Annotated in this window: 105 protein-coding genes, 4 pseudogenes and 1 riboswitch (2 of these 110 only partly in view); of the genes and pseudogenes, 46 read left to right on the top strand and 63 right to left on the bottom strand. The window is 58.8% G+C overall.

Annotated elements, in window-relative coordinates; all coding sequences use genetic code 11:
- Both metW and metX read right to left on the bottom strand, forming a co-directional pair.
- Positions 1 to 522, bottom strand: partial view of a methionine biosynthesis protein MetW gene (gene metW, locus RPMA_RS04085; RefSeq protein ID WP_211911656.1) — the 5' portion only. 147 nt of this gene lie to the left of the window's left edge; 522 of the gene's 669 nt are visible here — the first part of the coding sequence; the start codon lies at positions 520 to 522; its stop codon lies beyond the left edge, outside the window.
- Complete coding sequence (metX, locus tag RPMA_RS04080; protein WP_211911655.1) at positions 519 to 1,727, bottom strand: homoserine O-acetyltransferase MetX; 1,209 nt, start codon at positions 1,725 to 1,727, stop codon at positions 519 to 521. The genes metW and metX overlap by 4 nt, the downstream gene beginning before the upstream one ends.
- Before the next feature lie 83 nt (positions 1,728 to 1,810).
- Positions 1,811 to 1,890: riboswitch (SAM riboswitch) on the bottom strand.
- 180 nt (positions 1,891 to 2,070) lie between these two features.
- Here metX and RPMA_RS04075 point away from each other — a divergent pair.
- The 3 genes from RPMA_RS04075 to RPMA_RS04065 are packed head-to-tail and all read left to right on the top strand — an operon-like array spanning position 2,071 to position 4,986.
- Entirely contained in the window at positions 2,071 to 2,922 is an 852-nt protein-coding gene (locus tag RPMA_RS04075) for a chorismate mutase (RefSeq protein WP_211911654.1), read from the top strand.
- 29 nt (positions 2,923 to 2,951) lie between these two features.
- The gene (gene hisC / locus RPMA_RS04070; RefSeq protein WP_211911653.1) at positions 2,952 to 4,052 is read left to right on the top strand and encodes a histidinol-phosphate transaminase; all 1,101 of its coding nucleotides are present in this window, start codon (positions 2,952 to 2,954) and stop codon (positions 4,050 to 4,052) included.
- Positions 4,045 to 4,986 carry a prephenate/arogenate dehydrogenase family protein gene (locus RPMA_RS04065; RefSeq protein ID WP_211911652.1) on the top strand — a complete coding sequence of 314 codons (942 nt, stop codon included), beginning with the start codon at positions 4,045 to 4,047 and terminating at the stop codon, positions 4,984 to 4,986. The genes hisC and RPMA_RS04065 overlap by 8 nt, the downstream gene beginning before the upstream one ends.
- Positions 4,987 to 5,173: 187 nt before the next feature.
- On the opposite strand, the pseudogene RPMA_RS04060 reads toward RPMA_RS04065, so the two are convergent.
- A pseudogene (locus RPMA_RS04060) lies at positions 5,174 to 6,363 on the bottom strand (DUF2125 domain-containing protein).
- A gap of 93 nt (positions 6,364 to 6,456) precedes the next feature.
- On the opposite strand from RPMA_RS04060, the gene RPMA_RS04055 reads away from it, so the two are divergent.
- Positions 6,457 to 7,014 carry a gamma-glutamylcyclotransferase gene (locus RPMA_RS04055; RefSeq protein ID WP_211911651.1) on the top strand — a complete coding sequence of 186 codons (558 nt, stop codon included), beginning with the start codon at positions 6,457 to 6,459 and terminating at the stop codon, positions 7,012 to 7,014.
- A gap of 203 nt (positions 7,015 to 7,217) precedes the next feature.
- Here the strand turns inward: RPMA_RS04055 and RPMA_RS04050 are convergent, their stop codons facing one another.
- From RPMA_RS04050 to ftsE, 4 genes are all read right to left on the bottom strand, one after another.
- Positions 7,218 to 7,985: a lysophospholipid acyltransferase family protein gene (locus RPMA_RS04050; protein ID WP_211911650.1), complete on the bottom strand. Its 768-nt coding sequence runs from the start codon at positions 7,983 to 7,985 to the stop codon at positions 7,218 to 7,220.
- 37 nt (positions 7,986 to 8,022) lie between these two features.
- Entirely contained in the window at positions 8,023 to 8,736 is a 714-nt protein-coding gene (locus RPMA_RS04045; RefSeq protein ID WP_211911649.1) for a YdcF family protein, read from the bottom strand.
- Positions 8,737 to 8,815: 79 nt separating this feature from the next.
- The gene (locus tag RPMA_RS04040) at positions 8,816 to 9,787 is read right to left on the bottom strand and encodes a cell division protein FtsX (protein ID WP_211911648.1); all 972 of its coding nucleotides are present in this window, start codon (positions 9,785 to 9,787) and stop codon (positions 8,816 to 8,818) included.
- 9 nt (positions 9,788 to 9,796) lie between these two features.
- Positions 9,797 to 10,456, bottom strand: coding sequence for a cell division ATP-binding protein FtsE (gene ftsE / locus RPMA_RS04035; RefSeq protein ID WP_211911647.1), 660 nt, complete (start codon positions 10,454 to 10,456; stop codon positions 9,797 to 9,799).
- Positions 10,457 to 10,584: 128 nt separating this feature from the next.
- On the opposite strand from ftsE, the gene RPMA_RS04030 reads away from it, so the two are divergent.
- The 5 genes from RPMA_RS04030 to RPMA_RS04010 all read left to right on the top strand — a co-directional run bounded on the left by RPMA_RS04030 (position 10,585) and on the right by RPMA_RS04010 (position 14,721).
- Complete coding sequence (locus RPMA_RS04030) at positions 10,585 to 11,430, top strand: MJ0042-type zinc finger domain-containing protein (RefSeq protein WP_211913424.1); 846 nt, start codon at positions 10,585 to 10,587, stop codon at positions 11,428 to 11,430.
- Positions 11,431 to 11,507: 77 nt separating this feature from the next.
- Complete coding sequence (locus RPMA_RS04025; RefSeq protein WP_211911646.1) at positions 11,508 to 11,885, top strand: response regulator; 378 nt, start codon at positions 11,508 to 11,510, stop codon at positions 11,883 to 11,885.
- 130 nt (positions 11,886 to 12,015) lie between these two features.
- Positions 12,016 to 12,456, top strand: coding sequence for a PaaI family thioesterase (locus RPMA_RS04020; RefSeq protein WP_211911645.1), 441 nt, complete (start codon positions 12,016 to 12,018; stop codon positions 12,454 to 12,456).
- The gene (locus RPMA_RS28360) at positions 12,428 to 13,036 is read left to right on the top strand and encodes a response regulator (RefSeq protein WP_328516555.1); all 609 of its coding nucleotides are present in this window, start codon (positions 12,428 to 12,430) and stop codon (positions 13,034 to 13,036) included. Before RPMA_RS04020 ends, RPMA_RS28360 begins: the two co-directional genes overlap by 29 nt.
- Positions 13,037 to 13,158: 122 nt before the next feature.
- Positions 13,159 to 14,721: an ATP-binding protein gene (locus RPMA_RS04010; RefSeq protein WP_249225547.1), complete on the top strand. Its 1,563-nt coding sequence runs from the start codon at positions 13,159 to 13,161 to the stop codon at positions 14,719 to 14,721.
- A 57-nt stretch (positions 14,722 to 14,778) separates the two neighbouring features.
- Here the strand turns inward: RPMA_RS04010 and RPMA_RS04005 are convergent, their stop codons facing one another.
- The 8 genes from RPMA_RS04005 to RPMA_RS03970 form a co-directional block, all read right to left on the bottom strand.
- On the bottom strand, positions 14,779 to 15,564 hold the full coding sequence (locus tag RPMA_RS04005; RefSeq protein WP_249225686.1) for a putative bifunctional diguanylate cyclase/phosphodiesterase: 786 nt from the start codon (positions 15,562 to 15,564) through the stop codon (positions 14,779 to 14,781).
- Entirely contained in the window at positions 15,447 to 17,438 is a 1,992-nt protein-coding gene (locus RPMA_RS04000; RefSeq protein ID WP_211911643.1) for a diguanylate cyclase domain-containing protein, read from the bottom strand. The genes RPMA_RS04005 and RPMA_RS04000 overlap by 118 nt, the downstream gene beginning before the upstream one ends.
- Before the next feature lie 192 nt (positions 17,439 to 17,630).
- Positions 17,631 to 20,270, bottom strand: a complete 2,640-nt coding sequence (locus RPMA_RS03995) for an EAL domain-containing protein (RefSeq protein WP_211911642.1) — start codon at positions 20,268 to 20,270, stop codon at positions 17,631 to 17,633.
- 253 nt (positions 20,271 to 20,523) lie between these two features.
- A complete protein-coding gene (locus RPMA_RS03990; RefSeq protein WP_211911641.1) occupies positions 20,524 to 21,309 on the bottom strand; it encodes an ABC transporter ATP-binding protein in 786 nt (261 codons plus the stop codon).
- A complete protein-coding gene (locus RPMA_RS03985) occupies positions 21,306 to 22,079 on the bottom strand; it encodes an ABC transporter permease (protein ID WP_211911640.1) in 774 nt (257 codons plus the stop codon). The genes RPMA_RS03990 and RPMA_RS03985 overlap by 4 nt, the downstream gene beginning before the upstream one ends.
- Before the next feature lie 135 nt (positions 22,080 to 22,214).
- On the bottom strand, positions 22,215 to 23,174 hold the full coding sequence (locus RPMA_RS03980) for an ABC transporter substrate-binding protein (RefSeq protein WP_211911639.1): 960 nt from the start codon (positions 23,172 to 23,174) through the stop codon (positions 22,215 to 22,217).
- A gap of 107 nt (positions 23,175 to 23,281) precedes the next feature.
- Positions 23,282 to 24,034, bottom strand: a complete 753-nt coding sequence (hutC, locus tag RPMA_RS03975; protein ID WP_211911638.1) for a histidine utilization repressor — start codon at positions 24,032 to 24,034, stop codon at positions 23,282 to 23,284.
- The gene (locus RPMA_RS03970) at positions 24,034 to 25,431 is read right to left on the bottom strand and encodes a formimidoylglutamate deiminase (RefSeq protein WP_211911637.1); all 1,398 of its coding nucleotides are present in this window, start codon (positions 25,429 to 25,431) and stop codon (positions 24,034 to 24,036) included. Before RPMA_RS03970 ends, hutC begins: the two co-directional genes overlap by 1 nt.
- An 89-nt stretch (positions 25,432 to 25,520) precedes the next feature.
- Here RPMA_RS03970 and hutI point away from each other — a divergent pair, with 89 nt between their 5' ends.
- The 5 genes from hutI to RPMA_RS03945 all read left to right on the top strand — a co-directional run bounded on the left by hutI (position 25,521) and on the right by RPMA_RS03945 (position 30,221).
- Positions 25,521 to 26,747, top strand: coding sequence for an imidazolonepropionase (gene hutI, locus RPMA_RS03965; protein ID WP_211913422.1), 1,227 nt, complete (start codon positions 25,521 to 25,523; stop codon positions 26,745 to 26,747).
- Positions 26,748 to 26,758: 11 nt separating this feature from the next.
- Positions 26,759 to 28,432 (top strand): urocanate hydratase, encoded by a 1,674-nt coding sequence (hutU, locus tag RPMA_RS03960; RefSeq protein ID WP_211911636.1) that lies wholly within the window; start codon positions 26,759 to 26,761, stop codon positions 28,430 to 28,432.
- Positions 28,433 to 28,434: 2 nt separating this feature from the next.
- Complete coding sequence (locus RPMA_RS03955; protein WP_211911635.1) at positions 28,435 to 29,001, top strand: HutD/Ves family protein; 567 nt, start codon at positions 28,435 to 28,437, stop codon at positions 28,999 to 29,001.
- A 157-nt stretch (positions 29,002 to 29,158) separates the two neighbouring features.
- Positions 29,159 to 30,040, top strand: a complete 882-nt coding sequence (locus RPMA_RS03950) for a LysR family transcriptional regulator (RefSeq protein WP_211911634.1) — start codon at positions 29,159 to 29,161, stop codon at positions 30,038 to 30,040.
- A complete protein-coding gene (locus tag RPMA_RS03945) occupies positions 30,024 to 30,221 on the top strand; it encodes a hypothetical protein (RefSeq protein ID WP_211911633.1) in 198 nt (65 codons plus the stop codon). Before RPMA_RS03950 ends, RPMA_RS03945 begins: the two co-directional genes overlap by 17 nt.
- Before the next feature lie 22 nt (positions 30,222 to 30,243).
- On the opposite strand, the gene RPMA_RS03940 is transcribed toward RPMA_RS03945, so the two are convergent.
- The gene (locus tag RPMA_RS03940; protein WP_211911632.1) at positions 30,244 to 31,203 is read right to left on the bottom strand and encodes a phospholipase D-like domain-containing protein; all 960 of its coding nucleotides are present in this window, start codon (positions 31,201 to 31,203) and stop codon (positions 30,244 to 30,246) included.
- A gap of 70 nt (positions 31,204 to 31,273) precedes the next feature.
- On the bottom strand, positions 31,274 to 32,599 hold the full coding sequence (locus tag RPMA_RS03935) for a TAXI family TRAP transporter solute-binding subunit (protein WP_211911631.1): 1,326 nt from the start codon (positions 32,597 to 32,599) through the stop codon (positions 31,274 to 31,276).
- 151 nt (positions 32,600 to 32,750) lie between these two features.
- Here RPMA_RS03935 and RPMA_RS03930 point away from each other — a divergent pair, with 151 nt between their 5' ends.
- The 3 genes from RPMA_RS03930 to feoB all read left to right on the top strand — a co-directional run bounded on the left by RPMA_RS03930 (position 32,751) and on the right by feoB (position 36,837).
- Positions 32,751 to 34,544 carry an ABC transporter ATP-binding protein gene (locus RPMA_RS03930; protein WP_211911630.1) on the top strand — a complete coding sequence of 598 codons (1,794 nt, stop codon included), beginning with the start codon at positions 32,751 to 32,753 and terminating at the stop codon, positions 34,542 to 34,544.
- A gap of 107 nt (positions 34,545 to 34,651) precedes the next feature.
- Positions 34,652 to 34,954 (top strand): FeoA family protein, encoded by a 303-nt coding sequence (locus RPMA_RS03925; protein ID WP_211911629.1) that lies wholly within the window; start codon positions 34,652 to 34,654, stop codon positions 34,952 to 34,954.
- A complete protein-coding gene (gene feoB, locus RPMA_RS03920; RefSeq protein WP_211911628.1) occupies positions 34,951 to 36,837 on the top strand; it encodes a ferrous iron transport protein B in 1,887 nt (628 codons plus the stop codon). Before RPMA_RS03925 ends, feoB begins: the two co-directional genes overlap by 4 nt.
- Before the next feature lie 104 nt (positions 36,838 to 36,941).
- Here the strand turns inward: feoB and RPMA_RS03915 are convergent, their stop codons facing one another.
- The 3 genes from RPMA_RS03915 to RPMA_RS03905 all read right to left on the bottom strand — a co-directional run bounded on the left by RPMA_RS03915 (position 36,942) and on the right by RPMA_RS03905 (position 40,847).
- The gene (locus tag RPMA_RS03915) at positions 36,942 to 38,534 is read right to left on the bottom strand and encodes a gamma-glutamyltransferase family protein (protein ID WP_211911627.1); all 1,593 of its coding nucleotides are present in this window, start codon (positions 38,532 to 38,534) and stop codon (positions 36,942 to 36,944) included.
- A 131-nt stretch (positions 38,535 to 38,665) separates the two neighbouring features.
- Positions 38,666 to 39,919 carry an acetyl-CoA C-acetyltransferase gene (locus tag RPMA_RS03910; RefSeq protein ID WP_211911626.1) on the bottom strand — a complete coding sequence of 418 codons (1,254 nt, stop codon included), beginning with the start codon at positions 39,917 to 39,919 and terminating at the stop codon, positions 38,666 to 38,668.
- 118 nt (positions 39,920 to 40,037) lie between these two features.
- A complete protein-coding gene (locus RPMA_RS03905; RefSeq protein ID WP_249225545.1) occupies positions 40,038 to 40,847 on the bottom strand; it encodes an NAD-dependent protein deacetylase in 810 nt (269 codons plus the stop codon).
- Positions 40,848 to 41,001: 154 nt separating this feature from the next.
- On the opposite strand from RPMA_RS03905, the gene RPMA_RS03900 reads away from it, so the two are divergent.
- Positions 41,002 to 41,163 carry a hypothetical protein gene (locus tag RPMA_RS03900; RefSeq protein WP_211911624.1) on the top strand — a complete coding sequence of 54 codons (162 nt, stop codon included), beginning with the start codon at positions 41,002 to 41,004 and terminating at the stop codon, positions 41,161 to 41,163.
- 109 nt (positions 41,164 to 41,272) lie between these two features.
- On the opposite strand, the gene RPMA_RS03895 is transcribed toward RPMA_RS03900, so the two are convergent.
- Both RPMA_RS03895 and galE read right to left on the bottom strand, forming a co-directional pair.
- Entirely contained in the window at positions 41,273 to 42,076 is an 804-nt protein-coding gene (locus tag RPMA_RS03895; protein WP_408056535.1) for a WecB/TagA/CpsF family glycosyltransferase, read from the bottom strand.
- A gap of 279 nt (positions 42,077 to 42,355) precedes the next feature.
- A complete protein-coding gene (gene galE / locus RPMA_RS03890; protein WP_211911623.1) occupies positions 42,356 to 43,369 on the bottom strand; it encodes a UDP-glucose 4-epimerase GalE in 1,014 nt (337 codons plus the stop codon).
- A 1,553-nt stretch (positions 43,370 to 44,922) separates the two neighbouring features.
- Between galE and RPMA_RS03885 the strand changes: the two genes are divergently transcribed.
- Both RPMA_RS03885 and RPMA_RS28510 read left to right on the top strand, forming a co-directional pair.
- Positions 44,923 to 45,969 carry a hypothetical protein gene (locus RPMA_RS03885; RefSeq protein WP_211911622.1) on the top strand — a complete coding sequence of 349 codons (1,047 nt, stop codon included), beginning with the start codon at positions 44,923 to 44,925 and terminating at the stop codon, positions 45,967 to 45,969.
- Positions 45,970 to 46,065: 96 nt separating this feature from the next.
- Positions 46,066 to 46,584: a GNAT family N-acetyltransferase gene (locus RPMA_RS28510; RefSeq protein WP_408056504.1), complete on the top strand. Its 519-nt coding sequence runs from the start codon at positions 46,066 to 46,068 to the stop codon at positions 46,582 to 46,584.
- 2 nt (positions 46,585 to 46,586) lie between these two features.
- Here the strand turns inward: RPMA_RS28510 and RPMA_RS03875 are convergent, their stop codons facing one another.
- Both RPMA_RS03875 and RPMA_RS03865 read right to left on the bottom strand, forming a co-directional pair.
- Positions 46,587 to 47,102 (bottom strand): hypothetical protein, encoded by a 516-nt coding sequence (locus tag RPMA_RS03875; RefSeq protein WP_211911619.1) that lies wholly within the window; start codon positions 47,100 to 47,102, stop codon positions 46,587 to 46,589.
- A gap of 559 nt (positions 47,103 to 47,661) precedes the next feature.
- Positions 47,662 to 48,339 (bottom strand): hypothetical protein, encoded by a 678-nt coding sequence (locus RPMA_RS03865; RefSeq protein ID WP_211911617.1) that lies wholly within the window; start codon positions 48,337 to 48,339, stop codon positions 47,662 to 47,664.
- Positions 48,340 to 48,770: 431 nt separating this feature from the next.
- On the opposite strand from RPMA_RS03865, the gene RPMA_RS03860 reads away from it, so the two are divergent.
- The 6 genes from RPMA_RS03860 (at position 48,771) to RPMA_RS03835 (ending at position 54,493) form a co-directional block, all read left to right on the top strand.
- On the top strand, positions 48,771 to 49,484 hold the full coding sequence (locus RPMA_RS03860; RefSeq protein WP_211911616.1) for a thermonuclease family protein: 714 nt from the start codon (positions 48,771 to 48,773) through the stop codon (positions 49,482 to 49,484).
- A complete protein-coding gene (locus RPMA_RS03855) occupies positions 49,463 to 50,953 on the top strand; it encodes a hypothetical protein (protein WP_211911615.1) in 1,491 nt (496 codons plus the stop codon). The genes RPMA_RS03860 and RPMA_RS03855 overlap by 22 nt, the downstream gene beginning before the upstream one ends.
- Positions 50,954 to 51,017: 64 nt before the next feature.
- A complete protein-coding gene (locus RPMA_RS03850; protein WP_211911614.1) occupies positions 51,018 to 51,764 on the top strand; it encodes a hypothetical protein in 747 nt (248 codons plus the stop codon).
- A 1-nt stretch (position 51,765) separates the two neighbouring features.
- Positions 51,766 to 52,803, top strand: coding sequence for a hypothetical protein (locus RPMA_RS03845; protein WP_211911613.1), 1,038 nt, complete (start codon positions 51,766 to 51,768; stop codon positions 52,801 to 52,803).
- Entirely contained in the window at positions 52,803 to 54,074 is a 1,272-nt protein-coding gene (locus RPMA_RS03840; RefSeq protein ID WP_211911612.1) for an OmpA family protein, read from the top strand. The genes RPMA_RS03845 and RPMA_RS03840 overlap by 1 nt, the downstream gene beginning before the upstream one ends.
- Before the next feature lie 227 nt (positions 54,075 to 54,301).
- The gene (locus RPMA_RS03835) at positions 54,302 to 54,493 is read left to right on the top strand and encodes a hypothetical protein (RefSeq protein ID WP_211911611.1); all 192 of its coding nucleotides are present in this window, start codon (positions 54,302 to 54,304) and stop codon (positions 54,491 to 54,493) included.
- 471 nt (positions 54,494 to 54,964) lie between these two features.
- Here the strand turns inward: RPMA_RS03835 and RPMA_RS03830 are convergent, their stop codons facing one another.
- The 5 genes from RPMA_RS03830 to RPMA_RS28350 are packed head-to-tail and all read right to left on the bottom strand — an operon-like array spanning position 54,965 to position 58,616.
- A complete protein-coding gene (locus RPMA_RS03830; RefSeq protein ID WP_211911610.1) occupies positions 54,965 to 55,366 on the bottom strand; it encodes a cupin domain-containing protein in 402 nt (133 codons plus the stop codon).
- A 27-nt stretch (positions 55,367 to 55,393) separates the two neighbouring features.
- Complete coding sequence (actP, locus tag RPMA_RS03825) at positions 55,394 to 57,046, bottom strand: cation/acetate symporter ActP (RefSeq protein WP_211911609.1); 1,653 nt, start codon at positions 57,044 to 57,046, stop codon at positions 55,394 to 55,396.
- Positions 57,043 to 57,342: a DUF485 domain-containing protein gene (locus RPMA_RS03820; RefSeq protein ID WP_211911608.1), complete on the bottom strand. Its 300-nt coding sequence runs from the start codon at positions 57,340 to 57,342 to the stop codon at positions 57,043 to 57,045. Before RPMA_RS03820 ends, actP begins: the two co-directional genes overlap by 4 nt.
- A 24-nt stretch (positions 57,343 to 57,366) precedes the next feature.
- Positions 57,367 to 58,086, bottom strand: a complete 720-nt coding sequence (locus RPMA_RS28355) for an FAD binding domain-containing protein (RefSeq protein WP_408056534.1) — start codon at positions 58,084 to 58,086, stop codon at positions 57,367 to 57,369.
- Positions 58,068 to 58,616, bottom strand: a complete 549-nt coding sequence (locus RPMA_RS28350; protein ID WP_328516553.1) for an FAD-dependent monooxygenase — start codon at positions 58,614 to 58,616, stop codon at positions 58,068 to 58,070. Before RPMA_RS28350 ends, RPMA_RS28355 begins: the two co-directional genes overlap by 19 nt.
- A gap of 126 nt (positions 58,617 to 58,742) precedes the next feature.
- Here RPMA_RS28350 and RPMA_RS03810 point away from each other — a divergent pair, with 126 nt between their 5' ends.
- Positions 58,743 to 59,477, top strand: coding sequence for a TetR/AcrR family transcriptional regulator (locus RPMA_RS03810; RefSeq protein WP_211911606.1), 735 nt, complete (start codon positions 58,743 to 58,745; stop codon positions 59,475 to 59,477).
- 515 nt (positions 59,478 to 59,992) lie between these two features.
- Here RPMA_RS03810 and RPMA_RS03805 read toward each other — a convergent pair.
- The 3 genes from RPMA_RS03805 to RPMA_RS03795 all read right to left on the bottom strand — a co-directional run bounded on the left by RPMA_RS03805 (position 59,993) and on the right by RPMA_RS03795 (position 63,004).
- Complete coding sequence (locus RPMA_RS03805; protein WP_211911604.1) at positions 59,993 to 61,585, bottom strand: MFS transporter; 1,593 nt, start codon at positions 61,583 to 61,585, stop codon at positions 59,993 to 59,995.
- The gene (locus tag RPMA_RS03800) at positions 61,582 to 62,694 is read right to left on the bottom strand and encodes an HlyD family secretion protein (RefSeq protein ID WP_211911603.1); all 1,113 of its coding nucleotides are present in this window, start codon (positions 62,692 to 62,694) and stop codon (positions 61,582 to 61,584) included. The genes RPMA_RS03805 and RPMA_RS03800 overlap by 4 nt, the downstream gene beginning before the upstream one ends.
- A 106-nt stretch (positions 62,695 to 62,800) precedes the next feature.
- Positions 62,801 to 63,004, bottom strand: coding sequence for a hypothetical protein (locus RPMA_RS03795; RefSeq protein ID WP_211913872.1), 204 nt, complete (start codon positions 63,002 to 63,004; stop codon positions 62,801 to 62,803).
- A 258-nt stretch (positions 63,005 to 63,262) separates the two neighbouring features.
- Between RPMA_RS03795 and RPMA_RS03790 the strand changes: the two genes are divergently transcribed.
- Positions 63,263 to 64,183 (top strand): helix-turn-helix domain-containing protein, encoded by a 921-nt coding sequence (locus tag RPMA_RS03790; protein ID WP_211911602.1) that lies wholly within the window; start codon positions 63,263 to 63,265, stop codon positions 64,181 to 64,183.
- A 129-nt stretch (positions 64,184 to 64,312) separates the two neighbouring features.
- A complete protein-coding gene (locus RPMA_RS03785) occupies positions 64,313 to 65,014 on the top strand; it encodes an alpha/beta hydrolase (RefSeq protein ID WP_211911601.1) in 702 nt (233 codons plus the stop codon).
- A 52-nt stretch (positions 65,015 to 65,066) separates the two neighbouring features.
- Here the strand turns inward: RPMA_RS03785 and RPMA_RS03780 are convergent, their stop codons facing one another.
- Positions 65,067 to 65,942: a LysR family transcriptional regulator gene (locus RPMA_RS03780; RefSeq protein WP_211911600.1), complete on the bottom strand. Its 876-nt coding sequence runs from the start codon at positions 65,940 to 65,942 to the stop codon at positions 65,067 to 65,069.
- A gap of 100 nt (positions 65,943 to 66,042) precedes the next feature.
- On the opposite strand from RPMA_RS03780, the gene RPMA_RS03775 reads away from it, so the two are divergent.
- Entirely contained in the window at positions 66,043 to 67,251 is a 1,209-nt protein-coding gene (locus RPMA_RS03775) for an MFS transporter (protein ID WP_211911599.1), read from the top strand.
- Between the two features lie 24 nt (positions 67,252 to 67,275).
- Here RPMA_RS03775 and RPMA_RS03770 read toward each other — a convergent pair whose 3' ends face one another.
- Positions 67,276 to 68,283, bottom strand: a complete 1,008-nt coding sequence (locus tag RPMA_RS03770) for an MBL fold metallo-hydrolase (RefSeq protein ID WP_211911598.1) — start codon at positions 68,281 to 68,283, stop codon at positions 67,276 to 67,278.
- 17 nt (positions 68,284 to 68,300) lie between these two features.
- Positions 68,301 to 68,984 carry an alpha/beta hydrolase gene (locus tag RPMA_RS03765; protein WP_249225683.1) on the bottom strand — a complete coding sequence of 228 codons (684 nt, stop codon included), beginning with the start codon at positions 68,982 to 68,984 and terminating at the stop codon, positions 68,301 to 68,303.
- A gap of 4 nt (positions 68,985 to 68,988) precedes the next feature.
- Between RPMA_RS03765 and RPMA_RS03760 the strand changes: the two genes are divergently transcribed.
- Both RPMA_RS03760 and RPMA_RS03755 read left to right on the top strand, forming a co-directional pair.
- The gene (locus RPMA_RS03760) at positions 68,989 to 69,291 is read left to right on the top strand and encodes a hypothetical protein (protein ID WP_211913871.1); all 303 of its coding nucleotides are present in this window, start codon (positions 68,989 to 68,991) and stop codon (positions 69,289 to 69,291) included.
- Between the two features lie 60 nt (positions 69,292 to 69,351).
- Positions 69,352 to 70,176, top strand: a complete 825-nt coding sequence (locus RPMA_RS03755) for an alpha/beta fold hydrolase (RefSeq protein ID WP_211911597.1) — start codon at positions 69,352 to 69,354, stop codon at positions 70,174 to 70,176.
- A gap of 57 nt (positions 70,177 to 70,233) precedes the next feature.
- Here RPMA_RS03755 and RPMA_RS03750 read toward each other — a convergent pair whose 3' ends face one another.
- The 17 genes from RPMA_RS03750 to RPMA_RS28505 form a co-directional block, all read right to left on the bottom strand.
- Entirely contained in the window at positions 70,234 to 70,956 is a 723-nt protein-coding gene (locus tag RPMA_RS03750) for a YoaK family protein (RefSeq protein ID WP_211911596.1), read from the bottom strand.
- A gap of 115 nt (positions 70,957 to 71,071) precedes the next feature.
- A complete protein-coding gene (locus RPMA_RS03745; RefSeq protein ID WP_211911595.1) occupies positions 71,072 to 72,496 on the bottom strand; it encodes an alginate export family protein in 1,425 nt (474 codons plus the stop codon).
- Positions 72,465 to 73,304, bottom strand: coding sequence for a glyoxalase (locus tag RPMA_RS03740; protein ID WP_249225682.1), 840 nt, complete (start codon positions 73,302 to 73,304; stop codon positions 72,465 to 72,467). Before RPMA_RS03740 ends, RPMA_RS03745 begins: the two co-directional genes overlap by 32 nt.
- 71 nt (positions 73,305 to 73,375) lie before the next feature.
- Positions 73,376 to 75,016 (bottom strand): MFS transporter, encoded by a 1,641-nt coding sequence (locus RPMA_RS03735; RefSeq protein WP_211911593.1) that lies wholly within the window; start codon positions 75,014 to 75,016, stop codon positions 73,376 to 73,378.
- On the bottom strand, positions 75,009 to 75,407 hold the full coding sequence (locus tag RPMA_RS03730) for a DoxX family protein (protein ID WP_211913419.1): 399 nt from the start codon (positions 75,405 to 75,407) through the stop codon (positions 75,009 to 75,011). Before RPMA_RS03730 ends, RPMA_RS03735 begins: the two co-directional genes overlap by 8 nt.
- Before the next feature lie 34 nt (positions 75,408 to 75,441).
- The gene (locus RPMA_RS03725; RefSeq protein WP_211911592.1) at positions 75,442 to 77,328 is read right to left on the bottom strand and encodes an amidohydrolase; all 1,887 of its coding nucleotides are present in this window, start codon (positions 77,326 to 77,328) and stop codon (positions 75,442 to 75,444) included.
- Positions 77,329 to 77,376: 48 nt separating this feature from the next.
- Positions 77,377 to 77,661, bottom strand: a complete 285-nt coding sequence (locus tag RPMA_RS03720; protein WP_211911591.1) for a XapX domain-containing protein — start codon at positions 77,659 to 77,661, stop codon at positions 77,377 to 77,379.
- Between the two features lie 17 nt (positions 77,662 to 77,678).
- Positions 77,679 to 78,323 (bottom strand): hydrolase, encoded by a 645-nt coding sequence (locus tag RPMA_RS03715; protein WP_211911590.1) that lies wholly within the window; start codon positions 78,321 to 78,323, stop codon positions 77,679 to 77,681.
- A gap of 264 nt (positions 78,324 to 78,587) precedes the next feature.
- Positions 78,588 to 79,853 (bottom strand): adenylate/guanylate cyclase domain-containing protein, encoded by a 1,266-nt coding sequence (locus RPMA_RS03710; protein WP_211911589.1) that lies wholly within the window; start codon positions 79,851 to 79,853, stop codon positions 78,588 to 78,590.
- 209 nt (positions 79,854 to 80,062) lie between these two features.
- A complete protein-coding gene (locus RPMA_RS03705; protein WP_211911588.1) occupies positions 80,063 to 80,722 on the bottom strand; it encodes a response regulator transcription factor in 660 nt (219 codons plus the stop codon).
- Positions 80,709 to 82,229, bottom strand: coding sequence for an ATP-binding response regulator (locus RPMA_RS03700; protein WP_211911587.1), 1,521 nt, complete (start codon positions 82,227 to 82,229; stop codon positions 80,709 to 80,711). The genes RPMA_RS03705 and RPMA_RS03700 overlap by 14 nt, the downstream gene beginning before the upstream one ends.
- A gap of 54 nt (positions 82,230 to 82,283) precedes the next feature.
- Positions 82,284 to 87,344, bottom strand: coding sequence for an AAA family ATPase (locus tag RPMA_RS03695; protein WP_211911586.1), 5,061 nt, complete (start codon positions 87,342 to 87,344; stop codon positions 82,284 to 82,286).
- Between the two features lie 166 nt (positions 87,345 to 87,510).
- The gene (locus tag RPMA_RS03690) at positions 87,511 to 88,233 is read right to left on the bottom strand and encodes an LrgB family protein (RefSeq protein WP_211913418.1); all 723 of its coding nucleotides are present in this window, start codon (positions 88,231 to 88,233) and stop codon (positions 87,511 to 87,513) included.
- Positions 88,226 to 88,609 carry a CidA/LrgA family protein gene (locus RPMA_RS03685; protein WP_211913417.1) on the bottom strand — a complete coding sequence of 128 codons (384 nt, stop codon included), beginning with the start codon at positions 88,607 to 88,609 and terminating at the stop codon, positions 88,226 to 88,228. Before RPMA_RS03685 ends, RPMA_RS03690 begins: the two co-directional genes overlap by 8 nt.
- Positions 88,610 to 88,709: 100 nt before the next feature.
- Entirely contained in the window at positions 88,710 to 89,339 is a 630-nt protein-coding gene (locus RPMA_RS03680) for a hydrolase (protein ID WP_211911585.1), read from the bottom strand.
- 170 nt (positions 89,340 to 89,509) lie between these two features.
- The gene (locus RPMA_RS03675) at positions 89,510 to 90,331 is read right to left on the bottom strand and encodes an alpha/beta fold hydrolase (protein WP_249225542.1); all 822 of its coding nucleotides are present in this window, start codon (positions 90,329 to 90,331) and stop codon (positions 89,510 to 89,512) included.
- 558 nt (positions 90,332 to 90,889) lie between these two features.
- Positions 90,890 to 91,270 (bottom strand): hypothetical protein, encoded by a 381-nt coding sequence (locus tag RPMA_RS28505; protein WP_408056503.1) that lies wholly within the window; start codon positions 91,268 to 91,270, stop codon positions 90,890 to 90,892.
- 146 nt (positions 91,271 to 91,416) lie between these two features.
- Here RPMA_RS28505 and RPMA_RS28500 point away from each other — a divergent pair.
- The 10 genes and pseudogenes from RPMA_RS28500 to RPMA_RS28340 form a co-directional block, all read left to right on the top strand.
- A pseudogene (locus RPMA_RS28500) lies at positions 91,417 to 91,467 on the top strand (hypothetical protein); the annotation flags it as partial.
- Positions 91,462 to 91,686, top strand: a complete 225-nt coding sequence (locus RPMA_RS28495; protein WP_408056533.1) for a helix-turn-helix domain-containing protein — start codon at positions 91,462 to 91,464, stop codon at positions 91,684 to 91,686. The pseudogene RPMA_RS28500 and the gene RPMA_RS28495, both read left to right, overlap by 6 nt.
- A 125-nt stretch (positions 91,687 to 91,811) precedes the next feature.
- A complete protein-coding gene (locus RPMA_RS27945) occupies positions 91,812 to 92,450 on the top strand; it encodes a cytochrome c (protein ID WP_249225541.1) in 639 nt (212 codons plus the stop codon).
- A gap of 420 nt (positions 92,451 to 92,870) precedes the next feature.
- Positions 92,871 to 92,993: pseudogene (locus RPMA_RS27940) on the top strand (hypothetical protein); the annotation flags it as partial.
- 177 nt (positions 92,994 to 93,170) lie between these two features.
- Complete coding sequence (locus tag RPMA_RS03655) at positions 93,171 to 93,656, top strand: (2Fe-2S)-binding protein (RefSeq protein WP_211913416.1); 486 nt, start codon at positions 93,171 to 93,173, stop codon at positions 93,654 to 93,656.
- Positions 93,653 to 95,884: a xanthine dehydrogenase family protein molybdopterin-binding subunit gene (locus tag RPMA_RS03650; protein ID WP_211911583.1), complete on the top strand. Its 2,232-nt coding sequence runs from the start codon at positions 93,653 to 93,655 to the stop codon at positions 95,882 to 95,884. Before RPMA_RS03655 ends, RPMA_RS03650 begins: the two co-directional genes overlap by 4 nt.
- A 12-nt stretch (positions 95,885 to 95,896) precedes the next feature.
- Entirely contained in the window at positions 95,897 to 97,027 is a 1,131-nt protein-coding gene (locus RPMA_RS03645) for an alkene reductase (RefSeq protein ID WP_211911582.1), read from the top strand.
- A 144-nt stretch (positions 97,028 to 97,171) separates the two neighbouring features.
- Positions 97,172 to 98,307, top strand: a pseudogene (locus RPMA_RS03640) (MFS transporter).
- Positions 98,304 to 99,014 carry an FAD binding domain-containing protein gene (locus RPMA_RS28345; protein WP_328516552.1) on the top strand — a complete coding sequence of 237 codons (711 nt, stop codon included), beginning with the start codon at positions 98,304 to 98,306 and terminating at the stop codon, positions 99,012 to 99,014. Before RPMA_RS03640 ends, RPMA_RS28345 begins: the two are co-directional and overlap by 4 nt.
- On the top strand, positions 98,915 to 99,412 hold the full coding sequence (locus tag RPMA_RS28340) for an FAD binding domain-containing protein (protein WP_408056532.1): 498 nt from the start codon (positions 98,915 to 98,917) through the stop codon (positions 99,410 to 99,412). The genes RPMA_RS28345 and RPMA_RS28340 overlap by 100 nt, the downstream gene beginning before the upstream one ends.
- A gap of 252 nt (positions 99,413 to 99,664) precedes the next feature.
- Here RPMA_RS28340 and RPMA_RS28215 read toward each other — a convergent pair whose 3' ends face one another.
- The 5 genes from RPMA_RS28215 to RPMA_RS28490 form a co-directional block, all read right to left on the bottom strand.
- Positions 99,665 to 99,985, bottom strand: coding sequence for a tripartite tricarboxylate transporter substrate-binding protein (locus RPMA_RS28215; protein WP_211911581.1), 321 nt, complete (start codon positions 99,983 to 99,985; stop codon positions 99,665 to 99,667).
- A 46-nt stretch (positions 99,986 to 100,031) separates the two neighbouring features.
- On the bottom strand, positions 100,032 to 100,640 hold the full coding sequence (locus tag RPMA_RS28210; protein ID WP_211911580.1) for a tripartite tricarboxylate transporter substrate-binding protein: 609 nt from the start codon (positions 100,638 to 100,640) through the stop codon (positions 100,032 to 100,034).
- Positions 100,641 to 100,663: 23 nt separating this feature from the next.
- Positions 100,664 to 102,199 carry an aldehyde dehydrogenase family protein gene (locus RPMA_RS03620; RefSeq protein WP_211911579.1) on the bottom strand — a complete coding sequence of 512 codons (1,536 nt, stop codon included), beginning with the start codon at positions 102,197 to 102,199 and terminating at the stop codon, positions 100,664 to 100,666.
- Positions 102,200 to 102,314: 115 nt separating this feature from the next.
- Positions 102,315 to 103,016 (bottom strand): substrate binding domain-containing protein, encoded by a 702-nt coding sequence (locus RPMA_RS03615; RefSeq protein ID WP_211911578.1) that lies wholly within the window; start codon positions 103,014 to 103,016, stop codon positions 102,315 to 102,317.
- A gap of 5 nt (positions 103,017 to 103,021) precedes the next feature.
- Complete coding sequence (locus RPMA_RS28490) at positions 103,022 to 103,261, bottom strand: LysR family transcriptional regulator (protein ID WP_408056531.1); 240 nt, start codon at positions 103,259 to 103,261, stop codon at positions 103,022 to 103,024.
- Positions 103,262 to 103,469: 208 nt separating this feature from the next.
- Between RPMA_RS28490 and RPMA_RS03605 the strand changes: the two genes are divergently transcribed.
- Positions 103,470 to 104,531 (top strand): maleylacetate reductase, encoded by a 1,062-nt coding sequence (locus RPMA_RS03605; RefSeq protein WP_211911576.1) that lies wholly within the window; start codon positions 103,470 to 103,472, stop codon positions 104,529 to 104,531.
- A gap of 105 nt (positions 104,532 to 104,636) precedes the next feature.
- Here RPMA_RS03605 and RPMA_RS03600 read toward each other — a convergent pair whose 3' ends face one another.
- The gene (locus RPMA_RS03600) at positions 104,637 to 106,139 is read right to left on the bottom strand and encodes an ATP-binding response regulator (protein ID WP_211911575.1); all 1,503 of its coding nucleotides are present in this window, start codon (positions 106,137 to 106,139) and stop codon (positions 104,637 to 104,639) included.
- Positions 106,136 to 107,287: a histidine kinase dimerization/phosphoacceptor domain -containing protein gene (locus RPMA_RS03595; protein WP_211911574.1), complete on the bottom strand. Its 1,152-nt coding sequence runs from the start codon at positions 107,285 to 107,287 to the stop codon at positions 106,136 to 106,138. The genes RPMA_RS03600 and RPMA_RS03595 overlap by 4 nt, the downstream gene beginning before the upstream one ends.
- 571 nt (positions 107,288 to 107,858) lie before the next feature.
- Between RPMA_RS03595 and RPMA_RS03590 the strand changes: the two genes are divergently transcribed.
- The 3 genes from RPMA_RS03590 (at position 107,859) to RPMA_RS03580 (ending at position 110,983) form a co-directional block, all read left to right on the top strand.
- A complete protein-coding gene (locus RPMA_RS03590; protein WP_211911573.1) occupies positions 107,859 to 109,274 on the top strand; it encodes an MBOAT family O-acyltransferase in 1,416 nt (471 codons plus the stop codon).
- A gap of 6 nt (positions 109,275 to 109,280) precedes the next feature.
- Positions 109,281 to 110,312, top strand: coding sequence for a hypothetical protein (locus tag RPMA_RS03585; protein ID WP_211911572.1), 1,032 nt, complete (start codon positions 109,281 to 109,283; stop codon positions 110,310 to 110,312).
- A gap of 365 nt (positions 110,313 to 110,677) precedes the next feature.
- Complete coding sequence (locus tag RPMA_RS03580) at positions 110,678 to 110,983, top strand: hypothetical protein (RefSeq protein ID WP_211911571.1); 306 nt, start codon at positions 110,678 to 110,680, stop codon at positions 110,981 to 110,983.
- 80 nt (positions 110,984 to 111,063) lie between these two features.
- On the opposite strand, the gene RPMA_RS03575 is transcribed toward RPMA_RS03580, so the two are convergent.
- From RPMA_RS03575 to RPMA_RS03560, 4 genes are all read right to left on the bottom strand, one after another.
- On the bottom strand, positions 111,064 to 111,579 hold the full coding sequence (locus RPMA_RS03575; protein ID WP_211911570.1) for a hypothetical protein: 516 nt from the start codon (positions 111,577 to 111,579) through the stop codon (positions 111,064 to 111,066).
- Between the two features lie 150 nt (positions 111,580 to 111,729).
- Positions 111,730 to 112,848 (bottom strand): hypothetical protein, encoded by a 1,119-nt coding sequence (locus tag RPMA_RS03570; protein ID WP_211911569.1) that lies wholly within the window; start codon positions 112,846 to 112,848, stop codon positions 111,730 to 111,732.
- 59 nt (positions 112,849 to 112,907) lie between these two features.
- Positions 112,908 to 114,194 (bottom strand): hypothetical protein, encoded by a 1,287-nt coding sequence (locus RPMA_RS03565; protein ID WP_211911568.1) that lies wholly within the window; start codon positions 114,192 to 114,194, stop codon positions 112,908 to 112,910.
- Positions 114,191 to 115,343: the 3' portion of an AAA family ATPase gene (locus RPMA_RS03560; protein WP_211911567.1), read on the bottom strand. The gene runs 902 nt beyond the window's last position; only the last 1,153 of its 2,055 coding nucleotides appear in the window; its start codon lies off the right edge, out of view; the stop codon is at positions 114,191 to 114,193. Before RPMA_RS03560 ends, RPMA_RS03565 begins: the two co-directional genes overlap by 4 nt.

The raw sequence follows: 115,343 nt of genomic DNA, 5'->3' as shown, positions 1-115,343 counted from the left end.
CACGAAATCCTTGATGGTGCAGAAGTGAATGTTCGGCGTGTCATACCATGTCGCCGGCAGGTTCTCGGTGCGCGGCATGCGCCCGCCGACAAGCAGCTGCATCCGCATCCGCCAGAAACCGAAATTCGGAAACGACACGATGGCACTGCGGCCGATGCGCAGCAGGTTTTCCAGTACCACTTTCGGCTGCCGCGTGGCCTGCAGCGTCTGCGACAGGATCACATAGTCGAAGGCGTCGTCGGGATAATTGATGAGGTCAGTGTCGGCATCGCCCTGCACCACCGCAAGGCCCTTGCCGACGCAACGGTTCACGCCTTCGCGCGACAGTTCGATGCCGCGGCCATCGATCCCCCGGCTTTCGAGCAGCTGCAGCAGATCACCGTCGCCGCAGCCGACGTCGAGTACCTTGGCGCCGGCCGGGATCATATCGGCGACAAGAAGGTGATCACCGCGATAGTTTTCGAGACCGCGCGAGGCTGGGCGCGCGAGGCTGAAATGCAGGCCCTGTTGCGGAGCGTTCATTTCGCGGCCTCCGCAACGGGAAGGCCGTGCACCGATGCCGCCGAATTCAGGAACGCATCGGCGATGTCGATGAATTCCGGCACATCGAGCAGGAAGGCGTCGTGGCCCTTGTCGGTTTCGATCTCGGCGAAAGACACGCGCACGCCACCGGCATTCAGCGCATGCACGACGTCACGCGATTCCGCCGTCGGGAACAGCCAGTCGGAGGTGAAAGACATGAGGCAGAAACGTGTCTTGGTGTCGCGAAACGCTTCCGCCAGCCTGCCGTCATGATCTGCCGCGATGTCGAAATAATCCATCGCGCGGGTGAGATAGAGATAGGAGTTCGCATCGAAACGCTCGACGAAGGACGAGCCCTGGTAGCGCAGATAGCTCTCCACCTGGAAATCGGCGTCGAACGAGAATGTCGGCAGCTCGCGATCCTGCATGCGGCGGCCGAATTTGCGATGCAGCGCGGCGTCCGACAGATACGTGATATGCGCGGCCATCCGCGCGACACCGAGACCGCGATGTGGATGCGTGCCTTCCTCGAAGTAGCGCCCGCCGCGCCAATCGGGATCAGCCATGACGGCCTGACGGCCAAGCTCATGGAACGCGATGTTCTGTGCGGAATGTTTTGTCGCGCAAGCCACCGCCAGCGCGGAGAACACGCGCTCGGGATAGGCCGCGGTCCATTGCAGCGTCTGCATGCCGCCCATCGAGCCGCCAACCACCGAGAACAGCTGGGTGATGCCGAGGCGGTCGATCAGCATGGTCTGCGCGCGCACCATGTCGGGGATGGTGATGACCGGGAAATCGAGGCCCCAGACTTTGCCCGTGGCCGGATTGATCGAAGCCGGGCCAGTCGAGCCCATGCAGCCACCGAGCACGTTCGAGCAGATGATGAAATAGCGGTCGGTATCGAGCGCCTTGCCCGGCCCCACCATGGTGCCCCACCAGCCCGGTTTTCCGGTAACGGGGTTCTTGTTGAAGACGTGCTGGTCACCGGTCAGGGCATGACAGATCAGGATGCCATTGGTCTTGTCGGCATTCAGCGTACCGTAGGTCTGGTAGGCGATCTGGAACGGCGCGAGATCGACGCCGCAATCGAGCCGCAGCGGCTGGTCTGCGCCGAATTTGGCGACCAGCGAACTCGGATGATTGGCTTCGTGAAGGCGATCCTCGCCATCCACCGAAACGCCCTTCAGGGGCAGAACATTGACCATCTCGATACCCGGCTCCCGCTTGGGGAGTCCTCCACATCGAGACCGGGCACAAAAAACCCGGCCTGAACATACGGTTCGGCCGGGAGCAAACGTCCCCGGCCTGTTTAGCGAGTTATTTAACGTGGCTGCAAGCCGGCCGGCTCAAATGACCACGGAGTAGGTAGGGATCGTAGTCCCACCTCGGCCAACCGTCAATATAGGGTCAGCATGGACGCTTTGCCCAAGCGCCAGCGCTTAGAATAGCTGTCATGTTTTCTTTGCTTTCGGCCCCTGTCTTACCTAATCAGGGGCCGTGCCCGGACACCGCCTGCGTGCCGGGGCCAGTCAGCCAAGGTCCGTTTTCATGTCGAAACTGCCCCCCGCCCCGCCGTCGCTGAACGAACTGCGCCAGGAGATCGACAGTATCGACGCGCAGGTGCATCAGCTCCTGATGTCGCGCGGCGACATCATCGACCGGCTGATCTCGGTGAAGCAGACCCAGGAGGTCGGCTCCGCGTTCCGCCCGGCCCGCGAGGCCGACATGATGCGCCGCCTGGTACAGCGCCATCGCGGCATCCTGCCCATCGACACCGTCGAGGGCATCTGGCGCGTCATCATCTCGACCTTCACCTATGTCCAGGCGCCATTCTCGCTGCATGCGGACCTGTCGCTCGGCGAAAGCGCCATGCGCGATTCCGCCCGTTTCCATTTCGGTTTTACGGTGCCCTACATCTCGCATTTCAGCGCCCAGGCAGCCGTCGAAGCCGTGGCCAAATCCAAGGGCGACCTTGCTCTGGTTTCGGCCACCTCCGGCCAGACGCCGTGGTGGCATGAGCTGGAAGCTGAGGGCGTGCCAAAAATCATCGCCCGCCTGCCCTTCATCGAGCGCGCCGACCATCCGGCCGCGCTGCCGGTCTTCGTGGTCTCGCGCGTGGCCGACAGCGCCATGGTCACCGAGGTAGAGTGCTGGAGCGTCCGTGTCTCCGGCTGGAACGCCGAGATCGCCCGCGCGCTGGCGCCATTGGCCGATGTGGTCGTGGTGCCGGACACCGCCTTCGACGGCGCCTCGCTGCTGGTCTCCATCTCGGCGCCGCAGACCTTCGACGGCATCAAGGCTGCCCTGATCGCAGCGGGGGCCTCGGTGCGGTCCTCCGCCCTCGTCGGCAGCCACGCAACCCGCTATACGGTGCCCGCAGACGGCGCATCGCAAGCCTGATCTCTTTCCAGACTACCGGAGCTACCCAAATGTCCCGCCCCGTGCCGAAAGCCGGCATTCTCGATATCGCGCCCTACACCCCCGGCAAAACCCCGGTTCCGGAAGCGGGCCGCAAAGTGTTCAAGCTGTCGGCCAATGAGACGCCGTTCGGCCCCTCGCCGCACGCCAAGGAGGCCTTCGCGCGCGTCGGCACGCATCTCGAGGATTATCCGGAAGGCACGTCCAAGGTGCTGCGCGACGCCGTCGGCAAGCGTTACGGCCTCGATCCCGACCGCATCATCTGCGGTGCCGGTTCGGACGAAATCCTGAACCTGATCGCGCATGTCTATCTGGGCCCCGGCGACGAGGCGATCCATACGGAATTCGGCTTCCTGGTCTATCCCATCGCCACCATGGGCAATGGCGCCACCAATGTCGTGGCCAAGGAAATCGACTTCACCTGCAATGTGGACGAGATCCTCAAGGTCGTGACGCCGAAGACGAAACTCGTCTGGCTCGCCAATCCGAACAACCCGACCGGCAGCTACCTGCCGATCGCGGAAGTGAAGCGCCTGCGCTCATCGTTGCCGGAACACGTGCTGCTCGTGCTCGACGCCGCCTATGCCGACTATGTCGAAAAACCCGATTACGAGAGCGGTTTCGATCTGGCCCAGACCACCGAAAACACGGTCGTCTGCTACACCTTCTCCAAGGTGCACGGCCTCGCAGCGCTGCGCATCGGCTGGATGTTTGGCCCCGCGCACATCGTGGACGCGATGAATCGCGTGCGCGGTCCGTTCAACGTGTCGGCGCCGGCGATGCTGGCGGCTGTTGCTGCGATCGAGGACACCGATCACGTCGAGATGTCGCGCAATTTCACGGTGAAATGGCGAGAAATCCTCACCACTGAAATCACCAAGCTCGGCCTCAAGGTGACGCCGAGCGTGGCGAACTTCATTCTGATCCATTTCCCGACCACGCCCGGCAAGACCGCAACCGAGGCCGATGCCTTCCTGACCAAGCGTGGCCTCGTGCTGCGCGCGGTGTCGAGCTACGGCCTGCATCAGTCGCTGCGCATGACGCTCGGCACCGAGGAAGCCAACGAACTCGTTCTCGCCGCCTTGCGCGAATTCATGCAGCGCAATGACTGACGCTCCGCTCTTTCAACGCGTCACGCTGATCGGTCTCGGCCTGATCGGCTCGTCGCTGGCGCGCGGCATCCAGCAGCTCGGCCTCGCCGGCGAACTCGTCGCCACCGACGCCTCGCCGGAGGTCCGTGCCCGCGCCGCCGAGATCAAGCTCGCGGATCGCATCGCCGACGACAATGCGTCGGCGGTGAAGGCTTCGGACCTAATCATCTCTTGCGTCCCCGTCGGCCGCGCCGGCGATGTCGCGCAGAGCATCGCGCCGCATCTCAAGCCCGGCGCCATTATCTCCGATGTCGGCTCGGTGAAGGCCTCGGTGCTGGCTGCGATGTCCGAGCATCTGCCGGACAACGTGCACTTCATCCCCGGGCATCCGGTCGCCGGCACCGAGAATTCGGGCCCGGATTCCGGCTTCGCCGAACTGTTCATGAATCGCTGGTGCATTCTCACGCCGCCCGACGGCGCGGATGAAGCGGCAGTCGAGAAACTGTCGGCGCTATGGTCTGCCCTCGGCGCCAATGTCGAGATCATGGGTGTCGCGCATCATGATCTCGTGCTGGCGGTAACCAGCCATCTGCCGCATCTCATCGCCTATACAATCGTAGGCACGGCCGATGAGCTCGAAGATGTGACTCATTCGGAAGTGCTGAAGTTCTCCGCGGGCGGTTTCCGCGATTTCACCCGTATCGCAGCCTCCGACCCCACCATGTGGCGCGACGTGTTCCTGACCAACAAGGACGCGGTGCTGGAAATGCTGGGTGCGTTTCAGGAAGACCTGTCGAAGCTCACCCGTGCGATCCGCAGGGGCGATGGCGAGACGCTGTTCGAGCATTTTACGCGAACACGCGCGATCCGCCGGGGCATCGTGAGTATCGGCCAGGATGAAGCGGCGGCGGACTTCGGGCGGAAACACGCGGCATTGAAGAAGAAAGATAGCTGAGGGAACGGTGCTCCTCTTCCTTCTCCCCTTGTGGGAGAAGGTGGCTCCGCGAAGCGGAGACGGATGAGGGGTACGGCCGGGCTCGGAGTCTGTGGCTACCCCTCACCCGTCTGCGTGCCAAGCGGCGCGCATCCACCCTCTCCCACCCTGCACAGCGAAGCTGTGCCTGGGGGAGAGGGAAAAAACCTCAAAACAACGGCGGAATCTGCGCGACCTTCAGCGGCCCGAAGAACACTGCGCCATCGACGAACTTCAGCGGAAACGCCCGCGCCGGCTTGCCTTCCAGCGTGGCTGGCGAACCGATCGAATTCACGCCCGCAGCCAGTCCCGCGCCCGCATTCTTGCGCGCAAAATTGCCAAGCCCCGGGATCGCGCGATCCAGCGCGCCGAGAATATTGTTCACGTCCTGCGACTTCACACCCGGTGCCAGACGGTCCAGTGCCTCCTGCGGCACGCCCATCTCCAGGAGCTTGTCGATGCCCAGCGCGTTGATGGCCTTGTCGAGCCCGGTCACCGTCATCTGCAACTCGCCATCGAGATTGCCGGCTGCCGTGATGCCGAGCGAGCCCGTCGCCAGCGAGATGATGTCGCCCTGCTGCACGCGCGACTGCGTGATGTCGAGACGACCACCCGCCGCCTGAATCTCGCGAAAACGCTGCGGCCACGGCTTCGGCGACAGATCGGTGAGCCCCGACACCTGCGCGCGGATATCCGTGTCGAAGGGGCGGCAAGCAACGGATGCACATCGGCAATGGTGCCGCTGGTGATGCGCAATGCGGTTTCGATCACCGGCTTCTCCGGTGTCGAGTTCGGCGCCGTACGGCCATTGAGTATGACGCTCTTGGCGCGCACGGCCGGCGCCTGCGCGGTGCCGGCGAAGCGATCCAGCGTCAGGTCATCGAACACGAGATCGCCGCTATCGGGCGTGCCGGGCAGGCCGGTGATGCTGCTGCGCGCATTGCTCCAGCCCATCGCCATCCAGGGCTGGCCCTGCTGCGCGATCACGGCGGGCGCCTTGAACTCGGCGATCAGCAGCCGCGGCGTATAGATCTGGGCCACGACCAGAATCTCGCCGAGCTTTGCGGTGACCGGAATCTGGGTGGCATTCTGAGTCGCCGTCTGCGCCTGCAGCGCAACGCTCACGCCGTCGCAGCGGACTTCGAGGCGGAACGGGAAGCCTGCGACCGAACGATTCGCGCATTCATATTTGCGCCCGGCGGCCGCCTCGCGCGCCTGCCACAGTTCGACATTCTCATCGACCTTGGAGGCGGCAAAGAACCAGAAACCGGTCCAGGCGAGGCAGATGACGACCACGACCACGGGCATGAAGAACAGGAGCCCGAGGCGACGACGGCGAGGTTCAAGAATATCTGACATAAGCGGACCTAGATCGCAGGAATTTGTCGAAACGGCGGTGCCGACGGGAGGTTTCCCTTCGCATGATCGGCCTGCTTCTGCTAGTGCGACCCCATGACCCCTCCGAATTCGCCCGCCCCCGACAGCCATCATGACCTCTGGGTGTTCGGCTATGGTTCGCTGATGTGGCGGCCGGGCTTCGATTTCATCGAACAGACACCGGCCCGGCTGATCGGCGAACATCGGGCGCTCTGCGTCTATTCCTTCGACCATAGGGGCACGCCGGAGAAGCCCGGCCTCGTGCTCGGTCTCGACCGCGGCGGCGCCTGCCGCGGCATCGCCTTTCGCGTGGCCGCCGACAAGAAAGATGCGACCATCGCCTATCTGCGCGAGCGCGAGCAGACGACGGGCGTGTATCGCGAGGTGATGCGTTCAGTCTGGCTTGATGACGATGCCCGCTCGCGGGTCAGCGCACTAACCTATGTGGCCGATCGCAGCCATGTGCAGTATGCGGGCCGGCTGTCGCTTGCCGAACAGCTACGCGTCGTGCGGCAGGGCCACGGGCGATCAGGCAACAATCGCGACTATGTGCTATCGACGGTGAAGTCGATCGAGGCGCAGGGGTTCAAGGATGCGCAGTTGCATAAGCTGGCGATGATGCTGCATGAGTGAGCGCTGATCTTCTCCCTCCCCCAAGCCGCGAAGCGGCGCAGCGGGGAGGGTGGATCGAAGCGAGCGTTCAGCGAGCTTCGAGACGGGTGGGGTCTCTCCCACGAAGAACATCACGCGGGAGAGACCCCACCCAACCTTCGCTACGCTCAGGCCACCCTCCCCGCTGCGCCGCTTCGCCGCTTGGGGAGGGAAAAGAAAGAGTCCTACCTCTCCTTCACCGCCACATCAGGCACCCGCCCGAAAATCTCCGCCTGCTCCGCGCGTCCCTCCGCCACCAGCCGGTCCGTCGCTTCCTCGATCCGCTCTGCCAGCAGTGGCAGAAACTCCTTGCGGTCCATGCCGGCCGGCAGCGGCGGCAAAAACTCCACCACGATCGTGCCGGGATAGCGCAAAAAAGTCCGCCGCGGCCAGAACAGGCCGGAATTCAACGCCACCGGCAAACACGGCTCGTTGCTCATGGCATAGATCTGCGCGACACCGCTCTTGTAATCTGGCGGCGCGCCGACTGGACGGCGCGTGCCTTCGGGAAAAATGATCAGCTGACGGCCGCCCTGGATCGCAACTGCGGCGCGTTTGCTCATGTCCATCAGCGCACGCACGCCGCCCTTGCGGTCGACCTCGATCATCTTGGACTTGATCAGATACCAGCCGAAAAACGGAATGCGGCCGAGTTCCTTCTTGTAGATGAAGAGCGGCCAGTCGAAGAACTGCAGCAGCGCGAATGTTTCCCACATCGACTGGTGCTTGGACGCGACGATCAGCGGGCCGTCGGGAATGCGCTCACGGCCACGGATCTCGAACTTCGTGTTGCACACCACACGCATCAGCCAGATGCTGCTGGTGCCCCACATTTTCGCGACGCTCATGAAGAAGCGCGGCGGCAGCGGCAGGGTCGGGATGGCGACCAGAATCCAGAACACCAGCAGCGCGTAGAACAGCACCTGATAGATCAGCGAACGCAGGAATATCATGTCTTCAAACTTCGCTCGATCAATGGAATCAGGAGGCTCAGGATACGGGCTTGCGCGGTGCCGGCTCGGGCAGCTCGTTGGTATCGGGCATCAGATCGATGCCGATATTGGCCAGCCGCGCCCGCGCTTCGGCGGCGATGTATTTCACATATTCCGATAACAGCAAACGCAGCGTGGTGCCACTGGTCCACCAGGCCTCGTCACGCCAGCGCTCGCCGATCACCGAAAACGGGATCAGCTCCACATCCGGCAACTCATGCGACAGTTCCACCAGTGCGCGCGGCATATGGTAGTTCGACGTCACCACGATCAGCGAATGGAAACCCTGCTTGCGGACCCAGCGCCGCGTCTCCACCGCATTGCTGCGCGTATCGGTGGCGGAGCGATCGAGATCGACGCAACAGGCGAGCAGGCGCTGGTCGTTGTCCGGCAGCGAGCGCTGGATATTGCCGATGCCATTGGTGGGATGCACGCCGGAGATCAGCAGGCGCTTGCCGAAGCCATTGCCGAGCAGATCCAGCGCATCGGCCACGCGCGATGACCCGCCCGTGAGCACGACGATGCCATCGGCTTTGGTGGACGGCGTGACATCGCCATGGCGCAGCTGCGACAGGAACGCAACGAAGCCGACAAGACCGACCATGAAGCCGATGGCAACAGCGGCGACCAGGGCAGCACGGATCAACCGCCGCCGTGGCAGCGGCTTTGCCGGCGCGTCATCGATCTGGTTGTGGTCGTCCAACAAGGTCATCGTTCTGGTGCGGAGTTTTGCCGCCGCAATTTTAAGCACATTTCGACGCTTTGGCGATGCTCCAGCGGCGCCATCAGCGTCAGTCGATGTCATTGAGCGTCGCAAACAGCGTGCGCCGCGATGCAGCGGCCGTGATCGCTGCGATCACAAGCGCCTGCCCGGCCAGGATCAGATAGCCCGACGGCCGCAGCGAGAAGGTGCCGAGCAGCGCCGCAAACTGATCGCCCACCGCCGTGCCGGAGAACCAGCTCGCGATGGACTCCGAGAAGCCGAACATCAGCATCGCGACACCGCCGCCGATCACGCCGCCCTGCAGGCCAAGCCTGAGAAAATGGCGGAAGAAACGATTGGCAATATAGCGATCGCCGGCGCCGACGAAATGCAGCACCTCGACGATCGGCTTGTTCGCCGCCATGGCGCCGCGGGTCGCGAACGACACCGAGATGATGGTGGCGACAATCACCAGTGCGAGAATGCCGAGGCCGGCCAGCACCACGGCCGAGGTCATCGAGCGCATGCGCTCCACCCAGGCGCGGTGATCATCCACGCTCGCGCTCGGCGCCACCTGCGCTACGCGCGCACGCAGGCCGACGATATCCAGTGCCGTGCCCGGCGTGACCCGCGCAACGATGACGCGCGGCACCGGCAGTTCATCCAGCGACAGGCCCGTGCCGAGCCAGGGCTCGAGCAATTGCGCCGATTGCTCCTTGGTGTAGGGCTGAACTTCGACGATGCCCGGCTGGCCGCGCACGGCCTCCGACACTGCCTGCGCATCGCGTTCGAGATTGCGGCCCGCGGCTGGCTTCACCTGGATGGTGATTTCGCTTGCGACTTCCGACTGCCATTCGGAGGCCGAGGCGCTGATCAGCAGGACGGCGCCGGATGTGATCGAGGCGAGGAACGTCATGATCGCGACCACGGCGACCAGCGCGCGGCCGGCGATCTGGCCGCTCGGCACGATGGGCGACGCATTGCGCGCCTTCGCGGGGACCTGCGGGCGCTCCTGCCCGAGATCCATCAGCGGTCCATGCTCGTCGCCGATCCTGCTCACGCCTTGTGCCTATTCATACATATGCAGCCGGCCCTGATGCAGCACCATGCGACGCGCGTCGTACTGGTCCATCAGGGTGATGTCATGGGTCGCGATGATCACGGCCGTACCGGATTTGTTAAGTTCGATGAACAATCGCAGCAAGCGGCGGCCGAGCGTCGGATCGACGTTGCCGGTCGGCTCGTCCGCAAGCAGCAATTGCGGCCGCGCGATCACCGCGCGCGCGATCGCAGCGCGCTGTTTCTCACCGCCTGACAGAATCGGTGGCAGCGCATCCATGCGCTCGCCGAGGCCGACCCATTTCAGGAGATCGATGACTTCGCGGCGATAGCTGGATTCCTCGCGACCCATCACGCGGAACGGCAGCGCGACATTCTCATAGGTGGTCATGTGATCGAGCAGACGGAAATCCTGCAGCACGATGCCGATGCGCTTGCGCAGATCGGCGATCTCGTCCTTCGCCAGCAGCGAGATGTCCTGACCGAACAGGTTCACGAGGCCGCGCGTCGGCCGCAGCGACAGGAACAGCAGGCGCAGCAGCGACGTCTTGCCGGCGCCGGAAGGGCCGGTCAGGAATTGAAAGGAATGCGCGGGGATCTGAAAATTCAGATCGCGCAGAATTTCCGGACCAAGCCCGTATCGCAGGCCTACATTTTCGAACCGGACCACGTGCAGCTCCGTTCGACGGATTCACTAAAGGCGCAAGATAACGGTCATTTGCTTGTGCGGCCGTTATGGTTTCCGATTCGTTAACGGTCGTCTTGTAGTTTGCCACCATGTCATCGGCACTCGGCACCATGCATATCGTCTGTCCCAACTGCACGACGTCCTACGCCGTCAATCCGGCCGGCTTCGGCGATGCCGGCCGCACCGTGCGCTGCGCGCGCTGCAAGGAAGTCTGGCTGGCCAAGCCGGAAGCCCTCGCTCCGCCCAAGCCGGCCATGGCTGCGAGCCAGCCCGAACCGGATGAAGACCTCAGCGCCTGGGGTGTCTCCGAGGAAGAGGCGCGGGAGCCCGATGTTCCCGTGGTCGAGAGCCCTTCGATCTCGGCCGACTTGCCGGCAGAACCTAAATTCCAATCGCGGACCGAAGATGCCGACTGGACGGTCGCCGCCCGCGAAGATGCCGGACCGTCGCCAAAAAGTAGGTTGTCGCGCACGGGCAGGCTGCGCAATCTGACTCCCCGGATGCGGCCACGCGGCCTCAACAGGTCGCATATTTTGCCCATCGCCACTGCCGCCATGGCTGCCTTCGTGATGGCACTGTCGATCTGGCGGGTCGATATCGTCCGCCTGATGCCGCAAACCGCTGCATTTTATCAGGTTTTCGGCCTCGACGTGAATATCCGCGGCCTCGCCTTCAAAGACGTCAAAATCACCACCGAGACCGTCGACGGCAAACCGGTGATGCTGATCGAGGGGTATGTGGTCTCCGAGACCCGCGTGCCGACGGCCATGCCGCGCCTGCGCTTCGTGGTGCGAGACGAAAAGGGCACCGAAATCTATGCCTGGAGCGCCGTGCTGGAGCAGCCCGGCCTCAATCCCGGTGATAAGACATGGTTCAAGTCCCGCCTGGCTTCGCCGCCGGCGGAAGGCCGCAGCATCGACGTACGCTTTTTTAACAAGCGCGACGTCGCTGCGTAGAGCATGATCCCGAAAAGCAGCATTCGGTTTTCGGATCAGATCGTGCTCCAAGAGACAAACGTGTTTGAGGACTATTGATGTCGCGTATCCTGATCGCGGATGACGAAGAACCGTTGCGCCTGCTGGTCGGCCGCGCCATCGGCATGGATGGCCATGAGGTCGTGACCGCCGAGGACGGCGCTGAGGCTCTCGAAATCCTGACCGAGCAGGAAGGCCGTTTCGATCTCCTGCTCACCGACATCAAGATGCCGATCATGGACGGCATCGCGCTGGCGCTTGCGGCTGCACGCGACTTTCCCGATCTCACGATCCTGCTGATGACCGGCTTTGCCGACCAGCGCGAGCGCGCCACCGGTCTCAACGCCATCGTTCATGACGTGGTGACGAAGCCATTTTCCGTAGCCGATATCCGCACCGCGGTCGCCGACGCACTGGCCTCCCGCAACAAGGCCTAGATCCGTCGGCGTTCTGACCGATAGCGCAGGGCTGTGCCGTCCTGCGGCCTCTGGTGCGCGCGTTGCTGCTTTTGTAGATATCGCACCAAGCACGCAGCAACGTACTTTGATACCGCCACAAGGAATTGGGATGACTGACGCCGACCTCGAAGCCGCCGGCTGGACGATCATGCATGACGACGGCTTCATCCAGCTGGTTGGCCCGATGTGGCACCGGGAAGTGGACGGCGCGCACGAATTCGCCATTCTGGGCCAGGAAAAGCATCGGAACCGCCGCGGCGTCGTACAAGGCGGCGCTGTGATGACGCTGGCCGATCGCAGCTGCGGCATGGGCGCCCGCGCAGCCGCCGGCGTCGAAGCCCTCGCCACGGTTCAAATGGACACCTATTTCGTCGATGCAGCCCGGATCGGCGACCTGATCGTGTCGCGCCCGCGCGCCGTGCGCACCAGCAAAAGCCTGATCTTCATGACCACCGAAGTGACCGTAGGCGACAACCACGTCGTTGCCACCGCCCATGGCGTGTTCAAGGTGATGCGGGACAATGCGGACAAAGGGCGCAATCCGGGCTGACGATTCAGACGGCGCGACGAAACTTTCCGGTTTTCGGAACGAAAAGACGGTCACGCACTTACAGTTGTGCAGCTTTCGTGCTGTGCCCGTGACTATTGATAACGTGTTTCAAAACATGGCCTTTTCATCCCACCGCGCATCGAATGCCCAGATGGCGGCCAGAATTGCCCCCAACGAGCCGGCGACAGCCGGCAACCATAACCATGCTCAGGAGACGGTCGTGGTCCTGGTGGTCGAGGACGATCCACTCCTGCGCATGAATGCCGTCGATATGATCGAGGAGGCCGGATTTCAGGCCGTCGAGGCCCCGAATGCCGACGCTGCGATCAAGATGCTCGAGGCGCGAGCCGACATCCGGCTGATCTTCACGGATATCGATATGCCCGGCTCGATGGACGGGCTGGCGCTTGCCCATGCCGTGGCCAACCGGTGGCCGCCGGTCCGAATCTTTGCGACGTCGGGCCATTTCAAGGTGAGCGAAAAGGACCTGCCCAGCGGCGGCCGGTTCATTCCGAAGCCCTATCGGCAGCATCAGCTCATCGATATGCTGGCCGAACTATCAGCTTCATCCCCACGGTAACCGTATTGCAGCGCGCTCGCGCTTGACGCTTACCGCCTCCACAGCCACGCTGGTTGCAACATACCAGCTTTCGGCAGGGGCAACCGATGTGGGCATCGCTTGAGCGTCTTTTCGACAGTTCCATGTTTGCACCGCATGGCATTTGCCTGCTCTGGGAGCCGGGGCTGATATGGCTGCATGTCGGCTCTGACGCGCTGATCGCTGCGGCGTATTTTTCTATTCCCATTGCACTGACAATCTTCGTCTCCAAGCGCCGGGATGTTGAATTCGGCTGGATCTTCTGGGCGTTCGCTTTCTTCATCATGGCGTGCGGCCTCACCCATGTGATGTCCATCTACACGCTGTGGGTGCCCGCCTATGGGCTCGAAGGAATCGTCAAGGCGATGACGGCCGTCGCCTCGGTCATGACAGCAGCTATCATGTGGCCGCTGCTGCCAAAACTTCTTGCGATCCCCTCCCCGGCACAGCTTCGCGAAACCGAACTGGCGCTGATGGAAGAAAGCCGCCATCGCCGCGAAGCGGAGGATCTGCTGCGACATACGCAGAAGATGGAAGCCATCGGCCATCTCACCGGCGGCGTCGCGCATGATTTCAACAACCTGCTGACCATCATCAGCGGCAATCTTGAAATCGCCGAACAGAGCATCACCAACTGGACCGACACTTCACGCGATCGTCTCAAACGTGTCATCAAAAGTGCTGCGGGTGGCGCACAGCGCGCTGTGGTTCTCACCCAGCGCCTGCTTGCCTTTGCGCGACGACAACCACTCGATCCGAAGCCCCTCAATGTGAACGGACTGCTGCAGGGCATGTCCGAATTCTTCCAGCGGACATTGGGAGAAAACATCGATATCGAGATCGTCGGCGGTGCCGGTGTCTGGCAGGTCGAGGTCGATCCCAGCCAGATGGAAGCCGCAATCCTCAATCTCGTGGTCAATGCGCGCGATGCCATGAACGGCGTGGGGAAATTGACGATCGAGACCAGCAACGCGTTTATCGATGAAGCTTACGCCCAGCAGTCAGGCATACGTGTCGGGCAATACGTCCTGATATCCGTTTCGGACAATGGCCCCGGCATGCCGAAGGATGTGCAGGAGCGCGCCTTTGATCCATTCTTCACGACAAAAGAACCCGGCCAGGGGACAGGCCTGGGACTGAGCCAGGTCTACGGTTTTGTCAGGCAGTCCGATGGGCATGTGAAGATCTATAGCGAGGTCAGCGAAGGCACCACGATCAAGATCTACCTGCCGCGCAATACGCGCGTCCCCGATTACGCGATGGAAACGAACCATCAGATCATTGGAAGCAAGGGTGATGAAACCATCATGGTCGTCGAAGACGATCCAGATGTCAGGTCATACATCGTCGAGACATTGGAGGGCCTCAACTATCAGGTCCGCACAGCCTGCAATGCGGCCGCAGCGCTGGCCGAATTCACCGACGACCCCGAACCTTTCGACCTGCTGCTGACGGATATCGTCATGCCCGGAATGAACGGCCGATTGCTGGCCGACGAAATGGTGAAGCGCTTGCCATCCCTCAAGGTGTTGTTCATGACCGGATATTCGCGCAACGCCATCGTGCACCAGGGGCGCCTCGACCCCGGCGTATCGCTGCTGCAAAAACCCATCACGCAGGCGGCTCTGGGCAGCAAGATCCGCGAACTGCTCGATAAGCGACCGTAACGCAGGCTAGAGCATGATCCTGTCTAAATCCCGGTATCCACTTTTCGGGATCATGCTCTAATGCGGACGGGGGTTCGCCGAGACCAGTTTCAGCGTGGGTTTATCATCTGCCGCCGACATCTGCCGGGCATCTGCACTTGCAGCCTCACCATATGTCGCCATGTGCCTTGCCAGCCAGTGTTCAAAATCAGGTACCGACAGAGCGGGCGCGTGAACGAAGCCCTGCGTCACGTCACAGCCGAGTTCGGCCAACAATCGGCGCTGGCCGTCGGTCTCCACGCCTTCCGCCACCACTGTCATACCCAGACTTTGTCCGACACGAACGATGGCACGCGTGATCGCCAATGCGCTCGCCTGACTCTCGATATCGCGCATGAAACTGCGATCTATCTTGAGCTCGCGGACGGGCAGATCGGCCAAACGGCTCAGGCTCGAATAGCCGGTGCCGAAGTCGTCCATGGACAGACGCACACCCGATTGCCGGATTTTCTCCATCGTTTCGATGGCCGTCGAATGCTCGCACATAACCACGCCTTCCGTGACCTCAAGCATCAGCGCATCCGGAGCCAAATCATTCTCCGACAGAATATTCCTTACGAGCTCAGCGAGATCAGGGTTCTGGAAATTGATCGGCGACATATTCACCGACACGCACGGCACGTGAAGCCCCGCGCGACGCCACGCAGAAATCTGCTGACACGCTTCGCGCAATGACCATGTCCCGATCATCTCGATGAGACCGTATTCTTCGGCAAGCGGAATGAATTTTGACGGCGGGACATCGCCGAGAACGGCGTCCTGCCAACGCGCCAGAGCCTCGGCGCCATAGACACTTCCATCAATTCGCAACTGGGGCTGGTAGTGCAAGCGCAAGCCCCCTGCATGATCGCGTTGCGCAACGCGGTACTGAATGCGAGGCGCTCTTCGGTAATGCGATTCATATCGGCACTGAAAAAACGATATGTCGATCGGCCCGCGAGTTTCGCCTGATACATGGCCGCATCGGCATGCTTGAGCAATCCATCGATGTCGTCAGCATTGTCGGGATACATGCTGACGCCGATACTTGCCGAAACCGGCACGGCCTTCGATCCGAGCTGGATCGGCGGCATCAGCGACTCCAGCAACCGGTTTGCGATCGCCGCAGCGTCTTCCACATTGCAGTTGGGCAGCACAACCACGAACTCGTCACCGCCCTGCCGGCTGATCGTATCCGCCGGGCGAATCTGTTTGCAGAGCCGCTGCGTGACGCTCACCAACAGATCGTCACCGACGGAATGACCGAGCGTATCGTTCACGTCCTTGAAGTGATCGATATCGAGAAACATGACAGCAATCCGGCCATGCGGACCACTCGCATCGATCTGCCTCGTCATGATCCGATGCAACTGCGCCCGATTCGGAAGACCAGTCAGCGCATCGAAATAGGCGAGACGCGCGATCTCGCTGCGTGCTTCGTGGCGCTCGATGACGAGCGCACACAGGTTGACGCAGTTCTGGACAATGGTCTGATGCCACCGCGTCGGAGCCTTGGATTCGCGAAAGTAAAAGCCGAGAGCCCCGATGACACGCCCATCTTTCGCTTTGATGGGGGTAGACCAGCAAGCACGGAGGCCGGCCTGCAATGGCAACTTGTTGTAAGCCTGCCATTTCGGATCTGTTGCGATATCGATCGACAAGACCGCCTCGCCGCTGAATGCCGCAGCACCGCAACAGCCCACCTCCGGGCCGAGGAGCAGACCATCGATCGCTTCAGCGAATCCGGGCGGCAGGCTTTTGCCTCCCAACGGATGCAGCAGACCATCCACATCGACATGCAGCACCGAACAAACCACGTCAGGCGCGATCGCTTCGACGCGCGCGCAAAGGTCATTGATGACATCGAGGACAGGCATGTCGTTGGCGAGATTTTCCAACGTGAGATGCTGAAGCGAATGGATTTGCTTGCTCTCGGTGATATCGACCAGAACGGCGATCAGACATTTGACCTCGCCATTGGCACCGCGATCGGCATTGACGGTGGTCGATATCCAGATCGCTTCCCCATCCTTGTCGTAAGTGAGCAGCTCTTCATGTCCGTGCCCATCGGCATCGATGCTCGCATGAAACCGAGTGATCGCTTCGTAGTCCGTATATTCGCCGGTCAACAGATGTTGGGGATGCTTGCCTATCGCTTCCGCCAGCGAATAGCCGAACAGGTCCGTGAAGGCCTTGTTGACGTAAATGATGTGCGAATCGCGATCCATCACCACCACGACGCGGTCGGTCTTCTCGGCGACCAGCGCCATCAGCGCGTTCTTCTCCCGATCCTTCACCTCGTCGGTGACATCGCGCACGAAATTGATGTAGAGCGACTTGCCGCCATAATCGACGCGCGAGATTGAAAAGGCGCCCCACGCCTCTGTCCCGTCCTTTCGTTGCAGCCTGAATTCACGTCGCCCCTTGACCGGCGCAGCCGCAGGTAGAGCAGCCTTGATCGCGACGACTCCGTCGAGATTAGCGCGGACATCCTCCGGCACAAGAATATTGACGTTGCGGCCGACGACCTCATCACGACCAAAGCCCCAAAGCCTTTCGGCTGCACTGTTGAAATGCCGGATTTCGCTTCCGAGTCCGGTGATGACCACAGCATCGACGGCGTGTTCGAATGCCGAAAACAGTGCTTTTGCAGCATCGCTGGATTGGCCGAATGGCTGTCCGACTTGGCTAGCTGACATAGATCGACCTTCACTCAATAGACGCAATTCATTTCAAGACGAGCGCGCTTCCGATCTACCGATCGCCACACTTCGTCGCGCAGAGTACTCAAACACCAATCCGTCAAACAGGTATGCGGTCATCGTCCGATAGGGCGAACCGGGAAATATCGTTAAAGCAATGTAAATGAGGTCAGTATCTTCGATTGCGCGTCAGGCCACCGTGGTATCAGCGGCTTCCGCTTCAGCAACGATCTGCGCCCGCACATCGCGACATTCGGCGACAAGCGCCATCCATCGCTCTGCATGGCGCGCGGCGAGCCATGCTTCGAAATCGGGCGCGCGAAGCGCGGGTGAATACAGGAAGCCCTGGATGACGTCGCAACCAAGCTCCGTCAAAATCTGGCTCTGCCCCTCCGTCTCGACGCCTTCGGCGACGACCGTCATGTTGAGACTCTGTCCCACACGAACGACCGCGGTGGCGATCGCCAGCGCTCCCGCCTCACTCTCGATATTGCGCATGAAACTGCGATCGATCTTCAACTCACGCACGGGCAGTTGCGCGAGGCGGTTCAGGCTGGAATAGCCGGTTCCGAAGTCATCCATCGACAGGCCGATGCCTGCGGCACGGATCTTGTTCATGGTCTCGATCGCTATCGCGTGATTGCTCATCACGACGCTTTCCGTCACTTCCAGCATCAGGCGCGCCGGTGAAAGACCATTCTCGGCGATCAAAGCCGACACCAGAGCCGGAAGCTCGGCATTCTCGAAATTGATCGGTGAAAGATTCACCGACACCGACGGCACGTTCAGGCCGGCTTTGCGCCACTCTGCCATCTGACGACATGCTTCGCGCAACGACCATATGCCGATCTGTTCGATCAGCCCGCATTCCTCGGCGAGCGGAATAAAGCGCGACGGTGGAACATCGCCGAGCACCGGATCGTGCCATCGTGCCAGCGCTTCGACGCCGTAGAGGCTGCCATTCCTTGCGCGTATCTGCGGCTGATAATGTAGGCTCAGGCCTTCGCCCGATATGGCCGCACGTAGCGCCGTGCTCAGTGCGAGCCGCTCATCACTCGCGCGATCCATTTCGCTGCTGAAGAAGCGATAAGTCGATCGCCCCGCCTGCTTCGATTTATACATCGCAGAGTCGGCATATTTGAGAAGACCATCGAGGTCGCGCGCGTTGTCCGGATACATGCTGATGCCGGCACTGGCGGTGACGGAGACCTTGTCATTGGCAAGCTGTATGGGCTGCGACAGAACATCCGTGATGCGGCCGGCAACAGACGCCGCATCATCGGATGTGCAGTTCGGCATCAGAACGATGAACTCGTCGCCCCCTTCCCGGCTGAGAACATCACCCGGGCGGATCGTTGCCTGCAATCGACGGGTCGCCGCAATCAGCAGCTCGTCGCCCACGGCATGCCCGAGCGTATCGTTGACATCCTTGAAATGATCGAGATCGACGAACATCACCGCGACATTCTTGCCTGCTGGGCAAGCCGCAATCGCGTTCTCCATCAATTGTCGCATATGCGTGCGGTTTGGCAGGCCGGTGAGCGCATCGAAATAAGCGAGGCGCGAAATCTCGTTGCGTGCTTCTTCGCGCTCGATCGCGAGAGCACCGAGATGCACACAGGCCTGAACGATGCTGCGATGCCAGCGGCTCGGACCACGTTTCTCGCGATAATAGAAGGTGAAGGTTCCAATCACCCTGCCATCTTTCGCCCGGATCGGATTGATCCAGCATGCCGTCAAACCCGCGGCGACGATGACCGCGCTATAGGACTGCCAGCTCGGATCCGACGCGATGTCTTCGACCAGGACCGCCTCTCCGTTGAGAAGCCCGCAGGTTTCCGATTTGAAGTCATGCGTGATGATGACGCCGTCCATCGCCTTGGCGTGGGTCTTCGGAAGACTTGGCGCGCCCAGACGATGGAGCATTCCGGCGGAATCGATCTGCGTCAGAGAGCAGACCACGTCGGGAGCGATTTTCTCGACCTTGCGGCATAGGTTGTCCATGACCTTACGCAATGGCTGTTCATCCGCCAGAGCTTCCAACATATAGCTCTGCAACGACTGCAATTGCTTGCTCTCGGTGATGTCAGTCATCATCGAGACCAGATATTTCAGATGTCCGTCATCATCGTGGATCGCGCTGAGCGCGGCCAGAACCCAGACCTCGTTGCCGCTCTTGTCATAGACCAGAAGCTCCTGTTCGGCAGAGCCGCCCGTCTGGATCTGGTGATAGAGCTGCTTGAGCGTGGTCGGGCTTGTGTATGGCCCCACCAGCAATTCTTCGGGCTGGCACCCTGCGGCGTCAGCCCAAGTGTAACCGAGCATGTCGGTGAAGGCGTCGTTGACGTAACAGATCTTGGCGTCTGAACACGCCACATAGATTGCGCGGTTCGTCTTATCGACCACCAGTCCCAACAGGGCGACTTGTTCACGGCGCTTCACGTCTTCGGTGACGTCGCGCACGAATCCCATATAGGTGACTTCGCCATTCACCTCGACACGCGATATCGACAGCGATCCCCATACTTCGCTGCCGTCCTTGCGTTCGATCTTCACTTCGCGGCTTTGACCGACGATGCGACCGTCCTTCGTTTTTCGATCTCGGGCGATATATGTGTCGTGATGAGGCCGGATGCCGGCTGGCACGAGGACGTTCACATTGTGGCCGAGCACTTCGCGTCGGTCATAGCCCCAGAGATTTTCAGCCGCGGCATTGAAGTGGATGACGTTGTTGTCCGCATTGATCATCACCACAGCAATGGTGGCCTGCTCGATACCTGCAAGAAGCGATCTCGCTGTATCGCTCTCGTTCACCAGCACCAAAGTCATCGCTCAACTCACAATATGCACGTCCAAAACTTGAGCCGATCAAAAGGGCCCAAACCCCGGCTTCTGCCGTGGTGGTGCATTTCTACGGGCGAGCCGTCGCCAATTGGTTTTCGCAGGTGCTCAATGCCCCGAGCAAAGCAGATGTGATTAAGGGGCTCCTAAAATGGCGCAGCTTCAGAAAGAAGCGCACGACGCGACGCAACCTGCGATGGCTGGAATGAAGTAAATCGGTATCATGGCGCTACCCGGAGCGTCAGTGCGCCTCGGCAGCCAGCACCGCTTCCACGCGAATCTCTTCCGTGAGGCGCGCCTTGAGTGCAGAAAATGCCGGGCTCGTCTTAATCGTATAGTGCCGCGGGTGCGGCAAATCGACCGGGATATCGGCTTTGATGCGGCCGGGACGCGCCGACATCACCACGGTGCGCGAGGCGAGGAAGATCGCTTCCTCGATATCATGCGTCACAAAAATCACCGTCTTGCGCTCACGCTCCCAGATGCCGAGCAGCAACTCCTGCATCAGCGCGCGGGTCTGGTTGTCGAGCGCGCCGAACGGCTCGTCGAGCAGCAGGATCTTCGGATCATTGGCGAGCGCGCGTGCGATCGCCGTGCGCTGCTGCATGCCGCCGGACAGCTGCTTCGGAAAGTGATTGGCAAAACTGGTAAGCCCGACCTTCTCCAGCCATTCGCGCGCGATGTTGCTGCGCTCCTTTTGCGAGATGCCGCGCTCGCGCAGGCCGAAAGCGACGTTTTCCGCGACCGTAAGCCACGGAAACAGCGTGTAGGACTGAAACACCATGCCGCGATCGGCGCCGGGGCCGGTGATCGCCTTGCCATCGAGCAGGATGCGGCCGGTGGTCGGCGTATCCAGGCCGGCCACCATGCGCAGCAGCGTGGACTTGCCGCAGCCGGACGGCCCGAGAATGGTGACGAAGTCGTTGTCGGCGACGTTGAGATGGGTCGGCTCCAGCGCACGCGTGGGCGAACCGCCGCGGACCGCCGGGAATACGCGCGAGACGTTCTCGATGACGAGCTTGCTCAAATGATGCTCCACGGGAACAGGCGCTTGTTGGCGGCCTTGAAGACGTAGTCCGAGATCAGACCGATGATGCCGATGACGATGATGCCGAAGATGATCTGGCCGGTGGCAAGCAATGCCTGGCTGTCGATGATCATATGGCCGATGCCCGAGGACGAGCCGATCAGTTCGGCGACGATCACATAGGTCCAGGCCCAGCCGAGCACGAGGCGCAGGATTTCGGCGATTTCCGGCGCGGCAGACGGGATCAGCACACGGCGCAGCACGCCATCGTCTTTCGCGCCCAGCGTCAGCGACGCCTCGACAAGATCGCGGCGCACGCTGCCGACGGCGACGGCGACCATCAGGATGAGCTGGAACACCGAGCCGATGAAGATCACCAGCAGCTTCTGCATTTCGCCGATGCCGGCCCACAGGATCAGCAGCGGGATGAAGGCCGAGGCCGGCAGATAGCGCGCGAAGGAGACGAAGGGTTCGAGAAAGGCTTCGACCGGCTTGTAGGCCCCCATCAGGATGCCCAGCGGCACCGCCACCAGAGCCGCCAGCACGAAACCGCCGACCACGCGCCAGATCGTCATGCCGATATCGAACAGGAAGCCCTGCTTGGTGAGCAGGAACCAGCCGTCCTCGATCATCGTGAGTGGATTGGCGAGAAAGGTCTTCGAAACGAAGCCGCCAAAGGTCGCGAACGACCAGCCGGCCACGAACAGCACGAAGAACGAGATGCCGAGCACCACGCGCGCAGGCGAGGAGATGGGTGCGAGTGGTTTCATGTCCGACTATCGATGCCAAATGTCGTCATTGCGAGAAGCGAAGCGACGAAGCAATCCAGCTCTTGGCATTCTGGATTGCTTCGCCGAAGCAAAATTGGCAATTGCCAATTTTGCGGGGCTCGCAATGACGATCTGTTACTGAATGAAGCGCGGATCGGCGAGCTTGGTCAGATCCGGGATCTGCTTGATCACACCGATTTCGAGCAGCAGCTCGGCGGCTTCCTTCGAGAAGGCAGCATGTTCGCCGGCAAAGAACTTCTTGTTCTGCTCCTGATCCTGCCAGCGCAGATACTGCGCGGAGGCCCCGAACTTCTCGCCACTCTGCTTCACATCCGCGCCCATGATCTCGTAGGACTTGGCCTGATCCGCCTTGATCATTGCCAGCGCCTCGAAATAGCTCTTGGTCAGCGCCTTCACCGCAGCTTCATTCTCGGCGATGAATTTCGGCGAGCAGCCGAAGGTGTCCATGATCATCGGATAATCGAGCGTGGTGGCGATGATCTTGCCGGCTTCCGGCTTCTCACGCACGGCCGAGAGATAGGGCTCATAGGTCATCGCCGCATCGTTCTGGCCAGCGATGAAAGCCTGCGCTGCGGGGCCCGGCTCCATATTGACGACGGAGACGTCCTTCACGCTGAGGCCGTTCTTCTTCAGGAACCAGGCGAGCGTGAAATAGGGCGCGGTGCCAGGCGCCGATGCGGCGACCGTCTTGCCCTTCAGGTCCTTGATCGCAGCGACATTGCCGCGCACGGCCATGCCGTCGGCGCCATAGCTCTTATCGAGCTGAAATAGTTGCGTGGTGGCAACGCCGTTCGCATTCCAAACCACCCAGGTCTCGACCGTGGTGGCGGCGCACTGCACGTCACCCGACGCGATGGCGAGATGGCGGCTGGCCTGCGGGATCTTCTTGATGGTGACGTCGAGGCCGTTCTTGGCGTAGATGCCGGCTTCCTTGGCGAGGGTCAGCGGCGCGAAGCCGGTCCAACCGGACATGCCGATGGTGACCTTGGTCTGCGCAGCGGCAGGCGTTACAGCCACGGGCGTTGCGGCGAAGGCCGCGAGCGCGGCGGCGACGGATACTCCAATCAACTTCATAACCCACTCTCCTCAGCTAGTTTGAAATAATACTGCACGGCAACATGCTGGAATGCCAGAGGCAATTTCCGAGCCGCCACTGCGACAGATGAGTCCTGCTATCGCCATCACGCGCGTCCCGCAGGGGTGAAGCGCGCGGTCAACCGGTACAGATCATTCGGATAGGTGACGCGCACCGCGGTGATGATCCTGTTCTTGCGCCAGGTGCGGCGCTCGACCACCAGGCAGGCGGCCGGCTTCTTCAGCGCCAGCGCCTGGCGCGCCTCGTCCTCCGCAAGACATGCGGTGATCTGGTGCTCGGCCTCGTTCCACGGCACATGGCCAAGCAGCCAGGTGCCCGGCGGCACGCTGGCGAAATCGATCTCCGCAGCGGCCGCGACCACATCGAGATTGATGAGGCGCTCCTCATAGGCGAAGGGACGCCCCTTGGCGATGTGGCGGCAACTCAGCACCAGCACGTCGCAGCCGCGCTCGGTGCCGAGACGTTCGAGATCGTCCTTCGTCGCCTTGCGTCGCTTGCGCGCCAGCAGCTCATAACCATAGGCCTCGCCGCGCTTGGCGATCTCGGCCTGGATATCCGGAATATGCAGCACCGCCGACTGCACCACCGGCTTCGCCACGAAACTGCCGAGCCGGCGCTTACGCTGGATCAACCCGGCCGCAGCAAGACCAGACATCACCTTGTTTACGGTCATGCGCGAACACTGATAGGTCTCGACCAGTTCATGTTCGAACGGCATGCGATGACCAGGCGGCCAGCGGCCCGACAGGATCTTGTCCTCGAGATCGGCGCGAATGCGCTGATAAAGCGCTTGCGGCGCCGCCTTGCCGTTCAGTGCTTTTGCCACACGTGCCGCCATCAAAGGCTCGCCAGACGCTTGACGACGCGGCGATAGCGCTCGGTGATCCCATCGCGCTTGAGATGACGTCCGCTTTCGACGACGCGCTTGCCACCGACGTAGACGCTGGAAATGGCGGGTTTTCCGGCCACAAACGTCGTCGCATCGAGCCAGCGATCGCCGGTGACGCCGCAGAGATCGGGATGTGTATCGTCGAGCACGACGATATCGGCACGCTTGCCGATTGCGAGCGCGCCGATATTGCGGCCGGACGCCTGCGCACCACCTGCGAGCGCGTGTTCGTAAAGCGCGCGGCCCGTGGATTCCCCGCTTCGACGCGCAACGGCGTTGCGGACGCGGTGATGCAGGCGCTGGCTGTATTCAAACTGCTTCAGTTCGCCGGGCGCAGTGATCTCGATATTGGAATCGGTACCCACGCCGAAAGCGCCGCCGGCTTCGATGAAGCGTGGGCCTTCGAAAATGCCATCACCGAGATTGGCTTCGGTCAACGGGCAAAGACCGACAACGGCGCCTGCTTTGGCGATGCCTGTCGTCTCCTCTGGCGTCAGATGCGTGGCATGGATCAGGACCCAGTGTTGATTAACGTCAACATGATCCAGCAGCCATTCGACCGGACGCTGACCAGACCAGGCCAGGCAATCCTCGACCTCTTTTACCTGCTCCGCAATATGCATATGGACCGGACCGGTCGAGACCGTGTTCAGCACGTCGTTCAGCGTCTCCGGCGTCACCGCGCGGAGCGAGTGCGGCGCGATGCCGATGGCGGCGTCAGCAACCGGCTTGATGGCTTCGCGCGAGCGCTCCAGCAAAGCGAGGAAACGCGCGGGATCATTGATGAAGCGACGCTGGCCATGAACGGGCGCCGCGCCGCCAAAGCCACTGAAATTGTAGAACACCGGCAGCAGCGTCAGGCCGATGCCGGTCTCGACGGAAGCGCTGGCAATCCGCGATGCCAGTTCAGCGAGATCGCCATAGGGCGCGCCGCTCTCGTCGTGATGCAGATAATGAAACTCGGCCACCGAGGTGAAGCCGCCTTCCAGCATCTCGGCATAGGCATAGGCAGCGATCGCCTCGACATCATCCGGCGTCAGCGTATCGATGAAGCGATACATCAATTGCCGCCAGGTCCAGAAACTGTCCTGGGTCTCGCCGCGCAACTCGGTGAGCCCGGCCATGCCGCGCTGAAATGCGTGACTGTGCAGATTGGGCATTCCGGGCAGCGCAACACCGCTGACGATTTCCGCGCCAGCACTGCTCGAATTGTCGGCAACGGCCGCGATCACGCCATTCTCGACCGTCAAGGTGACGTCGCGCGCCCAGCCGCCGGGAAGCAGCGCATGGGCGAAGAACAGCTTTTCTGCAGCACTTGACGCGTGCACGGCCTTGGTCCGTTGCATTCAAAAGACGCTCGACAATAAGCGAGGTCGCTGATTATGTATAGACATAGAACGTCCCAAATGAGCGGCAGCGCCTCATGACCTTCGATATGAAACCCTTCGATACGATCTGGACTAATGCCCGCCTCGCCACGATGGCCGAAGGTCAGCCCGGCCTTGGTATCATCGAGAACGCGTGCATCGCAGCGAAAGACGGGCGCATCGCCTTTGTCGGCGCGATTTCCGACCTGCCGGCGAATGCTGATGCGGCCGAGCGTATCGATTGCGGCGGCCGCTGGATCACGCCGGGCCTGGTCGATTGCCACACGCATCTGGTCTATGGCGGCCACCGTGCGAACGAATTCGCGATGCGGCTGGAAGGCGCGACTTACGAAGAGATCTCCCGCGCCGGCGGCGGTATCGCCTCCAGCATGACCTCGACGCGCGCAGCCAGCGAAGCGCAGCTCGTCGCCAGCGGCTTGAAGCGGCTCGATCACCTGATCGCCGAAGGTGTGACGACCGTCGAGATCAAATCCGGCTACGGGCTCGACAAGGACACCGAGATCCGCTGCCTGAAAGCCGCACGCCAGCTCGGCCACGCGCGCGACGTCGGCGTGGTCACCTCGTTCCTGGCCGCCCATGCGATGCCACCGGAAGCCAAGGGCGACAAGGACGCCTATATCGACGGCGTCATCCGCGACACGCTGCTGGCCGTTGCCGCGCTGAAACTCGCCGATGCCGTGGATGCCTTCTGTGAAGGGATCGCGTTTTCGCCGGAGCAAACCGCGCGACTGTTCGATGCCGCGAAAACCTACGGTCTGCCGGTCAAGCTGCATGCCGACCAGCTCTCGAACCTGCATGGCGCGAAACTCGCAGCTGATTACGGCGCGCTGTCAGCAGATCATCTCGAACACACCGATGAAGACGGAGTGATCGCACTGACCAAAGCCGGCACCGTGGCCGTGGTGCTGCCCGGCGCCTATTACACACTGCGCGAGACCCAGGCGCCGCCGATCGCCCTGTTCCGCAAGCATGGCACGCATCTGGCGTTGGCCACCGACAGCAATCCCGGCACCTCCCCGCTGACCTCGCTGCTGCTCACGATGAATATGGGCGCGACGCTGTTCCGCATGACGGTCGATGAATGCCTGAACGGCGTGACGCGCGAAGGCGCGCGAGCGCTCGGCAAGCTCCATGAGATCGGCACGCTGGAAGTCGGCAAATTCTGCGACCTCGCCATCTGGGAGATCGAGACACCGGCCGAACTCGTCTACCGCGTCGGCTTCAATCCGCTTCACGCGCGCGTCCGGCACGGCCGGACCACCTTCACGCATTAAGGACCGTCATCATGGATCGAGCTAAGAACTCGCGCATCGTCCGCAGCCCGCGTGGCACCGAGCTTTCGGCCAAGGACTGGCTCACCGAAGCGCCGCTTCGCATGCTGATGAACAATCTCGATCCGGAAGTGGCCGAGAATCCCAACGAACTCGTGGTCTATGGCGGCATCGGCCGCGCCGCGCGCAGCTGGGAAGCCTTCGATCAGATCGCAGCCTCGCTGCGCAATCTCAGCAACGACGAGACGCTGCTAGTGCAGTCCGGCAAGCCGGTCGGCGTGTTCCGGACGCATGCGGATGCGCCGCGCGTGCTGATCGCCAATTCGAACCTCGTGCCACGCTGGGCCAATTGGGAGCATTTCAACGAGCTCGATCGCAAGGGCCTGATGATGTACGGCCAGATGACCGCGGGCTCGTGGATCTATATCGGCTCGCAGGGCATCGTGCAGGGCACTTACGAGACCTTCGTGGAGGCGGGCCGCCAGCATTACAATGGCGACCTGTCCGGCCGCTGGATCCTCACCGCCGGCCTCGGCGGCATGGGCGGCGCGCAGACGCTCGCGGCCACCATGGCCGGCGCATCGTGCCTCGCGGTCGAGTGCCAGCCCAGCCGTATCGAGATGCGGCTGAAGAGCGGCTATGTCGATGTGCAGGCGAAGGATCTCGACGACGCGCTTGCCATCATCGACAAGGCGAAGCAGGACAAGAAGGCCATTTCGGTCGCGGTGCTCGGCAATGCCGCCGATATCTTCCCGGAACTGGTCCGCCGCGGCATCAAGCCGGACATCGTCACCGACCAGACATCTGCGCATGACCCCGTGAACGGCTATCTCCCCAAGGGCTGGACGCTGGCGGAATGGGAAGCCAAGCGCAACAGCGATCCCGCCGCGGTCGAGAAAGCCTCGCGCAAATCCATGAGCGAGCATGTCCGCGCGATGCTCGACTTCCACAAGATGGGCGTGCCGACCGTCGATTACGGCAATAATATCCGCCAGATGGCCAAGGAAGAAGGTGTCGAGAACGCATTCGACTTCCCCGGCTTCGTGCCCGCTTACATCCGCCCGCTGTTCTGCCGCGGCATCGGCCCGTTCCGCTGGGCCGCGCTCTCCGGTGATCCCGAGGACATCTACAAGACCGACGCCAAGGTGAAGGAGATCCTCGGGCACAACAAGGCGCTGGTGAACTGGCTCGACATGGCGCGCGAGCGCATTCAGTTTCAGGGCCTGCCGGCGCGCATCTGCTGGGTCGGGCTCGGCGACCGCCATCGCCTCGGCCTCGCTTTCAACGAAATGGTGGCTTCGGGTGAATTGAAAGCACCGATCGTGATCGGCCGCGATCATCTCGATTCCGGCTCCGTCGCCAGCCCGAACCGCGAGACCGAAGCCATGAAGGACGGCTCCGATGCGGTCTCCGACTGGCCGCTGCTGAACGCGCTGCTCAACTGCGCTTCCGGCGCGACCTGGGTGTCGCTGCATCACGGCGGCGGCGTCGGCATGGGCTTCTCGCAGCACTCCGGCATGGTCATCGTCTGCGACGGCACGCAGGAAGCCGCGAAGCGCCTCGAGCGCGTGTTGTGGAATGATCCCGCCACCGGCGTGATGCGTCACGCCGATGCCGGCTATGACATCGCCATCGAATGTGCGCAGGAGCACGGCCTCAATCTGCCGTCGCTGAACGCGAAGGGCTGAGCGTGAAAGTTCTCCGCGCTGCGGACTACAAGATCATGCCGTGGAAGAACGGCATGGGCTCCACGACGGAGATCGCGATCTCGCCGGCGGATGCAACGCTGGAAAATTTCGTCTGGCGCATCAGCATGGCGCAAGTCGCGAGCGACGGACCGTTCTCATCGTTCGCGGCAATTGATCGCACACTGCTGGTGCTGGAAGGCAACGGTCTCGATCTTTCTGTCGCGAACCAGCCGGTCACGCGCATTACCCGCGAGACAATCCATTCTTTCCCCGGAGACCAGCCAACGTCAGCCAGATTGGTTGATGGCTCGATCGTCGATCTCAACGTGATGAGCCGTCGCAAAATTGTCATGCATGATGTGCGGCGCATCAAGCTCAATGGGCGTCAGGATTTTATAGTTTCCACGCAAACGATTTTAATCGTTGAACAAGGCGGGCTCGACATCGTTGCACCCACGCCAGCGAAACGTTTAGGCGAGCGAGATGCGATCGTCGTTGATACATCAACACCTACGCTGGTGCTGAATGCGGGCGAAGCAACGCAAGTGATTGCTATTCAGTTCCGGTAGCTATCTACGAAATTTGCCATCGATTCTGATGGCCTCATAAATCCGAGAAATGCCATAACTATCAAGCATATAACATATACTAATTACGGATATTTGATTAGCGGGGAATCACTGCAACAATCAGTCTGAGCGGAAACAACGTAAAGGCGAGGATTCGATGCATCGCAGACATCACAACATTCCCATCGAAATCGTGCGTACGGTTGTTGCGATCTCTGAAGCAGGCAGTCTCACCAAGGCAGCCGATCAATTGGGCCTGAGCCAGCCTGCGGTGAGTTCGCAGATCAAACGCCTTGAGCAGATCGTGGGCGGATCACTGTTCAGCAAAACGCCGAATGGCAGTTGCGCCACCGATCTCGGCAAACTCGTGCTTGCACAGGCGCGCAAGATCATCGAAGCCAATGATCAGGTGCTCGCGCTTGGCGGCGCCGACAGCAACACAGGCCGCTTGCGCCTCGGCCTCAGCAGCTTGCTGACCCGTCCCTTCGTCGAACGTCAGGCGGCCGTGACGCTGGGCGACGTGCATATTCAAGCTGGCACATCGCAAGACGTCGCCACAGCCCTGATCGAAGGCCATATCGACATCGCCTGCTTCTATCAGCGCGGCGACATCGATTCAGATCTCGCAACGCTGATTGTCGATGAATATGAGGATCGCCTGGTCTGGGTTCGATCGCAGAACTTCGTTCTCAGCCCCGGCGCGCCGATCCCCATCGTCACCTGGACCAATGACGACTGGATGATCAATACGCTGACCCGACACGGCCTATCTTACCGGATCGCATTCAGCAGCCAGGATTACGATTCCAAGAAATCGGCAGTCGAGGCCGGCATCGGCCTGACGGCGGTGCCCAGCAAGCTGATCCCGAAGGGGCTGGTCTGGGCCAAGGAATATTATTTGCCGCAACTACCGACCATCAAGAACCTGCTGTGTATCCGTCAGGGTCTGAATTCCAGCCGGGTATTTGAAATCAAGAACCAGCTTTCAGATCTGTTCATGCACCACGCTCCCCAAACGGAGAATGAGAAAGTTGCCTGACGAGACCACGTATTTTCGCGAACAGGCCGAGCGCTGCGAGAAGCTCGCGCGCGAGGTCGATGACCCGCAGGTGCGGGACCGCCTGATGGCGCTCGCAGTGGAATATGCACGCCGGGCGGAGGTTCGCCCGGCGCCTCCCCCGCGCCGGCGACGCCCGTCGTCGCATCCCGGCCGAGGCTAACCTCGGCGCTGTTGTGCGCCAGCTATTGACGGATGCCGTGTTTTTCGAGATCGGCTTTGACCGCTTCATCAGACAGGTCGAGCTTGCGCGAATGCTTCCAGTCATGCTGCGCCGTATGAACAAGCCGTTTCACGACATGATGTGAATCGGTCTCGATCGCCAGTTCGCGGCGATCATCGAAACTACCGGGCGTCAGATTGATCGAGCCAACGATAGCGCGCTCCTCATCCGCCAGCAGCATCTTGCCGTGCAGCTTCATGTCGTTGAGCCGATGCACCTTGGCGCCGACATCGTGCATGATGCGCAAGCCGCCGATGCCCTCGATTAGCTTGTTCTTCTTCAGCTTGTGCGGCTGCCGCGCCATGATGTGGACGCTGACGCCGCGGTTCACCGCGCGCACCAGCCGCTCGATGATATCCGTGTCCTGATAGCGCTCGTTCTGGATGAACAATGAATCCCGGGCGGCATCGATGAAGGCACCGATCCGCTCGCGGCCGTTATTCGGACACCAGATCAGCTGCGAGTCCGGATGCGGCTCGAAATCCTGCTTGACCCAGTCTGCATCGAAACAGTCCACCATCTCGGAGACTTCGAGCTTGTGGGTGGTCGTCACCGCATAATCGCGTGTCTCGGTCAGATCCCGCGTTTCCCAGTTCAGCGATTCAACAAAACCAAGTTCATCGTCGATCACCATCGACTTTTGATGGGTCAGCGCGAAGGCCGGGTTGCTGTCGCGGACCTCGATCCCGGCAGCAGCAAGGGCCGCTGCGGTTTCGTCATTCTCGCTCTCGCCGCTGCGCCGCGCCGGATTGAGCATCACCCGCACATGAACACCGCGTTTCTTCGCTGCAATCACCTCATCGAGCAGCGTCGGATCGGTGAACAGGAACATGCGGATGTTGATGCTGCGTTTTGCAGCGCGCAAAGGCTCGACGATCGCCTGGGCGGTGTCGTCCGGGAAAACGATCAGCGTATGCGACATGAACGAACTCTCGCCGAATGAGGGAACCGGGCGCAGACTGACACTGACGGAAACGATGCGTCTTGCATGTTTAGCCTTGAAGCGGACCGGGTGTGAAGTGGCCACTCGCGAACGCCGTGCGCCGATGATGGATGAGATTGTCGAGGCGCTGCGCGGCCGAGAGCAGTGTTGGCGCGTCCAGCGCATCGTCACCGCCACAAATGGCGGCCGCAAGATGCGCATTAAGGAGTTCGTCGAACTCATCCTCGATCGCCGCCAGCTCCGTCTCACTGCTCGCATCCTTGATCCTGCGGCGAATGGCATCGAACGAGGTCAGCGCGACGCTGCGACGATCCGGCGTGCGGATACCGAGAAAGCGCCAGGCTGCCGCGAGAACCGAGGCCAGCGCGCCCAGGATCATCGGCGCGAGATAGATGTCGTCACCATACTTATCCATGAAGCTCTGCTCGGTGCCGTTGTAGTAAGCGGCGGCGCCGGGATGGACGGGGATATAGGCGTCGGGATCCGTATTGGCGGCGGCAACACCGGAGAGCTGCGGTTGCGAGGCCACGAGATCGCGACGCGCAGAGATCACCATGCCAGTGAGGTTCGCGACCACAGTCGAATGCAGCTTCTTGTTGGCGACGAGGTAGTAACCCACACGCAGTGTCGTCACATCGTCATCAGGCACCGGCGGCGCACCGCGCAGCGTGCCCTTGGGAATATCGAAGCTCTCATAGGCACCATCGGCGTCCGCGATGGCGCCCGCAGCGTCGATGGGGATCAACACCGGCGCGCCCTTGAACAGGCCGCGGACGTAAGTGAGATATTTCTCCGTCAGCGGTATCACCACCAGGACCGCGCCAACTTCCTTTGCTTCGATGGCGCGGCGGGCGTCGGCGATGGCGACATCCTTGAAGGTGACATTGGCGCGACTGAGGTCATATTGCTTGGTCAGCGCCTGGGCGAGCCGGCGATTGACCTCGCCGCCGACGACGCCCACCGTGCGCCCGCGCAGACCTTCAACCGAGGTGATCCTTGACCCCGGCGGCGCCAGTAGCATGGCAACGCCCTTGGTGAGGACGGCAACGCTGCGCGCCGCGGAGAGGTCGCCGACATCGGCGCGGATGACCGCGAGATCGGCTTTGCCTTCGGCAAAAGCCTTGCCGGACGCGACCACGTCATCGAAGCGCTCGATGTTCAGGCGGATGGTAGATTTCTTGTCCGCGAAGTGGCTTGCGATGATCGATGCGGTCCGGCCTGCCTCGCCGTCGAGTGAGCCCACGGCCAGAGACAGCGTGGTCGGCCGCTCCACATAGCGCCACACCAGCAGACAGGCGCCCAACGCAAGCCCGAACAGGCCCGCGACCAGCAGCACACGGCCCCAGAACGGGAATGCGATGGTCATGCTCTTCATGTTCGGCCCGTGTGGCGACAATAGTGGGATCGGAGACGTCCAAAATCGAGCTGTATCGGACTACAGTTAAGGTCCGCTAACCGGAGACCGCTAAGTTGGCCTCACTCGGGGGCCCTGTTTCCCGCTTGTTGGCTTTGGAGGCACTGTATCCATGACCCGCCTGGTATTCGAGATGCTGCGGCCCTATCGCGGCTGGCTGGCCATCGTCTTCCTGGCCATGCTGGTCGAGATCGGCGCCAGCCTGGCCGCGCCGTGGCCGCTCAAGCTGGTGCTGGACGATGCGCTCGGGGCCCATCATTTGCCGGAATGGCTCGCCTGGGCCCACGATTACGGGATCGGCCGCCACACCGTGGGCGTCGCGCTATTCGCCAGCATCGCCACGCTGCTGATCGCCGTGGTCGGGGCCGCCGCCACCTATATCGACAACTATTATTCGACCTCGGTTGGCCAATGGGTCGCCAACGACCTGCGCATCCGCATCTATGCGCATCTGCACCGGCTGTCGCTGCGCTATTACGACCACGCCAAGAGCGGCGCGCTGATCTCCACCATCACCACCGATGTCACCACGCTGCAGAGCTTTGCCTCGTCGTCCACGCTCGATATCCTGGTCGATATCATCACCATCTTTTTCATGATCGGGCTGATGTTCTGGCTCGATTGGGATTTCACCCTGATCGCACTGGCCATCACGCCGTTCCTGCTGGTGTTCGTGATGCACCTGAAGAAGGCGGTGAAGGAAGTCACCCGCACGGTGCGGCAGCGGCAGAGCGAAATCGTCGCTGTCGTGCAGCAAGGCCTCGGCTCGGTGCGTTCGGTCACCGCTTTCGGCCGACAGGATCTCGAACTGGCACGGCTGGAAGCCGCCAGCCATGCCACCGTCGATGCGGCCATGCAGGCGCGGCGGGTGAAATCGCTGCTGTCGCCCGTGGTCGGAATCGTGGTGGCGTTCTGCACCGCCATCGTATTGTGGAAAGGCACGTCGCTGATCGTCGCCGGCACCATGACGGCCGGCGCGCTCACCGTGTATCTCGCTTATCTCGCGCAGTTCTTCAAACCGGTGAAGGATCTTGCCGCGATGACCAGCTCGATCGCGCAGACCACGGTGGCGCTGGAGCGCATCCAGAAAATTCTCGCTGCTGACGACATCATCGTCGAGAAGCCCGATGCCATCGATCCCGGCCGCGCCAAGGGGCAGATCAGTTTCGAGAATGTCCACTTCGCCTATGAAGAGGAGGCGCCGATCCTGAACGGCGTTTCGTTCCGGATCGAGCCGGGCCAGATCGTCGGCATTGTCGGGCCCACCGGCTCCGGCAAATCCACCGTCCTGAGCCTCGTTCCGCGCTTCTATGATGCGAGCTCCGGTCGCGTCACCATCGATGGCATCGATGTCACCGACTACAAACTCTCCGCGCTCCGCTCACAGGTCGGTTATGTGCTGCAGGAAACCGTGCTGTTCCGCGGCACCATCCGCGAGAATATCGCCTATGGTCGCCCCGGCGCGACCGAGGACGAGATCATCGAAGCTGCGAAGATCGCCAACGCGCATGAATTCATCATCCGCATGCCGCATGGCTACGATTCCATGGTGGGCGAACGCGGCGACACACTGTCCGGCGGACAACGTCAACGCGTGGGCATTGCACGCGCCGTGGTGCGCAATAGCCCGATCATGATCCTGGACGAGCCGACTGCCGCGCTCGATACGGAATCCGAAGTGCTGGTAATGGAAGCACTGAAGCGGCTGATGCAGGGCCGCACCGTCATCATGATCGCGCATCGTCTCTCGACCATCCGCGATGCCGACACCATCGTCGTGCTGAAGGACGGCGTGGTCGCGGAGCAAGGTTCCAATGACGAACTGATCGCACGCGGCGGGCTCTATGCAGAGCTCGTGCATCGACAACAGCAGGCGCCGGGTGAGCATCACGCTGGCGCTTCATGACACCATTGTGAGCCGGCAGATTGCGATAAAACCGTATTTATAACTGTTCTAAACGCAAATCCCGGTATGTCTTGACCTGACTTGATGGCTGCTCGACAAGGTCCGGCATGACGCCCCCCAACACATCTTCATCCGCACCAGCGGATCACCATATACGTCTCGGCGATGCCCCTCGCGGCTTTGTCGGCACGATTGTCGCTTTGCATCCCGAAGCTGCAGGCCCTTCGACGCACGAGCTCGAACAATATCTCATCGAGATGGGCTTCACCGAAGGCGCGCGGGTCGAGATCCTGCATCAAGGTGCGATCAAGCAAGACCCGATCGCAGTGCGCGTCGACAACATCACCATCGCCGTGCGTCGCCGCGAAGCCATGGCTGTTCTTGTAAAAACGGCAGTTCTCGTAAAATGACGATTTCAGACGTGACCAGCGAACGTTTCAATCTCGCGCTGGTCGGTGTTCCCAATAGCGGCAAGACGTCGCTGTTCAACGCCCTCACCGGCAGCCGCCAGAAGGTCGCCAACTATGCCGGCGTCACCGTCGAGCGGAAGTCGGGCGCCTTTGTCACGCCTGCGGGCCGTCAGGTCACGCTGCTCGATCTGCCCGGCACCTATTCGCTGCGCGGCCGCAGCCCCGATGAGATCATCACCCGCGACGTCGTGCTCGGCAAACGCCCGGGCGAAGCGCCGCCGGATCTGGTGCTGTGCATCGCCGACGCCACCAATCTGCGGCTGACGCTGCGGCTGATCCTCGAATTGAAGCGCACCGGCCGTCCGCTGTTGGTGGTGCTCAACATGTTCGATATCGCCACTCGCCGCGGTATCACCATCGATGTCGATGCCATGTCGGCCGCACTCGGTGTTCCCGTCATCACCTCGATCGCAGTGAGGAAGGGCGGCGCCGACGCATTGCGCGCGCGCACCGACGAATTCGCCGCCAATATGCCGGCGCCTGTTGCGCCCGCCGAATGGACACAGACCAGCATCGCCGACATGAAGGCCTATCAGCGCGAGGCCGATCGCATCATCCGCGACACGGTGACGATGCCGACCAAGCCGGACACGCTGACCTCGCGTGTCGATGCCGTGGTGCTGCATCCGGTTGGCGGACTGCTCATTCTCGCCGTCATCCTGTTCGTGATGTTCCAGGCCGTGTTCAGCTGGGCAACGCCGCTGATGGAGTTGCTATCGGACGGCGCCGGTGCGCTCGGCAATCTCGTAGCGCAATTCGTGCCCGAAGGGCTTTTGCAGAGTTTCCTGCAGAATGGCCTGATCGCCGGCGTCGGCAGCGTGCTGGTGTTCCTGCCGCAGATCATCATCATCTTCCTGTTCATCCTGCTGCTGGAAGATTTCGGCTATATGGCGCGCGCCGCGTTCCTGATGGACCGCATCATGGGCGGCGCCGGTCTGCATGGCCGCGCCTTCATACCGCTGCTGTCGAGCTTTGCCTGCGCCATTCCCGGCATCATGGCGACGCGCGTGATCGACAACCGCCGTGATCGCCTCACCACCATCCTGATCGCGCCGCTGATGACCTGCTCGGCGCGCATCCCGGTCTATACGCTGATCATCGCCGCCTTCATTCCGGCAACGGATGTGTGGGGCTGGATCAATCTGCAGGGGCTGGTGATGTTCGGCCTTTATGTGGTCGGCATCGCCAGCGCGCTGGCCGTGTCCTTCGTGATCAAGTTCTTCATGCTCAAGGACTATCAGCCGGCGCCGTTCATGCTCGAACTGCCGGACTACAAGATGCCGCGCCTGAAGAGCATCGGCATCGGCGTCTATACGCGCGCAAAAATGTTCCTGCAGCGCGCGGGCACGACCATTCTCGCGATGATGATCCTGATCTGGTTCCTGGCCACATTCCCGCAGGCCCCAGCAGGCGCGACTGAACCGGCGATCGACTACAGCCTGGCCGCGATGATCGGCAAGACGCTGGAGCCGCTGTTCTCGGCGATCGGCTTCAACTGGCAGATCGTGGTCGCGCTGATCCCCGGCATGGCAGCGCGCGAAGTCGCGGTCGGCGCGCTCGGCACCGTCTATGCGATCGAAGGCGGCAAGGAAGCGGCCGAGGCCATCGGCCAGGCGCTGTCGAGCAAATGGAGCCTCGCCACCGCGCTGTCATTCCTCGCCTGGTTCATCTTCGCCCCGCAATGCGCCTCGACGCTGGCGGTGATCCGCCGCGAGACCGGCGGCACCAAGTGGATGCTGATCACCTTCTTCTACATGTTCGCGCTGGCCTATCTGGCAAGCCTGATCACGTACAAGATCGCGGTGGCCGCGGGATTGGGGTGAGCCGTAGCTTCGTAGCCCGGATGGAGCGAAGCGCAATCCGGGGACCGGAGCTTCAACTGACTCTGCTGTCCCCGGGTTACGCTTCGCTTCACCCGGGCTACAGATCAAAACCCTGCCGCCAGTCCATCCTTGCGCGGATCGGAGCCGGCGACATAGCCGCCTTCGATCCGTCGCACGAGCTGCGCGCCGCCGAAGCCGAAGGCTGAATCCGGCGGCTCGCGGACGATGACATGGCCGCGGCTCGCAAGATCCGCCGCCACCTCGTCCGAGATGCCATTCTCGATCGCGACCTTGAGCCCATCGACATAACGCCAGCGCGGCGCGTCGGCCGCGGTCTGCGGATCCTGCCCCCATAGCTGCATGCGCAGCATCATCTGCAGATGGCCTTGCGCCTGCATCGGGCCACCCATCAGGCCGAAAGCCATCAACGGCGCATCGCCCTGCATGACGAAACCGGGAATGATGGTCTGGAACGGCCGCTTGTTTGGCCCGACCTGATTGGGATGCCCCTCGTCCAGCACGAAACCGAAACCGCGATTTTGCAGGCTGATGCCGGTGCCCGGCACCACGACACCGGAGCCGAAGCCGGAATAGTTCGACTGGATATAGGACACCATCATGCCTGCGGCATCGCCGGTGGACAGGCACACCGTGCCGCCCGTCTTCGGCGCACCGGCGCCAAAATCCTGCGCGCGGCTGCGATCGATCAGTTTGGCACGTGACGCCAGATAGGATGGGTTCTGCAGATGGGCGACGGTGACATCGCGCATGTAATCGAGATCCGCCGCATAGGCATAGACATCGGCAAAAGCGAGTTTGCAGGCCTCGATCTGCAGATGCAGCGCGTCGGCGCTGTCGACGTTGAGCCCGTCGAGACCGCCCGACTGAATGATGCCCAGCGCCATCAGCGCCACGATGCCCTGCCCGTTCGGCGGGATCTCATGCAGCGCCGTGTTGCCGAACGACTGGCTGATCGTGCCGCACCAGTCATTGCGATGCGCAGAAAGGTCAGCTTCATTCAGCACGGCATCATGTTCGCGCGAAAAATCGGCAATGCGCTTGGCGAGCTCACCGCGATAGAACGCCTCGCCCTTGGTCGCCGCGATCAGCTTCAGCGAATGCGCGTGTCCGGGCATGCGAAACAATTCGCCCGCCTTTGGCGCGCGGCCATTCGGCATGAAACATGCGGCAAAACCCGGCTGGTTCTTCAACTCCTCGGCGCCGCGGCGCCACAGTTCGGCGATGACGGGCGAGACATGAAAACCGTTCTCGGCATAGGCGATTGCCGGCTCGAACAATTGGTCAAATGGCAGCTTGCCGAACCGCTCCGACAAATCGACCCAGGCCGACACGGCGCCCGGCACCGTGACGCTCTCCCAGCCGCGATGCGGAAAAGACTTGCGGCCGGCGAAGCGCTCCGGCGTCCATCCTGCCGGCGAGCGGCCGGACGCATTGAGCCCGTGCAGCTCCTTGCCATCCCACAGGATGCAATAGGCGTCCGACCCGATGCCGTTACCGGTCGGCTCCACAACCGTGAGTGCGATCGCTGCCGCCAGCGCCGCATCCACCGCATTGCCGCCGCGCTCCAGCATGCGGAGGCCGGCCTGCGTCGCCAGCGGCTGCGAGGCCGCCACCACATTGCGCGCCATCACGGGCGAGCGGCGGGAGCCATAGAGGCCATCATGTCGGAATTGCATGGTGATCGCGTCCACTTCACATCATTTGCGGCGGACGATACGACCGCGTCACCGATGCCGCCAGACGCAAAAAGAGCATGGATGCGAACATCCATGCTCTTGAATGGGGCCAGGAATGACCGATCGAACGCTTACACGCGCTCGATGATGATGGCCGGGGCCATGCCTCCGGCAGCGCACATGGTGACCAGGCCGCGCTTCAGGTTGCGGCGCTCCAGTTCATCCAGGATCGTGCCGACCAGGATCGCACCAGTCGCGCCGATCGGGTGACCAAGGGCGATCGAGCCGCCATTGACGTTGACCTTGCTGGTGTCGAGCTTGAGGTCGCGGATGAATTTTGCAGCCACGACAGCGAAAGCTTCGTTGATCTCCCAGAGATCGATGTCGTCCGCGGTGAGACCGGCCTTTTCCAGCACCTTCTTCGCCGCCGGCACCGGCGCGTTCAGCATCAGCGTCGGATCGTCGCCGATATTGGCCATCGCCACGATTTTTGCACGCGGCTTCAAACCATGTTTGTCGGCATAGGCCTTTGAGGTCAGCAACAGCGCCGCGGCGCCATCGACCACGCCCGACGAATTGCCGGCATGGTGGAAATGCTTGATCTCCAGATCCGGATATTTCTGATTGATCTGCTTGCGATAGGTGGTGCCCTTGTCGTCGAGCGGATAGTCGGCCATGGCGGTGAAAGCCGGTTTCAGGCCGGCGAGACCTTCCGCCGTGGTATCCGGACGCGGATACTCGTCCTTCGCCAGCACGACATTGCCGTTGTCGTCCTTCACGGGTACGAGGCTCTTGTCGAAGCGGCCTTCCTTGATGGCGATGGCGGCGCGGCGCTGGCTTTCGAGGCCGAGCGCATCGAGTTCCTCGCGGGTGAAACCTTCCATGGAGGCAATCGCGTCGCCGCAGATGCCCTGATGCGACTGCGGATGCACCTTTGCGAGGCGCTCATTGCCCGACCCCATGCCGAGCGGACGCTTGCCGGCAGCCATATCCTCGGCAGCCATCGCACCGGTGAGAGACATCATCTCGGTGCCGCCCGCGATCACCACGTCTTCCATGCCCGACATGATCTGCGCCGCCGCGAAATTCACCGCGGTGATGCCGCCGCCGCAGAAGCGATCGAGCGTGGTGCCGGAGGCCTTGGTGTCATAGCCGGCATCGAGCGCCGCCATACGGCCGAGATCGCCGCCCTGCTTGCCGCGCTGGGTCGAGGTCGACCAGATGATGTCATCGACATCGGCGGTATTGAGCTTGTTGCGCTCGGCAATGGCCTTGAGGACCGTGGCAGCGAGATGTTGCGGATGATGCTCCGCGAGCGCACCCTTGCCGACCTTGCCAATCCCGCGCGGGGTACGGACTGCGTCGATGATATAGGCGTCGGCCATGGATATTCCTCCAGTTTGTTGGTGTTTTTCTGAGGTGCGAGATTGGCCAAGCGAGGCATGAAGTCAAGACGCACCGATGGCATGCATATCTGCCAGATTTGGTGGGCCTCACCTCATCCTAGAGCAGAAACGATAGCGCAGCCTCGCAGCGATCTTCGACTTTGAGGGTCAGCAGGTCATCCGCCCGCGTACGGCCAAGATTGACCGCCGCGATCGGTATCCCTCGTTTCGCTGCTGCCTGCACAAACCGGAAGCCGGAAAACACCATCAGCGACGATCCAACCACAAGCATGGCATCCGCGGCTTCAAGCCGATCACGCGCCTCATCGACGACGTCGCGCGGTACATTCTCTCCGAAGAAGACCACGTCCGGTTTGAGGATGCCGCCACAGGCAACGCAGGATGGCACGGTAAATGCCGCGAAGTCATCGCTTTCGAGATCGGCATCCCCATCAGGCGCATCCGGCGCGTCGAGGGCGAGCCAGGCGCCGTTGCGGTGGCCGAGTTCATGCTGAAAATCGCCACGCGGCATCGTCGCGTTGCACCCCATGCATCGCACGATGTCGAGCCGGCCATGCAGATCGATCACACGCTCGCTGCCAGCGCTCTGATGCAGGCGATCGACATTCTGGGTCAGCAGGATCTCGCTGCGGCCGGCCTGTTCCAGGCGCGCCAACGCACGATGGGCGTCGTTCGGAACGGCCTGCCCAAAACGCTGCCATCCGACCAGACTGCGGGCCCAATAGCGCTGCCGGGTCGCTTCGCTGCCCATGAAGGCGGCATAAGTGACCGGCGGCGTTCGCTTCCAGTTGCCATCGCTGTCGCGATAGTCGGGGATACCCGAATTCGTGCTGCAACCTGCACCTGTCAAAACGAACAAACGGCGATGGAGCGAGACGAATTCTTCGAGAGAGCCCTGTTGTGTCATGCCGCTCATCTATGTCGGAATATCCAACAGCGCCAGTCACCTGCATGGATCTCACCGACATCGCGGACCTGACCCGCGATCGGTAACGGTTGCGGGTCGAAGCGCGGGTCTGATAGAAATGCGACGCGTCAGTGACCAACCAGTCGAGTAGCTCATGAGCCTAGAGACCAAAGCCGCCTCAACACCGCGCGAACAGTTCATGCAGATCGTTCAGGAGGAACTCGCGAAATTCGAACGCAACGAGCGTCAGTTTCGCAAGAGCACGAAAAAGGACCGCGTGAAGGAGCTCAAGCTCCCGGAGGAACTGGCGCACTAGCCGGTCAAAAGGTCGATTTTCTTGCACATGTCGCGATCGAGGCCACCGCATTCGGTGGCCTTTTCGTTGCGAGCGCAGCCTTTCGCTGTCAGCGCAGCGCGATATGTCGTTACTTCTGCTTCTTGAACAGCAGATAGAGCGCGAACGGATTCGTCTTGATGTAGCGCCAACCAAGCCTGCGCGGTTCGAGGATGGTGCGCCACAGCCATTCCAGGCCGACTTTCTGCATCCAGGCCGGGGCACGCTTGCGCGATCCCGACAGGAAATCGAACAGGCCACCCGAGGTCTTGATGACCCCGACAGCCGTCAACCGATGCCGGTGCCGCACCACAAACAGCTGCTCGCGCGGCACGCCCATCGAAATCCACAGGATGTCCGCCTGTAACCGGCAGATCTCGGCGCAGACCGCGATCTCCTCGGCTTCATCGCGAAAGAAGCCGTGGCGATGACCGACAAGCTTGATGTTCGGGTATCGCTGCTTGACGGCGTTCACTGCCGCCTCATTCGCGGCTTCGGTGGCGCCCAGCATATACATGGTCGCGCCGCGCGCTTCCGCCTCGGCCGCAACGTCGTGGAAAAGGTCCGTGGTCGCCACGCGTTCGGGCAGTCCGACGTCATGATGAACACGCGAGGCAAAGACATGCGCCATGCCATCTGCATGAATGGCATCGGCCTTCAGAAACAGTTCGCGCTCGGCATCATCGACGGCACAGCGATAGGTCACTTCGCCATTGGTGGACGTGAGATAGGCCGGAAATCGCCACAGCGCACTGCGCTTCAGGGCTTCATCCACGATCTGCCGCGCTGACTCCTTGCCATCGACCGCGACGACCGGCAGGCCGCCGAGTGAAATGCGCGCCCAGCGCAGGAACGCGTTGCCGCGACGATCCGGCGCCATCCGCCGTTCAGCGATGCCCGCTTCGGCGAGGTGCTGTTGTGTTTCCGCAAAAGATGCCACGCGCCGATCAGGCGCACCGCGTCGCGTCGTTGATGGCGCATCGGCCACGTTCTGCGCGTCGATCGGACGCTGCACCGTCAAACCATCGCTCACGGCGCGCTCACCTTTTCCATCCTCGATACGCGTGTTCATATGCGCACCAATGGTCGTGACGGAGGTTGGGCGCATCTGAAACCACCGCAGACTGACGCGGCGGCGAACCGGACAAGCATGTCCGTCAGCAACTCCCCGCGGTCACGCATTGCGATATCCGTTCGGATTGAGGCGCTGCCACTTCCAGGCGTCGGCACACATGGCGCTGATGTCGCGCTCGGCCTTCCAGCCCAGCATGTCGAATGCGAGATCCGAGCTGGCGTAATAGCTGGCGACGTCGCCTGCCCGGCGCGGCGCGAAGGTGATCGGGATGTCCCGGCCGCTGGCGCTTGCAAAGGCATCGACGAGCTCGAGCACGCTGGTGCCACGCCCGGTACCGAGATTGACGTTGATGACGTCCACATCGTCCAGCTGGCGCAACGCGGAGACGTGGCCGACCGCGAGATCGACGACATGAACGTAGTCGCGCACGCCGGTCCCATCACGCGTCGGATAATCGCGACCGAACACGCTGAGCGACGGACGCCGCCCCACCGCAACCTGCGAAATGTAGGGCATCAGGTTGTTGGGCTCGCCATAAGGGTCTTCACCGATCAAGCCGCTCTCATGCGAACCGACCGGATTGAAATAACGCAGGATGGCCACCTTCAACGGATCTGCCGACGCAGCGATGTCCTGCAGCATTTGCTCGGCCATCAGCTTGGTACGGCCATATGGATTGAACGGCGCAAGCCGGTGATCCTCGCGCAAAGGCAGCGTTTCAGGTTCGCCGTAGACCGTCGCCGAGGACGAGAACACCAGCTTGCGGACATCGGCACGCTGCATCGCCTGCGCAAGCGTTAGGCTTCCGGCCAGATTGCAGTCGTAATAGCCGGTCGCATCACGCACGGAATCCGCGACAGACTTCAAACCGGCAAGATGAACGACGGCTGTACAGCGATGCTCGACCAATGCTGCAGTGAGCGCCGCGAGATCGCGCACGTCTCCGCGCACGACATCAGGCGCGAAGCCCGTGATGCGGGCAATACGATTGACGACCTCGGGATGGCTGTTGGAGAAATCGTCGTAGATGACAACGGACTGTCCTGATCGAATGAGCTCGACGCAGACATGCGAACCGATAAACCCGGCTCCCCCTGTAATCATGACGGCCATGATGTCGCTCACTCGCTGAAAACGTGCGATCGGTGCACGCATTCAAGATAAGAGAGCGATGTGAGTAGGTATATAACGGCTCAGGTTGAATTGGATTGGTTAGTAAATGCAAAGCAACTTCCATGTCGGAAAGTCGCCTGTTGTTTTTAAGTTTGCCGAAAATTCTCCGTATTAACGATACGCGTCCCGATGCCCGAATACGTATCGCGCGCAACGATCTTCGCCTCGTTTCGAATCCGACCTGTGTGGATACAGGCACTTACATCGCGCGCACCGCGACGGGATCGTTAACACCTCGCTAACGACATATGATCGTTTTGAGATGAAGTGAACGATACCCGATTAACCCTCCTTATTCACCCTGTGGTCATCAGCTGGTCCGGGCTTCGTTGCGGCGGCTGAGTTGGTGGTGAGGCATGTCGTGGGGCATCGGACCCCGCCGGCCGGACCTGCGCGCCGTGACGACCGCATGCAGATGCGATAAGGCGCCCGAACAGCGAATAGCGGTTCAGCGCTTGCGGATAACGATGTCGAGAAAAGCGGTGCCGGGATGATGAAATGGTGCCCAGGGGCGGGTTGTCCCCGGCGACCATCAACCGCAACGAAAACAATGACTTAGAGCCACCGCATTTGTGCTCTGTGTATCACTCCAATGTAGCATTGTCGACCACCTGTTCGCTCTTGGGACGTCACGCTACCCGGAAACAACTTGCCATCCGGTCGTTCCGCTGGAAGTCTTTCCTAACGCTCCAACAACCATGCGGAACTCAAAAGCAAATGATGTCCGGCGAGGATATGAGCGCTCAATAACAAGCGTTCTATAGCCAGCCCCTTATGGGCTCCGCGCTTCAGGCTAGTCAGGCCATGGGGAGCACGCGGACACGGCCGAATGGCATCGGCACAAGCTGATAGTGTCAGAACTGGAAGCAGGAGTGGCAACGGTTGCAATTCCCGACCCACAGCAGATAAGCGGTTGATGGATGTGCCGCGTGTCAGCCCCGTCGTTGAAAGCGGCGCATAAAGGCCCACCGGGCGACCCGGGCCTGCCTATCATAAGGCGCGCATATCCAAAAACTGACCGACGGCGTGGCTCCGAGTTTCGCAGCACCGTTCGTTAGCAGCTTCGCCTCGCAGGCGAAGCTGTGCCTTTCGGTCACAGAAACCTCCCTCAAGCATTCACCAAGTTCCGACGAACCGGCGGACAATTTAAGTCCGCCGTCATGCCAACGGAAGGGGCACAACGCGCTGCTTCAGAGGTAGCGTCTCTCTCGCATCCACCTGTGAGTCGCAGGCCATGTTTGCTTTGCCCCAAAAGGAGCCATTGCGGCACTGTTCGCTTCATCGCGGCATGACGGGGCGATCGGATCTTGTCCAATCAGCGACACATCAACGGACGTACGTGGTGCCATAATGAACGTCCCATTTTCACCCACGTAGCCAGATCGCCGAACCCCAAACACGTGTGAACCATAAGATAAGGATCGGACTAGCGCGGACTGTCGTTGTCCGTTAGTCAGAACCTCCGCCCACTGAACGGGGGAGTCTATTTAGACATGCGTGGTAGCGTCACGATTTGGCACGATACATCGTCGATCGATGCGGATGGGTATGCTCCCCGCGTTGAGGTACACGTCAATATCTGGCGCAACAATCATCGTTCTGCCGATGGCCACTTTGATTTGTTCGATATTGGCTTTCGGTTCAAGGAAGTACGCGCCTTGAAGTCCCTGTCGATGAGCCTGCCGTTTGTCGTGGATGCAACGCAGATCGAAGATCTTTTTGACCGGATGCACGATCAGTCTACGATTTCTGCCATCTTCAACGAGACCCTTACGCCGGGATCGATTGAAGACGAAAACCGATGCTTTGCCGTCACTCACACAGAGAACAAGAAGACGCAATTCTACGTATGGCGCTGTACAGACGAGTCACGACGTTTATCGACCGCCGGCGGCAAAGACGACCGCGGCACTATCATCACCATTGATGACCGGTTCTTCAAAAGGCTGCAATCGCGCGTCGGCGACCACTATCTTAGATTGCGCATTAAAATGCCGATTGGCCTTCCTAACGGCTTCGTATCCACAAGCGATCCAAAGGACTCGGTCTTCCTAAGCACGATCTCAACTAACGAGATCGTTGAATTCCGCCTCAATGAACGACGGAATTTTTCAACCGAGATTCGCGATCGGCTAGAAGGAAAGAATTGCGGCCTAATCGACATTTCCGCTGTGCATTATTTCCTAATCCGAGACATGAGTGTCGAGATGACGCAGTCGCATGCCGGCTTCAGGAAGATGCGTAGGCTTGAGCCCGGAATGTGGACCAATTATTTGCCGGGCGCTGACTTCAACCCAGACGAAATGATAATCTACCATTGGGCGTCGTTCGCCGATAAGCCATCAGGCAAGGTCGATAGCTTCAACGCGCTGGCCACGTTCCGGGCGTTTTACACTGGTAAGCTCTGGATCTATGCATTGGTGATCATAATGCTCGGCGCAATGGGCAGTGCGCTGCAGGCGTCTATCGTGGCATGGCTGTCCAAACTCCCCTGCCAGATTGGCTCTCCGGACAGATTGGGGGCAACACGATCCTCATAGTGCTTCTAGGGCTAGTATTGTTCACAATGGTCAAAATGAAGCGTTTGGCGACCAGGTTAAGGGGCTAGAAGCTCGAATTCTTAAAAAGTCGAAACTATGATATCAGCGGCGAATCAATTGGAGACAACTGGGATGAGGGGGCAGTTCGACCTCGACTTCGCACCGTTCCGCGGTTGCCGGGGAGTGGCTGACCACTTTGAGCGGGTTTATTCCACGCTGACTGTCGCTGGCGTTACGCAGCTTTATCCGGGCTTCGACGCATGGTTCGCCACCAAAGTCATTCCCGGACTGCGGAGCGGCGAACGCCGAATTATTACATGCTTCATGCGAGAGACGCTGGCAGGCGTAGCCATTTGTAAACGGACCGAGTCCGAAGCAAAATTATGCACCCTTTGGGTGGCCCCGGAGGCGCGGGGACGTGGGGCCGCTACCGAATTAGCAAAAGAGGCTTTTGCCTGGCTCGGTAACGTTAAACCTCTGTTTACCGTACCGGACGAGCGGCTTCCTGAGTTCCAACCCCTTCTCCGTGCATGGTCATTTTCTGATCATGTCGAGGCTTCTGGGATGTACAGGCCGGGACGGATCGAGCACGTTTTCAATAGCGGCAGACACTAGCTTCACATCAGTTGCTGCCTAAGCGCTTCCGTGAACTGCTCGACAGATGGCGCCATCAGCTCGACCAATGGAATTCCGAGACGCGCTGCCGTGCGTGCGCACGCGGCGCGCTCCATCACCGCCAATGCGGCTATCTCTTGCAGACGCGATGCGCTCGGCGTCTCCATGCGACGAGATAAGATCAACTCAGGACTGTCCTGGACTGAGATGATTGATTGTGGGCGAATCTCGTCAAAGAACTGATCCGGCACCAACATGGGACCTTCGCCGGTCTCGATAAGCGCGTGGCCATCTATAAGACGGTGTAGATATCCGAATAGCGGCGAGGTGCTGAGCTTGCCCATCGCACTTTCTTGGTTTTCCAAAGCGCCGCGTATCGTCCTAACGGACAAATCGCGCCCTGCCTCCACAAGCATTTGGCTGACACTTACGTACTCTACGTTCTGGATTGCCGAGGCGGCGTGTCTCGAGCGACTGGTCTTTCCGGATCGAGATAGACCGGCCACAAAGACAATCATTTTGCAATCCCGCCGCTAGAAACGAGCTTTGGGGAAGCATACGCCCAGGACTGGGGAGCCGTAAACGCAAACTGCTCCCGGAGTTGAGCAAGCGGAATTGCGTTCGGCAATGAGACGCAATCCGCGATCTGCACCCCGTATCCAACATCCCGGCCTTCGAAGTAACTAGCGAAATGTGCCTCGTCGACGCATGAATGACCACCGTAGACGTTCCAGAGCTCCGAGACCGACAACTCGTGCACCGCACAGATGGTGAGCAATGCCGTCAATGAACAGACGGGTGAGGACTCATACAAATAGGCTAGTGATCCTGCTGGTAAGCGCGGAAAGCGCCGCCGAAGTTCGATGGTTTTTCGCCCTGAACGAATTAGTCCTGCCCACTTGGGCTGAATGCTTATAACGATATGTCTCATGAGGGCCGCAATCTACGACGCCGCCCGAGCTATGGGAACAGCGTCGAGCGCTATTTCCATTGAAATCCGCGTTAACGTCGGCAAGACGCACAGCGTAGTCGAATGGTCGCCGAGCGATCGGCCGCCATCGCAAAAGATTTATTGCTCTAGCCCACTCGCTTGGACAGGGAACGATGCTCGCGGTCGATGTGCTCAAGCAGCGCGTATTCCGCATCGGTCATCAAGATGTTGTCGTACTCCTCATACCGCGAGCGATCGGCCTGGTTGACGAGGTCGTGCAATTCGGGATTTGCATACCGGACTTTAGCGCGAACGATCTTGATAATTTCACTCATCGGGAAGCTGCCGCCGTACTCGATCTCAGCGCTCGATGAACGCTGCTTGTCAAAAAGCGCGCGTAAAGCTCGTTTGACGCGTCGCGAAAGTCGCCCATACGCCCCGAGCGCTGCCCAGGCATTCTCTATACGCTGACGCAAGTAAGGCGATCCGATACCAGTACAAACCGTGGGATGCCGCGTTAGAAACAGCGCTTTGAGAGGGCGATAGAGATGGACCAATCGGTCCAGATCGCCCGCTCGCGATCGTCTCTGACGTTCGGCGACATGCGCGAACCACAAACTGAGAAGATTGCAGATGGTCAGCGTCGTTACAAGCAAAAGTGCTACCGGTACGCTCGGACGCATCACCTCAGGTAATCCGAGCAGGAACGGCGGCCAGAGCAAGATCGCGAGGAGGAAGATGGACAACCCCACCAACAACCAAGTCGGCAAGGATTTGACGGTATCGAGCATTTTCGTAGTGGGTACACCGAACGTCGGATCCATTGGAAACTCCTCTAGCGGCGCATCATATTTAAGTGCTCCCCTCATACTTATAAGTAAGAGCTGGTGATCGCAGGCACCTTAATCGCGAGTTTTCGCAACGCCTCAGTGACCTTTCCAACGTGCAGGATTTTCGCCGGAGCACTTAGACCGGACGGGATTCCGCTTACGGCTTATAGGGGCCAGCTTGGCCTACGGTTACTTACCCTATCCTGCGGTGGATGGCCTGACCACTTGGCCCGCCGCATCGGCCATTATCTCCCAAGATAGAAGGGCAAGTGTCGCCGGCGCTGCCTCGTTAACCACTCTCGGCCAGCCTGCCCCTAAGCTCTGTCGATAGGCCCTCGACTTAGGTATTAGAGGCTTCAATTACAGTTTTATGAGAATTTGCAACTGGCGCGAGTAATGCGTTTGGATCAATTTGAGGTCGTAGATTGCGTTTTCTGATCGCATGTATTTTCGTCGCCGTCGCGACATCGTCTTGGGCCGATGGCCCCGGACAGCTGCAGATCGTTGATGGAGATACGATCTATCTCGGTGTCGAGAAAATTCGGCTTCAGGGCATCGACGCTCCGGAAACCGAGCAGATGTGCCTCGACATCTCTGGACGATCATTTGCGTGCGGTCTGGATGCGAAGTCCGCTCTGGCGCGGCGCTTCGAGGGGCGGCTTTGGTCCTGTCGGGCGTCAGGTACCGATCGATATCGCCGGACGCTTGCGACCTGTTTTGTGGATGGCGAGGACGTGGGGCAATGGCTCGTTCGAGAAGGTTGGGCTCTCGCATTCCGCCGCTATTCCAATGCTTACTTGGCCGATGAGGATGATGCCCGGAGCGCCAAACGCGGCCTTTGGAGCGGCGCCTTCATCGCGCCATGGGATTGGCGCGCTCGCTCAAGCCAAACTGTCGTGCTCGGAGCAGCGTCTGTGCCAGTCTCCGCGAGCCGGCTGCTGACCGGTACCGCCAGCGAAGTCTCTCCATCGTCCGGCTGCACAATTAAAGGAAATCTGCGCAGCAAGCCCGCCTGCATCTATCATCTGCCCGGCGGTCGCTTCTACGGTGGATTGGACATGACCGAACATGCCGCGCGACGCTGGTTCTGCAGCGAAGCGGAAGCGCAAGCGGCCGGGTGCCGCCGCTCGAAACTCTGACCGACATCGACATGACCCAAAGCTCTCCAAAGAAGAAATCGGCCATATCGAAACTGCGCGACCTGTTCGGTCAAGCTCAGCATCCTTATAAGCCATCGACGCAGATTTTCCTCGATCTCGACGTCGATCGAGTAGCCAGAGACATGCGTCTAAGCGAACTCGGCGCTGAAAGAGGCGCAGCTGACCGGCCCGATAGCGATGTGACGATTCTCGACGACGTCGAACATCGCATCGTCGAGAACACGGAGGGCCACAAGCAGACCGCTCATTCGATCTATCTCGAACAGCTCCATATCTACGATGCCAGGCTGACCGCTCTCAATTTCGAGGAACGCTTCGCGATCATTCGGCAGGCAGCACCCGAGGCCGTCGGCGATTTCGGCGCTGAAGCCGCCATGGGCAGGGACGAATTATTCGGCCTTCGCAGACGCCTAAACGAGTCGGAGGCTGAACGGGAGGCTTTTCGGAGTAAACACCGAATTACCCGCCCTGGGCACCTTTCGACACCTGGCAAAATGATCTTCAAAATTGGCTTGTTGGCGGTTTTGTTCGTCATCGAGGTCGCCGTAAACGGTAGTTTCCTCGCGAAAGCCAATCAGAGCGGCATCCTGGGAGGCCTGTCAGTCGCATTCGTCTTTGCGGCTTTCAACATCCTCGTCAGCTACTTCTGCGGCCTTGTACCGATCCGGCTCCTTAATCACCGAAACTGGCTACTCAAGTTTGTGGGCTTGATGTCCCTGATTCTCTACTTAGCCCTTGCGGTGGTGCTAAACTTGGCGCTCGCACACGTCAGAGAGATCCCGCCAGATATTCTCGTCGATGTCGACCGAGAGGCGCTTAGACGATTGATAGAAGCGCCCTTTGGTCTTCACGAGCTCCAGTCTTGGCTGCTGGTGGGAATAGGCATCGTTTTCTCAGTGGTGGCAATGGTTGATGGCTTGATGACGTTCGATCCTTACATTGGCTACACAGCGCTCGAGCGTCGTTGGCAGACAGCGAACGACCGTTATCGGAACGCCAAAGACGAGCTGAATGAGCGATTGCGCGATATCCGCGACGACGCCGCTGAGGCGATGAACGGTGCCGAGCGGGATCTTGCGATCAGGCGATCGGAATACGATTCTTTGCTCGTAAACCGAGGCCGGCTTTCGCAGAAGTTCGTCGATCATCAAAATCAGATCGAGAGGGCGACCAACGCGCTTCTTCAGATCTATAGAGAGGCGAACCGCAGAGTCCGCTCAACGCCCGCGCCGGCTCATTTCACCACTTCTTATGTACTCGACCGTATTCCGGTGGAACCGACCGATCGCGACCCCGACGACAAAGAACGACTCCGTCGCTCAGTAGACGAGATACAGGCCTTACTCACGCGGCAGGTCGAGGCCGTACACGCCGCATTCGACGCCGCAACTAGGTCGTACAAAGAGATCGACGAACTCTTCCCAGAGGCTCCCCATGGCAAGGGCTAGGCGCCGACGAGGCGGCTCGGATGGTCTGGGATGGCCAGCCGTCGGAGGAATCGCGCTGATACTGGTGGCCCTCGCGGGGCTATCCGGCTTTGCATGGCTGAAGTTTTCGTCACCGGAAAAGTTGCGACGCGATGCTTTGGATTGTCCCATATCCGGTCCAGAGGGTATTTCCGTCGTGCTAGTCGATACGTCCGATGATCTTCCGGCGGCGACGGGACGAGAAGTGCGAGGCATTCTCGACGATCTAGTCTCTGGCTTGCCGGCAAATCATCTCTTGGAAATCCGTGTCCTGGACATCGCGCAGTATCGAAGCAAGGCTCTGTTTTCTCGGTGCAATCCGGGCGATGGCTCGGGCTTGAGCGAATGGACTGACAACCCGCGCATGGCGCGATCTCGGTGGGAAGAGAGCTTTCGAAAGCCAGCGGCCGATGCGGTACGCAACAGTCTGGCGTCAGCTAAGGCAGCGAGTTCGCCGATAATGGCAGCCTTGCAGGACGTCGCGATCGATCGCTTCTCTTCGGAACGTACGCGCAGCCTCCCCAAACGTCTGATCGTAATTTCGGACATGATCGAGCACACTCGGGATTATAGCCAATATCCTCGTGCTGGCGATCCCGGCTATGCTCGCTTCAGGCAGTCACCAGCTTACACCAAATACCGCACCTCACTGCACGGCGCGCGCGTCACTATAGACTACGTCACACGCCCGTCTGTCATGCCGGACGCCGGTAAGCACGCCGAGTTCTGGTCGACTTGGGTCAAGGATAACGGCGGAGTCCTCGATCTCATACATCGCCTACAAGGGACATAACGTGCCGGAAACTGTCAGCCAGTCACGGATTCCTCCGGGAATTTTAGGCGGCATTATCTTCTTCGCGACCACGCTAGTCGGCTGCACCTTCATCGTGCTGTCGAAGACGGGAGGTTTATCTCCTGTGTTGGTTACATCGGTGCCAGTTCTCATCATGATCGGCTACGCCGCGCTCATGGCCGGAGCGCGATTGCTCCGTTTGCGTGACGATCAGGCCGGCGACAATCTTTATTACATGGGATTCCTGTTCACCCTAACCAGTCTTGCCGTTTCTCTATACCAGTTCTCCAGCGACGGTTCGGCAGAAACGATCGTCCGCAATTTCGGTATCGCCATTGCCTCGACCATCGCGGGGATAGCCCTGCGTATCTTCTTTAACCAGATGCGCCAGGATCCCGCGGAGGTCGAGGCGACTGCACGCCTCGAACTGGCGGACGCTTCACGACGGGTGAAGCGCGAACTCGACGGTACGGTGCTCGAATTTGCCTACTTCCGACGAATGACCCAACAGTCCATGGCCGACGCCCTCGAAGAGATGAAGACCATGTTAGGCGACATGCGCCAGACCGTGGCGGGCGAACTCGAACAGATGAGCGGCCGCATCAGCCGCCCACTCGAAGAGACAACAAAAAAATCGGGCGATACAGTTGACGCGCTGGCGGATCGCATCACGGACGCCTTGGACGACGTATCCGAACGGTTGGTCGAACAGACAGAAAACTTCTCGCGCGGAGCCGAAGCCTCGGCCGAAGCGATCCGCAAGACCGTGGCCAAGCTAGAGGCGATGCAGACGCCCGAACAAATCATCGAAATCAAGCTTGCACCGATGATCCAGGGACTTTCTCGTGCGGTGAACTCCTTCAAGGCCAGCGCCGAAATGCATGAGAAAACCGTCGATAAGAGCCTCAAGCGGACGCAGGACGTGGCAGCGTCGGTGGCTCGGATCGTTGAGGAACTCCGAGCGGCCGACCTTTTTCGGCCTAGACCCGCCGAGCCCCCGGCTTGGGACGGCACCCAAGCTGATAAGGCCGCAGAGTGATGGGCGCGACCACAGACGGAAAGATCAATCAGCAGGGCTCCTCCTACCGACGAGGCCTCGTTCTTGGCCTCACCATGGCGGAAATTATGGTCCTGCTGGTGTTCTGCCTTCTGATTGCAATGGCGACCTTCTTGCGGCGGGAACAAGACAAGCTCGCTATGGCCAAACAGGAGCTCGCGCTCCAGAAGGCTATCGCAGAGCGCGATGCCGCCGCCATAGAATCGTTGAAGCGAGAGACGGCCCTCGCGGAGAAACTTCAGAATGCCGCCGGTCTAGATCCCGCCGCCATCGACGCTTACTGGCGGGATCTCGTCGAAAGCAAGGCATCTCTTGCGAAGCTGGCCAAAGAAGGCACGACGCTCGCGGAAGTACGCGAGAAGGCAGCGGTCACGGATGCCTTGCGGAAAGCAGGCATTGATAACGACAAGGCAATGCGTGACGCGGAGATCGTGAAAGCTCTGAAGAGTGCACTACCCGAAGCAGACAGCGCGGCGTTGACGCCGAAATCAGCTACCGAAATAGCGGTCCGCGCGTCGAAGGCTCCCGGCGACGGTGGCGGCAATCGCTTTCCGCCTATCATTAGTCTAACCGAAGAGAAAGGATATACCTTCCGTACCGGGAGCGCCGAGCTAGTGCCCGCATTCAAAAACGCGCTTACCTCGACGACGCTCGACAAGATCCTCACGACGATCAAACAGTACGACGTCGACGTGGTCGAGGTCGTGGGACATACGGACGAACAGGCTTATGGCCCTCGTTTGGCCTCGCCCGGCATCGACTCCGCCAGCCCGGTCTCCCTTGCTCCGACGTCCAGCATGCCCCGTGTCTCGAATCTTGATCGTGGCCTGACGGCAGTTCTGAACAACACCAACGAAATCGCGCGGATGACCCCTGCGGACAATGCCGGCCTTGGCCTGGCACGCGCTGTTTCCGTTGTCAGCGAATTGCGGAAGTCCGAAAAGCTCGCCGGTTACAAACTTATTCCGCTCTCTGGCGGTCAGCTGATTGATACCGACGAGAAGCTCGCGCTCAGCAGCAACCCTGGCGGCGACGTGGCACAACGCCGGCGCATTGAGATTAGATTGCGTAAATCTACTCCGCACGAAGCTGCCGCCTCGATCGTGCCGCCCACACCGTCAACCCAGGTCCTGCGCCGACCGGCACAGGCCAAACAAGCCATGCCACGCCCAGCGGCTTCCCCTCGTCCAGCACCGGTCCAACCGCCTCCCCCGCAACGACAGCCGAATTCTTTTAATCTCTTCGGCAACTAGTCTTGCGCGAGCCGGGAAATAGGCCTCTAGCGATGAGGGGGATTGCCCGGCCAACGAAAAAACTAAATGAAATCAACGGCAATCGCCGCCCAAAATCGTGTTGCGTGTATCAGTATTATGCCCCGAAGACTAGGCCCGAAGAGCGGCTGAGCGGATATCCGAGGCACAAGCAAACGGCGGCCGATGTGCAGCTTCGACCGAACTGCAGGCACCGGACTGAGAACAATATGAAGCCGTTGAGCAAAGTCTGGACAGATCAGGATATCCAACGCCTGCGCGAGTTGGCGGCCGAGGGAGCCACTGCCATGCGTGCTGCTTCAGCGCTCAACCGCCGAAGCGAATCCGTCAAGAAGGCGGCTCGGCAGCATGGACTGAAGCTCGTCGGCACCCGCGAGGCAAAGGCGCCATCCGCAGGTTAGAGGACTCGGCAGCAAGTTAGGTCGTAATAACGCAAGAAGGCCCCGGCATCACACGGAGCCTTCCACTGGAGGGGTACATCCGCCTTCCACTCTTATGTTGAGACGCTTCGAAAACACCGCGCAATTCCGTTGGTTCCAGCTCGCCGCATTTTTTCAAATGCTAGCTGCGACTTCACGATGGAAAGCATGAAGCCGTCTGCCGCCGGCAAATTTCGCAACGTTGCGGTCAATTCGCTGACACAAGGTTTGCGGGGATAGCATCGGTGATCTTGATTGCCTTCGGAATGAGGCCGAGCGCCAAAAAAGCGTCGGCGATCTTTTGCTGGTCCGCCGCATGCGGTCGGCGGCACCTCGCGAGCCTAGCGGCGCTGGAGTAGAGCGCCGCCTCGCATGCTTCTAGACACACAACGCAACCCAACCCTCGCTTGTCTTCCAAATCAGTCTTAGGCACGCGTTTGCGCGCAGGCGCGGTTATGCGCTGACTGGAAGTCTGCCGTTGGCAGAATCGAGAAATTCAACGGTCGTGAACAAGAGCTCCGTGTCACCGACGTTTTCGAGATCGTGGAATTTAGATTCTCCCTCTCCATAGACAAAGTGCCGGGTGTCTCCCGCTGAATAGACTGCATCAACGATCGTCCCGTCTTCTACATGCGACCGTGCCCTACCGGGCGTTACCGCCGTCCAGAAATAATCAAGGACGTGTCGATGGAAACCGATCCGTTCGCCCGGTGCTAGGCGGATCTCCCAGACCCTTACGCGTGCGGTCTCTGATAGGAGCCTGGTGCCCACGTTGCCGTTGTTCTGATTAGCCGCAAACTCGCGGCGCAATTTCACCGGCCATGCTTCGATGTTCGCTTTGGTGGCAATACTCATTTGTGTTCCTTTCTCAAAATAACTCTTCTATTTGGTGCTCATTCCGATCTCCGCCCGGACCTGCTGAGATCCGAACGCAGAGCGCACTTTTTCCGCTGCCGCGCTGCGATCGAGGACAGAAACGATCCAAGACATCGCGAAGGCCAGTGGCACGGAGACCAGAGCCGGATTGTCGTAGGGAAAAGGTGCCGGTCCCAGTTTGAAGGTGGCCGTCCAGACGGACGGACTCAGAGCGACCAGCCCGACCGACGAGACCAGTCCACAGATAGATCCGATGACGGCTCCGCGTGTCGTCAGTTTCGACCAGACGATCGAGAGGAGGATGATGGGGAAATTGGCGCTGGCGGCGATCGCGAAGACAAGACCGACGACGAAGGCAATGTTGGAATTCTCGAAGACGATGCCCAACCCCATCGAGACGACGCTTATCGCGACGGCGGCCAATTTCGATACCAGCACCTCTTCGCGCTCGTTGGCCTGTCCTCGACGGAAGATCCTCGCATACAGATCGTGACTTGCGGCGGATGCCCCCGCCAAGGTCAAGCCGGATACGACAGCCAGGATCGTAGCGAATGCCACCGCCGAAATGAACCCGAGCAGAGCCGATCCTCCTACGGCTTCGGCAAGGTGAAGGGCGACCATGTTTGTGCCACCTATCAAGGCTCCCGCCGGATCACGGAACACCGGGTCGGTGGATACCAGCGCGATCGCCCCAAAGCCCAGAACGAACAACAGGCTGTAGAAAATCGAGATGAAGCCGGTCGCGACAAGAACGGACGAACGGGCGTCCTTCGCGTTGCTAACGGTGAAGAACCTCATCAAGATGTGAGGCAATCCGGCGGTTCCGAAGATCAGAGCGAGCCCCAGCGAGATGGCCGAGATCGGGTCCTTGACCAATCCGCCCGGCGCCATGATCGCATCCGACTTCGGATGGACCGACACGGCGGCACGAAAGAGAGCTTCGAAACTGAAGCCAAAGCGCGACAAAATCAGGATTGACATCACTATCGACCCCGTCATCAGAAGAACAGCCTTGATAATCTGGACCCAAGTGGTCGCGAGCATTCCTCCGACCGTAACGTAGATCATCATCAGAACGCCGACGATGCACACGGCATAGCTGTACGGCAGTCCAAACAAGAGTTGGATGAGCTTGCCGGCTCCCACCATCTGGGCGATGAGGTAGAAGATCACGATCACGAGCGTGTTCACGCCGGCGACTGCCCTGACAGGAATTTCCGCCAACCTGTAAGCTGCTACGTCCGCGAAGGTGAAGCGCCCGAGATTTCGAAGCGGCTCTGCGACGAGAAAGAGGATCATCGGAAACCCTACGAGGAAGCCAATCGCGTAGATCATCCCGTCGTAGCCGGATGTGTAGACCAGCGCAGTCACTCCGAGGAACGTCGCAGCCGAAGTATAGTCACCGGCAATGGCGAGACCGTTCTGGAAACCCTTCAGACCGCCGCCTGCCGCATAGAAGTCCTTCACGGTGCTCGTTCCGCGCCTTGCCGCCCACCAGGTGACTGCGAGGCTGACGACGACGAACGCGACGAACATGAGGATGGCAGTGGAATTCAGAGGCTGCCGCGTCACAGTTCCGCTGACGGCATCGGCGACTGCCGGACACGACGACGTCGTCGCGGCTATCAGAAAAGCGAGACCGCCGAACCGCCTGATCATCGCAGGTCCTCCAATAGCTTGTCTTTCAACTGGTCGAAGCGCGAGTTCGCTCTCGCGACATACACGGCGGTAAGAATGAAGCCGAGCGCTATCAATGCGACGGCGACGACTACGCCCCACGTGGTGGTCGTCCCGGTCCCGAGAGGAAGGCCCAGCAGCGAAGGACGGAACGCGATGACCATAATGAAAGCGAAGTAGGACACCGCCATCATCGCAGACATCGCAAAACCGAACCTCGACCGTTCTCTGGACAACTGTCGAAACAATACGTTTTGCTGAATAAGTTCAGCGTTCATAACGTCCTCCCTTTTTTATCTCGACTAGGCGGCTATGCCGGTCGACACCGCGGTCTCTGCCATGACGGCCTCCGGCGTTCGGTATCTCTCGGCGGAAATGCGGTCCTCATCCGTGGCGATCTGCGCCTGCATGTAAGCCCCGAGATGTCTGGCGCGTCGGACAACCGCAGCGCCGAATGGTGTCCGCGCCCCGTTGAAAGCCGTCAGTGCCGCCTGCATATTTGCCGGATGATCTTGGAGCGCCTTTGCGAGCCCGGCTGCATCGAGAGCGGCTTTGGTAACGCCCATCCCCACATGCGGACGGGCGACAAACGCGGCGTCACCGAGGAGCACCGTGCGAGTGCCGACCATCATTCGCTTGGCCTCGAGATCAAGTATTGCCTGAATGAAGGGTTGCTTCGTTAGCCTGACGATCTCGGCAAACTGCGGAGACAGCAGCCGCTCAGCGTCCGAGCGCATCGCGGAGATCACATCCGGCCGAATCCGGTGCGGTGCTATCGAGAGTTCGTGTCGCTTTCCGTCGATGTCGGTTAGAAGTTCTGGCAGAGTCTGCATAGCATCGGCTGGGCGGTACCACACGAAATTGAACCGACGTTGCCCGATCGAAGTTTCCTCACCTTCTCCTGCAACGGGATATCCGAGCATCTGCTCCCCGGGCGGAAGGGCGAAGGAAAACCAATCCGAGGTATCCGCGCGCGTTGCCGGCGAAAGATCGCGCTCATGAACTAGTCCGCGCCAAGCGATATACCCCGCATATGCCGGCCTGTCCGTAGGTGCGAACTGCCCCGAACGTTGGAGAATAAGCCGTCGGCACCGATCAGCAGGTCTCCAGTCGCCGCTTCCCCATCCGAGAACTTCGCGACCACTGATGTATCGTCTTCCTGAGCCTCAACGAAATTCTTCCCATGCCGATAGCAATCTGACGGAAGAGCGGCCTTCAGAAGACCGTACAGCTTGCCCCATGAGGTCAGAACTTGCGGCAGAGCAAGTTGCCCGACGACGCGGCCGTCACTTCCGAAGACCCGTCGGCCGGGGACCGAAACGCCAAGCGATGAGCTGTCGACCTCGATACCAGCTTCTTTGAGAATATCGAACAATTCGCGGTGGGTGACGATGCCTGCACCTCTGCCCGCGAGTTCGGCACCGATGCGCTCGTAGATTGCGATGTCCCATCCCTGCTTCCGCAAGAACAGGCCTGCAAACAATCCCGCCATCGAGCCACCAACGATAATGGCTCTGGGCGGCCTCGTGCCGCCGCTCGGTCGATGTTCCATGAGCATTCTTCCCGTCGCATCTTATTTATCGTTTGATCATTTAGCGTGACACTCCGGCCCTTTGTCAACCCTTATTTATCGATCGATCAATTCCCATCTGTACCCGGGTGCGTGTAGGCTATTTCAATGACCCGAGCACAGACCGATTCCGCCCGCGCAAAACGCACCGAAGCCTTAGCTGCCCGCACGCCTCGAAAAGAGCCGCAGCGATTGGATCCCAGCGAACGAGAGGCAATCATCGTCCGCGAAGCGGTGAAATTCTTTGCTGAATACGGTTTCGAAGGGCAAACGAGAGAACTGGCGAAACGGCTTAAGATCACCCAGCCGCTGCTTTATCGGTACTTTCCAAGCAAGGAGGCGTTGATCGAGCGCGTCTATCAGGAAATCTTTGTAGGCCGTTGGAATCCATCCTGGGAGGCGCTGATCGATGACCGCGAAGCGCCGCTGATTGATCGATTGAAGGCTTTCTATCGCGGATACGCGAAGGCGATCCTGAATTACGAATGGATACGTCTGTTTATGTTCGCCGGCTTGAAAGACCTAGACTTCAATGCCCGCTATCTCGAAATGCTCAGAGAACGCGCGTTTTTTCGTATCATTGCAGCTCTCCGCGCGGCGCACGAACGGCCAGATCTGAGCTCGGTCCCTCCGTCCGTGATGGAGATCGAGATGGTTTGGGGCCTTCACGCTTCGATTTTCTATCTCGGCGTTCGTGAGTACATCTACGGCATGCCGTTGGGCGCGGACGTAGATGCCATCGTCGACGCGAAAGTCACCACTTTCCTTGAAGGCATAGCTCCCGTGCTTCAAGAAGCCCCGCGGTCCGCTACTGTGCGCTCCCGAAAGCGCGCCTCTATTTGAAACAATGCTCGCCGGTCAGAGACCAGCCAGCTGATGTCTCAGTTAGTCTTGATCTGAACGACCTTCCCGGGTGCAGAGGGCGTCTCTTCTGCGATCATCAAGTATCGCCTACTCCTCAAATCGTTCGACCTGATTGCCCAAAATGCCGGGGCGGACGTCATTGAAGCTTGGAGCGCCGCGCACCGCCTTGATAGAGCGCATGCGAACGCTTCGCCTGCGAGCACGTCAAAACCTCGAAAACTCAGAAGATTCTTCACTCGCCTGTATCGATAGCGAACGCTATCCGCCGATTGACTCATCCATCAAACCACATGTGCGGTGATCATGGGCATGGGAGACTTGCTTCTCATACAGCAGGAACGGCGTGGATGGCCCTGTTTGCCGCTTTTCAAATCCGTCCAAATTTCGGAAGGGATAGAGCTTTTGGTCGACCGAGAAGCGCTTCACCGTCTGAACAGCTTCAGTCTGCATTACGCCAAGGAGACATAGTTGTCGCCGTGCCCCGGCCAAGCTCGTCAGCGCGGCGAAAATGGACCAATTGGAGCGCGCCCGATCAGAGAAACGCAAACAAGGCCTGCGATGGCAAACCAGAATGTCAGCCAGAATCCATCGATATAGGCCAGCGTGTTGGCCTGCTTTTGCACCATGCTCGCCAGCGTTCCGACACTTCGCGCCACTGCAAGATCCTCGCCATGGGGCGCAAACAGGGCGTTCAGCTTGCCGAGCAATCTCGATACGTCCGCATCTCCGGCGGCTACATGAAGCCCTAACAAATTGGAATGCACTTGTTCGCGCATGCGCAACCAAGTCGTCATCAATGCGACGCTGATTTCCGCGCCACCAAGCCGCATGACCTGAATGTATGCCGCAAAGGCGGTTGCTCGAGTTGGATCCGAATTAGACAGCGCGATGATAATGATCGGCAACAGGGTGAATGAATGCCCGAGGGACTGCAGCAGAAGCATCGGGGCGAAATCAGATGGAGACCAGGCCGAGGTCAACATCGTGCCGAGCAATGCCGCGGCAGCGAAGGCGGCCAGGCCTACGATCAGGACGAGTTTCACATCGTATCGACGAATGAGATAGATCGATAACGGCAGCAGTAAGATCATCGGCGCGGTGCCGCATAACAGAAACACCCACCCGAATTGCACAGGCTTGAGTTGCGCGACGGAGCTTAGGAAGTTTGGGACAAGCGACGAGTTGGAAAGGCTTGTCATCGAGTAGAGCAGGACCACCAGCAAAGCAAAGCCGATGTTGCGTGAGAACAGCACTTCTGCATGCGCCCAGGGGCGCCTTACGATCGTCTCGTTGATGAAGAAACCAACAACCAGCGCGGCACCTCCCCCAATCAGCGCGACTATGATTCCCGATCCGAACCAGTCCAAACGATTGCCTTGATCGAGACCGGCATAGATCATCGCGACGCCGGAGCCGAAGAGCAGCATACCGCCCCAATCGGCTTCATGCAGAACGAAGGTATTGATCGGCTCGCGAGGCGTTCCGAGATACACGAACAGAGCGAGTAGCGGAGCGATGATCGCATCCTGCCAGTAGATCCACTCCCAGCCGAGATGCTCGATATAGAAACCTGTCAGCGAAACTCCCGCATTCAGCGTGAAACCCACGCGAATGGCGTAAATGGCAATCGCCGGCAGCCACCATTTCATTGGCAAGTTTCGGAAGATGATCAGCAGCGTCGCTGGCACGAAAGTGCCGAGCAACAGCCCGTGGACAATGTGCGCGGTCAGCAGGGCATTGTAGTCGCGTAGCAGAGGAATCATCACCGAGATCGCCGCATAGACCAGCGCGGGAATGCCGAGCACGCGGCGTAGGCCGAGCACTGTCGAGAGCCATGCCACTGCCGGCGCAATGAATATCTGCGAGGCGGTGCCGGCTGTGGAGAGCCAGGCACCTTGATCGAAGCTTAAAGAAAGGCCACCACGGAGGTCCGGCAGGCCAAGTGAGAACAACCGTGAGTCGACGCTCGACAGCAGCGAGCCGAGTAGCACCGCGCCCACTGCAAAGAGCGGATGAAGCGATGCTCCGCCTGTCGAGACCGGCCCTGCGCCGATCACGCGGCTGTCGACGGCGCTCGCCTGGGTCATTGGGCCGCGGCCTCCGTATCGATCCGCGCGGTGACCGACATGCCAGGCAACAGCCGATCGAGTAACGGTTGGTTTCTATCGAATAGAATGCGCACCGGCACGCGTTGAACGACTTTCGTGAAGTTGCCCGACGCATTGTCCGGCGGCAGCAATGCGAATTGCGAGCCTGAAGCGGGTGCGATGCGTTCGACGCGGCCACGCAACGTCTGGTTCGAAAAGGTGTCGACGACAATCTCGACCGGCTGGCCGGGCTTCACACGCGTGAGCTGGGTTTCCTTGAAATTTGCGACCACATAGACATCAGGTAGCGGCACGACGCTTATGAGATTGGTGCCGACATTGACATAGTCGCCCGCCTGGACCTGCCGTTCGCTCACCACGCCGTCGAACGGCGCCACGATGGTGGTGTAGCCGAGCTTCAATGCAGCAGCGTCCCGCGTTGCTTTGGCTCCCAGAAGATCTGCGGCGCGTTGTTTTCTAGTGCCGTTCAATACTTCGAGCTGATGCTTCTGGGCCGCGATCAACGCCCTGCTCGCCCGAACATCTGCCTGTGTCTTCGCTTGGGCGGCGATCGCTTGTTCAAAGCGCTGGCGCGTACCCGCTTCGCTTTGGCTCAGGGATTTTTGCCGTTCGAGCTCCTGCTCGGCTTGCACATCCTGTGCTTCGGCTGCGGCGCGTTGAGCTTCGGACTGAGCGATCGTCGCGTATTGAAGTTCGATCTGGTTGGCGAGATTATCCAGCGCCGCCTGAGCCCCGGCCACGCCCGCATCGGCTTGGGCAAGTTGCGCCTCGTAGTCGGCCCGATCGATCTGCAGCAACCGATCGCCTGCCTTCACCCGTTGAAAATCGTTAACTGCAACCGTTTTGACTTCCCCGGCCACCCGGCTCGATAGCCGCGTGGTCTGCGCGCGGACATACGCATCATCCGTTGATTGCACGGCGCGATTACCGATCCAGATATCCCATCGCAGCGTCGCCACGATCACGAAGCCGACCGCGACCGAAAGCGCAATCACGGGCAAGGCCACGCGGCGCAAGGTGGAAGTTTCTGGAGCGAGACCGACAGTCGGCGGGGATGTCGGCTGCGGAGGAGGCTGCACTTGGGACATGGCGCTTTCAATTCGGTTGACGAACCCTGGAATGCCGACTGCTCGCATATTGCAAGCCCATTGGTAGACGCCGAGGTGTCGACATCCCGATAGAGCCGCCGTGCGCCTAGTCTTCGGATGGCTTTGGTTGAATTGCGCTCAACGGGTCAGAAGCTGGAAACGTCTCCGCCAGTTCTTCGTCGAGTTGATCCTCACTTAAGTCAGCTTCCAACGCCTTCTTTGGATTTTGCGCGTATTTGTCGACCGGAGCCGGATCAAACTTTTTGGCCACTTTGATCTCCACGTTTTTTGCCTCTACCAGTCTGGACATATCGGCCTCTACAACCACAATCCACCGGCTTGGAGTGAAAGGCTATCCGAAATAAAAACGTTCCGGAACGACTTTCCTCTCTGCGGGCCGCCAAGGCTTCCGTTTCCTCCCCTCGTCTCACCTTCCTAGACCTTGGACTAGTTTTGATCGACCACTAGTCAGTTGTGTGGTGCGACTGAACAAGTGATGCTCGCGGGGGACAATGATGTCCGATCGAAGTTGGTCTGCGGGTGATTCTGCAGCTTGAGGTGCGCAGAGATGTCGAGCGAAGTCTCCGTTCCCCCACCAATGGCTTCAGTGACGAAAAAGGATCTGTTTGGCTGCTCTTCAAATAAGTTAGGCAAGGACCAAGAACTGCGCTGCGAAGGGATAGGGTTCTTTCGCAAGGGAAGCGATGACCCGCGCCTCGGTCAGGTCGCTACGGAAGCCGACGACCGCGGATATCTCATCGGCATGTCGTTGGCCAATAGTCATCGTAGACGCATCTTTCACGCCACTCACGCAACTTCTCACGATTTTGACGAAGGCTCCGTCTACCTCCGGGATCTCGCAGTTCCCTACCGGGCCGATTTGGCAGGCTCCTTCGACTTTCTCCTGATGGAGATCTCTCGACCATTTCTGATCGCGTTTGCTGAGGAGCATGGCCTCCCGGCCGGCGCGGAATTTATGTGTGTTACCGGGACTAAGGACCCAGTTCTATCCAATCTTCTGCAAGCGACTCTGCCTACCTTTCAGGAAAGTGCGAGCAACGACTTGCTGTTTCTCGATCAACTTGGTCTCACGATCGGCGCCCATCTCTTCGAGCGCTACGCTGCGGCTTCCATGACACCGATCCGCCAGGTTCGTTCACCGCTGTCAAAGGCGCAACTGGCGATCGCGACGGAGATGCTGAGCCAAGGGTTAGGCGATAAGGTCACTTTAAGCGATGTAGCCGCGGCGTGCGGGCTTTCACGAGGCTACTTCATTCACGCGTTCCGCAAGACAACTGGCCTCCCGCCCCATCGCTGGGTCTTATCGCATCGAATCGAAAGAGCGCGAGAACTCATCCTCAGCTCTGATCTTTCACTTGCTCAAATCGCGGCCGTTTGCGGATTTGCAGATCAAAGCCATTTCACGCGGGTCTTTTCTCGTAGCGTCGGCACGTCGCCGGGGAACTGGCGTCGACTAACCAAAATCTGAGTGTCTCTGCCGCAGGCAGCGCATTTGGAACAAAGTGCGGTATTTCCTTCAATATCAGGCACGCCCTACGTGAGTACGCTCTACAGGCTCCGGTCGAGCCAAGCTCAACGCACAGAAGGAACCTCCGCAATGACCGCTCCGATCCCACCGTCCTCGACTGTCGTCCTCGTACATGGCGCATGGGCCGATGCGTCTAGTTGGCGACGGGTGGTTGCCATCCTTCAAGCTAAGAACGTCGACGTTGTCGCTGTTCAGAATCCGACCACGTCGCTCGCAGCCGATGTCGAGGCTACGCGTCGCGTAATTGAGAGGATCGACGGTCCAGTTGTGCTTGCCGGCCATAGCTGGGGTGGAACGGTGATCACAGAGGCAGGCAACTCTCCGCAAGTGAAAGCGCTGGTTTTCGTGGCGGCTTTCGCGCCCGGGGCGGGAGAGTCAACCGGGGATCAAGTCAACGCACACGCTCCTCCGCCCGGTCTCGGCGAAGTAAAGCCGGACGGCGAAGGCTTCCTGAAAATGAGCGTCGACGGCTGGATAACGAACGTCGCACAGGATCTGCCTGCGGCTGAGGCGCGCGTGCTGGCGGCAACACAGCCACCGCTCGGGACAGACACCTTCGGCGACAAGGTGACCAAGGCTGCGTGGATGGATAGGCCGAACTGGTATATCATCTCTAGCGAAGATCGGGCTGTAAGCGTCGAGCTCCAGCGCGAGCTGGCGGTCAAGATGAAGGCGACAACGGTCGAATTGAAGGCCAGCCATGTATCTCTGCTATCAATGCCGACTGAGGTCGCCGAAGTCATTCTGGATGCGATTGCCAAGACGAATTGACGTAGCCGGCGCGGATCTGTCGAACGCAAAAGACTTCGACGTACAACTCAGTTCAGCCATTCAGAGCGCGACGCAACGCTGAAAGAAAAACACGCACTTTCGGCAACACCAAACGGGTCGTCGGATAGACGGCCCAAATGGCGATCTCCTCCGGCGTACCATCCTCGAGTGCTAACCGGATGAGGCGACCTGCCTGGACATCCTCATCGACATTCCAATCCGACAGCAAAGCGACCCCGCCACCGGCAAGGCAAGCAGCATGGCACCCGACGATGCTGCTGGATGAGAACCGTGAGAGCAAACGAACGTGTTCGTCTCCACCCGCCGCGTGAAAAGTCCAATGCGTAGTGCTGCCGAGCGGTAGACATTCATGTTGCGCAAGATCGGCAATCTGAACGGGCTTCTTGCGATCTCGGAGGTAACTCGGCGCTGCAACCAGAGACCTGGGATTCTCCGCCAATTTCTGCGCGATCAATGAACTATCCTTGAGACGGCCAATTCTGATCGCGAGATCTGTACCGGAGGAAACGAGGTCTGGCAGGCCATCGTTCATATCGATGGAAATGCGAAACTCGGGGTTTTCGCGCAAAAGTGCGGGGACTAAAGGGGCCACGACTTTCGCGCCGAAGGCAACAGGAACGGAAACGCGCAGTAGTCCGGCGGCGCCTCGGCTTTCGGTTCGCAGCGCGGCTCGAGCCTCTTCATCATTCTCGACGAGCGCCTTGGCAAACGGTAGCAGCGTTTGCCCCTCCGGCGTCAAGGACAAGGACCGCGTGGTCCTTTGCAACAAACGCACACCCAACGCACTCTCTAGCGAGCCCAGACGGCGGCTGGCCAGCATGGGCGATATCCCAAGCCGCCGCGCGGCCTCCGAGAGGCTCCCGCCATTTACCGCGGTTATAAAAACTAGCACGTCGTCAGTATCCACTTTATCAATTTCCGATATACGGGCAGAACACCGACCATGACTACTCCGAAATCCGATGAAATCCTAGCTGCTTGGGATCAATTCGTTCGGAGAACTTGCCATGAGCACGATCAGTCTAAACTCCAAAGCACCACCTGATATTGGGCGATCCAGACTATTGGCGATGAGCGCGGCCAGCGGGATCGCGGTAGCTAACATCTATTACAATCAACCTATGCTCGGGGTGATGGAAGCCGACTTTCCCGGCCAAACAATCGTCGGCCTCATTCCGACTGCAACTCAGCTTGGGTATGCTGCTGGGCTATTTTTTCTGCTGCCGCTAGGCGATCTTGTGCGGCGACGGCAGTTGATCGTTGGTCAGTTCCTCGTCCTAGCGGTGGCGCTTGCGGCCGCAGCTATCGCCCCCTCCGCTGCCCTGACTGTCGCGGCTTCGCTCGCGGTTGGTGCTAGTTCGACTGTCGCCCAACAGATCGTGCCGTTCGCGGCATCCCTCTCGCGACCAGAAACGCGCGGGGCGACGATTGGCACCGTGATGGCGGGGGTCCTGTCTGGCATTTTGTTCAGTCGGACGCTGGCTGGATTTGTCGGAGAACATGCTGGCTGGCGCGAAATGTTTTGGCTGGGCGTGCCGATGGCCTTGCTGTCTGCTGGCTTGATGACGGCTATACTGCCTAACCACGCCCCCGCATCGCATATAAGATATCGTGACGCCATCCGATCGCTCGCGCATCTTTGGAGACAACACTCAGCGTTGCGCGTAGCAACTCTGACGCAAGCTGCTTTGTTTGCATCGTTTACGAGTTTCTGGACGATCCTTGCATTGTATATTCAAGGCCCTGCCTTCAATCTCGGAGCGGATATCGCTGGTCTCTTCGGCGTAATCGGTGCCGTCGGTATCTTCGCGGCGCCGATCGCAGGGCGTGTAGCCGATCGGCGTGGACCGCAACTTGTAGTCTGGGTCGGCGGCATCCTGACATTGGTCGCTTGGGCGATCTTCGGGGCCTGGTCATCGCTCGTAGCGTTGACCATCGGGGTGGTCGTTCTCGATTTCGGCATTCAGAGTGCGTTGGTGTCTAACCAACATATAATCTACGCTCTTGATCACGGCGCGCGCAGTCGGCTCAATACGGTCTTCATGACCGGAATGTTCCTTGGCGGCGCTGGCGGTTCGGCAATTGCGACTGTCGCATGGAATGCTGGCGGCTGGACTGCAGTTAGCGCCGCAGGAGCGCTATTTGCGCTGATCGCAGTGTGCGTGCAGCTGGCCGGGCTGCCCCGGCGCAGAAGCCGTGCAGATACGATCAAATGAGATCAGAACACTCCACGGGCCTTCCTAAGTTGGTCCGTGGAGGCCATTGTTCGGCACGAGTCCCTCAACGATTGAGCGTGTAGTTTGCGGGAATCCACCGGTACCCTTGAGCTGCCGCGCGGATATGACCAATACCTGGAAACGAAACATGAGCGCCGGCAACCCACCAACCATTGCTTGATGCGAGCGCAAGAGCATTCTTCCGAGCAGCGACCGCCATTGGCACATTCCAATCATACTCGATCGCGATTTCTGGATCTGGAAATTGCACCGGCTGCATGTGCACTGTGTCCCCCAGAACAAGATGGCGTCTACACCGTCTTTTAAGAGATAGTATGTGTGGCCTGGCGTATGTCCCGGAGCAGATATTGGCGTGAGACCAGGTATAAGTTCTGCATCCCCTTCAAACGGCTTAAAGCGGTTTTCTGCGATGTAGGGCGCAACCACCTTTTGGATAGCTGGAAAGAACGGTTTGAGAAGATCGCCAACTTGGGTCTGATTGCGGTTATCGAGCCAAAAGTCTGCGTCGCGCTTTGAAACGTGGATGACCGCATTCGGGAAGACTGCTCTGCCATCCAACATCAAGCCCCCGGCGTGGTCTTCGTGAAGGTGGGTGATGAAGACATCGTCCACTTGGCTTGGCACATATCCAGCGGCTTGGATCGCCTTTACCAGCCCTCCGCCGTCTTTGCCGTATAGATTTCCGGCACCTGCATCGATCAGTATCAACCGACCGCCTGTGTTAACGAGAAACGCGTTGATCATTCCCTCGAAGGGCGATTTAAGCGCCTGCTCTCCCAGCAGTTCATTTACCTGACCTGGCTTGGCTCCGACGGCCAGTTTTTCTGCCTGAAACGGATGTGTGCCATCAAGCATCGCGGTGACTTCAAACCGGCCGACATGCATCCGATAGTAGCCGGGCGCCTGGCCACCCACGGCACCCGCGGCTGCTTGTGCGCTTGTGATCACCATACGGGAGAAGGGCGGGAGCAGTGCCGCCATCAAGCACAGCGCTGCAGCAACTCCACTCATCCATGTTCGCCGCTGTGTCACTTTTTGGCCTCCTTCGCGACGGTCGACACTGCATCCAAAATCACAGCCGCCACTTCTCGAGGGTGCGATAGCAAGGAGACATGGCTTGATTGAAGTACGGTAGTCTTGGCTTTCATCATGGCAGCGAGGTCGCGCTCCATTTGCGGAGAGATGACGCGGTCGTTCGCAGATACGATGTACCAGGACGGCACGGTTCTCCATGCGGCTACCGTCACTTTGTCGCCGAAGGTGCTGGCCGATAGCGGTGCCTGAGTGACGAACAATGTGCGGGCGTCCTTTTTCGGCAAGTCCGGCGCGAAGTTTTCGATCATGCCGTGCTCGGTCTGACGAAGAAAACCGCGACCATTGTCCCAGATCGTTCCAAGCGCAGGCGTCTTCGGATACGCATTGACGAGGTCACCTCCAGACTGCCCTTCCTTATTCGCGAACGCTGCGACATAGACCAGCGCCTTCACCTGAGGATCAACGCCGGCCTCGGTTATGACTGTGCCCGCCCAGCTATGCCCAACGAGAACAACGGGCCCACTCGCATCCGCGATGACCTTCTTGGTCGCGGCCACATCGTCTGCGAGAGACGTTAGCGGATTCTGCACTCCGAGGACCTTGACGCCCCTTGCTTGGAGAAGCGGGATCACTTTGGACCAACTTGATCCATCCGCCCATGCTCCGTGGACGAGCACAACGGTGGGCGATGTGCTGTCGACGAGACTCGAAGACCCGCCATTCTTCTTTGCAGGTGCAGCAGCGATGCTGCCAATCGATATGGACGTGATGCAAAGCATCAGCGCGGCGTTGAGTAAACAGAACCGAACCTTCATCAAACCACTTCCCTCAATCAAGTTTATCGATGGACGATTCTATCGTCTCAAGTTGACGCTTTTCTTGCATGAAAGAACGCAGGCTTTCGGCGCACCGCCGGTCGTTCGTCTGATTGAGTGGGTGCGTACAGTACTATTGTTCAAGATCGAGATACGTACTTGCTGCTAAGTGAGCCGCGCGTATTCCGGAAGACGCAAAGTTCATTGTCGTCAGTTCGAGGAGCAGGAGATGGGGACAATCACAACCAAAGACGGCACCGTCATTTTTTACAAAGACTGGGGACAAGGTCAGCCGATCGTATTCCATCATGGTTGGCCGCTTAGCGCGGATGACTGGGACGCGCAGATGATGTTCTTTGTTGGCAACGGATACCGCGTCATCGCTCATGACCGCCGTGGACACGGCCGCTCATCCCAAACGGCCACCGGTCACGACATGGACACATACGCATCCGACGTGATCGAGCTTGCCGATACTCTCGATCTGAGGGACGCCGTACACATTGGTCATTCCACTGGCGGTGGCGAGGTCGCCCGATATGTGGCACGCTCGAGCAAAGGCCGCGTCGCAAAGGCTGTTCTGGTCGGCGCCGTGCCGCCGATCATGCTGCAGACAGCAAGTAATCCGGGAGGACTGCCGCTGCAGGTTTTCAATGGCTTCCGTGAAGCTCTGGTGGCGAACCGCGCGCAGTTCTTCGTAGACGTCCCGGCTGGACCGTTTTACGGCTTCAATCGTCCTGGGGCTATGGTGTCGCAAGGCATCATCGACAACTGGTGGCGACAGGGCATGATGGGAGGTGCCAAGGCTCACTACGATTGCATCAAGGCCTTCTCGGAAACCGATTTCACGGAAGACTTGAAAGCCATCGATGTACCCGTGCTAGTGATGCATGGCGATGATGATCAGATCGTTCCTATCGCGGATTCTGCACATCTTTCGATTAAGCTGCTGAAGCACGGCTCGTTGAAGGTCTATCCGGGCTTTCCGCATGGAATGTGCACGACGCACCCCGACGTGATTAATCCCGACCTTTTGGCTTTCGTGCGCAGCTAGGCGGAGATTTACGCAACCCCGCTTCAAGCGATCTGAGGTCACCGCAAAGCGAATACTTCAGATCGGCTTGCCGACGGTCGTTGTTGTTTTGTCTCTCTCGGCAACGTTGCCCTGAAACGGTCTGAGATCGAAGAACAGCGCACTGACCGCTAGCAGCGGAGGTATGACAAAACACCAACTCCCGACCGCAGCAAACAACAACGCGGCTGTTGCGCAACCAATCGCAAAGAACCCAACCGCTGAAGCGATGGACTTCAGGCGTTTGAAAATCGCCCCTAACTGTTCGCGATCTCTGCTAAAAAGGGTGTCAGCTAGGTCAATCATCAACTGTGTAGTCGTCCCGGTCATCAAGGTTGTTGGCGGAGCTGCGCTGAGATGAATGCGATGCACGGCGTTTTGTACAGCCATCGCCGATACGAGGGTCAAGCCTGCGGCCAGCGCGGGAATGCTGTCTCCGTCTCTAGATGGTCCTAGTGTAATCGCAAGCACCGCACCGACCAAGAGAAGTAGACACTTAAACGCCAGCATGTATCGGAGAACGGGCGCACCTCGTATAGAAAGTGCGTGACCTCCCAGTCTGGTTGCGATCACAACGATGCAAAAGACCGGAAGTGCGAGGAGTTTGGTCAGAACTCCGGATGTCCCAAGAGCCAGCGCGCTCCCTATTGTCACGAAATTGCCGGTAACGTGCGCGGTAAAGAGCCCTTGAAAGGCCAGAAATCCCGCCGTGTCGGTATAGCCACCGTTGTAGCTGAGCAATCCGGTGAGACTGAGTTTCATGGGCTTGCCTCCGTTGGCCTTCGATTCGGAGCGTCGATGAATCGGCGTTGGGCGCTACCTTCCTGGAAATATGCTGCTCGTGCGCGGCTCTTTCTGAATGCAAGCGCCAGCAGAGTCACCACCCGTATTTGAGTTCAAGCCCCAGATAATTGCTGTCGTGACCGCCAGCGCTACGTAGCGTATCGCCGATCTCGTAGTGAACGGCTTCGAGCGCACCGGTTAGATTGGCGTTGAAGGCATAGTCGGCGCGCAATTGCGTGTAGAGTCCACTCCAGCGATTGCCCATTCCCGCGGTGCCGGTAACCGCAACATTCGGCTGGATATAGATGGCATCGGCCGTCGTCTCACGCCATTGCAACCCAATGCCGGCGGTGACCGTGAGCTTGTCGAGTGGTTTGACGGTCAAGGTCGGCTTGAGATGGATTAGGTTGGCATATCCGGTATAACCGGCAAGCGTGAAATAATAGCCGTTCGGAAACAGCGGATTGAAGGTGCCGATGGTGCCGTCACCCGGCTTGCGATCGCCCGAGGCCGCATCTGCCTGCAGGCCGATGCGTGGCGTCCACGGGATATTGGTCAGGGTGTAGCCCACGCGACCGCCTAGCGCCCAGGCTGCAATCTCCTTGGCGGCAACATGGCCGGTCTGCCCCATCGCTTCCAGATCCCAGTCTAGGCCATTGATCTGACCGGCGAAACGGATGTCGAAGATGTGCCGCTGCTCGGCGCCGAGCGCATCGAGATAGCGCGCATTCGAGCGCTCATATAGCGAATAATAACCCGACAGTTCATTGGTCCCTAGCACCTGGCGCTCGACGCGCAGGGTGCTGAACCTGAAGTCACGGTTGGAGATATCATCGAACACGTCGCCAAAGCGATATTGCACTGGCTGGCTGACGAAGCCGATAAGACGCCACGGGCCGATCTCGTAGTCGGCCCACAGTGCATCAAATGACTGCCGGACATTGGGGCCATCCCGCGACGACACGAAGCGCTGAAGGTCGAAGGAAAAGTCCTGTCGACCGACGCGTGCCTTGAATGTGCCATCGCCGAGTTTGTCGCTATAAGCGACGAAAGCGAGGCGCAGGTCGAGCTGGTTCTGATCGACCGCGGTGACACTCGCTTTGTCAAAGGTGCGAACATCCTCAAACTGGGTGAAAATCTGCCAGTTCTCATTCAGATGCACATCGACATGCATTTGCAGGCGCTGCAGCAGATAGGCATCCGGTCTGGTGCCACCAATGCCGAAGCCGGATGCGTCATTGATCTCGAAACGCTCACGCATGGTCGCGCCGAGCGAGACATAGCTTTTCGGATCCGTGACGTAGAGCGGAATATATTTCAGATCATCGAGCGGCTGTGTGCGCAAGGCGGGATTGGCCAGCACCGACCAATCCTCCTGCCAGCGGTTCGACGAAATCTTCGGTCGCGCGACCGCTTCATCCGCAAGAACGGGCGCATAGGCGATCAGATGCGCGGCGACAGCGCAAGCCACCCCTCCTCGCCAACGCCTAATGCGCTGCTGCGTGGATTTCCGCAACATAGCCTCCCGGGAACTGGACAATAGCGGCGCGGCGATTATCGGCCGTATAGGGCTCGACCAGAACGCTGACGCCAGCGGCCTTCGCCTTGACAAGCGTGTCATCGAGCGAAGTTACTTCATATCCGGCTAGTTCGTGACCATAGGGATAAGGCAGGCGACCATCGGTCACCAATACGGTCATCCTGCCGAATTTCGACGTGATGCGTATCCGCCGATAGCTGTCATTCGGGCGGCCGATCTCGATGCCCGGCGCTTTCGCATCGTCCGAGACGATGCTGCCCTTCGAGAATGTTACGAAGCCTTTGACGAACTCCGCGGCCTTCTCCGAGGGCACGTAGACGCGGTTCTCGGGAACCGTCTGCAAGTCGGGATAGGATGGCACATTCGTGTGCCAATAGAGCTGCATATTCACGCCGCCCGGCCATTGCACCACCGCATCGCGTCCAATCGGATCCGGGAATGTCGTCACCAGCACGCCAGCGCCCGCCTCTTTCGCGGCGCGCACGGCGGCATCGATATCGGTCACGAGGTAGCCGGTGCGCTCATGGCCGAACGGATACGGGATCGGCGTCTTGAAGCCGAACACCGAAATGGAGCCAACTGGCGTCAGCACAAGCTGCGACGTGGTGCTGCTCGGCGTCGGCGTCACGGTGGCGATGACCTGCTTCGTGCTCTTGCCGCCAAAAGTCGCGACAAAGCTCTCCACGAAGCGATCGACATCTGCCGGTGCCACATAGACGTGGGTGGTGTCGTATTGCGGCCCTACCGCGTAATTCGCTTTCGGTTCGCGCGCGGCAGATGGCTGCATCACAGCCAGAGCCAGCAGCGCGGACAAAGCGAGTGTTGTCCTGACGGAATGGCGCATGAAAATCATCCTTGTCATGCCGGGTGAGAATCGTCGGTCTGAAACGACAGCGCGGGATTATGCAGATCCAGTGCCAGGAAGTGGCGCACCACCGGCGGCTGCGGCCCGACATGGAATTGCACGGTGTCCCGCTGCACGTCGGCATCCGCATGCGAGACGCGGTGATGCTGGCGCAGATGCTCGGCCCAGGATTCCACCATGAACCATTCAACGATCTTCTCGGTATCGCTGGCATCCTCGGTGATTCCCCAGCCATAGGCGCCATCACGGCGCCGCGCCGCTGCGAGGCGTTTCAGGCCGGCGAAAAACGACACGCGGTTTTCGCGCAGGATGCGATATTCGATCAGGATCAGCACCGGACCGCGATCATGCTCGATGGGCTCCGGGGTGAGCGGCTCGGGCCAGTGATTGGATGGCGTCAGATCGGCCTCGCCTGCCGGCAACTTCATCCGATGCATCAAGAATGCAATAATGAACAACCCAGCGGCGCAAACCAGCAGCGTCATCGGCAAATCCAGCGCCTGTGCGACCGCGCCCCAGCCGAGGCTGCCGGCGGCCATCGCGCCGTTGAACACCATCAGATAGACGGCAAGGCCGCGCCCGCGCACCCAGTTCGGCAGCACGGCCTGCGCGACACCGCTGAAGGTCGTGAGTGCCGCGATCCAGGCGGCACCGAGCAGCAGCAGTACCGGCACGGCCAGCCATTTCGGCGGGGCCAGCGACAGGATTACCATCACCACTGACGTCATGATGGCCGACAGCAGCAGTAAGCGATCGGAATCTAGCACGGCGCGCAGTCGCGGTAGCACCAGCGCGCCGCCGATGGCGCCCGCGCCGACCGCCCCCAGCAGCACGCCATAGAAGCCGGCATCGCCGCTCAGCAGATTGCGGGCGACGAGCGGCAGCAGTGCCCATACCGAGCTAGCGAAAGCAAAGAAGATCGCCGCGCGCAACAGCACGACGTGAAGCTCGCGGCTGGCGCGCGTATAGCGCAGGCCCGCACGGAACGCGCCGAAGAAGCGCTCCGACAATTCGTCCTGCCCGGTACTTACGCGCGGCCACCACAGCAGCGCCGCGATGACGAAGACATAACTGGCGACATCGGCGCCATAGGTGACGGCTGCACCGAACGATGCCAACAACAAACCGCCGGCCGCCGGGCCGATGGAACGCGCGATATTAACACCAAGCGAATTCAACGCGACGGCGCTCTTGATGTCCTGCCGCGGCACGAGCTCAGGCACGATCGCCTGCCAAGCCGGACCGGCCAGCGCTGCGCCGACGCCACCGACAAAGGTTAGCGCGATCAGGAGATTGACGGTAAGCCAGCCATTCAGGGCCAGAAACGCCAGCGTCAGACTGACCGAAGCCAACAACAGCTGCACGGCGATGAGAAACTTGCGGCGATCGAGAATATCCGACAGGACGCCGGCCGGAATGGCGAACAGGAAGATCGGCAGCGTCCCCGCTGCCTGGATCATCGACACCGCAGCGGGGGACGCGGACAAATCTGTCACAAGCCACGAGCTGGCGACATCACGCATGAAGCTGCCGGTATTGCCCAGCACAGTTGCCGTCCAGATGACGGTGAAGACAATCTGCTGAAATGGCGCAAAAGCACTCGACGGCGCCACGGGCTTTGCTGCGTCACTCATGTGCCTGCCCTCCCATGCGCGCGTTGAGATCGTACCAGGCGACAAGCAGGAATCCGCCGCACAGGCCGATATGTTCGAAGAACGAATTCGCCGCGCCAAAACGTTCGGGAGGCACCATCTCCCAGAAACGGTTCGCCATGAAAGTTGCCAACAGCGTGAAGCCCGCCAGCGACAGCGCGCCGAGCCAGCGGCCGATACCTGTGAGGATCATCATCGACGCAGCCAATTCGAGAACGATGACGAGCACCGCGAATGGCGCCGCCGGCAGCATGCCGAAATGCGTCATCTCGGCAACCGCGCCTGGGAAATCGAAGGCCTTGACCAGGCCACCCTGCAGATAGGCCGCGCAAAGACAAAGCAATGCGAGCCACCGGACGAACGCAGCGCCCATCAGGCGCTGCGCAATGGACGTGATGGCGTTCACCTCACACCGCCCAGCAGGCACAACCGAGCGCGCCCCAAAAACTCTTGAGATCGGAGATCGGCAGCTTGCTCGACCATGCCGTGGCATGGTTGTGGCCATGAACGCCGCAATCATTGGCGCAGCCGCAGCTCATCGCCATTTTTTGCGCGACGGCCTGACCATTCGCGTCAGGAGCGGCCCAGGCGCCATAACCGCCGAAGGTCCGGACCGGCGACCAGTCGGGCATTGCCGGCGGTGGCGTGGTATCGTCGAATTTGGCGAAGTCGCCGGCGCCATAGACGATTTTGCCGCCGACGACGGTGAGCACTGACGACGTGTCGGCGATCTCATCTTCAGAGCACGCGAAGAAATCCCGATCCGGCACGATGAGGTCAGCGAGCTGGCCGGCCTGAATGCGGCCCTTCTTGCCTTCTTCATTGGAGAACCATGTCGTGTTCTCCGTCCACATGCGCAGCGCCGTTTCGCGATCGAGGCAATTGCGTTGCGGATACAGCCGCATGCCGCCGACGGTGCGGCCGGTGACAAGCCAGGACAGCGACACCCACGGATTATAGGACGCCACCCGCGTTGCATCGGTGCCAGCCGAGACTTTGACGCCCTTGGCGAGAATTTTTGACACCGGCGGCGTCGCTTCGGCCGCACCATGGCCATAGCGCTCGACGAAATACTCGCCCTGATAGGCCATGCGGTGTTGCACGGCGATGCCGCCGCCAAGCGCCGCAATACGATCGATGGACTGATCCGAGATCGTCTCGGCGTGATCGAAGAACCAGTTCAGGCCCTCGAGCGGGATATCCTGGTTGACCTTCTCGAACACGTCGAGCGCCCGGCTGATGGTCTCGTCATAGGTCGCATGCATGCGCCACGGCCAGCGGTTCTGCGCGAGGATGCGGACGACCTCCTCCAGCTCGCCTTCCATCTCCGGCTCCATGTCCGGACGCGGCTGGCGGAAATCCTCGAAATCGGCCGCGGAGAACACAAGCATTTCGCCGGCACCGTTGTGACGGAAATAATCGTCGCCCTGCTTGTATTTAGACGTCTTGGTCCAGTTCAGGAAATCGTCCTTCTCGCCCTTCGGCTTCTGCGTGAAGAGGTTATAGGCGAGACGGATGGTGAGCTGATCCTCATCATGCAGCTTCTGGATGACCTCATAGTCTTCCGGGTAATTCTGGAAGCCACCGCCAGCATCGATGGCGCCGGTAACACCAAGGCGATTCAGCTCGCGCATGAAATGCCGGGTCGAATTGACTTGATAGTCGAAAGGCAGCTTCGGGCCCTTTGCCAAGGTGGCATAGAGAATGCCCGCATTCGGCTTAGCCAGCAGCAGGCCATTGGGATTGCCGTTGGCATCACGCAGAACCTCACCACCCGGCGGGTTCGGCGTATCCTTGGTGTAACCCACGGCACGCAAGGCGGCGCCATTCAGCAGCGCGCGGTCATAGAGATGGAGGATGAACACCGGCGTATCCGGCGCCACCGCGTTCAATTCATCGATGGTCGGCAGCCGCTTCTCTACGAACTGATGCTCGGTGAAGCCACCGACAACCCGCACCCACTGCGGCGGCGGCGTCACCGCCACCTGCCGCTTCAGCATGCTCATCGCATCCGAGAGGCTGCGCACGCCGTCCCAGCGTAGCTCCATGTTGAAGTTGAGGCCACCGCGGATGATGTGCAGATGATTGTCGATCAGGCCCGGCAGCACGCGCTTGCCCTTGAGATCGACGACCTTCGTCTTCGGCCCGGAGAGCGCCATCACCTCGGCTTCTTGGCCGACACGCACAAAACGACCATCCTTGATCGCGACCGCGCTGGCCGTCGGATTGGACCGATCAAGGGTCGTGAACAGGCCGTGATGAAGGATGAGGTCGGCGGTCTGCTGCTCGCTCATAGCGGCGCTCCGTGATGTCTGATGGAAAATGGGCCAGCGGCGGTGCCGCTAGCCTTCGCGCTTTGGCTTCGCTGCAGCAGTCAGCTCGGCATCGACCTGCTGCCCTTTCGGCAGATGGCCGAACATGTGCGGCTTCACCTGATGTAGCCAGGAATGCGCGACCGGCTTGCTCTGCCAGAGCCCCTTGACCAGAGGCGGCAGCTGCTCGCCGACCAGCATGCCCAGCAGGCCGATCAGTGCGATGATGGGCGGCGCCGGAGAGCGCACATTGATCACGCTGTAGATGATGCCGACCAGAAGACCGGCGCAGGCCGAGATCACATATGCTTTCATGATGCCGCCCTCGCCGCTTACTTTGCGCCGCCTTCGGAGGCGTGCTCGCCGAGCGCCCACTTCGAGAAGCGGATCTGGATGCCGTAGGGCGAATGCGCCTTCTGGATCTCCATCATGCCGTCATAGGTCTCGCTACGGGCCCAGTCCTGCTGCAGCTCATAGGCATATTGCGACGAGGTGATCGGCACGGCACCGGCCTGAATCGCACGCTGCATCGCGCGCTCATGCGCCTCGAGCGAGAGGTCACCACAGGCGTCGGCTGCGATATAGATCTCAAAGCCTTCGCGCAGCATGTCCAGGGTCGGGAAGATCACGCAGGCTTCTGTCCAGAGGCCGGCGATGACGAACTTTTTGCGGCCGGTGGCAGCGACAGCCTTGCGAAAGTTCGGGTCGAGCCACGAGTTCATCGAGGTGCGATCGATGATGTCCTGGCCCGGAAATAGTTCGGTCACTTCTGGAATGAACGGACCCGAGAACGAGTCTTTGGCGACGGTGGTGAGAACCGTCGGGATATTGAACAGCTTGGCAGCCTTGGCGAGAATCTGAACGTTGTTGATGGTCACCAGGCGATCATGCGACTGAACGCCTTGGAACATCGCGGGCTGAAAGTCGATCAATGCGATCGCACTATTTTGGGGAGTTAGCATCTCAAGGACTGACATTGTGGTGCTCCGTAACTTTCGGTTGTGCCATGATCTCCGATCCGGATCGGATCAGCTCCCGGAGAGGGCGTCCGGAAGCGTGCGAGCATCGTCGAAACACTGGCCGAGGCCGGCGCGGCGGTCTTGTTCAGAAGTGGGGTGTTTTGAACGCTAGGACGCGCTGCCCCGGGCCCAAGCAGGGGAATTCAGAACAAGTGCGCGGTGTGGCTTAATGTGACTGCAGCGGATTCAGTTTTAGTGCGGCGTTTCGACACCGCTGTGCACTTATCGAGAGATACCGAAGAGTGAAACGGGAGAAGACACACCTCGTAATGCGTGTCCGCCGAGACTGGACATACCGCAATCGAGATGCCGAGCGATCGCGTCTGTCACGAGGATATCGTGGCCAAGGCTTTTCTGCAGCGCCTCTACGCGGTAGGCTTCGTTGACCGCCGGTCCAATCACGGTGAAGTCGAGACGCGCGGACGAGCCGATGTTGCCAAAAAACACTTCACCAGCATGGAGCGCAATTCCCGCTCGGAGGGGCTGCCAATCGTCTTGCAGAACTGACGAGGCGCCTGGCTTTTCCTGTACCCGGCGTAGATCGTCGAGTCCCGTTCGCGCCGCATTCAGTGCCTGCTTCGCTGCGGGCGAAGCACTCGTTCCTTCGATCGGGAACACTGCGAGCAGACCGTCGCCGACGAACTTTATGACCTCCCCTCCGTGTGAAAGGATGGCACTGGCCATAGCCTCGAAGTACATGTTCAGCAATGCAAGCATCTGAGATGCAGGCAACCGATCCGACATTTCGGTAAAGTTTCTAAGATCCGCGACCAAGATCACGGCGGTTATAGCGGCGCCGGCCCCGCGTTTGATCGAACCTCGGAGTACTTGCTCGGCCGGGCGTTCGCCGAGATAAACATCAAGCGCGTTGCGAGATATGCGCTGCTGGCTATGCCGTTGAACGTGAAGCGCGAAGATCTTGAATATCCGCTCCAATTTTTGGGCAGTTTCATCTGCAAATCCGTTTTCGTCCCGCGTCGAAATCGTAACGGCATTGCGGGCATCGAGACCGCATAGAGGTATTGCCAAATACTCGGTCATGCCGGAGTCGGCCAACTCCGCCATCAGCGGAAATTCTGACCTTGCATCTTGAGGAGTACGTCTGATCGACGTACCGGTGGAGAAAATGGCTTGCAGGGGATTTAGTCGATATGCATCGGAATTTATTACTTCGTCGGCGACTCTAACCTCATCGCAAAATCCGTCGTCGCTATTCCAATTCCAAGCAAATCCGACGAGTTGCGGGTGCAACGTTCCTATGTGGAGACTCAAGCGCTCGATAGGCGCAGAAGCCCCTCGCAAACGCCAGATCAATGCCTCGACCAGCTCAAGCGTATCATGTTCTCTGACAGCGGCATCGAGCAACCACTCCTCGATGTCGTTGAACGTCACAATGTTCGATTCGACGACTAGTTTTCGATCCGAACGCCGTACCAGTACAACATTCGCAGGATAAACGCGGGGCGCAGGATCTAAACGGCGGATCATGATGGTCCTGATCTAAAATTACACGCCTCATAGTCGTCTCAGAATTCGAGACTTCGCCAGTGCAGCCTCCAATCTACTGCTCGGGCTTTAGATCTTCCAATTTACTGCTGGTGGCGAGCGCTTGTCTTGTCGATTAGTCCGCAGCTCCTCATTAAGATCCACGCGTCCTCTATGGGCCGACATCGCGAAAGAGAAGCGATTCGTCTGCGCTATTTCCGTAGCGCATCCACTCCACCTCGTGGATACGCGGTCGTGATTCTGTCGGCCATCCTGACCAATTCTATGACCGTGGAGGCGCCCATCTTTCTCATCACCTGGCCTCTGTGCAGTTTCACGGTGGCTTCCGTCACGCCGATCTGGACAGCAATCTGCTTGTTCAGTTTCCCTGCGACGACCAAAGACATTACCTCGCTCTCGCGACGAGAAAGGGTTGCGTATTTTTCGCCAATCGATCCGACTAATTGGCTCTCTGCCCTGCGCAATGCATCCTTCTTCAACGCGCGGTGGATTGCTTCCAAGAAATCTTGCTGCCGGAAGGGCTTTGTTAAGAATTCAACGGCCCCGGCTTTCATTGCGCGGACAGACATGGCCACGTCAGCATGTCCACTAATGAATACAATCGGAAAATCCTGCCCGGTCTCCAACAGATGATCTTGAAAGTCGAGGCCGCTCTGACCAGGCAAGCGAATGTCGAGCACAATGCATCCTGGACCATCAAGTCGGTCACTTTCGACAAACTCACGGACCGACGCATATAGCTCGGATCTCAGGCCAACAGATCGCAACAGCCCGTGCAACGCTTCCCGAATGTCGGCATCGTCGTCGATAATGACGATCGACGGCTCCGAGGCTGCGTCAGCGCTCTGCATTTGATGATCTCGCTTCGGCTGGCAAGGTGAAGTGAAAGACGCTTCCGCGCATGGCGGCGCCGGCCTCTGCACCAATGGTGCCGCCATGAGCCTCGACAATCGATTTTGAGATTGAAAGACCCATACCCATCCCACCAGGTTTCGTCGTAAAAAACGGATCGAACATTCGGTCCATATTCGATGATTCGAGGCCAGAACCATTATCCTCTACTTTGATGATCACCTCCCCCTCATCACCCAAGCGCGCACCGACAGATACAGTACGCTCGGCCTCCATCTGCTCCGTTAACGCTTCGAGGCTATTCATAATCAGATTCACAAGCACCTGCTGAAGCTGAATTCGATCGCCCTTCACTGGCGGAAGCCTGGGTGAGACATCTACCTTGAGCATGACGCTTCGGCGTCGAAATTCTGCGCGCAGCAGGTCGAGAACCTCGTGAACTATACAGCCGAGATCGAGTGGCGTGGCTTCCGGCTCCGACTTCTGAATAAGCGCTCGTATCCTGCGCACAACGTCGCCGGCGCGATGGCCGTTCCCAACTGCCCGTTCTGCGGCCTGTTGGGCCTCGAACAGATCCGGCGGCTCTTGAGAAAGACGCAGCAAGCAGGTTTCGGCATTCGTTACGAAGGCGAGAAGCGGCTGATTTATTTCATGAGCGATCGATACCGCCAGCTCGCCCATCGTCGTCAATCGTGCCACTTGAACCAGATCAGCTTGAGCACGAGACAGTGCTTCTTCACTGCGTTGGCGCTCGGTAATGTCTCGAAATACCAATACCGTGCCAGTTATCACTCCACGATCGTCTATGAGTGGCGATCCGCAATCATCGATCGGAATTTCGCTACCGTCGCGTCTGATGAGGACCGTGTGATTTGCTAACCCGACGATCGTCCCAAGTCGCAACACCTTAGCGGCAGGATCCTCGACGATCTCGCGGGTATCCTCGTTGACTATGTGAAACACCTCTGGCAACGGCCGCCCAATCGCGTCGGGCATGTTCCACCCTGTAAGGTCCTGCGCGACGGGGTTCATGTAAGTTACTTGCGCTTGGCTATCTGTCGCAATTACAGCATCACCGATACTCGTTAAGATGGTCTCCAACCGCCGTTCGCTTTCCCTCGTCCTACGGTCAGCCGAGTGTTTGTAGAGAGCTACATCTATTGCCGTACTGAGTTGTATTTCATCGACTGGTTTGAGGACGTAGCCGAACGGCTCAGTTCTTATCGCCCGCTTCACCGTTTCCGAATCGGCATACGCTGTGAGAAAGATTACAGGCACGAAGCAGTGCAACTTCACCCGCATGGCAGCATCGATACCATCAACGTCGGAACGCAAGCGTATGTCCATCAGAACGAGATCCGCCTGAGTTCTTAGGACGCTATCGACAACCTCTTCGCCACGATCCACGACTCCGACGACGTCGTGCCCCATTTTCCTGAGCAACCGCTCGATGTCACGGGCGACAATACGGTCGTCTTCGACCACTATGATTTTCGTCGCCGCCATTCGATTACCTGCATCGACATTCGATGCCCTCCATCCTGAAGAAGAAAAATGCGTCTAAACTGCCGAAGGGCTCGGACTAGATTTCTCCGGCTCCCTTTTGGCCGAAACGTCGATCCCGTTTGCTAGAATGCGGCGAGGCGTATCACGGATTTCTCCTGAAAGCGAAAACCTCAGAAGCGTTACCACGCCCGCACTCGATTGTGTCTCAAGCGTTGCGCGAAGCTGATGGGCCAAATCTTCGACAAGCTGCAGGCCAAGAGATCGCTTCTTGCCGTCGAACACAACGAACCCCACTCCGTCATCTTCGACCTTGAGTTCAAGGTGACCATCGGCTCGTGACCTTAGCGACACCTTCACCTTACCTTCACGATCATCCACGAAAGCATGTTTCAAGGAATTCGATACCAGCTCATTGACTAACAACCCACAGGCGATCGCGCGGTCCAAGTCGAGCTGGATGTCGTCGACACCAAGCTCGAGACTTATCCGTTGTTGATTGGTCCCATAGACCCGGAACAACTGCGAACATAGACTTTCTATATGCTGACGCATCGAAATACGGGCGAGGTTCCCGGCACGATAGAGATTTTCGTGCACCAATGCCATTGCTCGTATACGGTTTCGGCTCTCTTCGAAAAGTTCCGCAACCTCAGGATCCGATGCGCGATCAGCCTGAAGATTGAGAAGACTGGTGATGAGCTGCAGATTATTCTTCACTCGATGATGAACCTCGCGCAGCAGCGATTCTTTTTCTTCAAGCGACGCGTTCTCAAGAGCCACCGCGACTAGTGTGGAGATTAGCTGAAGCAACCGAACGCGTGCGTCTATGAAAATCCTCACCTCCGAACGGCTTTCAAGGTACAGCACACCGATCAGCCGCGCATGTTTCGACAGAGGAATGCATATGAGTGAGCGGATCCCATTTTCGGTCAAATATTGATCCGACTGATACTCGCCACCGGCTCTTACATCTGGAACGTTGATCATGCTGCGCGTCGCAGCGACGTGCCCTATCAGTGCCGCAGGCGCATGGCTTTCCTTGAATTCAGCTCGATGAATGCTGACTTTGACGTCTGCACCGTCGCACGTTGCCTCCGCCTCTAGTCGCAATCCGTCTCCATTCGGAAGCAGGAGAAGAACACGATCCGCACCTGCACTTTGGATGATGCTCGTTAACAGCGTTCCGACAAGCGCGTCGATATCCACACCTTCGGATACAGCTTCAGACGTCGCAAGGACCGCGTTGAAGTAAGCATCTCCAGAATCGCGCAGCCGGGCCGCCGAGCTACCACCAGGTAGAAGACTTCCCGGATACCCCTCTTCAAGCTGCCCCGCTTTGGCAGTCGCTCCATACTTGAGATAGCAGTCTCTGGCCGCGGCAATATGCACATCTTTGGCACTGCCCAAGCCGAGGGTGTCGTACAAGCGCGCGGCGGCCTCGTGGGACATTGCTTCGATGTGCGCGAACCCCTCGATGCGTGATTGTTCGATGGCGTTCTCGTAGAGTTGCAAGGCAGCCAGAGGTTGCTTTTGCACGCGCTTCAGTTCGGCTTCAAGAAGCGTGGATCTCGCCCCAAAATTCTCAGGACAGTGATATGCGAGAACTCTCAACTTCTCTACGCATAGCGATAACTGCTCAGTATGGAACGAGAACTCAGCGATCGCCGATGGCGTTGCTGCGCCTGCGCAGGCAAGTCCGGAATAGAAGTAAAACTCTGTCAGTTCAAGGTGCCCACCGGACGTCCAAACAAGAGCCGATGCCGCTCGAGAAGCCTCAAGCGCACCTTCGTAATCACAGCCAACCACCCTTAGCTCCAGCTTGCGAATCCAGTACCAGCACGTCGCAATCGCGAGTTCTGGGCGATCCTTTAGATAGCGTTCGTATGCAAGTTCGTTGAAATCGCTATCGTCCATCGAAGGGAATGCATCCAAGTCTCCTCGATATGCTCTCACCAGCCTCAACTGCGTCGATATAATCTCTTCTATGAGACCAAACTTTACGGCCGCCACAAACTGAAGCCTGTCATTCGCTAGACTCTGAACTTCTTCGAGGTGCACCCCTGAGAAAAGGAAGCTGCTGATAAGGGTGCAGCTGCTAAATCCCGTATAATTTAGATCGCCACAGTCCTTCGCTAAGTCGAATGCTTCTCGATGGAGACGCCATGTTTCTCGGATAGGCCGACTATAGGGCATGACGTGATAGCAGAACGCCATCTGTACGCGTGCTTTGAACGGATCAGTTGGTCGATCGTTCGACAGCTTGAATCCCATCTCTCCGAAGCTGTACCCAGCTCTCCATTGGTTGAAGGTGGGACCGAGTGTCATGCCGAGATAGGCGTAGCCAAGACCGGATGCATCGCTGTTGCCATAATTGCGGCTGATATTCGCCATTCGACATAGTACGAGGCAGACGAGATTGTTGTCGGTGAAGAAAGCTGGAGGCAGAACGGCGGTCAGGACATCGAGAACGATGCGCTGGACAGGATCGTTGAGCTCGCGGAGGTCACTGCGTCGATCGATAAGTCCAGCCTGGATCTCTTCCCTAATCGGCACGAATTCATTCAGAAGATCATCGCCAGTCGGATGCGGTGACCAGTTTATTCCTGCTCGTCTTAGAAATGTGAGGCAGACTTCCACTGCCCTGTCTAGCTGCCCGGAGGTGGTCAAGCAGGTGGTCAATAGCCATGCGACGGAACCACTTTCGGACAGAGTGAGACTTCTCGAATTTAGATCCAGCAGCCGTTGCTCTGATGAGGCAAGATCGCCCAATAGAAATTCGCTCTCACTGAGATGAAACGCGAATTGAAACGCAACATCAGGATGCTCCTCCCACGCGTTGCGTGGCAGGAAGTCCGCACCGGCGCGAAGATACTGGTGATAGGAGGCATGAGCTGAGGATGCCTTCGCGCTTTTCGCCGCTTGCAGGTTCAGCCCGGCCGCCAGCAGGCGCTCGGCGGGATCCACCACGTGAGCCTTACCGAGATTCAACTGATCGACCGCTTCGAACACGCGCTCTGTCGAAGGCTCTACAGACAGAGCGGAAATTAGACCTCTTGCGATCTCGATATGGCGACCTGAACGCTCTGAAGGAGCGATGAGACCGTAAGCAGCCTCCTGAACCTTGTCGTGGACGAATACATACCTGCGACCGACTCGTAAGACCAAGCCAATACGCACGATATCAGATAAGATGCTGTCCACGTCGTCCGGCGGCAGATGCAAAACTTCGCCCAAATTATTAATGTCGGCACTCACCCCAAGGCAAGCCAGCGTCTCGATCGCACGTTTGGCGAGATTGCCTTGGGTTTCCAGTCGCGACTTCAACAATTCATCGACGACGTACTTCCTTGTTGCGGAGCGCATGCTTTGGATATGCCACTCCCATTTCCGAGAGCGATCGTCTTGCTTTATTGATCCTTCGTCAGCAAGCGTTCGGATGAGCTGCTTAGAGAAGAATGGATTGCCGCCCGACGCGTCATGAATAAATTGAGCGAGATCACGGACTTCCTCTCGCGGCCTCCTCACGCAGTCGACCGTGAAGTCGACGGTGTGCTCGAGCTTCAGTGGCGAGAGCGGCAACTCCTGAACAACTGATCCTGCTGCCGCAATTCTCGCGAGAGCATCGCTTAACGGGTGCTGGGCGTTATTTTCATTTGCACGATAGGCGCCGAGGAGAAGTAAGTATCGGACCTCAGGATCTACAATGAGGCTGGACAATAGTTCGAGCGTGCCACCGTCGATCCATTGCATATCGTCAATAAAGAGTACGAATGGATGGCTTGCGTTGGCGAGAGCGCTAAAAAGGCGCTTCATCACGGTATGAAACCGATAGCTCGCCTCTCGCGCAGGCAGAGCGGGAACGGCATTTTGAGGGCCGATGATCATACCCAGGGAGGGCACGAGGTCAGTTACCAGGCGGGCGTTGGGCCCAAGGGCCGCTTCGATGTTTCGGCGCCAAGGCGCTATGGCACCCTCGCCTCGGCTGTTTATGCCTGTAAAGAAGGAATCCAGCGCTATAGTGAGCGTGGCATAAGGAGCGTTGGATCGACTTTGTTCACATTTTCCGATTGCGAACAGCGCATCGGATACGACAAGCCGTTTCTGCACTTCTGCTATGATCGCCGACTTCCCAACACCCGAAACGCCAGACACCAGGACAAAGTCGGATAAGCCTCGATCGGCCAATCCCTCGTAGACGGCCAACAGTCGCGCCACCTCGACACGACGACCATAGAGTTTCTCCGAAACGTATAGCTGATTTGGTGTGTCATCCAATGCTATTTGGAATTCATAGATATCCCCACTCGCTGTCAGGTCGTCGAGGCAACGCGAAAGATCAGCTCGGAGTCCTGACGCTGTTTGGTAGCGGTCCTCCGGCTCCTTTGCTAAGAGCTTCAATATTATTTCGGCTACTGGCGCAGGTAAGTTACGAACAAAGGCACCGGGCGGCATCGGTTCGCGTGCCATATGTGCATCGATCCACTGCGATAGGCTTCGCGCCGCGAAAGGCATCCTTCCTGTGAGAAGTTCGTAAAGAGTTATACCGAGCGAATAGAGGTCACTGCGCTTATCGATCGATCGATTTGCTTTGCCGGTCGCTTCTGGTGATAGATAAGCAACGCGGTTTGTGTTTGGCGGCACCGCGAACGCTCGATCGGCCGCTGTCTCTCGAGATGAGTATTCGAAGTTGGCTAGATGAACCGCGCCAGAGCGATTGACCATTAAGCTCGACGGACGGATATCTCGATGGATGATGTTAAGGTTGTGAAGTTGCGCTAGCGCGTCGGCGACTGCGATGGCGATGGTAAGGAATTCCGACAGCGACCGTTGCTCGCCGGGACGAACGGTCATCCAATGACCTCCCGGGTCATTAAGGAAAAGAGTGACACGCGCTTCGTCTTCAGTCAGTTCAGTAGGCTTTACGGACCACTCATCACCGAATTCCGATGCAATAGTGAACTCATTGACCAGCCTCCGTCGTTGCTCCGACGCGGCTAGTCCATGGGTTGTTGTCTTAATCAGTTGCGCTGGAGTCCGGTCGCCGGCCCGACGTCGATAAACTACGACACCTTCATCATCGTACAAGCGATCCGCTTCATCAATCCAAGTCGTCAAGAGAACCCCGCCTTTCACTTCAAAGAAACGGTGCGTGTCGTTCTCTAGGACGATACCTATATGCGCTCGTCTCGCAAATGCCTGAGTTTTTGACCATCTGGATTATGGTCAGGCTCGATGGATTACCTGGAACAGCCTGCTCCGCGCGAGAAAAACACTCCGGCGATCACCCGACCAGTAGTTTCGCCATAACAGGGACCAACAGCGATGTAATGAAGGCATTTAGTCCCATCGCCATCCCTGCAAAGGCGCCCGCAATTTGATTAACTTGAAATGCGCGAGCAGCGCCCAATCCATGGGACGCGAGACCTGCTGCAAATCCTCGCGCGCGGTAATCGGAAATTCCCAGCCAGTTCATGATAGGAGACACCAGTATCGCACCCATCACTCCCGTCATGACTGTGGCCACGACCGTGACAGCGGGATTCGCACCGATTGCATCGCTGATGCCCATGGCCACTCCCGCGGTGACTGATTTCGGAGCGAGGGCGAGAACAACTTCGCGCGGCAATCCCACGAGTTCCGCCAGCAGGATAATCGATACGATTGCCGTCACTGACCCGACGATCAGCGCCGCTAACATGGGAAGTAACGCAGCACTGACTAGTTTTCTATGCTCGTAGAGAGGAGCAGCAAGCGCCACGGTTGCCGGCCCTAGTAAAAAGTGAATGAACTGGGCGCCCTGGAAGTACGTCGGGTAACTGGTTCCCGTTAGGTAGAGCACCGAACTGACGATCCATATCGAATGCAGCACGGGATTCATCAGAGGATTTCGACCGGCCAACTCCGACGCGAGATTGGCCACCACGAAGACAAGCAGGGTTACTGTCAGCCACAGCAATGGCGATTGTGAAAGATACACCCAGAGAGGCTGAGGACTGTCAGTCAGTGGATTCGCCTCCTGAACCCATCAGGCGACTTATCATGATGAATGTGAGTACCGTGGCGAGCAGCGTCGCGATGACGGATACCGTAAGAGCGAGAAATATCGCGATTCCGCGATCTGCGATCAGATCTAGGTTCTGCGTGACTCCCACACCTGCGGGAACAAAAAGGAGCGCGAGACTTGCAAGAAGCCCTTTGGCAGTTGCCTCGACTTTTTGCTTCGGCTCCCGTTCACTGGACAGGTATCGATCACGCACGATCAAATAGACAAACAGCAAGCCCATCCCGATCACAGGTCCGGGCACAACCAACTTCGCCCCTCGGACAACCGCCTCTCCAATTAATTGGCAAAGAAGTATAAGGGCTAAGTTCGCGATCATCGGTGGTCTTTCGCTGCTGGGCATGAAGGTCCAGCGATCTGTGTAGTGAGTTTCGTCACCAGGTGCCTTCTTTTGTCGGCGCGCCGACCAGTGCCTGCTATCAAATCGGATGGATCATGTCCCGCGCATACGCTAAGCCGATGCCATATCCGCCGCCATGCGCTTCCACAATGGCACGGGCACCTTCATAGGTATCGCGTCTCGTCCAGTCTCTTTGCATTTCCAAGAGCACTTGGATCCAAGACGTCATCTGAGCGCCTGCAGCCTCCATTCGCCGCATAGCCAAATCATGACTACGCTCGCTCAAACCACCGCACGCGTCGCCAACAACGAAGACTTCATAGCCATCCGCCAAGGCCGACAGTACCGCGAACGACACGCAAGCTTCGGTGAGTAGTCCGGAGACAATCAAGCGCCTGCGTCCTGTTCGCTCAATCGCCGTACGAGCGGCATCGTCTTCCCACACGTTCATACTACGTCGGTCTATTGGATGAACATCAGGAAGATATTGAGCTATTGCGGGCATGATTGGACCGCTGTAGACCTTAGTCGCAGACGTTGATGCTATGATCGGAATATTGAACGTACCAGCCGTTCGCGACAATGCGATTGTGTTGTTGAGCAGGGTCTGACGATCGATTGACTCCACTCCGAACGCAAGGCCTGCCTGATGATCGATCAGCAGCACAGCGCATTGTTCGGGCTGCAGCAAATGATTGAGTGCCGACATGAGAACAACTCCAAAGTCCGGTGCTAGACTTTCTAGGCGAGATAATGTCCCTGGCCGTTGACCAGAATTGCGATCATCCGATGCCCGTTTCCAGTCACATCCCATCAGAAGCTGGTTGAAGGGTTCGCTTCATCCTTCCCAACCGTCCAAAAATTCCAGCAACAGCCCGTTCACGCGCTCGGGCTGCTCTTCGTGTGGAAGATGACCACACTGCTCGATTGCTTCTGCACGGAGATTCGTTGCCATCTCGCTCCAGACGGTAGCCATGTCGAACATTCTGCCAACCGCCTCGAAATCGGCCCCCATAGCGAAAGGACCGGGCAGGCGATCTTGGTCTCGGCGTCGACCTGGTCTTGGGCGACGTCCTCGCTGTTCGCCCTGTAGTCTGCCATCGCTCCTCGGACCGCGCCGGGTCCGCGATAGGCTTTCACATAGGTATCAAATGCATCGCCCGAAATCGTATGTGGGTCGTAGCACCAGTCCGAAAAGAAGTGCCGCAGCCAGAGATCCTCTCTGTCGCGTATGAGCATTTCCGGAAGATCAGGCACCAGATGAAAGAAGAAGAACCAATAAGCTTTGGCAATCCTTGCATTGATCTCACGGGCGACGACCCGTGTCGGTACGTTGTCCATCACAACGAGACGGTCAACCAGCCCGGGGTGGTCCTTGGCGAAGCGCGTCGCGACGCGAGCGCCGCGGTCGTGCCCGACGAGAGCGATCTTCCCCAAACCCAGTTCTTTGAGCAAAGCGACAATGTCCATAGCCATCGTGCGCTTGTCGTAGCCGGACGCAGGCTTGTCCGTCTCACCGTATCCGCGCAGGTCGGGCGCGATAACACGATACTTTTGGGCAAGAACTGGGATCTGAAATCGCCACGCAAAACTGGTCTCCGGGAAACCATGCAACAAGATGACGGGGGGACCGCTTCCCGCGTCGAGGTAATGCTGACGAATTCCATTAGCATGGGCGGTGTGGCGCCGGATATCGACCATGAGGCTCCCCGTGTGTGGTTTGTGGAGTTCTCTTAGAGATGCATCACCCGATCGCGTTCGGGCTACTCGCGCAACGTTAGCCTCGACGCTGCAAGCGATCTTGAAGATAAGTCTGGTTTTTCTGACCACTTTCTAGATCGCTCCGCCCTTACAATGGCGGAACCTTCAACATCACTGGTCAGATATCGGACTATCGTTCAAGGCAGTCGATATTGCGGCGTTCTTTAATGAATAAAACTTCCGTTCGCTGATGGGATCCAATCGCCATTAGCCGGATAATTTTCGGCCGGGCAACGTTACCACCTCGACCAACGGCTAGGTGGTCATTGACCAATAGTCAGTTGTCCGAATTTGGTTCGAGAAGCATGCTACTCCGATCGAGCAATGGCGCGCGATAACCTCTTCAAGGCCGTTCAGCTCTAAGAGGATAGCGGGATGCTTACTCAAGAACGATCATTGCCGTTCGGCGCCGATATGGATGCGCTGGGGTATCCCGCAAGCGACATGTCGGATTCCAGAGAATTGCACGGCGACGGCTTTTCCTTCTACCGACGGTCGTCATCCGAGCCAACCTGCGGTCGCATAACATCCAAAGCACGCGGGACCGGTTTCATGGTCGCAGTCGCCCAGAGCGAATGCTACCGACGGAACATTGCCTATAGATCGCTTATGCGTGAGCGCCACTTTCGGAAGCATGCGGTCTTTATCAGAGACCTGGCTTTTTCCTATATCGCTGAGCCCGTTGGCGCATTCGACTTTATCCTTATGGAGATTTCCCAAAGTTATCTGACGGCGCTGGCTGATGCGCACGGCTGGGAACGTACTGTCACGCTTGCATGCAACAACGATCACATTGACCCCGTTCTCTCGAACCTTCTTCGCGCTGCGCTCCCGGATAACGAGCAACAGGTTCGCTCGAACGAGCCGTTCGTCGATCATTTGGGCAGCGCGATCGGAATTTATCTACTCGAGAGATATAGCGGAGGCCCGCCCCGCGTATCCGGGCGTCGGAAGACTCTATTGAGCCAGCGCCAACTGACATCCGTCAAGAATTTGATGTTAGGCAACCTCGATGACGTGCCCCCGTGGAAGACTTGGCAAACGCTTGCGGCCTATCGCGCGGTTACTTCATACATGCGTTCAAGAAAACGACGGGGCTGACTCCTCATCAGTGGATTCAGTCGCAACGTATCGAGCGGGCTCGGAACGCATTGGCCAATACGAGCCAGCCTCTGGCCGAAATCGCACTTGAGTGCGGTTTCTCAGATCAGAGTCACTTTACGCGGGTCTTCTCGAAAATTGTAGGTTCGCCGCCAGGCAACTGGCGTCGGCATGTGAAGGATGCTGCGCTTTGAGGCCACGATGCATGTTGTAGTCGATTAACGCCAATTGCTTCGAGCAGAACGTTCCAAACAACTGACTTTGCGACAAGCAAGGGGGCGAGCCTTCTGATCTTCTATCCGCACAGACGGGTGGGAAGATGAACTTCAAAGGCATTGCAAAGCTGGGCTGTGTTGTCGCGTTTGCAGGAGGTGCGGCTGCCTTTCTATACGCTTGGCATCCGGCTATGCCGCCGATCGATCCTCCCCCTCCACGAAGTTTCACGAGCGAGATAGTCGCCAAGGGGAGAAGCCTCGCTTTTCTCGGAGACTGTCGAACGTGCCACACGGCGCAAGGAGGGAAGCCGTTTGCCGGCGGATTCGCCATGCCTACTCCATTCGGCACGATCTATTCGACCAACATCACACCGGATCCCGAGACTGGTATAGGACGATGGTCATCAGCAGCATTCATCCGCGCTATGCGCCAAGGCGTTGATCGGGAGGGGCGACATTTATATCCAGCCTTCCCTTACGATCATTTCAGCCTAACGTCCGATGAAGATTTGAATGCTCTCTATGCATTCTTCATGACACGAGAGAGAGTGAAGGCTACGGCTCCGCCGAACGCTTTGCCATTCCCGATCAATGTGCGGCTGGTCCTGGCAGGCTGGAAGTTGCTTTTCCTTCGTGATCGCAGGTTCGAGCCCGATCCGACGAAGGACGCAATTTGGAACCGCGGGAAATATCTTGCCGAGGGTCTGGGTCACTGCGGTGGATGCCACTCCCCCGCAACCTAATGGGCGCCGAAGAAGCCTCGCGAGCGTATCATGGGGAGGAGCGGAGGGATGGCGAGCCTATGCGCTCGGATCCGCGTCGCAGGCATTGGTGAAGTGGGACGAGGCTGCGCTTACTCAGTACCTTGCCGATGGCTATCATCAGCATCACGGCATAGCGCGTGGCCCGATGGCTCCGGTCACGACGAACCTTTCTAACGTTGCAAGAGACGACGTCGCGGCTATTGCGCGCTATATTGCTTCGATTTCGAATGGCCCCCGCAACAGGAAATAGCGAGTGTCGCTAGAGCGACAGAATCGCGAGGCCCAGGTACAGCACCTTCATCCGCTGGCATCCAGGCCGCTTCACCGGTCCTACCTGGCGATAGTGGCGGCCAAATCTACTCAACTACCTGCGCCACGTGTCACGAAGGCGGTCGTAAATTGCCCTTCGGAGGTGTGGGCTTGGCTTTCTCGTCTGCCGTCAGCGGAGAGACCGCAGAAAACCTCGTTAACATCATACTTCATGGGCTGCCCGCGACCGGAGCAACGCCGCAACCAATCATGCCGGGCTTCGCCGACGTTCTTTCGGATCAACAACTCGAGGAATTGGTGAGGTATGTGCGCGTGAATATTGGTCAACGAGAGGCTTGGGGAATAGCCCCAGCGTCATTCGCTCTGCACGTGAGCGGAAAGCGTTGGGCAACTATCAACCAAAAAAGCCATCGTTCTGAGGATAGGATAATGATTACAATTTCGCTCAACGGAGCGGAGCACACGATCAAGTCTTCGCCAGAAACGCCACTACTGTACGTTTTGCGTGACGAACTCGGTCTCAACGGCGCAAAGTATGGCTGCGGGCTTGGTCAATGCGGTGCTTGTACCGTAATCGTTGATGGCAAGGCGATCTTGTCGTGTGTGACACCCGTGATGCTCGTTGCTTCAAGGTCCGTGATCACACTCGAAGGCCTTGGGGCTGCTGAAAATCCCAGTGCCATTCAGCGAGCCTTCATCGCCGAGCAGGCCGCACAATGCGGCTATTGCATCTCCGGAATGATCATGCGTGCGAAGGCGCTGTTGGATCGATCCCCATCGCCTTCAGACGCTGATATCCGAGCGGAGTTAGAACCCCATCTTTGCCGTTGCGGAACTCACATGCGGATTCTGCGAGCTATCCGTCGCGCCGCTCTAGATCCCAAAACCCCCAACTCGGCCCGGGCTACACAATGACTCGACCGCTTTCGAGACGCACCGTACTTTCTGGAGCCGGCGCTCTCACACTCTTTTTCGGATGCCGTTTGGCGAGGTCGCAGACCGAAACAGGAAAGCCATCCGAGCGTCCGAAAGATGCACTTCCTGGCAGTCTCGCGGACACTCCTCGAATCGATTCCTGGATTCGAATAGATGCAAAGGGTCAGGCAACAATCTTCACCGGAAAAGCCGAACTCGGCCAAGGCTTGAAGACGGCATTGCTTCAGATTGCGTCGGAGGAGCTGAAGATCGATTTTGCGGCTTTACGTCTGATCACGGCCGATACCGAAATGACCGCCGACGAGGGGTACACCGCGGCTAGTCATTCTATTCAGGACTCTGGAACAGCGATACGGCACGCGGCCGCCCAGGTTCGCGAGCTTCTAATCGATGAAGCCGCCGTGAAACTGGGGACCAACCGGGCAACTCTTCGCGCCACTGACGGTGCGGTGGTCGGTCCGAACGACCTACGTATCAGCTATGCTGAACTGGTTCGTGATCAACTGCTGGCCGTGAATGCTCAGCCAGTTTCGAGATTGACCGCCACGACTGACTTTAATGTCATGAACCATAATGTGCCGCGGATCGATATTCCCGCGAAGGTCACCGGTGCCCCCGCATACGTTCAAGATTTGCGCCCGGAAGCAATGTTACATGCGCGCATAGTCCGGCCTCCAGCGCCGGGGGCGAAACTGAAAGATGTCGATATTCGGGACGTAGAGCGCACCCCCGGGGTCGTGAAGGTTATTCGTGATGGAGATGTGCTGGCTGTCGTAGCCGAACAGGAGTGGACGGCCATACAAGCAATGCGCCGGCTTGCGACACTAGCCGGATGGGCCGAGGCTCCATCGCTGCCCGACCAGAACGATCTAGCGACAGTTCTAACGCACCTTCCATCCGACGACGACGTGATACTCGATCGCGGCCGCCACGGCGTCGAAGGTCAGGCTATCGAAGGTGTATTCACCCGGCCTTATCTTGCTCATGGCTCCATCGGGCCCTCGTGCGCCATAGCTTTGGCTCAAGATTCCGCTGTCACCGTATGGACCCATACCCAGGGCGTGTTTCCTCTCCGCAAAGCCATCGCCGAGATGCTGCGCATTTCGATCGACCGTGTCAGGTGTATCCACGTGGAGGGGGCAGGTTGCTACGGCCAGAACGGCGCGGATGATGTCGCTGCGGACGCCGCACTTTTAGCTGTTGCCGTGCCCGGACGCCCCATTCGAGTTCAATGGATGCGTGAACAGGAGCACTCGTGGGAGCCGTTCGGCCCGGGCATGGTGGTCAAGGTGAGGGCCGTCGGTAGCGCAGATGGCTCCATCGCCGAGTGGCACCATGAAGTATGGAGTCAGTCGCACATGATGCGGCCCGGTCCGGCTGGCGCCTTACTCGCCGCCCAGATGATCGCAAATCCGTTTCCGCCTGCTCCTCCCGTCAAACTTGCTCAACCCGAGGGAGGCGGTGACCGGAATGCCATTCCACTTTACTCGCTCCCAAACGCCAAGGTCGTGCACCACTTTCTTCCAGAGATGCCCCTACGGGGGTCCTCAATGCGGTCATTGGGAGGCTATCTAAACGTCGTCGCGATCGAGAGCACTATGGACGATCTGGCCCGGCATGCACGCATAGATCCCGTAGAGTTCAGACTTCGCCACCTTACGAACATGCGCGGTCGCGCAGTGATCGAGAAGGCGGCAGGAGAATTTGGCTGGGCACAGCGATCGGAACTACCACGCTACAGCGGTTATGGCTTTGCGTTCGCACAGTACAAGAATCTTGAAGCTTACTGCGCAATTGCAATGGAGATCAGTGTAGAGCCAGAGACAGGCCGCGTTCGGATATCGCGTATCGTAGCGGCGGTTGATACCGGAGAGATCGTTAGTCCGGACGGAGTGCGCAACCAGATTGAGGGCGGAATCATCCAGTCCTCCAGCTGGACTCTTTTTGAACAAGTCACGTTTGATCAACGCCGGGTGACCTCAGTCGACTGGTCGGCGTATCCGATCATGCGGTTTTCGGACGTACCTCTAGAAATAGCAGTGCACTTAGTGAACCAACCCGGCGCTCCGTTCATAGGCGTCGCAGAGGCAGCGCAAGGCCCGACCGGAGCAGCACTTTCGAACGCGATATGTGACGCGATCGGAAGTCGGCTCTACGAGCTGCCATTCTCGTCCGACAAGATCCGAAACGCGACCGCAAACCCTTAGTGGAGGTAATCGATGCCAAGCCTTTTCGATCAACTGGAGCTGGGCGATATTCTACTCAGGAATCGCGTGATTCTGGCGCCAATGACGAGGTCGCGTGCCGATGGGCAGGGCGTGGTGAACAGCTCTGCCAGGAAGTACTACGCGATGCGAAGCGACGCTGGCCTCCTGATAACTGAAGGAATCAACGTCGGCCCCATGTCGGCTGCCTTCGATCGGACGCCTGGCATTTGGACCGAAGCGCAGGTCGACGCCTGGCGCGAGGTGGTCGACGATGTGCATCGTGCCGGAGGACGAATTGTGGCTCAACTCTGGCACGGCGGCCGTGCGAGTGCGCGCGGTCTCCTCAACGGCCGCCACCCACTATCCCCATCTGGAGTGAACGATGATCTCGAATCGCTTCAAGTCTGGGCGTTACTTGCGAACGGTTCATATGTGCGCATTGCTGCAACAGACTCAAAGGAGATGACCTCTGAGGAGATTGAGGGCGCGATCGCGGAGTTTCGTGACGCGGCCGCGAATGCGATGCGGGCAGGCTTTGACGGCGTCGAGGTCCATGGCGCCAATGGCTATTTGATACATGAGTTTCTGTCTCCAACGCTGAACCGAAGGACGGATCGCTTTGGGGGATCCATCGACGCTAGATCATTGCTCGTGCGCGAAATAATCTCTGCGATATCCGATGTGGTGCCCTCTGGGCGGATCGGCCTGAGGCTATCGCCACTAGCACACTACAATAATGTCCGTGACCCAGCCCCCATTGAAACTTACGCCTCTTTGATCGCTTGGATCAACGAATGCGCACTCGCCTACGTCCACATAGCAGATACGAACGCATGGGTTGGAGAACCTGACCTTCGTCAGTTGATCGAAATGTTCCGCCCCGCCTATCGTGGCTCTCTCATTTTGAATGGCGGCATTGCTCCGAACCACGCTGAGGAATTAGTGAACTCGGGAAGAGCGGACGCAGTGGCATTCGGGCGGCTCTTTCTTGCCAATCCAGACCTGCTCCAGCGGATACGGCTGGGTGGTCCCTACAACGCAGCATTCAAAGAAGGTGCCTATGGCGGTGACGACCATGGCTACCTCGATTATCCGCGTCTCGATGATGTCGCCGAAACGGCGCCAGAAAAGAGCACGTCCTAGATCCGATCCGTCATCCGATTGGCAGCCATCAGTCATCGCGCGACGAGTTCAAGGTCCACAAACATCCGATCGATCACCGCCATGAGTATCACGATTCAATCCGATCACCCGACATCCCCTCCGGCACCGCGACTGACGTCAGGTATGACCTTTGCCATGGCGGTTGCTGCCGGTATCGCAGTCGCGAACATATACTATAACCAACCTATGCTTGGCGTCATGGAGCGGGAACTAGTCGGAAGGGCAACCGGCCTGATCCCCACAGTGACCCAACTCGGGTATGCTGCAGGCCTTATCCTAATCGTGCCGCTAGGCGATCTTGCTGAGCGCAGGCGTTTGATTGTCGGGCAGTTCTGCTTCTTGGCGATTGCGCTAGTCGCAGCCGCCTCGGCCCCCACCCCAGGCCTGCTTATCATCGCATCGCTGCTTATGGGAATGTTAGCGACCGTTGCACAGCAGATCGTCCCTTTTGCAGCACATCTCGCAGTACCTGAGCGGCGCGGCGCAACTGTCGGCACCGTTACCTCTGGGATCCTGTGCGGCATTTTACTCAGCCGCACGATCTCCGGTTTTGTCGCAGAACACGCCGGGTGGCGCGAAATGTTCTGGTTGGGCGCCCCATTAGCTCTCGCCGCAGGCGCATGGATGGCCCTTACGCTGCCGCGCAGTCGACCGGATAGTGCTCTGACCTACGCAACGCTAATGCGGTCGCTTATCGAGCTTTGGGGCAAACATAGGGAATTGCGTGTCGCAGCAATTACGCAATCGCTGGTCTTTGCATCCTTTACGACCTTTTGGACCATACTCTCTCTCTACGCTTGCAGCAACCGCCATTGTCGCTAGGGGCAGACATTGCTGGGCTGTTTGGCATTCTTGGCACTGTGGGCATCTTCGCAGCCCCCATTGCTGGCCGAGTCGCCGACCTGCGGGGGCCGCATGCTGTGGTCTTCATTGGTGCCGCACTTACACTCTGCTCCTGGCTCATCTTCGGTCTGTGGCAATCGCTTCCGGGACTGATTGTCGGCGTCATACTTTTGGATTTTGCAGTGCAAGGCGCTCTGGTTGCCAACCAACATCTCATATACGCCCTAGCTCCGAATGCTCGCGCTCGGCTCAACACGATCTTCATGAGTGCGATGTTTCTCGGTGGCGCGGGCGGCTCGGCCATCGCAACTGTGGCGTGGAATGGATACGGCTGGGCAGGTGTTTCACTTAGTGGCGCGATGTTCGCGACTCTCGCGACAGCCGTGCAATTGATTGGATTGAACCGAGGGAAATGAGCTTGCGCGTCGCGATCGTAGGCGGTTCGGTCGGCGGCCTTTTCGCCGCTACGCTTCTTCAAAGAGCAGGACATCAGGTAAAGGTCTATGAGCGATCAACGCACGGGCTTCAGGGACGCGGAGCCGGACTAGTTCCCCAGGATGAGATTTTCGAGATTCTCCGATTGCTCGGGCATAGTGGTATAGCGGATGCGGGCATAGTCGCCTCCGAACGCATCACGCTGGATCGCTTCGGAACCATCATAGATCGCGTCGCGCGTTCGCAGATGCAGATATCTTGGGATTACCTCTATACGACCCTTCGATCAATTCTGGACGAAGGAAGCTACTATGTCGGAAAGGCTGTAGCGTCCGTTGGGGAATCGGAACAAGCGGCATGGATTCGTTTCGACGACGGGGGGCACGCGGACGCCGATCTCGTGATCGGTGCTGATGGAATAGGATCGATCGTCCGTCAGGCAGTCGTGGGACCTGAGAGCCGGCCCACCTATGCTGGATACGTTGCATGGCGGGCGCTTTTGCCCGAACCGCTACTCCCAGCTAGCGCAGCTCGCATCTTGTCGGGAAAGTTTACTTTCTTTCATATGGAAGGCGGCCAAGCTCTCGGATATCTCGTGACTGGTCCGGGGGAGAGACCAGCGCGGGTCACCGACGATATAATTGCGTTTGGTACAGGCGTAACTCTAATCTCCAAAGCCTCCTCATAGATCGTGACGGACAGCATCATAGCTTCTCACTCGCTCCGGGTCAGGTGCCAGACACGATCAGATACCGCTTGATCGACGACGCCAATCGTCTTTTGCCTCCGGCATTCGCCGATGTCATTTCGGCGGAGCCGCGCCCGTTCGTGCAGGGCATCTTCGACATGAGTTCATCAAGAATGGTGCGCGGGAGCATTGCATTGCTCGGCGATGCGGCCTTTGTCGTGCGCCCGCACACCGCGATGGGGGTTTCAAAGGCCGCGGGAGACGCGATGGCTCTCGTAAGAGCCTTAGGTGCACTAGGAAAGCCCGACGCACTCGAAATCTACGATCGAGAACGCAAGCATGCCGGCAGATTGATAAGTGAATTCGGTAGGCGGCTCGGAGCTGTCCTAGCGCCGTGAGTGCGACGATCGTCGCACTTCGGAACGAGCGACAGGATCGACTTGCCGATCATCGGATTGGCTCGTCCACACGTCCCATCACGTCGACGGTCAATTGTACTCTCGGACCGAATTCGGCTACACCTCTGACCATGCACTTGGCAAAGTCGAGGTCACGTCCATGCTCAAGCTCTTCGCGACAGAGATGATTATCTAATTTAGTGCTGGGCCAGAAGCGAAGCGCGGTGAACGCGCTACGCTTCTGCCGTATCCCTAATCGAGTATCAGGCCACGTTCCTTTACCAAGCGGGCCCACTTTTCGCGTTCCGACGTCAACAGTGTCGCGAACTGCTTGGGTGTCGAGCCAATTCCGACAAGGCCTTGATCTTGAAGTCGAGCCGCGAATTTGGGTTCGGCAAGGATTTTTCCAACCTCGGATTGAAGCCTCTCAATGATCTCGACCGGCGTACCCGACGGCGCGAGCATGCCCACCCACGAGTTCACTTCAAAGTCTGGGTACCCGCTCTCGGCGACGGTCGGAACATCCGCCAATGCCGGCGACCGTTTAGAGCCCGTTTGCGCGACCGCGTTCACCACGCCCCCTTTACGTGAGGTAAAGCCAGGGCAGCAGACAGAAACATCATTTCAATGTGTCCTCCGACCAGATCTTGTTGAGCGGGCCCTCCCCCCGATAAGGCACATGAGTAACGGTTGTGCCGGTTGCAGACTGAAAGAGTTCTGCAGTCAAATGATTACTGGAGCCAACGCCAACGCTCGCATAGTTTACGCGAGCAGGTTCTGCTTTCAGGAGCTTGACCAGATCCTCGAGATTTTTCGCCTTCACTTTCGGATGGGTCAGAAGAATCAACGGATTGCTTGCGATTTGCGTGATCGGGGTCAGATCACGCGATATATCGAAAGCCAATTTTGGATAAGCCAGCGGATACACAGCATAAGAGTCGAAGACCAATAGCAGCGTATGCCCATCAGGCTGCGCCCTAGCGACCTCGCCCGTTCCGAGAGTTCCACCAGCGCCGCCGCGATTGTCAATGATCACGGTCTGCCCCAACGCGGCTTGGAGCGGCGGCTGAATTTGGCGCGCGACCGCATCGACGAAGCCACCTGCCGGAAACGGCACAACGATGCGTATTGGCTTTGTCGGCCAAGACGTGTCTGCGTTCGCTGACCCACCCAAAAAGAGCGCTGCGATGGCTACTTTGATCGCAAAGCGAGCTCCGATCTTTCTCATTGTCTCCTCCATAATTTTTGTTTTTAGCGTCGATAGTAAGCAGGTATGTCCGCATCGACGTTTACCCACACGCTTTTTGATTGCGTGTATTCCAGCATGGCGTCAAATCCCATCTCTCTGCCATATCCTGATCGTCCAACACCGCCAAACGGCGAGCCAGGATTTACTCGCTTGTACGAGTTGATCCATACCATTCCAGCATGCAGATCGTGGGCAAAGGCATGGGCCCTCTTGAGATCTCGGGTCCATAGACCACTTCCGAGGCCGTATTGAGTGCCATTGGCGAGCTCTAGCGCTTCTCGATCGCTCTTGAACGTCTGCACGGTCACGAACGGTCCAAAGACCTCCTCTTGAATGACGCGAGACTGCTGCGACTTCACTCTGGCGATCGTAGGTTCGACGTAACAGCCTTGAGCCAGCGCAACCGATGAGGGTTGCTTGCCGCCACAGATAATGTCGGCTCCTTCTCCCCGGGCAATTTCGGTGTACTGAAGCACGCGTTGCTGGTGGTGAGAACTCGTCAGAGGCCCCATCTCGGTTTCAGGGTCGAGCGGATTGCCGATCCGAATGGATCGCGCCAAGCCCACGAAGCGATCGAGAAACTCCTCTGCGATCGTTTCCTGCAATAGTAATCGAGAGCCGGCTATGCAGGCTTGTCCTTGATTGTGGAAAATGGCCCAGGCACTTCCGTTAATGGCAGCTGAGAGGTCGGCGTCACCGAATACAATGTTGGGCCCCTTACCACCGAGTTCCAATTGAACCTTCTTGAGGTTTGAGGCGGAAGCCTGAACGATGGACTGGCCGGTGATCGTACTGCCGGTGAACGCAAGTTTCGCGACCCCCGAGTGCTCTGCGAGATGCCTGCCCGCGACAGAACCTAAGCCTGGGACTACGTTAACGACCCCGGCCGGCACTCCCGCTTCGCTCATCAACTCGGCGATCAACAAGGAACTCAGCGGCGTCAACTCGGAAGGCTTGATGACAATAGTATTGCCCGCAGCAAGTGCTGGCGCCATCTTCCAACTGGTGAACATCAACGGAAAGTTCCAAGGAACGATCTGCCCGATTACACCAAGCGGTTCGCGAAGCGTGTAGTTCAAAAAGCCCATTTCGACCGGAATCGTTTCGCCTTGAAACTTGTCCGCCATCCCGCCGAAATACCGAAAGCAAGCCGCTGTGCGGGGAACGTCGAGATTTCTCGTATCGCGAATGGGATGTCCTGTGTCGAGGGCCTCCAAGCGGGCCAGTTCCTCACTATTCTGCTCAATCAGATCGGCTAACCTGAGCAAGATTCGACCGCGGTCTGCCGCCGCCACGCGTCGCCATCTTTCAAACGCCCCGGCAGCGCACTGCACCGCTCGATCAATGTCAGCCTCGTTCGCTACCGAAACCTCCGTTAGTACGGTGTTATCATGAGGATTTACCACCGGCATCGTTTCTCCCGAGGTCGAATGGACAAAACTTCCGTCGATGAAGAGTTTGTTGCGGATTTTCTCGCTTTCGACTCGCCCTCGATGTTCACTGGTCATTTTGATATCCGCCTCGATCTGCCTAAGCATTTCCGGCGAAGATCAGTCGTCTCTGCCGCGAGGTCAGTCTATTGACGCTCCCCCGATGCAGGGAGATCGCCAATGCCGACCACACCGTTCGGCAAACGCGAACAATCGTGGTGCTTCAGCTCTTCAAAAAGCCATCAGGGAGTAAGCGCTGCCTAACGAGTTCGGCATCCCATTCCGGCACTTTGGGAAAGGATGTGGACATAAACGAGAGAAAACGCTGCAGTTTCGGAAGATTGCGCGAGGTCTTGGCATAAACGGCCGTCATCGTGAACGATGACAATCTGAACGCTGGAAGAATGATCTGTAATCGACCTGCAAGTATTGCGTCGGAACAGACCATTGTGGGTAGACAAACGATGCCGGCGTCCTCGATCGCGTAGTCGCGCAAGAGGTGGATGTTATTGCTGAGCAGCGCGGCGTGCAGATAAATGGACGCCTCGCCATTGCTTGAGGTGAAATTCCATTGATCTCTGGCCGGATAATCGGAGTAAAGCCCGAGCGGATGTTCGTGGAGTTGGCTAGGGTGCGACAAAGGCGCGTGTTGAGCAAGATAGGCAGGGCTAGCGCAGAATACGCGTCGCACCGTAAAGAGGTTGCGCGAAATGAGTTCGGAAGACGCTGCTGGAAAGATGTTCAACGCGCAGTCAACGCCAGCCTTGATCGGATCCACGACTTCATCGCCTACTCTCACGTCCAATCGCATACCCGGATTAAGAGCCTGGAAACGCTTGAGAATCGGAGCAAAACGCTCTCCGACAAATCCGGTCAATGCGTGAACACGAAGAATGCCGCCGGTCTCGGATCGGCTTTCGCGCATTTGATCTAGAATCTGATTGGCATCCGCGAGTAACCCTCGCAGTCGAGAAGATAGGTCCTTCCCAATTCGCTCAGTCTTACAGAGCGAGTACTTCGATGGAATAACGATGCGCCGAGATAATCTTCCAACTGTCGGATTCGCGTTGTCACGACCGACTTCGACACTCGCAATTGCCGAGCGGCTTCTGCGAAACTGCCGGTTTGCGCGACCCTGACAAATGTCTCAATGTTTAGAAGACGGTCCATGAAGCGCCTGAACTCCCACTCTCTACTTTCGCACTCGACACTGCCGTCCGTGCTAGGAAGCACCGAGGCGAACCAGCGGCCGACGCAGGCATTAGCCTTGGCCTTTAGCGGACGTTTTGTATAGGAGACCTCGAGACGCACCACATCCCAGTTTTCGCACTGGGCGGCCATGGCGCCGTCGATCCGCTTCGACCGTCGGAGACATTTCATGCAACCTTTCATTTTTGACGCCCTGCCTACCCGTGTTGTCTTCGGATCAGGTACTTTGTCCCAACTGAAAGCGGAGGCTACACGACTAGGGACGACACGCGCCTTGATACTGACTACGCCAAATCAGGCGACGACTGGCATGCAGGTAGGAGAGGCACTGGGCGATCTGTTTGGTGCCGTTTTTTCAGGCGCGGTTATGCATACGCCTACCCACGTGACCGAGGAAGCTTTGGTTGCGCTTAGGCAAACTGGCGCAGACCTGGTCGTTTCGATTGGCGGGGGCTCAACTATTGGCCTTGGTAAGGCTCTGGCACTACGCACTGGCGTGAATCAGCTGGTCATCCCGACGACTTATGCGGGCTCAGAAATGACGCCGATACTTGGTCAAACCGACGATGGGCTGAAGACCACCGTGCGCAACCTCGCGGTGTTGCCGGAAACCGTGATATACGATGTGGACCTCACGATGAGTCTGCCAACCGCACTCTCCGCCACGTCTGGCATCAATGCGATCGCGCATGCTGTCGAAGCTCTTTACGCCAAAGATCGCAATCCCATCATTTCAATGATCGCGGAAGAGGGGATTCGATCTCTCGCGACATCCTTGCCGTCGATCCGCGCAAAGTCTTACGACCAAGATGCTCGCAAACGAGCGCTTTATGGCGCATGGCTATGTGGGTATTGCCTGGGGTCAGTAGGAATGGCCCTCCATCACAAACTTTGCCACACGCTTGGTGGATCATTTGGTCTGCCTCATTCCGAAACTCATACGGTCATTCTGCCGCACGCCGTGGCGTACAATTCACAAGCGGCTCCCGAGGCCATGAGCGCGATCTCGCGTGCGATTGGAGCAAGCGACGCCGCCAACGGGCTGTACGATCTCATATCGGGCCTCGGTGCAGACCAAGCGCTTTCGCTAATTGGAATGCCGGAAGATGGGATCGAGCGGGCAGCCGATATCGCGGTTGCAAGCCCCTACTGGAATCCACGCCCGATTGAGCGAGAAGCTCTTCGAGATCTAATCGCGCGGGCCTATGTGGGGAAACGTCCCTCCTTATAAGAAGGCCTAGCGATCCGGCGAAACATCATCAACTCAGATCGCTCTGGCTTCGAACGTATCGGTCTGTCAGCTCTAAAGAAAGCCGTCTTTCATCGGAAGCAACGGTTACAACTGGCATTGCGGCAACGTAAATGTAAAGCGTGCGCCGGACGGACTACGAGCCTCCGCCCATATCCTACCTCCGTGCGCTTCAATGATTGATCGGCAAATGGACAACCCGATGCCTGTTCCTTCCTTCTTGGTGGTATAGAATGGCTCAAAGATCTGGTCGTCGCTTTCCGGCGCGATACCGTCGCCCGAGTCTTCCACCGACACGAACATAGTGCCCATATCATCTGTCTTGGAAGTGATCTTGATGACGCGTTCTGAGCCGCGCGAGGCGCGTACAGATTCGGCCGCGTTGTTCAGCAAGTTCAACAGGACCTGCTGCAGTTGAACTGTGTCCCCGACGACGGTGGCGCCGGTGGGCATCAGTTCACTAGTGAACGTGATTTCATCGCGGGAAAGGTCGGGAAGGACCAGAGCCCTTATGTTCTCGATAATACTGCTGAGATCGAGGACCTCAAAGGCAATAGGCGAATTTTTCACTATCGCGCTGATTCGCCGAATGATGTCCTTCGCGCGGTGAGCATCTAGTGTGACACGCCCCGCCGCGGCACGTGCTTCGGCGAGACCTGGCGTTTCACGATCCAGCCAGTTGAGGCAAGTTTCAGCATTCGTCAGGAGAGCAGTCAGCGGCTGGTTCACCTCATGAGCAATCGTCGCAGTCAGTTGCCCCATGGCAGTTACGCGAGACATGCGGGCCAAGTTTGCTTGGGCAGCCTGAAGAGCGGTCGCGGCACGTCGCTGTTCGGATCGATCCGAGAACACAAGTACGACGCCGCTTATATCGCCATCCTCACCGAATATCGGTGCAGCCGTCTCGTCTATATGGAATTGTCGCCCTTCTCGCGATTCGATAGAGGCCTGACCGAAAGTTTGACATGTCGTTCGCGCATTTAGCGCATTCAATGCCACCTGAGCACTTGGCTCGCGATTGGACAAGCCTACTGGTCGATAGACATTCTCGAGAGGTTCTCCGATAGCTTCTGAACGTTGCCATCCGGTGGCATTCTCGGCAACGGGATTGATGAACGTCACCCGACCCACACGATCGATCGCGATCACGCCATCGCCTATGCTGGACAACGTCGCTTCGTAACGCCGCTCGCTCTCCCGCAATTTGCGATCGGACCCGTGCTTATAGAGCGCCATTTCAACGACAGTACGCAGTTGAAGGTCGTCGAAAGGCTTCAGGAGAAAACCGAACGGTTCAACGTCCGTCGCACGCTTTATTGTTTCTTCGTCGGCGTAAGCAGTAAGGAAGACGACGGGTATGTTGACATGATCGCGCATCAGCTTGGCAGCCTCGATGCCATCCATCCTGCCTTCAAGCCGGACATCCATCAGCACGAGGTCGGGGCGCCGCTCCTTCGCGACCTCAACGGCCTCCTCCGCGTTAGCAACCAATGCCAAGACCCCAATGCCGGCGCGCTCGAGCTGCTCACTAATGTCACGCGCGACGATGCGATCGTCTTCCACGACCAGCACCTTTACATCACGTCTCATGCGAAGCGTTTCTTGCAGGGAAAGGAGACGGCGCAGACGGTCCCACTGTCCGTCGAGACCGTGAAAGTGCCATGCAGTTGCTCGACCAGATCGCGAACCAACTCAAGACCTAGCGATTCAGACCTCTTGAGATCATCTGCAGGCAGACGGTTTCTGCCGTTGTCAGAAACCAGCAACACGCACTCGTCGCTTTGTAAAAGCTTCAATTCGACTTTAATGCACCCCTCGCCACCGAGGTCCTCGGAGAATCCATGCTTGAAGGCATTGGAAACGAGCTCGTTCAAAATGAGACCGCACGCGATTGCCGCATCGAGGTCCAGTTTAACGTCATCGCAATAAGTCGTGAGCTCGATTTTCGAATTTGCGTATGCGCGACGTAGATGGGAGCAAAGGCTCGGCAAATGCGACCGCATGGAGACGTTAGCGAGATTTCCAGCTAGATAGAGGTTTTCATGGATCAGCGCCATCGATCTCACTCGATTGCGACTGTCCGCCAATATGGCAGAGACAGTTGGATCGGCAATCCGTGCGCCCTGAATGCTCAGTAAGCTGCTTATGAGCTGAAGATTGTTTTTCACCCGATGATGAATTTCCTTCACCAGGGAACCCTTTTCTTTCAAAGCAAGTTCGAGCTTCTCGCGCGCGATCTCCCCATCGCGATAATTCATTGTCGTGCGTCGAAGTTCCAGTTGTGTCATGGTTTGCCTGGCTAGAGCCTCTAACGCAAAGCTCTGGCGATCAGACAATCCCGCTGGTCGTGGAGAGTAGTCGAGCACACAGAGCGTCCCGATTGGAAGAGACTCAGACGTCTTCAGCAAAGTACCGGCGTAGAAGCGGAGATGCGGTTCACCTGCGACGAGGGGATTGTCCCGAAACCTCCGGTCACAAGTGAGATCCGGCACGATGAATACGTCGTTCTGAAGGATCGCTTGCGCGCAGATCGAGTGACTCAGCGGCAACTCTCGGTCTCCGCACTGGATTCCGCTGAGCGTCCAATGCTTGCTTTCATCGATCATATTGATTGCAGCAACTGGCGCATTACAAATATCAGATGCAAGTTGAACAAAGTCGGAAAAATCAGCATCATGTGCCGAGTCGAAAATCTTGAACCGATGCAGCGCTGCAATACGGTCGCGCTCAACCCACATTTCGACACTCACCCGTTCGAGGCATCACAATCTTTTCGGCGAGAACTCAGTCTCCCGATTGTGCGCTCGGGAATTCTAGTAAAGTTTAATAGGCTCGGTATATCGCCCGCAAGGGACTGCGGCTTATTTGCTGACACAGAAAGGTCCTGTAATTTGCCGCGGTTCCAAAAACTGGCCTAAATGTCGTCTAGCCGACACAGATTATGTAGAGGAGTAGCGGTCAGCGACCATCACGGAGCTATCAATATCGATTCGTTACTGTCCTCAAGGTCGATGGACCTTCGGTGTGCTGCGCCGGCGACACTCCTTTGCCTCTCTCGTCTAGCAGAGCTTATCGCCCGAACAAACGTATCGAAGCAGCGCCGGTCAGCTTCAGGAAGGGTCAGTGCGGCGGGCCGAATGTCTCGTGTCCTAGATCGAGCGATCGAGCCTTGAAGTCCGTTTCAAAAATCTTCGGCCCTTGAGCTAGCAGAAATCGTTATGCTTGCGCCAAAGCAAGCCAACACACCCAATTTTGCGTTCATGGGCAACGCGAACCGATATTGTGGGCCCCGCTACGAAATTAAACCGCATGCTGTTCACCGATCGGACATTTCTTTTCGGCTTCCTTCCGTTCGTTCTGCTGCTCTTTCACGCGGCGGCAGCGGCGCGCCAGCGCTCATTGTTGATCCCGATCCTGTTGGCTGCCTCGCTAGCCTTCTACGCGCAGGGCGATCTCCATCATTTCCCGATCTTAGCCTGCTCGGTCCTCATCAACTATCTCGTCGGAAGTCAGCTTTCGAGAATGGAAGGCGGGCCGAGGCGCCGAAAGGTCCTGTTCATCGCCGCGATCCTTTTTAATCTCATACTGCTAGGCATCTTCAAATATACGCATTTCATCCTCGAAAACACCTACGCATCTCTTGGAATCGACTGGCGAGCCCCGTCGATAACCCTACCCGTCGGCATCTCCTTCTACACCTTCACGCAGCTCGCGTTCCTGATCGACATATATCGCGGCCAATCGCAGCGGAGCACGTTGGCAAGCTACGGCCTCTTCGCCACCTATTTCCCTCACTTGGTGGCAGGTCCGATCATCCATTGGCGCGAGGTCATCCCTCAATTCGAAAGGTTGTCCCGGAAAGGCACGGAGGCAATCAAATGGGTCGTCTCGCGATCCTGCCTAGAGGAAGGCACTCTGCTTTTCTCGATCGGGCTGATGAAAAAGCTGCTTCTGGCGGACCAGCTCGCACCGATCGTGGACTACGGCTGGCGTAGCATCGATACCGTCGACTTTCTCGACGCGTGGCTTCTCAGCCTCGGATACACATTCCAATTGTATTTCGATTTTTCTGGCTATGCCGATATGGCCATCGGAGTTTCTCTTCTATTTGGCGTCAGACTGCCGCTGAACTTCGATGGCCCGTACCGGGCGTCTTCGATTCAGGACTTCTGGCGGCGTTGGCACATCACCCTCTCGATGTGGCTCAGGGACTATCTCTACATCCCACTCGGCGGAAATCGCGCCGGGCTAGCACGTACCTACCTCAATCTATTCGCAACGTTTCTGCTCGGCGGACTGTGGCACGGCGCGGCCTGGACTTTCGTAGCATGGGGCGCACTGCATGGTGCCGCATGCTGCATCCAAAAGGCCTGGCAAGCGGCCGGCTTTCGGTTGCCGTATCTTATCGGGGTCCTAACAACCTTCTTGTTCGTGAACTTCGCATGGGTCTTCTTCCGCGCTCCGGATATTCGCGCGGCGACCATTTTGGTACAGGCGATGTTTACGCCCTCGACCAATGTGAACGAGAGGATCCTGGTGATCTGGCCGCTTCTCTTCGCAGGAGCCCTGTTGGTCTGGCTATGCCCGACCAGCACAGCGCTTGCAACAACGAAAACACGTCACAAGACAGCTGCAGCCGGCGTAGCAGCAGGTTTCGCGTTGCTCCTGGCATATGTTGCGACGAATACATCGCTTCCCTCGCCGTTCATTTATTACAACTTCTGAGGTCACGTGAAGACACTCGCTACATTCCTTGTGGCAATGGCGTTGGGCCTCCTATCAGCGGCGATTGCGCTCGTCGGAACTTACGACGCATTTACCAGCGCCAATCAATCCGTTCCGTTCGACCACAGCAAGTTTCTGATCGAGACCGTAGCTAGTCCGAGGATCGTGATAGATGGCGGCTCCAGCTCGATGTTCGGCATCGTACCGGTTATGATCGAGAAAGAATTTCGAGTGCCCGTCGTCGTTGCTGCCGACAACGCGAGCATTCCTCTGGCGATGAAGATCCATCGCATCATTCGATACGCCCGTCGTGGCGACATCCTCATTTTGCCGCTGGAATGGGTCTACTATACCCGCTCGGAGATGCCTTCCGACTTCATCGATAAGACTCCGGACGAATACGCATCCTACTACGGCAGCCTGCCCTTCCTGGACCGCCTGCGCTTCGTGGTTCAGTCAGTGTCGATACACAACGTCTCCGATGCTTTCCGTCTCTACGCCAAGCCGAGCCTGGAGAGGGACCACGTCGAGAACATCGGGAAACTTCTGAAAAGTTTCCCGTATGGCGACCGGAAGGACGATTCACGGAGACGGTCCAGCGTGGCGGGTCTTGTCTGCTCCGACTATCTCGGTTCGGAAGGGCCAATCGTGGAGGACATGCGCTGGGCAGCACGAGAACTGCGCCAGCTACAGGACCGACGGGGTGTGCGGGTCTACATCACATGGCCAGCCATCGCAGGCGAAGGATGCTACCGAAATGAGGACTTGCAACGGGATGCGCGGAAAATGTTTGCAGATAATGGCATCGCGACCGTTGGCGACCTCGCTGATTCCGCTTTCGCCGCGTCGCACATGCTGGATACCTATTATCACGTCGATAACGCGGCTGCGGAGATCAGGACTCGACGACTGATCGACCGTCTTTCGAGGACGCCGGGATTCTCTGAATTCGATGACCACGCCTATCGCTCGACCATCGATCAGGGAGCAGCCGCTTTCCAGGTGCTTGCCGACCGATATCCTCCTTCGATGAAATGATCTCAAACGGCTAAGACCTCGTTTGCTTGGCTGATCTTGCCGTCGTCTTTATCCGCTAAACATCGGAGCAGGAGTCCGCGGGATTCCATACGGCGATTAGACGAACTCTCGTGGATTTGGCAAGCCGCGGCAGATTCGCAAATGCATTCGCTCCACCCACCACCGAAAAATCTACGCGCTGCCACTCATGTTGGAATGTTGAGGTCCGCTATATCGTTAAGAGGGGGATTACTTCTCCGTCCAACTGTCAGACACTCTCACTCACCGACGCTCACTCCAACCATTACACTCCTTCCCTACCTTCCCGAGCAGATCAGACATCCATCTGGGCTTTGCCCAGAGAACCAATGAAATCCAGGTAGCCTATGAGCCGCTTTGCCGAGAATGACATCCTGATGAGAGAGGCAATGGAAAGCCTCGATGCTCAGGGAATCCACTTCAAGAAGCCAACAGCTTTCCAACTGAAAGTCGGCCTTTACAGCTTCTACCCCGGCAAAGGCACGATCTATTTGGACGGCGCACCACAAGCTCGCGCCGAACGTGGCCTTGAATGCTTCATCGAACTTGTTCGACGTGCATCGAAGCCAAGCTCGTACTCCTCGAAACCGGACCGCTCCGACGCACCCGCTAATCAGGGGTTTCATATCCGAGACGCAATGAGCGGACGCTAGTTGGAAGAGGGATTGATCACCCCGGCCACCACGACCGACGTCTTGCTTAGGCTGGGCACCACCGACAGCACCGGGCGCCGCTATTCATCAGCCTCAGCTTCGAGATGGTCTTGCACCGTTTCGCCCAACCAGGACCACTCCGGGTCGACCGTCGAGCGTATCAGAGCCCGGACGCGTGGCGTCGTCCCACGAATGTTCAAATCGCGGATGAGCAGAGCAAGGTGCTGCTTGTCCGCGATCGCCTCCAATTCTTCAATGGTTGGCGGGACCAGGATGCAGGGATAGGTGACCGGATCGATTCCGTACCGCCACGTCGGGTAGCGCGGAGGGAATAGATCGGCACCACGCCCCTCGCGGCACAGCTTCGCGATGGCTTCATCAGAGATCAGGTCGCCAAAGGGCTCTCCATTAAGCGCGGCGCGCACCGAAACCGGGTCGGCCCCATCCACCGCCGAGATATATGGCCCAATCGCCACGCCAAGGCGTTGGCGAGCAATTGCCGCCTCCTCTTCGGACCACTGCCCAACAAACGGCCGATCCACAAGGGCTTGGCTGGGTTCTTTGCCCCGCCCCTTCGTCCTCTTCATCGAGCTCATTTCATCACACCAGCTTGATCACCTACGGCCCCAATGGCCATCCCGACCTCTACGCGACCCGCCTTCATCGTCCGCCTGGATTCGAGGTGCTAAATCAAGATTGCCAAATCAACAAACCAAGCAACTTAAAACGGCACACAACCGAATAACTCAACCGCTCGAAGCTTTTCGTTCGGCGTTCAGCACTGACATCCCCCGAACGAAGCACGCGCCCCAGGACATATCCGCCATCAGACAGGCCCACAAACCAACCATCCGGTCCATCGCTTCATCGACCGGAAGGCCTGTCCGCCGAGACCATGCTGTCCAATCATCGAGGATCAGCTCCCAGTCAACCGGCGAGACAAGATCCAATGCCGGACTGACGCTACCGTCCGGCGGCACCGAACCCAGCAGACGGCGCAACTGGCACGCCACAAGGAAGCTCTGCATTGCCTTCATCCTCATCGGACCGTCCCGGCCAACCTGCCCAAACAGCGCCAGCGCCTCGTCGCGGCGATCCCGCAAGACGGCCCGCCAGCAAGCCATCATCGTTGGCCCCCAGCCAAACTCCGGCTCCCGCACCAGGCTTTCGATCGTGAGGTCGCCATGCGCTGCGACCCGCCCGAGCATGCTCAACGCCTCTCCAAACGACCCACGTGCTGCCCGCGCAATCGCTCGGATTGCAACTTCATCAGACCTCAACCCCCACCGCGCGCAAAGCGACAACAGACGTCCAACCATGCCCTCCACCGATAGAGGCCCGATCCTGAAAACGCTGCACCGAGAACGTAACGCGGCGGAGAACCGCATTTCGTCGTTCACAAGGAACACATAAAGGCTCGACGAGATCTCCAATTCCAGCGTCTTCAAAGCGACGTCGGCCGCGGCGCCCACGAGCTCTTCGGCGTTGTTGATCACCACGACGCGCACTGGTGCCGTGTTTAATCCGCTATCCCGCTCGATCAATGAATGGACAGCATTGACCTGAGCCCGCTCGTCCACGCGTTTATCGTCTTGCTCTTGGTCGCCGAAATGCCTCGCATCGACTTCGACATAGGCAAAGCTCGAGCGATCAAAGGCCAGGCATTCGTCGCAGGTTCCACAGGGCGCGGCGTCTATCCGCGTATCCAGTTCACGCTCGCAAACCAACGCCTTGGCATAGATGCGCGCGACCGTCCGCTTGCCGACGCCTGCTGCTCCAACCAGTGCGATAGGCTGGTGAACACCAGACGCATGCTCGTTTCGTAGGTTCGAAATCAACGCCTCGAACCAACGTTCATGGCCCACGACATCTCTAAACGATGACGGGCATCCGGGATCCAAACAGGCGCTAGGCGGCTGCTCCATCAGCGCACCTCCATCATGGCCGGGGCGCTCTGTTCATTTGACGCCAGAGCTACGGACTGATCGCTATCCGCCTCAAGCCCAACCTGAATCCCGTCAACCTGCCCCTCGCCCATCGACCGTAGCCGCTCGCGAAGCGCGTTCCGCAACCCGACGCGCGCTTGATCGAGGCGACCTCGGCTGCCTGAGGCATAGCGAGCAAGCACCAATTGAAGCGTTCGCCAGCCTTCGCGCGAGGCGATCCAGTCAGACGCACTATCAATTCGGCCATATCGCTGGCAGACGTCGTCCAGCGCAATGAACACGTTGCCCTTCATGAACTCGCTCTCAGCGGCCAGGAGTTGAGCCGCCCAAACGCAATGCAGTGGATCCTCAAGGCGCCGGTAGCGTCTATCGCGGCTTTCCAACGTGCCCGTCGTCGCGCGATAAAGCCGCGTGAGCAGCTCGCCGGCCTCCAGCGTCCGATCATGCCGCAGGCCGTCGACAACCTTCATCAGAGCGGAGAGGCTCAGTGCATCGCGTCGATCGAGAAAGCGGCGCAAGGTCTCGGGTACGACCCATCGCTCGGCTCGTCGCGTGCTGACGTCTTCAGTTGGCCTGAATTCGCCGCCCTCCATTTCACCCAACACGATGAGATCGATTTGCATCGAGAATTCAAATGGCGCCAACGCCGCCCGCTCGATGCACTTCCGTAACCGCGATTGGAAGCGCTTGTTGTCCGCCAGCGCGGAAAGATCGCCCAATCGACCCTCTCGAAGATATCGTCGCGCAATCGCCAGATAGGTTTCCGCCGTGACGAGCGGCTCCTCAATCAAACCGATCGCGTTCACCGTGGACCGCCACGCCGCGGTCTCGATCAATTTGTGTGTGTCTGGAACAAGCAACAAGATCGAATGCTGTTCGTTGCCAGCGGCGACGGCAACTAAAGCCCGCGCGATATCATCGAGCGGCGGGTGCTCCAAAGTGGTATCGCCGAGATCACGAACATGGAGGGTCGGTTCGTCGAAGAGCGACACTTCCGACACCATCGCGTACAAGCTCGGAACACCGCCAATCTTGACCGGCACAGCGCCTTCAGCGTCTCCGACGGCTGGAGTACGCTGTTCGATGGCGCTTCTCGCAATATCCCGCAAATGACGTCCATCGTGTTCGGCCTGGCCAACAATCTTCTTGCGGACCGCGGATCGAAAAAGACCAGACCCCTTGCGGTAGAGATACAGATAGCTCTTACCGTCGTGTCTCGGGAGCTGGAGGAATTCCACATCGGCTATTGTGGCTGACCCGCTCATGATCGGTCCCAGATTGCCCAGGCGCGCTCCACAGCGGATGCAGCAAGATTCGATCGAAGCTCCGCTTCCTCATAACCGCGCATTTCATCGGAGTAGGACGCCGAATCCAGAGCATGTCTGGCACGCAGCTCCAACATAGCCGCCTCAAGCTGCGACCTTCGTTGCTCGCGGTACACCTGCTCATCCAATTCCCAGCCATCATACAACCGATCCCACTTTCTATCATTGAATGCTGAGAGCAGATCGATGCCGCATTTTTCATCGGCCTTGATCCGTGCGGCTGCGTCGAGCGCTTCAGACTGATCCTGGCGGTTTCGCTTTCCAATGTCGCCGGCGACACGATGATAGTCGGGCTCAATTTCAATTTTTGAATGAATCGGATCAGCCGGATTGAACCCGCCGCAAAGCCAACGCACGCATCTCCAATGCTCGTCCAGGCGCCGGCCAGCCGATCCAATGTCCATCGTGACGGCCCTGTCTTCGGCACCAGCAAGCCGGCTCGATCGATGCCACTTCAGCATCCACCGGCCAAGTTTCTCAACGTCAGAAACATGGGCAATGACGCGGCCACATGATCCCTCGGCTTCATCGCGTTCTTGAACGAAAATGCGAAGGCCCGAACCACCGCAACTGACGAGCTGTAACTTCAATGCTGAGCTGAATGCTTTAAAGTGATCCGAGGCCGCTGCCTGGTCTTGATGACCGAACAGCCTATGGCGGATTGTGATCCGCGCGTTGAACGACGGATAGCCTTGCTGCACCAGGAATGACGCTGCGGCAAAAATGCTGCGCACGTGGCTTCGGTTGAGATAGGCAGGATCCTTCGGCGCCTTGGCATCATCGTCGGTCGTAACGCGGCGCTGGGCATCGCCACCAATATCTGCCTCAACGATCCGTTCTGGCCGAATCCGGGCGACGGATGTTTCGGGGCGCAGCATCGGCGCGCTGCGGTTGGCGACCATCTGGAAGCGCAGCAAGATGGCAAGTAACGCTTCGTCGCTCAGGTCCACGGTGACCACCGGCCAGACACCCAGCAGGCCTTCGAAGAAGGTCGTGAGATCGATATCCGGTAGACGGCCTGCAAAGGCACTTTTGACGCGCTGGCGCTCCTCGAGCCTGATCGAGGCAACGACCGGGTCGACTGAGACA

The organism is Tardiphaga alba, assembly GCF_018279705.1.
Taxonomy (GTDB): domain Bacteria; phylum Pseudomonadota; class Alphaproteobacteria; order Rhizobiales; family Xanthobacteraceae; genus Tardiphaga; species Tardiphaga alba.
This window is presented reverse-complemented; position numbering and strand designations above follow the sequence as displayed.

Coding starts and splice junctions, on each gene's coding strand:
- hutC (WP_211911638.1), bottom strand. CDS start 24,034: ATGGCGGCACGTGTGGCAAAAGCACTGAACGGCAAGGCGGCGCCGCAA.
- RPMA_RS03875 (WP_211911619.1), bottom strand. CDS start 47,102: ATGATTGTCTTTGTGGCCGGTCTATCTCGATCCGGAAAGACCAGTCGC.
- RPMA_RS04020 (WP_211911645.1), top strand. CDS start 12,016: ATGACTGACGCCGACCTCGAAGCCGCCGGCTGGACGATCATGCATGAC.
- RPMA_RS03595 (WP_211911574.1), bottom strand. CDS start 107,287: ATGTGGGTTGAGCGCGACCGTATTGCAGCGCTGCATCGGTTCAAGATT.
- RPMA_RS04025 (WP_211911646.1), top strand. CDS start 11,508: ATGTCGCGTATCCTGATCGCGGATGACGAAGAACCGTTGCGCCTGCTG.
- hutU (WP_211911636.1), top strand. CDS start 26,759: ATGGATCGAGCTAAGAACTCGCGCATCGTCCGCAGCCCGCGTGGCACC.
- RPMA_RS03655 (WP_211913416.1), top strand. CDS start 93,171: ATGATTACAATTTCGCTCAACGGAGCGGAGCACACGATCAAGTCTTCG.
- RPMA_RS04000 (WP_211911643.1), bottom strand. CDS start 17,438: ATGTCAGCTAGCCAAGTCGGACAGCCATTCGGCCAATCCAGCGATGCT.
- RPMA_RS03740 (WP_249225682.1), bottom strand. CDS start 73,304: ATGCAGCCATCTGCCGCGCGCGAACCGAAAGCGAATTACGCGGTAGGG.
- RPMA_RS04055 (WP_211911651.1), top strand. CDS start 6,457: ATGACCCCTCCGAATTCGCCCGCCCCCGACAGCCATCATGACCTCTGG.
- RPMA_RS03945 (WP_211911633.1), top strand. CDS start 30,024: ATGAGAAAGTTGCCTGACGAGACCACGTATTTTCGCGAACAGGCCGAG.
- RPMA_RS03865 (WP_211911617.1), bottom strand. CDS start 48,339: ATGGATCCGACGTTCGGTGTACCCACTACGAAAATGCTCGATACCGTC.
- RPMA_RS03900 (WP_211911624.1), top strand. CDS start 41,002: ATGAGCCTAGAGACCAAAGCCGCCTCAACACCGCGCGAACAGTTCATG.
- RPMA_RS03785 (WP_211911601.1), top strand. CDS start 64,313: ATGACCGCTCCGATCCCACCGTCCTCGACTGTCGTCCTCGTACATGGC.
- RPMA_RS03985 (WP_211911640.1), bottom strand. CDS start 22,079: ATGAAACCACTCGCACCCATCTCCTCGCCTGCGCGCGTGGTGCTCGGC.
- RPMA_RS03600 (WP_211911575.1), bottom strand. CDS start 106,139: ATGAGACGTGATGTAAAGGTGCTGGTCGTGGAAGACGATCGCATCGTC.
- RPMA_RS04050 (WP_211911650.1), bottom strand. CDS start 7,985: ATGATATTCCTGCGTTCGCTGATCTATCAGGTGCTGTTCTACGCGCTG.
- RPMA_RS03565 (WP_211911568.1), bottom strand. CDS start 114,194: ATGAGCGGGTCAGCCACAATAGCCGATGTGGAATTCCTCCAGCTCCCG.
- RPMA_RS03755 (WP_211911597.1), top strand. CDS start 69,352: ATGGGGACAATCACAACCAAAGACGGCACCGTCATTTTTTACAAAGAC.
- RPMA_RS03790 (WP_211911602.1), top strand. CDS start 63,263: ATGTCGAGCGAAGTCTCCGTTCCCCCACCAATGGCTTCAGTGACGAAA.
- RPMA_RS03925 (WP_211911629.1), top strand. CDS start 34,652: ATGACGCCCCCCAACACATCTTCATCCGCACCAGCGGATCACCATATA.
- hisC (WP_211911653.1), top strand. CDS start 2,952: ATGTCCCGCCCCGTGCCGAAAGCCGGCATTCTCGATATCGCGCCCTAC.
- RPMA_RS03735 (WP_211911593.1), bottom strand. CDS start 75,016: ATGAGTGACGCAGCAAAGCCCGTGGCGCCGTCGAGTGCTTTTGCGCCA.
- RPMA_RS03805 (WP_211911604.1), bottom strand. CDS start 61,585: ATGACCCAGGCGAGCGCCGTCGACAGCCGCGTGATCGGCGCAGGGCCG.
- RPMA_RS03940 (WP_211911632.1), bottom strand. CDS start 31,203: ATGTCGCATACGCTGATCGTTTTCCCGGACGACACCGCCCAGGCGATC.
- RPMA_RS28360 (WP_328516555.1), top strand. CDS start 12,428: ATGCGGACAAAGGGCGCAATCCGGGCTGACGATTCAGACGGCGCGACG.
- RPMA_RS27945 (WP_249225541.1), top strand. CDS start 91,812: ATGAACTTCAAAGGCATTGCAAAGCTGGGCTGTGTTGTCGCGTTTGCA.
- RPMA_RS03675 (WP_249225542.1), bottom strand. CDS start 90,331: ATGGTCGATATCCGGCGCCACACCGCCCATGCTAATGGAATTCGTCAG.
- RPMA_RS03910 (WP_211911626.1), bottom strand. CDS start 39,919: ATGGCCGACGCCTATATCATCGACGCAGTCCGTACCCCGCGCGGGATT.
- RPMA_RS03795 (WP_211913872.1), bottom strand. CDS start 63,004: ATGTCCAGACTGGTAGAGGCAAAAAACGTGGAGATCAAAGTGGCCAAA.
- galE (WP_211911623.1), bottom strand. CDS start 43,369: ATGGCCGTCATGATTACAGGGGGAGCCGGGTTTATCGGTTCGCATGTC.
- RPMA_RS28350 (WP_328516553.1), bottom strand. CDS start 58,616: ATGGAACATCGACCGAGCGGCGGCACGAGGCCGCCCAGAGCCATTATC.
- RPMA_RS03935 (WP_211911631.1), bottom strand. CDS start 32,599: ATGAAGAGCATGACCATCGCATTCCCGTTCTGGGGCCGTGTGCTGCTG.
- RPMA_RS03885 (WP_211911622.1), top strand. CDS start 44,923: ATGCGTGGTAGCGTCACGATTTGGCACGATACATCGTCGATCGATGCG.
- RPMA_RS03750 (WP_211911596.1), bottom strand. CDS start 70,956: ATGAAACTCAGTCTCACCGGATTGCTCAGCTACAACGGTGGCTATACC.
- RPMA_RS03950 (WP_211911634.1), top strand. CDS start 29,159: ATGCATCGCAGACATCACAACATTCCCATCGAAATCGTGCGTACGGTT.
- RPMA_RS03590 (WP_211911573.1), top strand. CDS start 107,859: ATGCTGTTCACCGATCGGACATTTCTTTTCGGCTTCCTTCCGTTCGTT.
- RPMA_RS03720 (WP_211911591.1), bottom strand. CDS start 77,661: ATGAAAGCATATGTGATCTCGGCCTGCGCCGGTCTTCTGGTCGGCATC.
- RPMA_RS03615 (WP_211911578.1), bottom strand. CDS start 103,016: ATGCGCGAAAGCCGATCCGAGACCGGCGGCATTCTTCGTGTTCACGCA.
- RPMA_RS04010 (WP_249225547.1), top strand. CDS start 13,159: ATGTTTGCACCGCATGGCATTTGCCTGCTCTGGGAGCCGGGGCTGATA.
- RPMA_RS03685 (WP_211913417.1), bottom strand. CDS start 88,609: ATGATCGCGAACTTAGCCCTTATACTTCTTTGCCAATTAATTGGAGAG.
- RPMA_RS28210 (WP_211911580.1), bottom strand. CDS start 100,640: ATGAGAAAGATCGGAGCTCGCTTTGCGATCAAAGTAGCCATCGCAGCG.
- RPMA_RS03810 (WP_211911606.1), top strand. CDS start 58,743: ATGACCCGAGCACAGACCGATTCCGCCCGCGCAAAACGCACCGAAGCC.
- RPMA_RS03730 (WP_211913419.1), bottom strand. CDS start 75,407: ATGGGCGCTGCGTTCGTCCGGTGGCTCGCATTGCTTTGTCTTTGCGCG.
- RPMA_RS03770 (WP_211911598.1), bottom strand. CDS start 68,283: ATGAGTGGAGTTGCTGCAGCGCTGTGCTTGATGGCGGCACTGCTCCCG.
- RPMA_RS28510 (WP_408056504.1), top strand. CDS start 46,066: ATGATATCAGCGGCGAATCAATTGGAGACAACTGGGATGAGGGGGCAG.
- RPMA_RS03980 (WP_211911639.1), bottom strand. CDS start 23,174: ATGAAGTTGATTGGAGTATCCGTCGCCGCCGCGCTCGCGGCCTTCGCC.
- RPMA_RS03645 (WP_211911582.1), top strand. CDS start 95,897: ATGCCAAGCCTTTTCGATCAACTGGAGCTGGGCGATATTCTACTCAGG.
- RPMA_RS03620 (WP_211911579.1), bottom strand. CDS start 102,199: ATGCTTAGGCAGATCGAGGCGGATATCAAAATGACCAGTGAACATCGA.
- RPMA_RS03840 (WP_211911612.1), top strand. CDS start 52,803: ATGGGCGCGACCACAGACGGAAAGATCAATCAGCAGGGCTCCTCCTAC.
- RPMA_RS03835 (WP_211911611.1), top strand. CDS start 54,302: ATGAAGCCGTTGAGCAAAGTCTGGACAGATCAGGATATCCAACGCCTG.
- RPMA_RS03820 (WP_211911608.1), bottom strand. CDS start 57,342: ATGAACGCTGAACTTATTCAGCAAAACGTATTGTTTCGACAGTTGTCC.
- RPMA_RS03995 (WP_211911642.1), bottom strand. CDS start 20,270: ATGACTTTGGTGCTGGTGAACGAGAGCGATACAGCGAGATCGCTTCTT.
- RPMA_RS03580 (WP_211911571.1), top strand. CDS start 110,678: ATGAGCCGCTTTGCCGAGAATGACATCCTGATGAGAGAGGCAATGGAA.
- RPMA_RS03930 (WP_211911630.1), top strand. CDS start 32,751: ATGACCCGCCTGGTATTCGAGATGCTGCGGCCCTATCGCGGCTGGCTG.
- RPMA_RS03710 (WP_211911589.1), bottom strand. CDS start 79,853: ATGATCCGCCGTTTAGATCCTGCGCCCCGCGTTTATCCTGCGAATGTT.
- RPMA_RS28505 (WP_408056503.1), bottom strand. CDS start 91,270: ATGATCGACGAACGGCTCGTTCGAGCGAACCTGTTGCTCGTTATCCGG.
- feoB (WP_211911628.1), top strand. CDS start 34,951: ATGACGATTTCAGACGTGACCAGCGAACGTTTCAATCTCGCGCTGGTC.
- RPMA_RS03775 (WP_211911599.1), top strand. CDS start 66,043: ATGAGCACGATCAGTCTAAACTCCAAAGCACCACCTGATATTGGGCGA.
- RPMA_RS03700 (WP_211911587.1), bottom strand. CDS start 82,229: ATGGCGGCGACGAAAATCATAGTGGTCGAAGACGACCGTATTGTCGCC.
- RPMA_RS03605 (WP_211911576.1), top strand. CDS start 103,470: ATGCAACCTTTCATTTTTGACGCCCTGCCTACCCGTGTTGTCTTCGGA.
- metX (WP_211911655.1), bottom strand. CDS start 1,727: ATGGTCAATGTTCTGCCCCTGAAGGGCGTTTCGGTGGATGGCGAGGAT.
- RPMA_RS03745 (WP_211911595.1), bottom strand. CDS start 72,496: ATGTTGCGGAAATCCACGCAGCAGCGCATTAGGCGTTGGCGAGGAGGG.
- RPMA_RS03970 (WP_211911637.1), bottom strand. CDS start 25,431: ATGCAACGGACCAAGGCCGTGCACGCGTCAAGTGCTGCAGAAAAGCTG.
- actP (WP_211911609.1), bottom strand. CDS start 57,046: ATGATCAGGCGGTTCGGCGGTCTCGCTTTTCTGATAGCCGCGACGACG.
- RPMA_RS03905 (WP_249225545.1), bottom strand. CDS start 40,847: ATGACACAACAGGGCTCTCTCGAAGAATTCGTCTCGCTCCATCGCCGT.
- RPMA_RS03915 (WP_211911627.1), bottom strand. CDS start 38,534: ATGCAATTCCGACATGATGGCCTCTATGGCTCCCGCCGCTCGCCCGTG.
- RPMA_RS03575 (WP_211911570.1), bottom strand. CDS start 111,579: ATGAGCTCGATGAAGAGGACGAAGGGGCGGGGCAAAGAACCCAGCCAA.
- RPMA_RS04065 (WP_211911652.1), top strand. CDS start 4,045: ATGACTGACGCTCCGCTCTTTCAACGCGTCACGCTGATCGGTCTCGGC.
- RPMA_RS03830 (WP_211911610.1), bottom strand. CDS start 55,366: ATGAGTATTGCCACCAAAGCGAACATCGAAGCATGGCCGGTGAAATTG.
- RPMA_RS28345 (WP_328516552.1), top strand. CDS start 98,304: ATGAGCTTGCGCGTCGCGATCGTAGGCGGTTCGGTCGGCGGCCTTTTC.
- RPMA_RS04045 (WP_211911649.1), bottom strand. CDS start 8,736: ATGACCTTGTTGGACGACCACAACCAGATCGATGACGCGCCGGCAAAG.
- RPMA_RS28490 (WP_408056531.1), bottom strand. CDS start 103,261: ATGGACCGTCTTCTAAACATTGAGACATTTGTCAGGGTCGCGCAAACC.
- RPMA_RS04030 (WP_211913424.1), top strand. CDS start 10,585: ATGCATATCGTCTGTCCCAACTGCACGACGTCCTACGCCGTCAATCCG.
- hutI (WP_211913422.1), top strand. CDS start 25,521: ATGAAACCCTTCGATACGATCTGGACTAATGCCCGCCTCGCCACGATG.
- RPMA_RS03800 (WP_211911603.1), bottom strand. CDS start 62,694: ATGTCCCAAGTGCAGCCTCCTCCGCAGCCGACATCCCCGCCGACTGTC.
- RPMA_RS04075 (WP_211911654.1), top strand. CDS start 2,071: ATGTCGAAACTGCCCCCCGCCCCGCCGTCGCTGAACGAACTGCGCCAG.
- RPMA_RS03705 (WP_211911588.1), bottom strand. CDS start 80,722: ATGCAGAGCGCTGACGCAGCCTCGGAGCCGTCGATCGTCATTATCGAC.
- RPMA_RS03650 (WP_211911583.1), top strand. CDS start 93,653: ATGACTCGACCGCTTTCGAGACGCACCGTACTTTCTGGAGCCGGCGCT.
- RPMA_RS03715 (WP_211911590.1), bottom strand. CDS start 78,323: ATGTCAGTCCTTGAGATGCTAACTCCCCAAAATAGTGCGATCGCATTG.
- RPMA_RS03725 (WP_211911592.1), bottom strand. CDS start 77,328: ATGAGCGAGCAGCAGACCGCCGACCTCATCCTTCATCACGGCCTGTTC.
- RPMA_RS03680 (WP_211911585.1), bottom strand. CDS start 89,339: ATGTCGGCACTCAATCATTTGCTGCAGCCCGAACAATGCGCTGTGCTG.